The sequence below is a fragment of the Nocardia jiangxiensis NBRC 101359 genome (assembly GCF_000308615.1).
GTDB classification, from domain to species: domain Bacteria; phylum Actinomycetota; class Actinomycetes; order Mycobacteriales; family Mycobacteriaceae; genus Nocardia; species Nocardia jiangxiensis.
Genome location: NZ_BAGB01000040.1, coordinates 1 through 115,343 on the forward strand (window position 1 = coordinate 1; position 115,343 = coordinate 115,343).

At 67.4% G+C, this 115,343-nt stretch carries 99 protein-coding genes, 1 tRNA gene and 5 pseudogenes (1 of these 105 running past the window's edge); 55 read left to right on the forward strand and 50 right to left on the reverse strand.

From position 1 onward, the window contains the following. Positions 1-356 precede the first annotated feature (356 nt). Genes ON40_RS12430 through ON40_RS12440 form a run of 3 tightly spaced genes read right to left on the reverse strand, consistent with a single transcriptional unit; the run spans position 357 to position 3,215 of the window. Positions 357-1,406, reverse strand: coding sequence for an ABC transporter substrate-binding protein (locus ON40_RS12430; protein WP_040822013.1), 1,050 nt, complete (start codon positions 1,404-1,406; stop codon positions 357-359). A 55-nt stretch (positions 1,407-1,461) separates the two neighbouring features. Then, on the reverse strand, positions 1,462-2,361 hold the full coding sequence (locus ON40_RS12435) for an ABC transporter permease (RefSeq protein WP_083895599.1): 900 nt from the start codon (positions 2,359-2,361) through the stop codon (positions 1,462-1,464). Continuing rightward, complete coding sequence (locus ON40_RS12440) at positions 2,358-3,215, reverse strand: ABC transporter ATP-binding protein (protein ID WP_051193028.1); 858 nt, start codon at positions 3,213-3,215, stop codon at positions 2,358-2,360. The genes ON40_RS12435 and ON40_RS12440 overlap by 4 nt, the downstream gene beginning before the upstream one ends. 265 nt (positions 3,216-3,480) lie before the next feature. Between ON40_RS12440 and ON40_RS12445 the strand changes: the two genes are divergently transcribed. Continuing rightward, positions 3,481-5,016 carry an ATP-binding protein gene (locus ON40_RS12445; RefSeq protein WP_051193029.1) on the forward strand — a complete coding sequence of 512 codons (1,536 nt, stop codon included), beginning with the start codon at positions 3,481-3,483 and terminating at the stop codon, positions 5,014-5,016. Next, positions 5,013-5,687, forward strand: a complete 675-nt coding sequence (locus ON40_RS12450) for a response regulator (RefSeq protein ID WP_040822015.1) — start codon at positions 5,013-5,015, stop codon at positions 5,685-5,687. Before ON40_RS12445 ends, ON40_RS12450 begins: the two co-directional genes overlap by 4 nt. Before the next feature lie 95 nt (positions 5,688-5,782). Here ON40_RS12450 and ON40_RS48105 read toward each other — a convergent pair whose 3' ends face one another. Then, positions 5,783-7,186, reverse strand: a complete 1,404-nt coding sequence (locus ON40_RS48105; RefSeq protein WP_051193030.1) for a glycoside hydrolase family 27 protein — start codon at positions 7,184-7,186, stop codon at positions 5,783-5,785. Between the two features lie 87 nt (positions 7,187-7,273). Further along, positions 7,274-7,903: a dihydrofolate reductase family protein gene (locus ON40_RS12460; RefSeq protein WP_040822418.1), complete on the reverse strand. Its 630-nt coding sequence runs from the start codon at positions 7,901-7,903 to the stop codon at positions 7,274-7,276. A gap of 440 nt (positions 7,904-8,343) precedes the next feature. Here ON40_RS12460 and ON40_RS12470 point away from each other — a divergent pair, with 440 nt between their 5' ends. After that, on the forward strand, positions 8,344-11,598 hold the full coding sequence (locus ON40_RS12470; RefSeq protein WP_040822019.1) for a protein kinase domain-containing protein: 3,255 nt from the start codon (positions 8,344-8,346) through the stop codon (positions 11,596-11,598). Positions 11,599-11,732: 134 nt separating this feature from the next. Here ON40_RS12470 and ON40_RS12475 read toward each other — a convergent pair whose 3' ends face one another. The 3 genes from ON40_RS12475 to ON40_RS12485 form a co-directional block, all read right to left on the reverse strand. Continuing rightward, a complete protein-coding gene (locus ON40_RS12475; RefSeq protein ID WP_040822020.1) occupies positions 11,733-12,614 on the reverse strand; it encodes an ABC transporter substrate-binding protein in 882 nt (293 codons plus the stop codon). 22 nt (positions 12,615-12,636) lie between these two features. Next, positions 12,637-13,641, reverse strand: coding sequence for an SDR family NAD(P)-dependent oxidoreductase (locus tag ON40_RS12480; protein WP_245567776.1), 1,005 nt, complete (start codon positions 13,639-13,641; stop codon positions 12,637-12,639). Positions 13,642-14,035: 394 nt separating this feature from the next. Next, positions 14,036-14,476, reverse strand: coding sequence for a VOC family protein (locus ON40_RS12485; protein WP_051193031.1), 441 nt, complete (start codon positions 14,474-14,476; stop codon positions 14,036-14,038). A 167-nt stretch (positions 14,477-14,643) separates the two neighbouring features. On the opposite strand from ON40_RS12485, the gene ON40_RS12490 reads away from it, so the two are divergent. Further along, positions 14,644-15,012 (forward strand): aromatic-ring hydroxylase C-terminal domain-containing protein, encoded by a 369-nt coding sequence (locus tag ON40_RS12490; RefSeq protein ID WP_373281900.1) that lies wholly within the window; start codon positions 14,644-14,646, stop codon positions 15,010-15,012. Positions 15,013-15,220: 208 nt separating this feature from the next. Here the strand turns inward: ON40_RS12490 and ON40_RS12495 are convergent, their stop codons facing one another. The 4 genes and pseudogenes from ON40_RS12495 to ON40_RS12505 form a co-directional block, all read right to left on the reverse strand. Beyond that, positions 15,221-15,577: a glycosyl hydrolase family 65 domain-containing protein gene (locus ON40_RS12495; RefSeq protein WP_040822024.1), complete on the reverse strand. Its 357-nt coding sequence runs from the start codon at positions 15,575-15,577 to the stop codon at positions 15,221-15,223. A 384-nt stretch (positions 15,578-15,961) separates the two neighbouring features. Then, the gene (locus tag ON40_RS55465) at positions 15,962-16,408 is read right to left on the reverse strand and encodes an LLM class flavin-dependent oxidoreductase (RefSeq protein ID WP_281033027.1); all 447 of its coding nucleotides are present in this window, start codon (positions 16,406-16,408) and stop codon (positions 15,962-15,964) included. A 71-nt stretch (positions 16,409-16,479) separates the two neighbouring features. Further along, positions 16,480-16,848: pseudogene (locus tag ON40_RS55470) on the reverse strand (LLM class flavin-dependent oxidoreductase); the annotation flags it as partial. A gap of 295 nt (positions 16,849-17,143) precedes the next feature. Beyond that, positions 17,144-18,016, reverse strand: coding sequence for a ketopantoate reductase family protein (locus ON40_RS12505; RefSeq protein ID WP_040822026.1), 873 nt, complete (start codon positions 18,014-18,016; stop codon positions 17,144-17,146). 71 nt (positions 18,017-18,087) lie between these two features. On the opposite strand from ON40_RS12505, the gene ON40_RS12510 reads away from it, so the two are divergent. After that, positions 18,088-18,717 carry a TetR/AcrR family transcriptional regulator gene (locus ON40_RS12510; RefSeq protein ID WP_040822028.1) on the forward strand — a complete coding sequence of 210 codons (630 nt, stop codon included), beginning with the start codon at positions 18,088-18,090 and terminating at the stop codon, positions 18,715-18,717. 186 nt (positions 18,718-18,903) lie between these two features. Here ON40_RS12510 and ON40_RS12515 read toward each other — a convergent pair whose 3' ends face one another. Then, complete coding sequence (locus tag ON40_RS12515; protein ID WP_040822029.1) at positions 18,904-19,506, reverse strand: TetR/AcrR family transcriptional regulator; 603 nt, start codon at positions 19,504-19,506, stop codon at positions 18,904-18,906. Positions 19,507-19,620: 114 nt separating this feature from the next. Between ON40_RS12515 and ON40_RS12520 the strand changes: the two genes are divergently transcribed. Together ON40_RS12520 and ON40_RS12525 are read left to right on the forward strand one after the other, a co-directional pair. After that, positions 19,621-20,355 carry an SDR family NAD(P)-dependent oxidoreductase gene (locus ON40_RS12520; RefSeq protein WP_040822425.1) on the forward strand — a complete coding sequence of 245 codons (735 nt, stop codon included), beginning with the start codon at positions 19,621-19,623 and terminating at the stop codon, positions 20,353-20,355. A 57-nt stretch (positions 20,356-20,412) separates the two neighbouring features. Next, a complete protein-coding gene (locus tag ON40_RS12525; protein ID WP_040822427.1) occupies positions 20,413-21,036 on the forward strand; it encodes an NADPH-dependent F420 reductase in 624 nt (207 codons plus the stop codon). A gap of 184 nt (positions 21,037-21,220) precedes the next feature. Here ON40_RS12525 and ON40_RS48110 read toward each other — a convergent pair whose 3' ends face one another. Beyond that, positions 21,221-22,267, reverse strand: coding sequence for an alpha/beta fold hydrolase (locus ON40_RS48110; protein ID WP_051193032.1), 1,047 nt, complete (start codon positions 22,265-22,267; stop codon positions 21,221-21,223). A gap of 907 nt (positions 22,268-23,174) precedes the next feature. Between ON40_RS48110 and ON40_RS12535 the strand changes: the two genes are divergently transcribed. Continuing rightward, positions 23,175-23,912: a haloacid dehalogenase type II gene (locus ON40_RS12535; protein WP_040822031.1), complete on the forward strand. Its 738-nt coding sequence runs from the start codon at positions 23,175-23,177 to the stop codon at positions 23,910-23,912. Positions 23,913-24,102: 190 nt separating this feature from the next. Here ON40_RS12535 and ON40_RS12540 read toward each other — a convergent pair. The 3 genes from ON40_RS12540 to ON40_RS12550 form a co-directional block, all read right to left on the reverse strand. After that, positions 24,103-24,188: transfer RNA gene (locus ON40_RS12540), tRNA-Leu, on the reverse strand. Positions 24,189-24,286: 98 nt separating this feature from the next. Then, the gene (gene mihF, locus ON40_RS12545) at positions 24,287-24,601 is read right to left on the reverse strand and encodes an integration host factor, actinobacterial type (RefSeq protein WP_040822033.1); all 315 of its coding nucleotides are present in this window, start codon (positions 24,599-24,601) and stop codon (positions 24,287-24,289) included. A 176-nt stretch (positions 24,602-24,777) separates the two neighbouring features. Then, positions 24,778-25,839, reverse strand: coding sequence for an alpha/beta hydrolase (locus ON40_RS12550; protein WP_040822035.1), 1,062 nt, complete (start codon positions 25,837-25,839; stop codon positions 24,778-24,780). Positions 25,840-26,214: 375 nt separating this feature from the next. On the opposite strand from ON40_RS12550, the gene ON40_RS12555 reads away from it, so the two are divergent. Beyond that, the gene (locus tag ON40_RS12555) at positions 26,215-26,607 is read left to right on the forward strand and encodes a hypothetical protein (protein ID WP_157186281.1); all 393 of its coding nucleotides are present in this window, start codon (positions 26,215-26,217) and stop codon (positions 26,605-26,607) included. A gap of 6 nt (positions 26,608-26,613) precedes the next feature. Here the strand turns inward: ON40_RS12555 and ON40_RS12560 are convergent, their stop codons facing one another. Beyond that, positions 26,614-27,333 (reverse strand): cyclase family protein, encoded by a 720-nt coding sequence (locus ON40_RS12560; RefSeq protein ID WP_051193033.1) that lies wholly within the window; start codon positions 27,331-27,333, stop codon positions 26,614-26,616. A 164-nt stretch (positions 27,334-27,497) separates the two neighbouring features. Here ON40_RS12560 and ON40_RS12565 point away from each other — a divergent pair, with 164 nt between their 5' ends. From ON40_RS12565 to ON40_RS12580, 4 genes are all read left to right on the forward strand, one after another. Then, a complete protein-coding gene (locus ON40_RS12565) occupies positions 27,498-28,460 on the forward strand; it encodes a quinone oxidoreductase family protein (RefSeq protein ID WP_040822039.1) in 963 nt (320 codons plus the stop codon). Between the two features lie 144 nt (positions 28,461-28,604). Continuing rightward, a complete protein-coding gene (locus ON40_RS12570) occupies positions 28,605-29,414 on the forward strand; it encodes a hypothetical protein (protein ID WP_169541853.1) in 810 nt (269 codons plus the stop codon). Then, on the forward strand, positions 29,411-29,944 hold the full coding sequence (locus tag ON40_RS12575; protein ID WP_040822041.1) for an alpha/beta-hydrolase N-terminal domain-containing protein: 534 nt from the start codon (positions 29,411-29,413) through the stop codon (positions 29,942-29,944). The genes ON40_RS12570 and ON40_RS12575 overlap by 4 nt, the downstream gene beginning before the upstream one ends. Positions 29,945-29,948: 4 nt before the next feature. Continuing rightward, a complete protein-coding gene (locus tag ON40_RS12580) occupies positions 29,949-30,701 on the forward strand; it encodes an SDR family oxidoreductase (protein ID WP_040822043.1) in 753 nt (250 codons plus the stop codon). Positions 30,702-30,716: 15 nt separating this feature from the next. Here the strand turns inward: ON40_RS12580 and ON40_RS12585 are convergent, their stop codons facing one another. The 3 genes from ON40_RS12585 to ON40_RS12595 form a co-directional block, all read right to left on the reverse strand. Continuing rightward, entirely contained in the window at positions 30,717-31,565 is an 849-nt protein-coding gene (locus ON40_RS12585) for a lysophospholipid acyltransferase family protein (RefSeq protein ID WP_051193035.1), read from the reverse strand. Positions 31,566-31,867: 302 nt separating this feature from the next. Continuing rightward, positions 31,868-32,527, reverse strand: a complete 660-nt coding sequence (locus ON40_RS12590) for a response regulator (protein WP_040822045.1) — start codon at positions 32,525-32,527, stop codon at positions 31,868-31,870. Continuing rightward, on the reverse strand, positions 32,524-33,783 hold the full coding sequence (locus tag ON40_RS12595) for a sensor histidine kinase (protein ID WP_245567778.1): 1,260 nt from the start codon (positions 33,781-33,783) through the stop codon (positions 32,524-32,526). The genes ON40_RS12590 and ON40_RS12595 overlap by 4 nt, the downstream gene beginning before the upstream one ends. A 347-nt stretch (positions 33,784-34,130) precedes the next feature. Here ON40_RS12595 and ON40_RS12600 point away from each other — a divergent pair, with 347 nt between their 5' ends. Further along, entirely contained in the window at positions 34,131-35,471 is a 1,341-nt protein-coding gene (locus ON40_RS12600; protein ID WP_040822047.1) for a M20/M25/M40 family metallo-hydrolase, read from the forward strand. 64 nt (positions 35,472-35,535) lie between these two features. Beyond that, positions 35,536-36,078, forward strand: a complete 543-nt coding sequence (locus ON40_RS12605; RefSeq protein ID WP_040822049.1) for a YbhB/YbcL family Raf kinase inhibitor-like protein — start codon at positions 35,536-35,538, stop codon at positions 36,076-36,078. Positions 36,079-36,312: 234 nt separating this feature from the next. Here ON40_RS12605 and ON40_RS12610 read toward each other — a convergent pair whose 3' ends face one another. The 3 genes from ON40_RS12610 to ON40_RS12620 all read right to left on the reverse strand — a co-directional run bounded on the left by ON40_RS12610 (position 36,313) and on the right by ON40_RS12620 (position 40,508). Then, positions 36,313-38,139 carry an AMP-dependent synthetase/ligase gene (locus tag ON40_RS12610; protein ID WP_040822051.1) on the reverse strand — a complete coding sequence of 609 codons (1,827 nt, stop codon included), beginning with the start codon at positions 38,137-38,139 and terminating at the stop codon, positions 36,313-36,315. Between the two features lie 267 nt (positions 38,140-38,406). Continuing rightward, positions 38,407-39,060 (reverse strand): GTP cyclohydrolase II, encoded by a 654-nt coding sequence (locus ON40_RS12615; protein WP_051193036.1) that lies wholly within the window; start codon positions 39,058-39,060, stop codon positions 38,407-38,409. Continuing rightward, positions 39,057-40,508, reverse strand: coding sequence for a PfkB family carbohydrate kinase (locus ON40_RS12620; RefSeq protein WP_040822449.1), 1,452 nt, complete (start codon positions 40,506-40,508; stop codon positions 39,057-39,059). The genes ON40_RS12615 and ON40_RS12620 overlap by 4 nt, the downstream gene beginning before the upstream one ends. 441 nt (positions 40,509-40,949) lie before the next feature. On the opposite strand from ON40_RS12620, the gene ON40_RS12630 reads away from it, so the two are divergent. After that, entirely contained in the window at positions 40,950-41,312 is a 363-nt protein-coding gene (locus ON40_RS12630) for a hypothetical protein (protein ID WP_040822055.1), read from the forward strand. Between the two features lie 39 nt (positions 41,313-41,351). Here the strand turns inward: ON40_RS12630 and ON40_RS12635 are convergent, their stop codons facing one another. From ON40_RS12635 to ON40_RS12645, 3 genes are read right to left on the reverse strand one after another with little or no spacing between them, the layout of a single operon-like run. After that, the gene (locus ON40_RS12635; RefSeq protein WP_040822056.1) at positions 41,352-42,443 is read right to left on the reverse strand and encodes a quinone-dependent dihydroorotate dehydrogenase; all 1,092 of its coding nucleotides are present in this window, start codon (positions 42,441-42,443) and stop codon (positions 41,352-41,354) included. 5 nt (positions 42,444-42,448) lie between these two features. Next, the gene (locus ON40_RS12640) at positions 42,449-42,715 is read right to left on the reverse strand and encodes a DUF5703 family protein (protein ID WP_040822058.1); all 267 of its coding nucleotides are present in this window, start codon (positions 42,713-42,715) and stop codon (positions 42,449-42,451) included. Beyond that, positions 42,715-43,743 (reverse strand): hypothetical protein, encoded by a 1,029-nt coding sequence (locus ON40_RS12645; RefSeq protein ID WP_083895602.1) that lies wholly within the window; start codon positions 43,741-43,743, stop codon positions 42,715-42,717. Before ON40_RS12645 ends, ON40_RS12640 begins: the two co-directional genes overlap by 1 nt. Before the next feature lie 252 nt (positions 43,744-43,995). Here ON40_RS12645 and ON40_RS12650 point away from each other — a divergent pair, with 252 nt between their 5' ends. From ON40_RS12650 to ON40_RS12660, 3 genes are all read left to right on the forward strand, one after another. Beyond that, positions 43,996-44,352 carry a hypothetical protein gene (locus tag ON40_RS12650; RefSeq protein ID WP_040822060.1) on the forward strand — a complete coding sequence of 119 codons (357 nt, stop codon included), beginning with the start codon at positions 43,996-43,998 and terminating at the stop codon, positions 44,350-44,352. 243 nt (positions 44,353-44,595) lie between these two features. Beyond that, the gene (locus ON40_RS12655; protein ID WP_083895603.1) at positions 44,596-45,147 is read left to right on the forward strand and encodes a WKL family lipoprotein; all 552 of its coding nucleotides are present in this window, start codon (positions 44,596-44,598) and stop codon (positions 45,145-45,147) included. A 40-nt stretch (positions 45,148-45,187) separates the two neighbouring features. Continuing rightward, positions 45,188-47,368 carry an MMPL family transporter gene (locus ON40_RS12660; protein WP_245567779.1) on the forward strand — a complete coding sequence of 727 codons (2,181 nt, stop codon included), beginning with the start codon at positions 45,188-45,190 and terminating at the stop codon, positions 47,366-47,368. A 12-nt stretch (positions 47,369-47,380) separates the two neighbouring features. Here the strand turns inward: ON40_RS12660 and ON40_RS12665 are convergent, their stop codons facing one another. The 4 genes from ON40_RS12665 to ON40_RS12680 all read right to left on the reverse strand — a co-directional run bounded on the left by ON40_RS12665 (position 47,381) and on the right by ON40_RS12680 (position 52,274). Beyond that, positions 47,381-48,220, reverse strand: coding sequence for a heme ABC transporter ATP-binding protein (locus ON40_RS12665; RefSeq protein WP_083895605.1), 840 nt, complete (start codon positions 48,218-48,220; stop codon positions 47,381-47,383). 76 nt (positions 48,221-48,296) lie between these two features. After that, on the reverse strand, positions 48,297-49,319 hold the full coding sequence (locus ON40_RS12670) for a FecCD family ABC transporter permease (protein ID WP_051193085.1): 1,023 nt from the start codon (positions 49,317-49,319) through the stop codon (positions 48,297-48,299). A gap of 725 nt (positions 49,320-50,044) precedes the next feature. Then, entirely contained in the window at positions 50,045-51,106 is a 1,062-nt protein-coding gene (locus ON40_RS12675; protein WP_051193037.1) for a heme/hemin ABC transporter substrate-binding protein, read from the reverse strand. A gap of 208 nt (positions 51,107-51,314) precedes the next feature. Beyond that, positions 51,315-52,274 carry an aldo/keto reductase gene (locus ON40_RS12680; protein ID WP_040822465.1) on the reverse strand — a complete coding sequence of 320 codons (960 nt, stop codon included), beginning with the start codon at positions 52,272-52,274 and terminating at the stop codon, positions 51,315-51,317. Between the two features lie 292 nt (positions 52,275-52,566). On the opposite strand from ON40_RS12680, the gene ON40_RS12685 reads away from it, so the two are divergent. From ON40_RS12685 to ON40_RS12710, 6 genes are all read left to right on the forward strand, one after another. Continuing rightward, a complete protein-coding gene (locus ON40_RS12685; protein WP_040822065.1) occupies positions 52,567-53,343 on the forward strand; it encodes a histidine phosphatase family protein in 777 nt (258 codons plus the stop codon). A 29-nt stretch (positions 53,344-53,372) separates the two neighbouring features. Next, positions 53,373-53,957, forward strand: coding sequence for a DUF3090 domain-containing protein (locus tag ON40_RS12690; RefSeq protein WP_040822467.1), 585 nt, complete (start codon positions 53,373-53,375; stop codon positions 53,955-53,957). A 3-nt stretch (positions 53,958-53,960) separates the two neighbouring features. After that, a complete protein-coding gene (locus ON40_RS12695) occupies positions 53,961-54,800 on the forward strand; it encodes an SCO1664 family protein (RefSeq protein ID WP_040822067.1) in 840 nt (279 codons plus the stop codon). A 158-nt stretch (positions 54,801-54,958) separates the two neighbouring features. Continuing rightward, positions 54,959-56,197, forward strand: a complete 1,239-nt coding sequence (mshC, locus tag ON40_RS12700) for a cysteine--1-D-myo-inosityl 2-amino-2-deoxy-alpha-D-glucopyranoside ligase (protein ID WP_040822069.1) — start codon at positions 54,959-54,961, stop codon at positions 56,195-56,197. 424 nt (positions 56,198-56,621) lie between these two features. Next, the gene (locus ON40_RS12705) at positions 56,622-59,600 is read left to right on the forward strand and encodes a crotonase/enoyl-CoA hydratase family protein (protein WP_169541854.1); all 2,979 of its coding nucleotides are present in this window, start codon (positions 56,622-56,624) and stop codon (positions 59,598-59,600) included. 55 nt (positions 59,601-59,655) lie between these two features. After that, positions 59,656-60,408, forward strand: coding sequence for a class I SAM-dependent methyltransferase (locus ON40_RS12710; protein ID WP_040822072.1), 753 nt, complete (start codon positions 59,656-59,658; stop codon positions 60,406-60,408). Positions 60,409-60,584: 176 nt separating this feature from the next. Here ON40_RS12710 and ON40_RS12715 read toward each other — a convergent pair whose 3' ends face one another. Further along, the gene (locus tag ON40_RS12715) at positions 60,585-62,576 is read right to left on the reverse strand and encodes an APC family permease (protein ID WP_085997705.1); all 1,992 of its coding nucleotides are present in this window, start codon (positions 62,574-62,576) and stop codon (positions 60,585-60,587) included. Positions 62,577-62,991: 415 nt separating this feature from the next. Here ON40_RS12715 and ON40_RS12720 point away from each other — a divergent pair, with 415 nt between their 5' ends. Further along, positions 62,992-64,260 (forward strand): MFS transporter, encoded by a 1,269-nt coding sequence (locus ON40_RS12720; RefSeq protein WP_085997706.1) that lies wholly within the window; start codon positions 62,992-62,994, stop codon positions 64,258-64,260. A gap of 78 nt (positions 64,261-64,338) precedes the next feature. Here ON40_RS12720 and ON40_RS12725 read toward each other — a convergent pair whose 3' ends face one another. After that, on the reverse strand, positions 64,339-65,373 hold the full coding sequence (locus ON40_RS12725; protein ID WP_040822473.1) for an alpha/beta hydrolase: 1,035 nt from the start codon (positions 65,371-65,373) through the stop codon (positions 64,339-64,341). 340 nt (positions 65,374-65,713) lie between these two features. On the opposite strand from ON40_RS12725, the gene ON40_RS12730 reads away from it, so the two are divergent. From ON40_RS12730 to ON40_RS48120, 3 genes and pseudogenes are all read left to right on the forward strand, one after another. Beyond that, positions 65,714-66,280: a hypothetical protein gene (locus ON40_RS12730; RefSeq protein WP_245567780.1), complete on the forward strand. Its 567-nt coding sequence runs from the start codon at positions 65,714-65,716 to the stop codon at positions 66,278-66,280. A gap of 186 nt (positions 66,281-66,466) precedes the next feature. Further along, a pseudogene (locus ON40_RS56030) lies at positions 66,467-67,282 on the forward strand (PEP/pyruvate-binding domain-containing protein); the annotation flags it as partial. A gap of 32 nt (positions 67,283-67,314) precedes the next feature. Next, on the forward strand, positions 67,315-68,400 hold the full coding sequence (locus ON40_RS48120) for a hypothetical protein (RefSeq protein WP_051193039.1): 1,086 nt from the start codon (positions 67,315-67,317) through the stop codon (positions 68,398-68,400). Positions 68,401-68,554: 154 nt separating this feature from the next. Here the strand turns inward: ON40_RS48120 and ON40_RS12740 are convergent, their stop codons facing one another. After that, complete coding sequence (locus ON40_RS12740; protein ID WP_040822078.1) at positions 68,555-69,379, reverse strand: ACT domain-containing protein; 825 nt, start codon at positions 69,377-69,379, stop codon at positions 68,555-68,557. A 961-nt stretch (positions 69,380-70,340) separates the two neighbouring features. Further along, on the reverse strand, positions 70,341-72,083 hold the full coding sequence (locus ON40_RS12745; RefSeq protein WP_040822079.1) for a PEP-utilizing enzyme: 1,743 nt from the start codon (positions 72,081-72,083) through the stop codon (positions 70,341-70,343). Positions 72,084-72,330: 247 nt separating this feature from the next. Between ON40_RS12745 and surE the strand changes: the two genes are divergently transcribed. From surE to ON40_RS12765, 4 genes and pseudogenes are all read left to right on the forward strand, one after another. After that, complete coding sequence (surE, locus tag ON40_RS12750) at positions 72,331-73,125, forward strand: 5'/3'-nucleotidase SurE (protein WP_245567781.1); 795 nt, start codon at positions 72,331-72,333, stop codon at positions 73,123-73,125. A gap of 42 nt (positions 73,126-73,167) precedes the next feature. Further along, positions 73,168-73,347, forward strand: a complete 180-nt coding sequence (locus tag ON40_RS12755) for a hypothetical protein (protein ID WP_040822082.1) — start codon at positions 73,168-73,170, stop codon at positions 73,345-73,347. A 43-nt stretch (positions 73,348-73,390) separates the two neighbouring features. After that, positions 73,391-74,345: pseudogene (locus ON40_RS12760) on the forward strand (thiolase family protein). A gap of 36 nt (positions 74,346-74,381) precedes the next feature. Continuing rightward, positions 74,382-75,146 carry an SDR family NAD(P)-dependent oxidoreductase gene (locus ON40_RS12765; RefSeq protein ID WP_040822084.1) on the forward strand — a complete coding sequence of 255 codons (765 nt, stop codon included), beginning with the start codon at positions 74,382-74,384 and terminating at the stop codon, positions 75,144-75,146. 178 nt (positions 75,147-75,324) lie between these two features. Here the strand turns inward: ON40_RS12765 and ON40_RS12770 are convergent, their stop codons facing one another. Both ON40_RS12770 and ON40_RS12775 read right to left on the reverse strand, forming a co-directional pair. Then, complete coding sequence (locus ON40_RS12770; RefSeq protein ID WP_306305385.1) at positions 75,325-75,981, reverse strand: MarR family transcriptional regulator; 657 nt, start codon at positions 75,979-75,981, stop codon at positions 75,325-75,327. Then, positions 75,978-77,479, reverse strand: a pseudogene (locus ON40_RS12775) (AMP-binding protein). Before ON40_RS12775 ends, ON40_RS12770 begins: the two are co-directional and overlap by 4 nt. 154 nt (positions 77,480-77,633) lie before the next feature. On the opposite strand from ON40_RS12775, the gene ON40_RS12780 reads away from it, so the two are divergent. From ON40_RS12780 to ON40_RS12805, 6 genes are all read left to right on the forward strand, one after another. Next, positions 77,634-78,836: a cytochrome P450 gene (locus tag ON40_RS12780; protein WP_040822475.1), complete on the forward strand. Its 1,203-nt coding sequence runs from the start codon at positions 77,634-77,636 to the stop codon at positions 78,834-78,836. Beyond that, a complete protein-coding gene (locus ON40_RS12785; protein WP_040822087.1) occupies positions 78,829-80,256 on the forward strand; it encodes an aldehyde dehydrogenase family protein in 1,428 nt (475 codons plus the stop codon). Before ON40_RS12780 ends, ON40_RS12785 begins: the two co-directional genes overlap by 8 nt. Then, complete coding sequence (locus ON40_RS12790; RefSeq protein ID WP_040822088.1) at positions 80,253-81,056, forward strand: SDR family oxidoreductase; 804 nt, start codon at positions 80,253-80,255, stop codon at positions 81,054-81,056. Before ON40_RS12785 ends, ON40_RS12790 begins: the two co-directional genes overlap by 4 nt. Beyond that, positions 81,053-82,543 carry a pyruvate, phosphate dikinase gene (locus ON40_RS12795; RefSeq protein WP_040822090.1) on the forward strand — a complete coding sequence of 497 codons (1,491 nt, stop codon included), beginning with the start codon at positions 81,053-81,055 and terminating at the stop codon, positions 82,541-82,543. Before ON40_RS12790 ends, ON40_RS12795 begins: the two co-directional genes overlap by 4 nt. Positions 82,544-82,683: 140 nt before the next feature. Further along, complete coding sequence (locus ON40_RS12800; protein WP_051193040.1) at positions 82,684-83,403, forward strand: TetR/AcrR family transcriptional regulator; 720 nt, start codon at positions 82,684-82,686, stop codon at positions 83,401-83,403. Between the two features lie 73 nt (positions 83,404-83,476). Next, a complete protein-coding gene (locus tag ON40_RS12805) occupies positions 83,477-84,514 on the forward strand; it encodes a ferredoxin--NADP reductase (protein WP_040822092.1) in 1,038 nt (345 codons plus the stop codon). A gap of 510 nt (positions 84,515-85,024) precedes the next feature. Here ON40_RS12805 and ON40_RS56035 read toward each other — a convergent pair. Then, a pseudogene (locus tag ON40_RS56035) lies at positions 85,025-85,503 on the reverse strand (PucR family transcriptional regulator). 805 nt (positions 85,504-86,308) lie between these two features. On the opposite strand from ON40_RS56035, the gene ON40_RS12815 reads away from it, so the two are divergent. Together ON40_RS12815 and katG are read left to right on the forward strand one after the other, a co-directional pair. Next, the gene (locus tag ON40_RS12815) at positions 86,309-86,728 is read left to right on the forward strand and encodes a Fur family transcriptional regulator (RefSeq protein ID WP_373281901.1); all 420 of its coding nucleotides are present in this window, start codon (positions 86,309-86,311) and stop codon (positions 86,726-86,728) included. A gap of 36 nt (positions 86,729-86,764) precedes the next feature. Next, complete coding sequence (gene katG / locus ON40_RS12820; RefSeq protein ID WP_040822095.1) at positions 86,765-88,996, forward strand: catalase/peroxidase HPI; 2,232 nt, start codon at positions 86,765-86,767, stop codon at positions 88,994-88,996. Positions 88,997-89,096: 100 nt separating this feature from the next. On the opposite strand, the gene ON40_RS12825 is transcribed toward katG, so the two are convergent. From ON40_RS12825 to ON40_RS48125, 3 genes are all read right to left on the reverse strand, one after another. Beyond that, complete coding sequence (locus ON40_RS12825) at positions 89,097-89,645, reverse strand: carboxymuconolactone decarboxylase family protein (protein WP_040822097.1); 549 nt, start codon at positions 89,643-89,645, stop codon at positions 89,097-89,099. Between the two features lie 254 nt (positions 89,646-89,899). Next, positions 89,900-90,907 (reverse strand): tyrosine-type recombinase/integrase, encoded by a 1,008-nt coding sequence (locus ON40_RS12830; RefSeq protein WP_051193041.1) that lies wholly within the window; start codon positions 90,905-90,907, stop codon positions 89,900-89,902. A gap of 156 nt (positions 90,908-91,063) precedes the next feature. After that, positions 91,064-91,681, reverse strand: coding sequence for a TetR/AcrR family transcriptional regulator (locus tag ON40_RS48125; protein WP_051193042.1), 618 nt, complete (start codon positions 91,679-91,681; stop codon positions 91,064-91,066). Positions 91,682-91,744: 63 nt separating this feature from the next. Here ON40_RS48125 and ON40_RS12840 point away from each other — a divergent pair, with 63 nt between their 5' ends. From ON40_RS12840 to ON40_RS12855, 4 genes are read left to right on the forward strand one after another with little or no spacing between them, the layout of a single operon-like run. Continuing rightward, positions 91,745-92,437 (forward strand): enoyl-CoA hydratase/isomerase family protein, encoded by a 693-nt coding sequence (locus ON40_RS12840; RefSeq protein ID WP_218008779.1) that lies wholly within the window; start codon positions 91,745-91,747, stop codon positions 92,435-92,437. 2 nt (positions 92,438-92,439) lie between these two features. Then, positions 92,440-93,333 (forward strand): alpha/beta fold hydrolase, encoded by an 894-nt coding sequence (locus tag ON40_RS12845; protein WP_051193043.1) that lies wholly within the window; start codon positions 92,440-92,442, stop codon positions 93,331-93,333. After that, positions 93,330-94,208, forward strand: coding sequence for a metal-dependent hydrolase (locus ON40_RS12850; protein WP_040822099.1), 879 nt, complete (start codon positions 93,330-93,332; stop codon positions 94,206-94,208). The genes ON40_RS12845 and ON40_RS12850 overlap by 4 nt, the downstream gene beginning before the upstream one ends. A 15-nt stretch (positions 94,209-94,223) precedes the next feature. Next, positions 94,224-95,306 carry a PDR/VanB family oxidoreductase gene (locus tag ON40_RS12855; protein ID WP_040822101.1) on the forward strand — a complete coding sequence of 361 codons (1,083 nt, stop codon included), beginning with the start codon at positions 94,224-94,226 and terminating at the stop codon, positions 95,304-95,306. A 100-nt stretch (positions 95,307-95,406) separates the two neighbouring features. Here ON40_RS12855 and ON40_RS12860 read toward each other — a convergent pair whose 3' ends face one another. Together ON40_RS12860 and ON40_RS12865 are read right to left on the reverse strand one after the other, a co-directional pair. Continuing rightward, on the reverse strand, positions 95,407-98,418 hold the full coding sequence (locus ON40_RS12860; RefSeq protein ID WP_040822493.1) for a Tn3 family transposase: 3,012 nt from the start codon (positions 98,416-98,418) through the stop codon (positions 95,407-95,409). A 108-nt stretch (positions 98,419-98,526) separates the two neighbouring features. After that, positions 98,527-100,014: an FAD-dependent monooxygenase gene (locus ON40_RS12865; RefSeq protein ID WP_083895608.1), complete on the reverse strand. Its 1,488-nt coding sequence runs from the start codon at positions 100,012-100,014 to the stop codon at positions 98,527-98,529. Between the two features lie 279 nt (positions 100,015-100,293). Between ON40_RS12865 and ON40_RS12870 the strand changes: the two genes are divergently transcribed. Continuing rightward, positions 100,294-101,109, forward strand: a complete 816-nt coding sequence (locus ON40_RS12870) for an SEL1-like repeat protein (RefSeq protein ID WP_040822103.1) — start codon at positions 100,294-100,296, stop codon at positions 101,107-101,109. Between the two features lie 40 nt (positions 101,110-101,149). Here the strand turns inward: ON40_RS12870 and ON40_RS12875 are convergent, their stop codons facing one another. Then, complete coding sequence (locus ON40_RS12875; protein WP_083895609.1) at positions 101,150-101,887, reverse strand: M50 family metallopeptidase; 738 nt, start codon at positions 101,885-101,887, stop codon at positions 101,150-101,152. A 265-nt stretch (positions 101,888-102,152) separates the two neighbouring features. Between ON40_RS12875 and ON40_RS12880 the strand changes: the two genes are divergently transcribed. Beyond that, positions 102,153-102,473 carry a hypothetical protein gene (locus ON40_RS12880; RefSeq protein WP_040822105.1) on the forward strand — a complete coding sequence of 107 codons (321 nt, stop codon included), beginning with the start codon at positions 102,153-102,155 and terminating at the stop codon, positions 102,471-102,473. Between the two features lie 4 nt (positions 102,474-102,477). On the opposite strand, the gene ON40_RS12885 is transcribed toward ON40_RS12880, so the two are convergent. Further along, positions 102,478-103,353: a TIGR03621 family F420-dependent LLM class oxidoreductase gene (locus ON40_RS12885; protein WP_040822107.1), complete on the reverse strand. Its 876-nt coding sequence runs from the start codon at positions 103,351-103,353 to the stop codon at positions 102,478-102,480. A gap of 108 nt (positions 103,354-103,461) precedes the next feature. Here ON40_RS12885 and ON40_RS12890 point away from each other — a divergent pair, with 108 nt between their 5' ends. The 3 genes from ON40_RS12890 to ON40_RS12900 all read left to right on the forward strand — a co-directional run bounded on the left by ON40_RS12890 (position 103,462) and on the right by ON40_RS12900 (position 106,816). Then, the gene (locus ON40_RS12890) at positions 103,462-104,697 is read left to right on the forward strand and encodes a helix-turn-helix domain-containing protein (protein WP_174435031.1); all 1,236 of its coding nucleotides are present in this window, start codon (positions 103,462-103,464) and stop codon (positions 104,695-104,697) included. 170 nt (positions 104,698-104,867) lie between these two features. Beyond that, positions 104,868-106,388, forward strand: coding sequence for an acetaldehyde dehydrogenase ExaC (gene exaC, locus ON40_RS12895; protein ID WP_281033029.1), 1,521 nt, complete (start codon positions 104,868-104,870; stop codon positions 106,386-106,388). Continuing rightward, positions 106,388-106,816: a DUF779 domain-containing protein gene (locus ON40_RS12900; protein ID WP_040822111.1), complete on the forward strand. Its 429-nt coding sequence runs from the start codon at positions 106,388-106,390 to the stop codon at positions 106,814-106,816. Before exaC ends, ON40_RS12900 begins: the two co-directional genes overlap by 1 nt. Before the next feature lie 214 nt (positions 106,817-107,030). On the opposite strand, the gene ON40_RS12905 is transcribed toward ON40_RS12900, so the two are convergent. Then, complete coding sequence (locus tag ON40_RS12905) at positions 107,031-108,584, reverse strand: succinic semialdehyde dehydrogenase (protein ID WP_040822112.1); 1,554 nt, start codon at positions 108,582-108,584, stop codon at positions 107,031-107,033. A 116-nt stretch (positions 108,585-108,700) separates the two neighbouring features. Next, on the reverse strand, positions 108,701-109,330 hold the full coding sequence (locus ON40_RS12910) for a LysE family translocator (protein ID WP_051193045.1): 630 nt from the start codon (positions 109,328-109,330) through the stop codon (positions 108,701-108,703). Positions 109,331-109,494: 164 nt separating this feature from the next. On the opposite strand from ON40_RS12910, the gene ON40_RS12915 reads away from it, so the two are divergent. Genes ON40_RS12915 through ON40_RS12925 form a run of 3 tightly spaced genes read left to right on the forward strand, consistent with a single transcriptional unit; the run spans position 109,495 to position 110,865 of the window. Continuing rightward, positions 109,495-109,914 carry a roadblock/LC7 domain-containing protein gene (locus ON40_RS12915; RefSeq protein WP_040822114.1) on the forward strand — a complete coding sequence of 140 codons (420 nt, stop codon included), beginning with the start codon at positions 109,495-109,497 and terminating at the stop codon, positions 109,912-109,914. Beyond that, positions 109,911-110,285, forward strand: coding sequence for a DUF742 domain-containing protein (locus tag ON40_RS12920; protein WP_040822115.1), 375 nt, complete (start codon positions 109,911-109,913; stop codon positions 110,283-110,285). The genes ON40_RS12915 and ON40_RS12920 overlap by 4 nt, the downstream gene beginning before the upstream one ends. A 4-nt stretch (positions 110,286-110,289) precedes the next feature. Further along, on the forward strand, positions 110,290-110,865 hold the full coding sequence (locus ON40_RS12925; protein ID WP_040822117.1) for a GTP-binding protein: 576 nt from the start codon (positions 110,290-110,292) through the stop codon (positions 110,863-110,865). 45 nt (positions 110,866-110,910) lie between these two features. On the opposite strand, the gene mtnC is transcribed toward ON40_RS12925, so the two are convergent. Genes mtnC through ON40_RS12940 form a run of 3 tightly spaced genes read right to left on the reverse strand, consistent with a single transcriptional unit; the run spans position 110,911 to position 113,806 of the window. Continuing rightward, positions 110,911-111,600, reverse strand: a complete 690-nt coding sequence (gene mtnC / locus ON40_RS12930; protein WP_040822119.1) for an acireductone synthase — start codon at positions 111,598-111,600, stop codon at positions 110,911-110,913. Continuing rightward, the gene (locus tag ON40_RS12935) at positions 111,597-112,166 is read right to left on the reverse strand and encodes a 1,2-dihydroxy-3-keto-5-methylthiopentene dioxygenase (protein WP_040822120.1); all 570 of its coding nucleotides are present in this window, start codon (positions 112,164-112,166) and stop codon (positions 111,597-111,599) included. Before ON40_RS12935 ends, mtnC begins: the two co-directional genes overlap by 4 nt. A gap of 2 nt (positions 112,167-112,168) precedes the next feature. After that, complete coding sequence (locus ON40_RS12940; RefSeq protein ID WP_040822506.1) at positions 112,169-113,806, reverse strand: bifunctional S-methyl-5-thioribose-1-phosphate isomerase/methylthioribulose 1-phosphate dehydratase; 1,638 nt, start codon at positions 113,804-113,806, stop codon at positions 112,169-112,171. Positions 113,807-113,977: 171 nt separating this feature from the next. On the opposite strand from ON40_RS12940, the gene ON40_RS12945 reads away from it, so the two are divergent. Further along, entirely contained in the window at positions 113,978-114,412 is a 435-nt protein-coding gene (locus ON40_RS12945; protein WP_040822508.1) for an NUDIX hydrolase, read from the forward strand. A 266-nt stretch (positions 114,413-114,678) separates the two neighbouring features. Next, positions 114,679-115,343 carry the 5' portion of a nitronate monooxygenase gene (locus tag ON40_RS12950; protein ID WP_040822123.1) on the forward strand. It continues 457 nt past the right edge of the window, so the window shows 665 of its 1,122 coding nt (coding positions 1-665); its start codon is at positions 114,679-114,681; its stop codon lies off the right edge, out of view.

Sequence of the window (115,343 nt, forward strand, 5' to 3'; positions counted from 1 at the left end):
ACCGGTCTCACCCAGGGTGGTGGCTGCGATCTTGAGTACCCAGAACATGATCGTGATCTGTGGCAACTTGTACTCGGTGGCGCGGTCACGGGCCTGTGTCATGGCCTCCACTCGCTTCTCACCGCACATGCGGCGCATCGGATGCTGTCACACTGTAGTGTGCCCGAGCCGCGCTGAGACGTGGCTGAGAGATCAGCGCCCAATTCGAGGTCGGCTGTGCCCGGCCGGCCGGGCCGGGTTCGGGACTGCGCGGGAAGCAGGCTCATGGATCCGAGTTTGCTTGTGCCCCAGATGGATACGTACGACGGGCGGAGTTGTCGCTCCGCCCGTCGTACGCCCCTCATCGGGTCCGGTCGCTAGCCTCCGCTACCGATGGTCTTGTTCGCCTCGATGACGTACTGATCGGTGTAGGTCTTGGCGAGATCGATCTGCTGTTTGATCTTTCCTGCCTGCTGATCGATCGTCAGCGCGGTCTGCGGAGCGCCGGCGGGCATCATGCCGTCGGGCAGGAACTGGCCTTTGTCCTGGTCCAGAGCCTTGATGTAGTCGTCTTTGGTGATCAGGGAGTTGGAGACGAATTTCGGCGGCATGTGCGCGGCGATGTCGGCCGCGGAGTGGGTGTGGATGTAGTGCATGGTGGCCACCAGCGCGTCGACGACCTTCTGAACCAGGTCTTTGTGTGAGTTCACCCAGCTCGCCTGGGCCAGAACTCCCGCTGCCGGGTAGACCCCGCCGAGCCACTTCTGTGCGCCGTCGGTGCTGGCGAGGTCGATGGCGGAGTAGCCGAGGTTCTTCTTCTCGATCGCGGCCACGGTCGGCTGCGTGGTCATCGCACAGCTGATCCGGCCGCGCTGCAGCGCCGAAATCAGGGTGCTGCCTTCGCCTACGCCGATTCGGCTGAAGTCCTGGGTCGTGAGCTGTTGGCGCGCAGCCAGATAACGGGTCAGATCGTCGGTGCCGGAACCGGGGTCGGTGACCCCGACGCTTTTGCCCTTCCAGTCCGCGGGTGTCTGTACGTTCGCGTTGTTGGCGCACATCTCGCGTTCCCCGGGCGCGCCCGAGAGCTGGGCGACGCTGATGACGTCCTTGCCGGACTGCTGGAACTCGATCGTGTGCTCGTACCAGGCACCGGCCATGTCGGCCTGCCCGGAAGCCATCGCCTCCTCGGCACCGACTCCGCCCTGTTGCTCGGTGCTCAACTGCATGTCGACGCCGTATTTCTGGTAGTAGCCGAGCCCTTCGGCCAGCTGATACGGCAGGTAGATCTGTTTGTCGATACCGCCGACCATCATGGTCACGGTGGGCAGGCCGCTGGAATGGCTGCTGCCGCCACAGGCGGTCAGGGCCACCGTCAGACCCGCGGCGATCGCGGTCCCGATGAGCCGGGCGATCAGGGTGCGCTGCATTGGTGTTTCTCCTCGTCGAGAGTTGCGGGGCAAGGGATGTCGAAGGAGTGCGGCGCTAGCCCGCGGCCTGCTCGGAGGGCGCGGCGGGCCGCCAGGCCAGCAGTCGCTTCTCCAGGCGGGTGATGATGAATTCCGCGGTCAGTGCGATCGCGCCGATGATGACCATGGCCGCGAACACGCCGTTGGGTTCGAAGTTGTTCTGCGCGGTGGAGATCACCAGTCCCAGGCCGTGCTGGGCGCCGAGGAATTCGCCGACGATCGCGCCGATCACCGAAAACCCGAAGGCCACATGCAAACTCGCGATGATCCAGGTGAGGGCCGAGGGCAGGATCACGTGCCGGGTGATGTCCCAGCGCGAGGCGCCCAGCACTCGGACGTTGGCCAGCAGGTTGCGGTCCACCTCGCGCACGCCCTGGAAGGCGTTGAAGAAGACCACGAAGAACACCAGCACTGCTGCGAGCATCACCTTCGACGCGGTGCCCAGCCCCAGCCACACCACGAAGATCGAGCCCAGCACGATGCGGGGCATCGAATTGAGCACCTTGATGTACGGGCCCGCGACATCGGCGAGGAATCGGAACTGCCCGAGCAGCACCCCGGTCACCACGCCGCCGACCGTGCCGTAGACGAAGCCCAGCAGTGCTTCCTTCATGGTGATCCAGATCTGCTGCCACACCGACCCGTACTGGGTGCCGTGCTGGACCCAGTCGGCCAGCGTGGACACGATGCCGCTGGGACGGCCGAAGAAGAACGGGTCGATCACTTTCCAGCCGGTCAGCAACTGCCAGCCGCCGATCACCACGACGGCCACGGCGATCCGCACGAGGTTCACCCAGATCTTGCGCTGCCATCGCTTCCGTCGGGCCGCAGCGGCGATATCGCTGTCCTCGGGCACACGCCGGATTTCGGTCTGCATCGAATTCACCGCCGCCATGGATTCGGATTTCACGGTCATGCTCGTGCTCCCGCCGTGGATTGCGAGTAGGCCTGCTCGACCTCTTCTCGTAACGACTGCCAGATCTGTTCGTGCAGTTCGAGAAACCGCGGCTGGAAGCGGATCTCCTGGACCGCGCCGCGGGGTCGGGGCAGGTCGATCGTGAAGCTGGCCTTGACGGTTCCCGGGCGGGCGGTCATGACCACAACGACGTCGGCCAGCGCGATCGCTTCCTCGAGGTCGTGGGTGATGAACAGGACGGTGGGGCGGGTCTGCTCCCACAGCTGTAGCAGCTCGTTGGACATGATGGCTTTGGTCTGCACATCCAGGGCGCCGAAGGGCTCATCCATCAGCAGCAGCGAGGGCTCGTTGATCAGTGCCGCGGCCAGGCTGACTCGCTTGCGCATACCACCGGAGAGCTGGTGCGGGTAATGGTCCTCGAAGCCTGCCAGTCCGACTCGGCGTAACCAGGCCCGCGCACGGGTGTGGGACTGCCGCTTGGATACTCCGTGGAACCGCGGCCCCAGTGCGACGTTGTCCAGCACGCTCTTCCACGGCAGCTGGGCATCGGCTTGGAACATGAAACCCGTTCCGGGACGGATGCCTTCGACCGGGCGTCCGCCCACCAGCACGGCGCCGGTCGTGGGCCGGTCGAGTCCGGACACCAGGGTCAGCGTGGTCGACTTACCACATCCGGTGGGTCCCACGATCGCGCAGAACCGGCCGGGTTCGACGGTGATCTCCACCTCGCGCAGCGCGGTGAACGCAGTCCCGGTCGGACTGGTGAATCTCTTGGTGACCCCGGACAGCTCTATGCGGGAATCATGGGCGCCGGCAGTCGGCGGGGCGGCCGCTGGACCGTTCGGGGCGGACATCGGTGGTCGTCTCCTCGAATTGTGGTGAGTTCGATGCAGATGACCATCGGCTATGACCGCCGTCACGTCGATATTTCCGACAGTGACCGCGCCTTTACTGTCATTACGAGCATTTCTGCATATAAAGCTCACGAAGCCGTCGAGAAATATGCGCTACCATTCGCGCGTGACGCCCCTCACATACCGGTGTCGGAGCTTGCGTTTGTCCACCCAAGTGCTGGTTCTACTGCTGGGTATCCTATTCATTTCTGCTATTGCCGATGCTGTGCTGTCCTATCGGGAGATTCGTACGGACCTGGACCATCAGGCCGGTGAGAATTCGCTGCGTATCGCGCATTCGGTCGCCACCGATCCGACGGTGCTGGCGGGATTCACCACCCCGGACGTGGCGCGGACGATCGCGCCGGTCGTCGAGTCGGTGCGCCAAGCCACCGGTGCCACCTTCGTGGTGGTCACCGATCTGCAGGGTGTGCGGTACTCACATCCCGACCCCGCGCTGATCGGCACCTCGCTGTTGCACGATCCGGGGGAGAATCCGGCTGCGGTGTTGTCCGGCGGCTCTTACGTTGGGGTGCAGCACGGTTCGCTGGGGCGATCGATGCGGGCGAAGGTGCCGGTTCGGGATGCCGCTGGCCGGGTCATCGGCATGGTTTCGGTCGGCACGCTGGAGAAGAAGGTGGGAACCGAGTTGCAATCCCGGCTGCCGTCGACCTTCGTGCCCCCGTTGCTGGCGCTGGCGTTGTCCGTCGTGGGCACTCTGCTGCTGGCCCGCCGGATCAAACGTCAGACCTACGGGCTCGAACCCGCGGAGATCACCGCGATGCTGGAACAACGCGAGGCGATGCTGCACAGCATTGCCGAGGGGGTCATCACCCTCGACCTGGACGGCTGCATCACCCTGGTCAACGATGAGGCGCAGCGGCTGCTCGACCTGGACCGCGAGCACGTGGTCGGGCGCTCGCTCGTCGAAGTAGCCCCCGAGGGGCGGGTGCGTGACGTGCTGATCGGCCGGGTGCCCGGCCGGGACGAGATCGTCCTGTTCGGACATCGCATTCTGGTCGTCAACCATATGGCGGTCGAGGTGCGCGGGCGCCGGATCGGTGCGGTGATCACGTTGCGTGATCGCACCGAACTCGAGGCGCTGCTGCGCGAACTCGATGACACCCGCACCCTCGCCAACGCTTTGCGCGCGCAGGAACACGAGTTCGCGAATCGGTTGCACGTCATCGCCGGGCTGATCGAGCTGGGCCGCTACGACGACGCGGTGGAGGTCGTCAACCGCGCGTCCGCGCAGAACCAGCAACTGGCCGCGCGGCTGGTCGACGGGGTGAGCGAACCGATCCTGTCGGCGTTGCTACTGGGCAAGGTAGCCGTCGCCGCTGAGCGCGGCGTCGAGCTGGTGGTGACGACCACAGGGGAAATCCCTGGCGACCTGGACAACCCGGAGGGGCTGGTGACCGTGCTCGGCAACCTGATCGACAACGCGGTGGAATCGGTGGTACACGCAGCGACCGGAGGCCGGGTGGAGGTTGCGATCACCACTGCCGCAACAGAATTGACGATCACAGTGCACGACTCGGGACCAGGGGTGGACGAATCGCTGACCGAGGAGATCTTCCGGCACGGCTTCACCACCAAGGCTGCCCGGGACGGCCGCCGCCGCGGCCTCGGGCTGGCGCTGGCAGGGCAGGAGGTCCGGCGGCGCGGCGGGCGGATCAGGGTGTCCAATGCCGCCGGTGCACTGTTCACGGTGATGATCCCACTGACCGGACGGGCCACGGCGCAGGCGGTCCAGTCGTGATCCGGACACTGGTGGTCGACGACGACCCGATGGCCGTATCGGTACACCGCCAATTCACCGAGCGCGTCGAAGGATTCGAAGTGATCGGCGAAGCCACCTCCGGCGCGGCCGCCTTGCGGGCAGTGCAGTCGCAGCAACCCGAACTGTTGCTGCTGGACATGTACCTGCCCGACCTGGACGGCCTCGAGGTGCTGCGGCGGCTGCGCGGCTCGAGCGCGCCGGTCGATGTCATCGCGATCACCTCGGCCAAGGACGTGGATGTGCTGCGCTCGGCGATGCATCTGGGGGTCGTGCATTATGTGGTGAAGCCCTTCACTTTCCGGACCTTCCGGGAGCGACTCGACAGCTACGCCGCCGCCCGCGCACAACTCGATCGCATGCGAGCGCCGGCGCAGGGCGACATCGATCGGCTGTACGGCAGACTGCGCTCGAGCGGTGAGCAATCCCTGCCCAAAGGCATTTCCGCGGCCACACTCACCCATGTCACCGACACTGTGCACGCCCTCGCCGACGGGCTCACCGCGAGCGAACTGTCCGAACGGGTGGGATTCAGTCACGCTGCCGCCCGCCGCTACTTGAAATTCCTGCACGACACCGGGGCAGTGCAGGTCGCACTGCGTTACGGGGCGGCCGGTCGGCCCGAACACCTCTACCGGTGGTCCGGGACCTGACCGTGTCGGTATGCCGCTGCGGCATCCGATGTCTCAGCGTTTCTCCAGCGGTGTTCGTGTCGGCCCCACCGGCCGTTCCACCCCTGGGCCCAGGCTCAACCACACCTCGGCGTCAGGCGCAGAAGCACCAGGCCGTGGGGCGCGACGCCGACATGGCTGATCGCGCCCGTTGTCGTCGTTGATGTGTGGGCCCACAAGTTGCGCACCGTATAGCACTGTGCGCCGGGCAGTCCGGCCGCAGTGGCCGTGGTGCTGATGTCGGCAGGGCTGCCGTCCGGGTTGTACAGGGCGACCGCAACCGAGCCGTCGGAGAGCGGTTTGACCATGACATGGTCGTCGGTAGGCAGGAAAGTTCCCTGCACCGATGCCGGGTCCTGATCGACGGCGATGACTTCACGGTTGGTGAGTATCAACCGGGTCTGCTCGGTCATCGCACGCAGGTCGTTGCCCGCGATCAGGGGCGCGGCCAGCATGGCCCACAGCGAGAAATGCGTGCGCTGCTCCTCGGTTGTCAGGCTGTACTGCGGATCCCGCAGGGCCGCGATCTGTTCCGGGGTCAATGTCAGTAGCGATGTCGCCTGTTTGACGGCCGCGCGGGCGGAGATCCGTTGTTGCAGAGTCAGCGGCAGCGCCTTCAGTACCGCGCTGGGCACCGTGCCTGGGTGCATGCCGAGGAATTCGGCCAACTGGGTGCCGACGACCAACATGTCGGGATCGTTCCAGTAGCCGGGACGGCTGCGCGCTGCGACGGGAGTCGCAGCAGCCAGCTGATCGGTGATGCCCAAGAACTGTTCGGACGAGAAGTCGTTCATTGCTACGACCGGAGTTCCGTTGTGCCAGAACGGGTACAGATCGTGGGCATTGCGAGTCAGGTCCGCGATACGGGACCAGTCGTAGTCCTGCGCGGCATGCAGTCCCGCGGAACTGTTCGGGTTGATGCTGTAGAGGATGTGGCGGCCGGTGGCGCGCAACGCATCTCGCATCGCCGTGAACACGCGCACCTGAGCCGTCAGGTCGTCGTCGTTGCGGCACCAGTCGTATTTCAGGAAGTCCACGCCCCAGGCCGCGAATGTCCGCGCGTCCCGATTCTCGTGCCCGGCGCTTGCGTTCTGCAGTGATTGGCCGCAGGTTTCGTTGTACGGGCTGGAGTACAGCCCCAGCAACATCCCCCGATCGTGCGCGTAGCGCGCCAGCGCGGCGATTCCGCTGGGCAATCTCTGCGGGTCGGCCACCAGGTCCCCGGCCGCATCGCGAGCGGCCGCCGCCCACCCGGCGTCGAGATTCACATAGCGGTAGCCCGCATCCCGCATTCCCGAACTCACCAGGGCGTCGATCGTGGCCCGGATATCGCCCTCGGTCAACGGGATTCCGGAGTTCCACGAGTTCCATCCCATCGGCGGACCCGAGCTCGTGGGTTCCGCGGTCGCGGTCTGTACCGGAGCCACGCCGAGGACGGCGGTCGCCGCGCAGACCGCCACGATCCAATGACGAATCCGCATCACGCCACGATGTCGGGCGGCGGCGATCTTCGCCGTGTTAGATCGGGGCACGAAGCCATGGTTGCAGCGTCTCGCTGATGGGAAGGATCAGCGCAGCTCTCTTCCTCCCGTGACGGCAACGTCCGCAGTCGTGAAAGGCTCTGGAGTGAGGGCTGTGTAGACGGCACCGGCGCTGGTGGTGGCCGAATCGACCAGGCGAAAGCCGGTGGCCGGTGCGTCAGGGGTGAAGAGTCGCTTGCCTGTTCCGACGCAGACGGGGAACGTCACCAGTCGGTACTCGTCGATGAGCCCGGCACTGTGCAAGGCCTGCACGAGCCGGCAGCTGCCGTGCACTTGAAGCTCGCCGCCGGGCCGCTGTTCGAGGGCGGTGATCTGTGCGAGCGGATCGTCGGCAAGCACGGCGGTGTGGTCCCACCCTGGGGTGTCGATGGTGTGCGATACGACGTATTTGGGCAGGCCGTTCAAGGCTGTCGCGATGGCGTTGCCGGGGTCGGTGACGTGCGGCCAGTACCCGCGCATCGCAGTAAATGTGTTGCGTCCCAGGAGGATCGCCTCGGCGCGGGAATACCACTGCGCGACGATACGGTCCATGTCCGGGTCGCGTCGTGGCACCAGCCATCCGCCCCGATCGAAGCCATCGCTGGGGTCTTCAGCGGCTGCTCCGGGGCCCTGCATGACGCCATCGAGAGTGAGGAAGATCTGCGCGGTCAGTTTCACCAGTGATCCATTTCGTTTATCCGCGGACACCTATCAGCGATACGCGGCACGGCCCCGAAAATCATCGACGGGCCGGTTGCCGGAAGACCACACCCTATGCACAACGCCGCAGAAGCAGATGAACTCCGACGTCGAATCCGGACTGGCTACCGGCGTGAGCGGGTGCCGTGTCAGCAGCGGGGACGCGGGGTTCCTCGTCGTCGATATCTGCCCGAATACGCACGCTGGGCGGCTTCGCCTCGCCCGGGACCGCGCCGCCGCGGTGTGGGTACTGGTGGGTGACGCCGTCGTTCACCATGGGCCGGGCGACCGACCGGGTGAGGCCCTGGAGGCGACCGAACACGAGGCGTCTTCCAGGCCGATACCCGCCGCCGCAGCGCCCGCCCCTGGACTGCGGGGATATTCTGGTTGCCACCCGCTGGGTGGGTCATGAGTAGCCGATGGTTGAGAGCGATCCGTTTCAGACACAGCGTGATGTCGGCATTGATGTCATCACGGAGTTGACTGCCGCTGGTTTCGAGGATGCGGAAGAGATCGGCCGAGGCGGGTTCGGCCAGGTGTATCGCTGTACCCAGCTCGGCGTGGACCGCATGGTCGCGGTGAAGGTCCTCACCTGCGGACTCGAGGAGAATCGGGAGCGTTTCCTGCGCGAGCAACGCGCGATGGGGCGGCTGACCGGGCACCCCAACATCGTCGACGTGCTCGAGGTCGGTGAGACCGCGCGCGGCCTGCCTTACCTGGTGATGCCGTACTACGCACGGGGTTCTCTCGAGGCGCGCATCCGCCGCGACGGCCCGTTGCCGCTGCCTGAAGTGCTGCACTTCGGGGTGAAGATCGCGGGCGCGCTGGAAACAGCACATCGGGCCGGCGTGCTGCACCGCGATATCAAGCCGGGAAATATCCTGCTCACCGACTACGGCGAACCCGCGCTGACCGACTTCGGGATCGCCCACATCGACGGGGGATTCCGGACCGAGACCGGCACGGTCACCGCTTCGCCCGCGTTCACCGCCCCGGAGGTACTCGCCGGCGATGCGACGAGCCGGGCCGCTGATGTGTACGGGCTCGGAGCCACCCTGTTCTGCGCCTCGACCGGCCATGCGGCGTTCGAGCGCCGCAGCGGTGAGCAGGTGGTCGCGCAATTTCTGCGTATCCTCGAGCAGCCGGTCCCCGATCTGCGTGACAGAGGCATGCCCGACGACGTGTGCGCGGTGATCGAGGCGGCCATGTCGCGCGATCCGCACGACCGCCCGACCGCCGCGGAACTGGGCGAACACCTGCGACAGGTGGAGCGCGATCATGGTTTCGCCCTCGACGAGATGGCCCTGCGCGTCGAACCAGGAGCCGACCGCGCATCGCCCCACGCGTCGGTGCCCACGGTGGGACACGGCATCGAGGGAAACAGCACCGGGAATCTGCCGCTGGAGCTGACCAGCTTCGTCGATCGGCGGATCCAGATCGCCGAGGTGAAGAGCCTGCTGGAGGGGGCGCGTCTGGTGACGTTGACCGGGATCGGCGGGGTCGGCAAGACCCGGCTCGCACTGCGCGTCGCGCACAAGGTGAAGGACGATTTCGCCGACGGCGGGTGGCTGGTCGAGCTGGGTGATCTACGGGATGCGACACTGCTGGCCGACGTCGTGGCCGCGGCCCTCGGGCTGCGCAACCAGAGCCTCAGGCCCATGCTCGAGGTGCTGGCGGAGCGGTTGGCCGCGCGTGCTGCGCTGGTGGTGCTGGACAACTGCGAGCATCTGATCGATGCGGTCACGAAGCTGGCCGATGTGTTGCTGCGGTCCTGCCCGCAGCTGCGGATTCTGGCGACCAGCCGCGAGGCCCTGGGCTTGGGCGGGGAAGCTGTGTACGCGGTGCCGCCCTTGGCAATTCCCGATGCGCCCGAGAAGCCGACGCCGCGGGCGGCGCCACGCTACGACGCGGTGGCCCTGTTCGCCGAACGCGCCGCCGCGGCCGTGCCGGGCTTCGAGATCACCGACGGCAACCGGCTCAGCGTGGCCCGGATCTGCGCCCACCTCGACGGCCTGCCGCTGGCGATCGAGCTCGCCGCGGCCCGATTACGGACGATGTCGCCCGAGCAGATCCTGGCCCGGCTCGACGACCGATACGCCCTGCTGACCCGCGGCAGCCGTGGAGCCCCGAAGCGGCAGCAGACCCTGCGGTGGTCCATCGGCTGGAGTTATGACCTGTGCACGCCGATCGAGCAGCGGCTGTGGAATCAGCTGTCGGTGTTCGCCGGAGGTTTCGAACTCGACGCCGCCGAACAGGTGTGCAGCGCCGACCTGACCGAGCCGGAACTGCTCGATGTGCTGTCCGCACTGGTCGACAAGTCGATCCTGATCCGCGGCGAATCCGATGGCACGATCCGCTTCCGGATGTACGAGACCGTCCAGGAATACGGCAGGGATAAAGCCACTGAGGGTAGCGGTTGCCTGGAATATGTTCGGCGGCACCGAGATTGGGTCGGGCGGTTGGCGGCCGCCGCACACGCGCAATGGGTGGGTCCGCACCAGTTGCAGTGGGTTGCCCGCTTGGAGCGAGAGCTGCCGAATGTTCGAGACGCGTTGGAATTCAGCCTGTCGGAATCGGACGGGAGCGCGTTGCGGATCGCCACCGATCTGTACATGTTCTGGACCTTGCGCGGGCGCCTGAGCGAGGGCCGCCGCTGGTACGAGCGCGCGCTGGACCGATCGCCCGATGCACCGGCCGTGGATCGAGCCAAGGCCCGTCTCGCGGCCTGCACGATAGCCGCCATGCAGGGTGACATCCCGGGCGCGGCCGATCATGTGGGGCAGTTCCAGACCCTGGCCGAGCAGACGGCCGAACCACTGGTCAGGGCCCTGCTCGCGCACGCCGAGACGAACTGTATTCTCGGCGGCGGCGATGGCGACCTGGCTCGCGCGGCTCCCCGCCTGGCCGCGGCTCTCGAGGTCTACGAGCTGACCGATGACCTCAGATTGCAGGTGGACGCCCGGATCTCGCTCGGCTGGGCATACGCACTACAGGGAGATATGCCGCGCGCCCTCGCGTGCCACGAAACAAACGTGGCGATCACCGAATCCGCCGGAGAGACGATGCTTCGCGCGTGGGGGTTGTGGGGCATGGGATTTGCCGTGTGGCGAAACGGTGCACCCGACCGCGCCGCGCACCTGTTGCAGGACAGTATCCGAGCAGCCCAGCTGGTCGCTGATCCGCTCGTCCCCACGGCCTGTGTGGAGGCACTGGCGTGGATCGCGATCGAGCAGCGCCAGGTGCAGCGCGCTGCGGTGCTACTGGGCGCCGCCGATATGCTGAGCCGCATCGTCGGCGGCGTCAGCTTCATGTTCGCGAATCTCGTTGTATACCACGAGGAATCCACCCGCGACAGCCGCGAGATACTCGGCGAAAGCGCGTTCGAGACGGCCCACCGACAAGGCGCCGCGATGAGCGTCGATGCCGCAGTCGGCTTCGCGTTGGGCGAGCGATCCGAAGACGCACCCGTCCCTGTTCAAGCAGTGAAGCTGACCAAACGTGAGCGTCAGGTCGCGGATCTCGTCGCGCGCGGCCTGACCAACAGAGCGATCGCGACCCAGCTCGTAATCTCGCAGCGCACCGCCGAGGGACACGTCGAACATATCCGGACCAAACTGGGATTCACCTCGCGCGCACAGATCGCCAGGTGGGTCGCCGAACAGCCCGAATCCTGAACCTTCGCGCCGCTGTCGCACGTGTCACCGCCCCCGGTCAGCACATGACCGAGGAGGCCGAGGCGGCCGCCGTGCAGGACGCGCTGATCGAGGAGTTCCTCGGCGCGAGCGCCTATCTCTTCACGGTCAGGTTCTCAGGCGGGCGTATCAGGGGTGGTGCGGTAGAACTCGGCTGCGGTGACGGTCGCGGGCACGCCCAGTTCGGTCGCGACCGCCGTGATCGCACTGTTCCCCACGGCGAGGTCGGCTTGGCCATCGGTTGTGAAGAACGGCGCGATGAACCTCCGGTAATGGATTCGGGCCTCGGCGACGGTGTGCCGGCCGAGGAACGTGTGGATGTGTCGCACTGTGGTGTCGGGGTCGTCGTGGATGACCCGCAGGGCGCGCCGGTGGGCTCGTACGACGGCGTGGACTGCGGGGGCGTCCGGGTCGGTGCGGGTGGGGTCGACGGCGACGCCCACGGTGGGGATTTGGAAGTGGTCGCCGACCCAGGCCAATAACCGCCAGCCGTACTCGGCGGCAATCGCCTCCGGTGCCATGGTGCTGCCGACGAACGCCGCATCGATCTCGCCCTCGCGCAATCGACGCAGGTCCATGCCGTAGTCACCGGGCGGCCGGACGACACAGTGCACGTCGTGGTCCGGATCGAGACCCGCTCCGCGCAAGACGATGCGAGCGAAACATCCTGGCGCGGTGTGTGGTTCGTGTACCGCGAGTCGTCGCCCGGCCAGATCGGTCAGGGAGCCGACGTCCGGGCGGGCGAGGAACCAGAACAGTGGGCGCTGGGTGTTGACGGTGAGCGCGACCCATCCGATGCCGTCGGTCAGCCGGGACAGCAGTGCCCGGCCCAGCCCGATGGTGGCGCCGCGACGCAGCCGCTGCTCGTCCCAGGTGCACCCGTCCCGCAGCGCGACGTGCACGTTCTCCTCGGCGTAGAAATCCTCCTGGTCGGCGATGTAGGCGACCAGTTCCTCGTGCAGACCGCGCCCGACGAAGGTGAGATCGATCGTGTGCATGGCCTTCCTTTCGAGCCTTCGCTCAGTACATGGCCATTCCGCCGTTGACCGCGGTGGTGGTTCCGGTGATGAAGGAGCTGTCCTCGCCGGCGTAGAAGGCGACCGCGCGGGCGACGTCGGCCGGGCGTGCCAGTCGGCCCAGGGGTGTGGCGGCGATCTGCCGTCGCGTCTGCTCCTCGTCGAGTACCTGCGACATCCTGGTCTCGGCTACGGGACCGGGTTCGACGACGTTGACGGTGATCCCCGCCGGGCCCAGTTCCTGCGCGAGGTATCGGGCGAATTGCGTCAGTGCGGCCTTGGCCGTGCCCAGTGCGATCATGCCCTCGCGGGGCCGGCGGCTCAGGCCGGTGCCGAGATAGATCAGTCGTCCCCAGCCCTGTTCGGTCATCGCGGGCAGGACGGCCTTGGTGACGATGAAGGCCGCGCGCATTTCATCGTCGAGCTTGCCGCCCAGCTCTGCCCAGGTCATGTCCTGGAACGATTTGATCGCGTAGGGGGTGAGCGCGTTGTGCACGAGTACGTCGACCTCGCCCCACGTCGCCCGGACGCGTTCGAGCAGGGTATCGACGGCCGCCGCGTCGCGCACGTCGGCCGGTAAGGCCATGGCCTGACCGCCCGCGGCGTCGATGCCCGCCACGACCTCGTCGGCTGCCGCCTCGCTGTGCAGGTAGTTGACCACCACGCGCATGCCACGCGCCGCGAGCAGGCGCGCGGTGGCCGCGCCGATCCCGCTGCTCGACCCGGTCACCAGAGCCACCCGGCCGGTTGTCTCGGTCATCAGTCCGCCTCCCTGTCCCGGCCGGCGGCGGATCGCCCCGTAGAGCACGGTGCCCACGGTCGTGCGGAGCAGATCGGCTGCGGTGTAGTCGAGTTCGCGCGGTAACCGCGAGTTGAGCAGCCGTTCCACCGCGCCGCGGGGGATCTCACCGAGCAGCTCCGGCGGCGCCGACAGCAGTCCATGCCGATATCCGTCCCGGAAAAGCTCGTCGAGCCGCTGGTAGACGATGGTGTCGATGCGTTGTTCCACTGGCGACGCAGCACCGCGTCGCCACGCTCGGTGGCGAGCTGAGCCGCGCCGATCCGCTCGAGCTCACCGCACGCCGCGAGCAGGAACCGCTGCATCCGCTCGCCGAGCGACGTACCTCCCCCATTCTCCAACGCCGCGCTCACCGTCTGCTCGATGGCTTCGAAATTTTTCATGAACCGCGCCGCCTACACGTGCATCCACGTCGTTCGTGAAGCAGGTGAGGCGACGATTCATGGCCCGCGTCGGTAAATGCCTTGTCCGGCCGGGAGAATTCCTCGGCCCAATAACCGGTGGCGCATCTCGTGCTGTCCTTCAATGCGACGTCTCAGCGCTCAACACACTCCACGGCCGGATCACTGCGGGCCGGCAACCGGCCGGTAGAACGCGCCCGGCGTCATGACCGCGAGGCAGGGGACAGCCACGGCGTCCAGTCCCCGCTCGCGTCGGTCGTTTGGCCAACCTCGATGATGTGACCGTCGGGATCGCGTATATAGCAACGGATCTCGTACTGGTGCTGCTTCGGTGGCGTCAGGAACCGAGCACCGCGGGCGCTCCACGCGGTGTACACCGCGTGGATGTCCTCGACCCGGATATTGAGGAAGCTGCTGACGCGGTCCGGGTCGCCCGGTGTTTCCAGGGTGACCGTCGGCTTGTCGTCGGTCGGGCCTCCACCGGTGTTGATGATGATGAAACTGTTGGCCAGTGCCACGTAGACGGGGCCTGCGGAGAAAACCTCCCGGCCGCCGAGCACTTCGGTGTAGAAGCGTCGAGAGCGCTCCACATCGTCGGTAACGATGAAGTGGGCCAACACCATTCCGGTTCCGGGCTGTGACATATCGTCCAACTGGCACCTCCACTGGTCGGGCTCGCATCGGGGTGGCAGGCAATTCCATCTGATCCGCCCAGCAACGATAGGTCACCGGGTTCGAGCTCGACGGAAGCCGCTATCCGGCGAGTCCCACAGCACCGGACCTCGCCGAGACAAGCAGAATCGCCAAGGCGATCGGTCCATCGCGGCGGCGCAGAGACGTTCCTGCGGTCACCAGCGCCGACGCGCATCCCCTCGTCGGATACTGGGTGCCAGACTTCGCGGTGACCGATACCGGCGGAACACACCGCGTCGCAGAGCTCGCCCGGAACGGACGACCGCTACTCGCCGACCTGACCGCGGACGGCACGGTCGCGGCCGCCGTGACCGATAGCGGAGATCGGCTCACCGTCGCCACCGGACGCCCGGTCGGTGCGATACCCGCCACGGCTCTACTGATGCGTCCCGACGGATATGTTGCGTGGGCGTCCTCGCAGCCCCGGCCCGACCCTGACGAATTGGGCGAACTGCGTCCAGTGCTCGCGCAGTGGTTCGGAATCTAGCTTCGGGAGTGTCCAACAGTCCCGGGTCGGCAACGCGGACTCGCACACACAGGACCACATCTCCACGATGGCCGGCTGCACCGCGACGGCCGCTACGATCGCATGACCCCACCGTCGAGGACATCACCGGCCACAGCCCGCAAACCGTCGAACGATACATCGCCCGAAACCGTGATCTGCTCGCGTAACTCCAGCGGAATCAGCCCGATCAGGCGGTGTCGCTACGCGGGTTGGGTTCTCGGCCGGATGGCCGGTGCGGGCGGGGTGCGGAGATCGGCGGCGGGATGGGGTGGGTGACGGTGTCCCCGAGTGCGAGGTTGAAGGGCCTGCGGTGGTGTTCGAGGGTCAGCGGCGGGCCGGCCAGGAGCTCGTATCGAGCTTGGCCCGGGGTGATCTCGATGTGGAGCGCGCGGTGACGGTCGTGCAGCCGGAAAGCGAGCCGGGCCAGTTGGGGGGAGTCGTGACGCAGCCCGCCGAATCCGGCGATGAACGCGGTCCAGGAGCTGGCCAGCGCGGCGATGTGCAGGCCGTCGCGGGCGTTGTGCTGTAGGTCCGCCAGATCCAACAGCGCGGTCTCACGGAGGAGCGGCTCACTCTATTCACGCGCAAGATGTGCTGTGGTGGCAGCACAGCACGCTACCCCGGAGTCCGAACGAACAGGTGTCCGTGCGAGAAGGCACCGCTACTTCGAGCCAGGGCAAACCCCTTTCCAGCCACGCCCGCACGGTAACCCGGTGGGAGGCAAGCCATGAGTGAGCCACACCAACGATCGGCGGGCAGCCGCTCAGGGAGCCTCCCACCGGGTACCTGGGCTCGATCCTGGCCGGGATCAGACCCAGGCACCAGTCTTAAGTAGCCGATGAGCGGCTAGAGATTCGGCGGAAGGAATCGGTCCGCGTTGCCGAGCGTACCGATGTGCTTGTTGTCATTCAGCATGATTTTTCGAGCGTCAAGGCCGTGCGGCTACCACTTCGGACGCAACCTCGAGGAAGTTCAGGTCGGTGACGGCCGGGACCAGGATGAACTCGTCGCATCCGGCCCGCTCCGCGCCGTCGAGGATGCCGGCGAGCACCTCGGGACTCGACGCCCGCGTCGACGCGGCGACCGTGTCGGCCAGGTCGGGTCCGAGGAAGCCGAGGTAGCGAGCGGTGAAGGAGTGCAGCGCCTCGGATGCATCGGTGACGCCCAAGGCGGTGAAGCAGCCGCTGACTTTGCGAGGGGTCGTTTTGCGACCGGTCTCGGCCCAGCACCGGTCGGCGAGCTCGCCTGCCTTGGCGATCTCCTCGGCGTCGCCTGGGATGCTGAAGCTGGAGATGCCGTCGGCCCACCGCGCCGCCCGACGCATCGCCTTCGGCCCCATCGCGCCGGCGAGGATGATCGGCCCACCCGGCTGCACGCACGCCGGTCCGACCGGTCCGCGCCCTCGAACGGGGGCTCACCGGCCAGCAGTGACTTCAGCTCGGCGACCTTGTCGTCGAGCTGCTGGTGCCGTCGCTTGAAGTCGGCGCCGAGAGCGCGGTAGTCGTGCTCGCGACCGCCGATGCCGACGGCAATCTCGAGGCGGCCGTTCGCGAGCTGGTCGAGGGTGCCGATCTGCTGGGCGACCATTGTCATCGGGTGCTGTGGGAGCACCCAGAGGTTCGCCAGGACCTGCACTCGCTTGGTGACCGCGGCGCAGGCGCCCAGTGTCGCGACCATCTCCGGGTTCGAGAACGTCACCCGCTCGCCCACGGAGACGCTCGAGAACGGGCCCGCGTCGATTCGCCGGGCCCAGTCGAGCGTCGTACCCGGTCCGTAGCCGGGAGCCATCTGCGGAAGTGCGACACCGATCTTCATGTGGCGACCCTCTCAGACCCACCCGGCCCCGGTCAGGCGATCCCCAATTCCGACAAGTGATGGTTCACCCGGGCACCGACAACACGTCCGATCAGCGCACTGTGAGTGCCTGATCATCAGATATTTTCGCCCGCCCCACCGGAACGCCATGCTGACTGCACGACGATGCCGCTGAGCGGGCGTTCCGCGTAGCGAGATCGACTGCAACGCAAAATATTCGGAGTAAGCGATCGGGTATCTGGCGAATTGCCTCATCTGCGTGAGACGGATGGTGGGAGTCCGGCAGTGCCTCCGTCTATCGGCCCCTGGTATAGGCGCGCATCTGTTCGGCCATCCGCTCGAGCTCGGCCATCGATGCAGGAGACGCACTGTTGAGCCCGCTGTGCGCGGCGGTCGGGCTTCGTAGGAAGCGCCGCAGCATGACCATGAGCAGCCCCTCCGGCAGGGTCTGTAGCGCGACGAACCCGCGGGGGACCGGCGGCGTCGGCATGGCGGCCAGGTGCTGCCGCATGAGGCGGATCATGCCGCGGACCGCGTCCGGATCATCGGCCAGCGCTACCGGGCCGCCCGCCGCGTGCACCGCTTGCTCCAGTGGCACCGCGAAAGCGGCGTGCGTCTTGAGCCAGGCATCCATCCGGGGCTCGGCCTTGGCGTTGATCCCGGCGGCACCGAGCGCCCGCACGATCCGTTCCAGTCGCAGGGTGTTTCGGCCGTCGGGTTCACCGATCGGCATCGGGAGCAGGCGGGTCATGAGATTGGTCGCGCGATAGCGGACCACGTCGCCGTCCATCGTGCCGCCGGCAGTGAGGAACCCGAGCAGCACCCGCTCGTACCCGATCACCGCGCCCAGTGGCTCCGCGCCGGCCGCCCAGTTGAGCAGGAACAGCGCGTCGCCTTCGATACCGGAGAGTGACTCCAGCACCGCGTCCACTTGATGGGTGCGGACGACGACGGCGATCAGGTCGTACCCGCCGGCCGGGTGCTCGACCACCGGAACAGGTACTCGCCTGACGTGCGGGCTGTTTCCCTCGGCGAGTTGCACGCCGTGCCGACGCAGTGCGGCAAGGCGCTGGCCCCGGGCCAGGAGCGAGACGTCGTGTCCGGCCTCGTGCATCCGGGCGGCGAACAGGCTGCCGAGAACCCCGGCACCGTACACGAGCAGTCTCATGACAACTCTCTTTCATACGTTCGTTTCAGTCATACGTTCGTTTGATTCAAACATATGTATAGTACGCACACATGGCGCCGCCGGACACCCGCACCCAGATCCTCGACGCGGCCGAACGCCTCTTCGCCGAGCGCGGTTTCCGCGGCACCTCGGTCCGCGCGATCACCGACCTTGCCGGAGCGAACTTGGCCGCCGTCGGGTACCACTTCGGTTCGAAGGCCGAACTTCTGGCCCAGGTCGTTCGCCGCGTGATCGAACCCATCAACGCCGCGCAGTGCGCCGAGCTCGACCGACTGCTCGCCCGGCCCCCGGACCCGACGGTGACCGAGCTGGTGGAGGCATTCGCGGGGCCGCTGTTCGACGAGACACCGGCCGGCGACGAGGGCGGCGCCCGCACATCCCGGCTGATCGTGATGATCTTCGGCGACCCGGCCGAGGAAATGCGCAACTGGACCGGTCCGGCCGAGGAGACTGTCCGCGATCGCTACCTGGCGGCCTTCGCACGCGCACTGCCCGGCCTTTCCCCGGAGGAGCTGTGGTTCCGGATGCGAGGCATCCTCGCCGTAACGGCCGTGGACCGCGTCGAGGTCTACAACCGATGCCCCCCGGCCTGCGTGTCCCCGGTGGCGGGCGAGGCGACCCAGCGCTGGGCGATCACGTTCCTGGCGGCAGCGATGAGCGCGCCACCCACCGAGACCTGACAACTCGGGACGGCCGTCTGTCTCATCTTCAATCAGACGGGACAGTCGTGCGGTCCGTCTGCCGGTTCACAGTCGGCTCGGCCGACCGTAGACCCGTCACTGCCGTGAAAGCCCTGGGCCCGAAGGGAAATGACTCCCAGCCTACGTGTCACACCGAGGGTTACCCACAAACTTTCAGGCACGCCCTCATTGTTGGGCTGATGTGGGGACGGCGTTGTCGATGAGGACCGCGGCGATGGCGGCGGCAGTGGGGAAGGTTTCGGCGTTGAGAGCTCGATTGCGGGCCGAGGCGCCATCGAGCAGCAGCGCCAGTTGTTCGCCGAGCTGTTCGGGGTTGGTGGCGCCGGCCTCGCGGGCGGTCTCGGCGAGCCGTGCGGCGACGGCTTTCTTGTAGTCGTGTGCGCGTCGGCGTGCGGGGTGGTCCGGGTCCTGGATTTCGACGGACGCTCCGATGAACGGGCACAGGGGCGTGATGTCGTCCTCGGTCGCGTTCGCGGGCGCTTCGAAGGCCGCGAGGAGCCGTTCGCGCGGCGTGAGGTCGGTGCGGTCGAACACTCCTGGCATGACGTCGGGATCGAATCGGCGCAGGTATTCCGCGACGAGTTCGTCCTTGCCTGCGAAGTGCTGGTAGGCCGTTCGCTTCGACACCTGAGCCGCCGCGCAGAGCTGGTCCATGCCGGTCTGGTTGATGCCTTGCTCGCGGAACAGTTGTTGTGACGCGTTGAGGATGCGCTCGCGCGCGCCCCTGCCGCGGCGCTGACCTCGAGGGCCTTTCTCCAACTCCGTCATGGCCCGAGTCTAGCCGATTGGGTAACGAACGGTGTACATAGCTTGCGCCCCTGTCGACTGTTCGATACGTTAAGCACACAGAGCGGTATACATAACTCGAACGGTGGAGTGATCGTGGGAAAACTTGATGGCAAGGTGGCGGTGATCACGGGCGCGACAAGCGGCATGGCACTGGCCGGCGCCAAGCTGTTCGTCGAGGAAGGCGCGCATGTCTTCATCTCGGGCAGGCGGCAGGAAGCGCTGGACGAAGCCGTCACGCTGATCGGCAGGAACGTGACCGGCGTGCAGGGCGACTCGGCGGACCTGGCGGATCTGGACCGGCTGTTCGACACGGTCGAGCGGGAAAAGGGCACGATCGACGTGTTGTGGGCAAGTGCCGGAACGGGCGAGCAGCGCAGGCTCGGCGAGATCACCGAGGAGCACTTCGACACCGCGTTCGGGCTCAACGCGCGCGGCACGCTGTTCACAGTGCAGAAGGCGCTGCCGTTGTTCAATGACGGCGGCTCGATCTTCATGACCGGGTCGAACGCGTCGGTCAAGGGCTATCCCGAGTGGAGCGTGTACGCGGCGAGCAAGGCTGTGCTCCAGGCCTACGCCCGCGTGTGGTTGTCCGAGTTGAAGGACAGGCGGATCCGGGTGAATGTGCTGATGCCCGGCCAGGTCGCCACGCCGAAGCAGGAGGAGTTGTTCGACGAGGAGACCAAGCGGCAGTTCGAATTGCTGATCCCGCGAGGAGAGATGGGCCGCCCCGAGGAGATCGCGACGGTCGCGTTGTTCCTTGCCTCGGACGACTCGAGTTATGTGAACGGGATGGAACTGGCCGTCGACGGCGGCACCGCGGCGATCTGAGCGCCAAAAAGCCAGAGCAGTCAACCTATCCGATCGTCAGGCGAGATGGGACAACTCATGAGCAGCATCAGCATCATCGGCACCGGGAACATGGCGCGCACCATCGGCGCGCTGGCGGTGGCGGGCGGCAACACTGTCGAGGTCATGGGCCGCGATCGGTCCAAAGCCGCTGACCTGGCCAAGGCTCTCGGCGGCGGCGCCACGACGGGAGAGTGGGGAGCCATTCCGACCGGGGACATCGTCATCGTGGCCCTGTTGTACGCCAACGTCGTTCCGGTCGTGGCCCACTACGGAGACGCCCTCGCGGGCAAGGTCATCGTCGACATCAGCAACCCATTCAATTCCGCGGCCGACGGGCTGGCCCACGGCGAGGGCACCTCGATCGCGCAGGAAGCCGCCAAGGTGGCCCCGGCCGGCGCCAGCGTGGTGAAGGCATTCAACACGATCTTCCGCCATGTTCTGGAGAAGGCCCGACCCGCCGTCTTCATCGCCGGCGACGATGCGCAGGCCAAGGCAGACGTGGAGGCGTTCATCGAGAGCCTCGGGCTGCGCCCGCTGGACGTCGGCGACCTGAAAATGGCGTACTGGCTGGAAGGAGCGGGCGTGGTGACGATGGGCCTCGCCCGCCACGGCGTGGGTAACTGGGACTTCGCCCTCGGCGTCACCGAACTTCCCGGCTGAGCCGCACTGCCCCCGATACCAATGCGCCGAACCGGCCAGCGTGAGAAGTCGGCGCACCAAACCGATTGCGGTGCAATCACTCTCGCTGCCGACGATTCTTGCAGCCTGAAATGTTCCCGTCCGCCACTCGAAGTGCCTTTGTAGCATCAGATGGAACGCTGTATGCCGGTTGATCTCCGGCCTGTCAGTGCCCGCCAGGAGATTGGTGGTCAGAGGTTGTCCTGTCGGCGAGCGCCAGGATTGCGGTGGCGACGAGTGTGGGGCTGTTGACCGGTGTGAGATGGGCTGCGCCGGGGATCACGGTCGGTGTTCCGGCGCCGATCTGTTCGGCGGTCTGGGTGGGGGCGTTGCTGGTGAAGACAGAGTCTTGGGCGCCGAATACCACCGATTTCGGCAGCGGCATCGTCGCCAGCTCGGCGAGTCGGGCCGCGGGAAGGCCGGGAACACCGAGGGTGAGCATCGCCCACAGGGCGGGCTCGGCGCCGGGAACCTGAAGGGGGCGGCGCCACTGGTCGATACCAGCCGCATCGAGCTTCGGGCAGCCCGGACCACACGCTTTGCGATACACGGTCTCCACGAGAGTGTCCGAGCGCACGGCCAGTCGCAGCAGTGTCGTCCGGTAGGGCTCGATGAACATGTGGGTCAAGGGGGACCGTGAGCCGGCGCCGGTGGCCAGGGCATCGCCGTCCAGGAACATCAGGCCACCGACCGCCGGTGGGTTCCGCAAGGTGGCCGCCGCGGCGATCGCCGCCCCGCTGGAGTGCCCGACCACAACCGGGCGCTCGAGGTGCAGAGCCGTGATGAACTCCAGCAACTGGCTGGTCTGATGGTCGAGGTCGAACGGTCCGACCCTGTGCGTGTAGCCGAAGCCGTCGAGGTCCAGGGCGTAGACCCGGTGTCCGGCGGCAGCCAGGCGTGCCGCCACATACTGCCAGGTATCTGCCGATTCGATGAAGCCGTGCACCAGCACGATCGGGGTTCCTTTGTCTCCCCACTGCCGATAGCGGGTAGAGATGTCGCCCGTCTGCACGTACGCCGAGCCGATCGGCGCAGCGGCGCGATCCGGCGTCGCCGCGTTGTAACCGAACGAGAACGCCGTGACAGCGACGGTCGAAGCCGCAATAACCATCACCGTCCGCCGGAGCCACCGCCGGGCCCGGCCGCGGGCCGCCGTGGCCGCGCCCGCCGGAACGGCCTCGGACTCGGCCGAGTCGGGCTGATCGAGGGTCATTCCGGGGCGTACCTTCCTGGCGCACAAGAGTGTTCGCCTGTGACCTCAACTCGATGAGCGGAATCTACTACAGTCCAGGTGTACCGCACCACGTATCGCTCGGCGGCACAAGTCCCAGTCGGGCGTACCTCCCGCCGAATACCGGTTTGCGGCAGTACGTTTCAAGGCCGCCCGCAGAGACCGGGAAGCACATGACGGTTGGGGGTGCCGGTTTATCGGCTCTGTCCTATATCCGGTGGTAGCGAGTCAGCCGGACCGGTGCGTCGACAGCAACCCTGATCGGATATCCCTACCACGTCGAGCTGAGCGATCAGCGGGACGATACCCCCAAGGGGCCCTGGTGGTCGCACGCCGGGGCTTCTTTCTGCATCGGTGACTGCTAGTGGCGAGGTTCCCCCGATGGATCGGGCACTGGGATGCGGTCGACGACCGGCCCGGCGTACCGTTCCACGTGCGCCGCCAGTTCGCGCGCGCCTCGCTCGACGTCGGTGGGGCTCGTACAGGCAGCCCCGGTCGGGATTTCAGCGGTTGCCAGCTTATTGATCCGCAGCCACCTCGCTCCTCATCGCCAGTACATCTGCACGTGCGACGGTCGGAGCCGAGAGCGTGCAGCGCTGGTGCCACTCTGTTCGGAATTGTCGTTGTCGGGCAATGAAATTCGAGCTGCTCGGCCGCCTGTGCGTGGTCAGTCTCGAGATCCAGCGGATCGGGCTGGTCTGCGAGGACCCTCCATGGTGACCGAGCCACACCCAGAGCGACTGCGGTGAATGTGCTGATCTCGCGGACTGCATCGACCAGTGGAGAATGTGCCTTGTCGATGGTGGCTTCGTGGTTGGTGACGATATTGATCGCCGAATAGAAGCGATGCCGACAACTCTCAGCACTGACTTGCCTCCTGGAGGGGATCATGGAGTTCGAACCCCGTGCTATCAAGGCGCTGGTCTTCGACATCTTCGGCACGACGTTCGACTGGTGGACCGGAGTAACCGACCAACTCGGCGTCCTCATCGAAAAGCATGGCCTGAGCGTGGATCCTGTTGTGGTCACCGATTTGTGGCGCGCGGACTTCTTCGACGCCCTCGATGCTGTCCGGCGCGGGCGTCGAGAGTTCGCGCTCCTCGACGTCCTGCACGCCGAGGGACTCGACCGTGTGCTCGCGAAGATCGGTGGGGCCGTGGAGCTCTCGCCGGATGTCCGCGATGCGTTCGTGAAGACATGGCATCGCCTGCCGGCATGGCCCGATGTCCAGGACGGGCTCACCCGTCTCCGCGAGCATTACACGGTTGTGGCGCTGTCCAACGGCGGCTTCGCCCAAACGACGGCTCTCATCAAGAACGCCGGCTTGCCGTTCGATTGCGTTCTGTCCGCGCAGATCCCACGGCAGTACAAGCCGGAGCCCGCGGTGTACCGAACCGCGGTCGACCTACTCGATCGTCAACCGCACGAATTGCTCATGGTCGCAGCCCATGGCTGGGATCTCGACGGTGCCCGTGCCATCGGCATGCGGACGGCATACGTGCGCCGAAGCCGCGAGAAAGGACCGCACAAACAGCCCGAGGACCCGAACTCGGTCGTCTGCGACCTACTCGTGAACGGGTTCGACGAGCTAGGCGACGTCCTGATCAGCCGTCAGGGGAGTGTCTGATTGGCAGGTTCAGCGGGGCCTGCGGCCGTGGTCGAGGCTGAGTTGGGTCGTATTCACGCTGCGAGCGGGTGAGGCGCTCCGGTCATTGCCGGAAGGGCTCGGCTCGAACTGCCCGGCTCGCGGTTCGGTCGGAGGTTGTACCCAGAAATGACGAAAGCCGTTGCGATGCAACGGCTTTCGTTTCGAACTGTGTCCGGAGGGGGACTTGAACCCCCACGTCCGTTAATAGGACACTAGCACCTCAAGCTAGCGCGTCTGCCATTCCGCCACCCGGACCGGTGGTGCTCAGCAAGGTTATCGGATCAGTCCGCGTGGACCAAATCACAGGGGTTTGTGCAGGTCGCGGGGCTGTTCGATGCTGAGCGCCGCCGGGATCAGTTCTTGATCGCCTCGAGCAGGGCGGCGCGCTGGCGCGAGCCGAGGCCGCCGATGCGACGGTCGGCGGGGATCTCCGCCTCGTCCATCAGCTTGGCGGCTTTGACCGGTCCGATGCCCGGCAGTGCCTTGATGACCGCGGCGACCTTCGTCTTCTTCACGAGATCTTCCTTGTCGGCCCGTTCGAGCACCTGGGACAGCGACACCGATCCCTTGCGGATCTGTTCGATCAGCTCCGACCGAGCCTTGCGGACGGCGGCAGCCTTCGCCAGCGCCTCGGAGCGTTGCTCGGCCGTCATGGTTGGAAGTGCCATGTCTACTACCTTTCACTCGTTCGCTGGAACTGCAACGGCACCGATTGAACATCACCGAGCGCCGGGCTGTGTAACGACACACCGCGAGGATAGACGCGGTAACGAGCCGAAGTCACGCGGTCGGGAGCATCGGATGCGGGCAATTTGCCCGAGTTGCGGGCAGTGGGGGCGCCCGGTCAGATGCCCAGTCCGGAAGCGAGCACCGGCCAGGACTTCACGAAGGAGTCCTGCCAGTAACCCCACGAGTGGGTTCCGGTCGGGGTGTAGTCGTAGGTGGCGGGGATGCCGAGCTGGTTCAGGCGTTCCTGGAGGTGGTGGGTGCAGGCGTTCACCCCGGCCTCGATCAGGCCGCCGAGCAGGATCTGATTGGCCAGCGTGTCGGGGGTGCGGCTGAATCCGTAGGTCAGGTACGGGCTGTCCAGGGTGTCGTGCGGTCCGGGCAGTCCGTTTCCGGCGGAGATGAACAGCTTCACCCCGCGCAGCTGCTCGGCGTGCACGTACGGGTCGTTGGCCGCCCACAGCGGGCTGTCGTCCGGGCCCCACATGTTCGCCGGGTTTCCGTGGCCCCAGAACTCGACCATCGTCTTGATCTCGCGCTGGCCGAGCGGATCGCTGGTCTGCGCGCAGCCGCTGTAGGAGGCGATGCTGCGGTACAGGCCCGGTTTCGCGATGGACAGCGCCAGCACCGATTCACCGGCCATCGACAGGCCTGCGATGGCGTTGCGGCCGTCGGTGGCCAGGGCGGCGTCGATCAGCGGCGGAAGTTCGCGGGTGAAGAAGGTCGTCCACTTGTTGCGGCCCAGCTTCGGATCGTCCTTGATCCAGTCGGTGTACACGCTCCACGCGCCGCCGAGCGGCTGCACCACGTTGACGTTCTTGTCCGTGAGGAATTGCAGGACGTGGGTCATGGTGGCCCAGCTGTCACCGTCGGTGCCGCCGCCCGAGCCGTTGAGCAGGTACAGCACCGGTCGCGGTGTCGAGCTGTCGGCGGGACGTTGCACGTCGACGGCGATGTCACGGCCCATCGCGGTGGAATACACCTGCAGGGTCAGGTGCCGTGCGTCGTGCACGGTCAGCTTCGTGACGGTCGAGCCGTCGGATGCTTTCGCGGTGGCCGCGGGCCGCCCGGAGGAGGTGATCGGATCCACCGGCCCGGCAGCCGATGCGGTGGTTCCGGTGGCCGTCGTCACGACAGCAGCGGTGAGGGTGGTGACAACTGCGAGTGCGGCCACCCGCATCGCGTCTCCGGGTGTCAATTCGATATCTCCATTTTCGGCTGGGCGATTCGTTGCCGCGCGTCGCGGCGCGTCCACTCTCGCATACGACCACCGGTGGAAAATACCGATTCCCCTTTCGGTTATTTCGGCTGCAACATTCCGAATGGGGCTGTGGCAGAACGACTATCGGGATGTGGTGTAACACCGGACAAAATGTTCGGTCGAGAATTCACGTAGCGTCTCACCGAGGCCCGCGGATACTTCCCGAGTCAGGAGCGGAGCTTTCCGTGCGGGCACGCCGAGGGGTGGTGTCATGCCGGGAAGTGGGCGCGGTGAGGACATAGAGTTGGGCCGGGCGACGAGGCTCGCCCGGCCGACCGATCGGAAGGAGTCCGGGTGCGCCGCATGTTGTTCGCGCTGTCCGCACTGGCCGCGATCCTGCTCACGCTGCCCGCCGCGGGGTGTTCCGCGTCGCCGGGCGGTTCCTCCGCGCCGTCCACACCCACCGCACCGCAGGGGACGGTGAAGGTGCAGGCCGGAACCGGCACCGAGCGCTTCCCGGTCCCGATGGTCGCGGTGCGGGTCACCCGGTGTTCGGGGAACGACGCCTCGGCGACGTTGACCACCGGCAACGACGGCGCCGCCAGTCACAGTTTCCCGCCGGGGTGCTACCACGCCATTGTGACCTCCGTGCCGTCCGGATGTTCGCCCGATGCCGTGGCGAACGCTCAGGTCGATGTGAAACCCGCCGACACCGCCGTGGCGAAGTTCCTGATCCACTGCGCGTGAGATCGGCTATTCGTGCCGGTGACCGGTCTCGTCCACGAGGGCGTAGATGGTCGCGGGTGAGCCCGAGCCGTGTTCGCTGACGAAACCGCCGACCACGACGGTGAAACCCCGCGTCGGCAGGCCGGCCAGACCGGTCAGGATCTCCAGACTCAGCCGATGCTCGCGATACAGGAGTCTGGACACCGCGAAGGTGTCGTCCACGCCGAGGTCCGGGCTGAACGCGTCGGTGCCCAGTGCGCCCCGGTGCCCCAGGACGCTGTGGTCGAGCAGCCAGTGCACCGCCTCGACCGAGAATCCCGGATGGTGCATCCGCCCGTCCGGGCCGTGGTTGGCGAAATCGTCCGTGCCCCAGCGGATATCCCACCCGGTGTGCAGCAGCACCGCGGCCTCGACCGGGAACGGCCCATTCCGGTCCTGCCATTCGATCAGATCGGCGACCGTGACCGCGTAGTCGTGTTCGGCGGCGGCCCGCTCGGCGATATCGATCACCACTCCGGGAAGGACGAAATCCTCGGCGAGCAGCTCGTGTGCCGCCGCGGCCCCGGCGGTGAAGTGCGCGGGGGCTCCCCAGTGCGTGCCGGTGTGCTCGCCGACGGTCACCGTTCGCAGGTAGTAGCCGTCCTCGGCGAGGGTGCACACGGTGTCCAGGCGCGGCGGCGGATCACCGGGGAACACCGACACCCTGGTCGTGGACAGCGGATGCGACAGAATGTGCACCGAACCCATGACCCCGCCTTTCCGGTGCGAGCTCCGCGCTCACCGACCGTCTCGATGGACATCATCACCCGGCTCGGCGCCCGAGGGCTCGTGGCACACCGTGCGCGAGTGCACCCGGCGCCACACCTGCGGGTCCTCCGGAAGGCTGATCGGCGGCCTCCTACGATGGCCGGATGAAGGCCCTGCGGTTCGATCGGTTCGGCTCCCTGGATGCACTGCAGCTGGTGGAGACGCCCACGCCGACGCACGAGTCCGGCGAAGTGCTCGTCCGGGTGCATGCGGCCGGGCTCAACCCGAGCGATGTGAAGAACGTCCTGGGCAGATTCCCGTATACGACCCTGCCGCGGATTCCCGGTCGCGATGTGGCCGGTGAGGTCGTCCAGGGACCGGGCGGACTTCTCGGGGCCCGGGTGTGGGCGAGTGGCCGCGAACCGGGATTCCTGCGCGACGGCACGCATGCGCAGTACGTGACGCTGCCCGCGGACGGGGTGACCCGGTTGCCGGAGAACCTGTCCTTCGCCGAGGCCGCGGCGGTTCCGGTGCCCTATGTGACCGCGCTCGAGGCGCTGGACCGCAGTCTGGTCGGGCCCGGCACGCCGACGGTGATCATCGGATTCGGTGCGGTGGGTTCGGCGGCGTATGCGCTGGCGCTCGCTCGCGGTGCACGGGCGAGTGTCGCGGTGCGGCGTGCGGAGCAGGCGGCCGCGCTGCGCGAGCGGGGTGCGGACGCGTTCGTGTTCGCCGAGCGCGAGGACTTCACCGCGCAGGTGCGCGACCGGTTCGCCGACGGCGCCGAGGCGATCTTCGACACCAGCGGATTCCATTTGCCCGCAACGATTCCCGCGCTCGCCGCGGGTGGTCGCACCGCGGTGATCGCGGCACCGCCGGACGGGCACGAACGTGTCCCGGTGCTGGATCTGTACCGGCGCGGCGGAACCCTGATCGGGGTCAATTCGCTGCTGCACGACACGGTTCGCACCGCCGGGGCGCTGCGGACCCTGGCCGGGTTGTTCGAGTCCGGCGGTCTGCGAGCACCTGCCGGGATCGTGGAACGTCCGCTGCTCGAGGGGCAGGAAGCGTACCGCGACGTTGCTGACGGCGCTACGGCCAAAGTCGTCCTGACGCCATGGAATTGATTACTGCGACGAGTCGGCCGGTCGCACACCTTCTGTGTAGCCGCACTCGATGCGAACCCGTTGACGAGGCATTTGTCGTGATATCGAGTGCGCGAACCGCGCTCGACTACACTTCTCCGCGCCTATCGCATACCTTCGGACACCGTGAGTGATGTAACACCGGCCCGACCGGGCGTCCCGCCGGACCCGACTCCCACCGCCCCGCCCACGCCGCGAGGCGCACACATTGTGCGCAGATACACCTCGTTACGGCGGGTTCGTTCGCGGGATGTGCGTCGCCTGCTCGGCTCGATGATGATGGCATTGCTCACCGCCACGGTCACCCTGGCGTTCGCCCCGGCCATGCACGCCTCGGCGTCGGTGAACAATCCGGGCTCGGAGAACCGCGCGGCGCGTGCGGCGGTGACCGATCTGATCGGTGCGCATCCGTGGGACGTGCGTCTGCCGGCCGATTTCGCCGAAGGCGCGGGGTACCGGCCGGTGGTGGAGAACCATCTGCTCGTCGACCCGGGCGGGGCGTGCTCGTCCCCGATCCAGTTGCCTGCGGAGTTCCTGTCCGCCTGCCGTGCCCACGATCTGGGGTACGACGTGCTGCGTTATGCCGAACACCGCCATCAGCCGCTGGGCGCGTGGGGCCGTCAGGCCATCGACGCGGTGTTCCAGCAGCGCATCCACGCAGCCTGCCAATCGCGGGTGGACAGCGTCTCCGAGACCGGCTGCGAGCTGATGGCGACCGTGGCCACCACCGGCGTGGACCTCAATTCCCGTCGACAGAACTACGCCACGCCCGAACCGGAGTACATATTCGGCACGCAGCTGTCCGGTAAGACCTTCGATCATCAGCTCTGGCACATGGGCGGCCCGGCCGCGGTGACGGTGATCGGCGCGCTGGTACTGCTGGCGGTGGCCGCGATCGGATATCGCCGCCGGAGCCGGAGGGTGGTGGCGCGATGAACCGCATCCGTCCCCGGGTGGGCACCATCGCGGCGGTGACGATCGCCACGGTCGTCTCGTTGCTGCCCGCGGTGCTGCCGCGGACTTCGGCAACCCAGGCGGTGCTCACCGGCGTTCTGGCCGCCCTCGCCATCGGGATCGCCGGACTGGGGCGAATCCTGTTGCGGCGGCGCGATATCGATGTGGAGAAGCGCTGGGGGCAGCATCGGGTGCCGGTGCTTCTGGTGTGCGGGTTCGCGGTGATCGCCGCGACGGTGAACGCCACACACTGGCAGAGCGGATTGCGCGCGGACATGGGGATGGCGCCGGTCGGTCCGGCGTACTGGCTGCGTGCCGCGGTGGGCACCGCGGTGCTGGCGGTGATTCTGGTGGGGTTGTCCCGCGGGCTGCGCTGGCTGGTGCGCAAGGCGACCGGAGGCGATCGGAGCCTGCCGGACGAGCTGCCCACGCCCGCTTTGCCGGAGGTTTCCGGCTCCGAGGGCGAGCAGGCCGAACCGGAGCCGGCGGTGTCCGCACGGGCGTCGGGCTGATCTCGTGTCCGAGCGCAAGATCGTTCTCGTCACCGGCGCCGGGACCGGCCTGGGCCGCGCGATCACCGTCGCGCTCAGCGCGGCGGGGCATCATGTCGTCGCCGCCGGTCGCACGGCCGCGACACTCGCGCAGACCGTCTCGGCCGCACCGGATCCCGGGTCGGCCGAGGCTGTCACCGCCGATGTCACCGATGCCGACTCGGTGCGGGAACTGTTCGAGCACATCGAACGGCGTTGGTCCCGGCTCGACGTGCTGATCAACAATGCCGGACTGTTCGGGCCGTCCCAGCCGATCGAGCAGGTCGAGCATGAGCAGTGGCGTCAGGTGATCGACACGAATCTGACCGGGTCGTTCCTGTGCGCACAAGCCGCGTTCGGGTTGATGCGCCGCCAGGACCCGGCCGGCGGGCGGATCATCAACAACGGCTCGATCTCCGCGCACGTGCCGCGCCCGTACGCGGTGGCCTACACCGCGAGTAAGCACGCGGTGACCGGGCTGACCAAGGCGCTGGCCCTCGAGGGCCGCGCCCACGGCATCGCGGTCGGTCAGATCGATATCGGCAATGCGGCCACCGATCTGACCGCGGGAATCGCCGCCGGTGCGCTGCAGGCCGATGGCACCGTGCGGCCCGAGCCGACCATCGACGCGGCCGATGTGGCTCGGCTTCTCGTGCAGACGATCGACCTTCCGCTGAACACCGCTGTGCCGTTCTTGACGGTGATGGCGACCGGGATGCCCTATCTCGGGCGCGGCTGAACGATCCCCGGCGGGTCAGAGCAGTTCGGCCAGCGCGGACAACGGACCCGGCAGCCCGGCGAGATGAGTGCGGATGCCGGTGGTGACCGGATTGGGTGTCTCGGCGCGCAACCGGTCCAGTTCGGTCTGCATGGTGGACAGGGTGTGCTCGTAGCAACGCTCGACCGTGGCGGTGTCGCAGTGGTCGCCCGGCTCGGTGGACCATTGCAGCGGCGGCAGGAAGCTCACCTGCACCGAGGCCGGGAGCGGCACCTGCGGCAGGACCGGCGCGACACCGAAGGGCAGGCCCACGGTGTAGGGGAAAACCTTGGCGCGCAACAGTTTGTCCAGTCCGAGCAGTCGCGCGGTGCGTTCGCCGCGACTGAGTACGAAGATCGCGTCGTGGCCGCCGTTGGCGACCGCGGGGATCACCGGGATGCCCAGTTCCAGGGCCAGTCGCACGAATCCGCAGCGTCCGGCGAAATCGACCTTGCCGCGCTCGGTCCACGGGCGGCACGCCTCCCAGTCGCCGCCGGGATACACCAGGACCGCCCCGCCGTCCTTGACCGCGTTGGTGGCCGCCTCCCGACAGGCGGGCAGCACGCCGAGGCTCTGCAGGCTGTCGCGCAGAATCGGTGTGCGCAACAGGATGTCGTGCGCGACACCGAAACTGGGCTCGCCGCGGCGATGATCGAGCATGGTCATGAAGGTGATCCACACCTCGGGGGCCCAGTAGATCGAGGAGTGGTTGCCGATGATCAGGGCCGCGCCCGCGGTGGGCAGGTTCTCGAGTCCGGTGACGCGCGGGGTGAAGTACTTGGTGTACGCCCGCGCGACGGGAATCAGCGGATGGTCGAGGTCGGGCATCGGTGCGGGGATGTTCATGTGCCTTCCTGTCTGTCGGGTCGCCAGGAGCACGGCAGCATCGTGTGCGCGTCGACGTCGTGTCCGTGGTGCGCGTGGGCACCGGACTTCGTCGAGCGGCAGTGATCTGCCCTCGGTCACATCCCCGTTGATAGTCCCCGATGGGCCGCGTATCGCGCGGTCCGGTTCGGCGCGTTGCGCGATCGTCGTCGATCGCCGCGTCCGTCCTCCTGCACCAGCGACGGTAGCAAGACAAGCATTTGCTTGGTAGCAGATCGCGAATTACTGTGGGCTATCCCACTGCAATCGCGCGAGCCGGGGCATCAGGCCTCGGGTCGCACCAACCCGTGCTGATGGGCGTACACCACCGCGTGAATCCGGTCGCGCACACCGAGTTTGGCCAGAACCCGGGACACGTGCGTCTTGACCGTCTCCTCACCGACATGCAGTGCCGCGGCGATCTCGCTGTTGCTGCGCGCATCGGCCAGAAGGAGCAGAACCTCTTTCTCCCGGCCGGTGAGCGTGGCCATCTCGGGTGGTTCGGCGCGATCGGTGAGCGTTCCGGCGAACCGCCCGGCCAGACGCCGCGTCATCGACGGGTCGATCACCGCGTCACCGCGCGCGGCGATGCGCACCGCGGCGATCAATTCCTCTGGCGGCAGCGTCTTGAGCAGGAATCCGCTGGCCCCGGCCTGCAACGCGCGCGCCAGGCTCGCTTCGCTGTCGTAGGTGGTCAGCACCAGCACCCGGGTGCCCCCGGCCGCGACGATCGCCTCGGTGGCGGCCAGACCGTCGAGTTTGGGCATGCGCACGTCCAGGATCGCCACATCGGGGCGCAGCCGGGACACCTCGGCCACGGCCGAGCGGCCGTCCCCGACGTCGGCGACGCATTCGGTCTCCGGATGCGCCTGCACCACCGCGCGCAGCCCGGATCGGAACATGGCGTGGTCGTCGGCGATCAGGACGCGGATCGGGGTGTTCATGTGCCTCCCAGGGGTAGCGATACCGTGATGCGCCAACGATTCTCGTCGTCGAGCCCGTAATCGACCGTGCCGCCGAACAATTCGGCGCGTCGGCGGATCCCGTCCAGGCCGCGGTGCAGGGAATGTGTCGTATCGGGTTGTGCGGCGACCGGATTGGTCTCGGTGATCAGTACGCGATCGCCGCTTTCGTGCACCGTGAGGTCGGCGCAGCCCTCGCCGTGCCGCAGCGCGTTGGTGAGCATCTCCTGCACGATCCGGTACACCGTCACGTCCAGGGATTCGGGCAGCGGCGTGTCCGAGCCGTGGGTGTGGATCTCGAGGTCCAGGCCGGCGGCGCGCACGTGCGCGGCCAGTTCCTCGATGTCGGCGAGTCCGGGCTGGCGGCGTCCGGCCTCGTCACGGCCGTGCAGCAGATCGAGTTGGCGGCGCAGATCCACCATGGCCGCGCGACTGCTGGCTTCCACCGCGGCCAGAGATCTGGTCGCCGGATCGTCCGGGGCCGCACCGGGCGCGAGCGCCAGCCGCGCCGCGCCGGCGTGGATGCCGATGGCGCTGACGTGGTGGGAGATCACGTCGTGCAGGTCGCGGGCGATCGCCTCACGTTCGTCGGACAGGGCCCGGTCCAGCGCGGCGCGCTGTTCTTGGCGCCGAAGTCGTTCGCGCTGTTCGAGTTCGGCGATGTACGCGCCGCGGGCGGTGGTGTATCGCCCGACCAGCCACGGCAGCACGCCGGTCGATACCGCGGTCACGGCGAGTCGCCGCCAGTCGTGCATGGCCGGACTGTCGGCGATCAGCGCGCTGCCGCACGCGCCCAGGCCCAGCAGCGGCACGATGATCAGCGAGGCGCGGCCCGACAGCCAGGCACCGGCCCGGTATCCGGCGATGAGGAATCCCACATCGCCGACACGCACCGGCAGCCCGTGCCCGTGCAGCACCACTGCACCGGCCAACCGCAGCACCACCTGCGCGACGGCCACCACCCCGGCGGTGCGGGGTGCGGCGGCGAAGGCCAGATCGGCGGCCACGATCAGCACGGTCACCACGATCGCGGGCACCGGCGCCACGGCGAAGATTCCCGACAGCGCCAGGATCACCGTGTCCAGGATCGCGGTGGCGACGGCGACGAGCATCGACTGCCGCGACAGCGATCGCAGCACCCCGGCCAGGTCACCGCCCTCGGCCGAGCCCACATCGCGCGCCGAGGCGAACAGGCGCGGCAGCCGCCCGCGATGCGGATACACCGATCCGGTAAACACGCCAGGGACGATACCCGCAGGCCACAGCCCGATCGTCCCGCGAGCGAGGGATACCGCGTCCCCCGGCGGGGCGAGCAGCCCGCAACCCGCGACGCACCGTGCGTGCAACCGCCGCGATTCGAATCGGTCGGGTTCCCGAAGATCGCCGGAGCGGCAATCTCGTTGCAGCGCAATTCAATACGTAGACCAAATGCACCGGGCGCGGAATGGTCGCGGGGACTGCCGTGCCTGGAGAGAGGCGACTACCGCATCCGGGGCGCACGGGATTACGCGCGGGCTGCGGGCAAAGCGTGGATGAGAGCTGGGGCAATGGTAGGAAGGGGTACGTGTCCGCAACTGGTGAAGATATGCGATCGGAATCGACCTCCCGCGCGGTATCGGAGGTGGTGGATCTGGTCAGTGCGCTGATCCGGTTCGACACCTCCAATACCGGGGATCTGGCCACGACCAAGGGGGAACGCGAATGCGCGGAATGGGTGGCCGATCAGTTGCAGCAGGCCGGTTACACCACCGAATACGTGGAATCGGGTGCGCCGGGCCGCGGTAACGTCTTCGCTCGTCTGCGGGGTGCGGATCCGAGCCGGGGTGCGCTGATGATCCACGGGCATCTGGATGTGGTGCCCGCGGAGGCTTCGGACTGGAGTGTGCATCCGTTCTCCGGTGCGGTGCGCGACGGGTATGTGTGGGGCCGCGGCGCGATCGATATGAAGGATATGGTCGGCATGACGCTGGCCGTGGCGCGGCAGTTGAAGATCGAGGGCACGGTCCCGCCCCGGGATCTGGTGTTCGCGTTCCTGGCCGATGAGGAGAACGGCGGCCGCTGGGGCTCGCAGTGGCTGGCGGATAATCGGCCCGACCTGTTCGAGGGCGTCACCGAGGCGGTCGGCGAGGTGGGCGGGTTCTCGTTGACCGTGCCGCGCCCGGACGGCACCGAGCGGCGGCTGTATCTGGTGGAGACCGCGGAGAAGGGGCTGGGCTGGATGCGGTTGCGCGCCAAGGCTCGTGCCGGGCACGGGTCGTTCCTGCACGAGGACAACGCGGTCACGATCCTGGCCGATGCGGTCGCGCGGCTGGGCAAACACACCTTCCCGCTGGTGCTCTCGGATTCGGTCGCGGAATTCCTGGCCGCGGTGTCGGAGGAGTCCGGTCTGCAGTTCGATCCCGACAGCCCCGATATCGAGGGCCAGTTGGCCAAGCTGGGCACGATCTCGCGCATCATCGGCGCGACCCTGCGCGATACCGCCAATCCGACGATGCTGCAGGCCGGATACAAGGCCAACGTCATTCCGCAGACCGCGGAGGCAGTCGTGGATTGCCGGGTGGTGCCGGGCCGGCAGGCCGCGTTCGAACGGGAGGTCGACGAGCTGATCGGCCCGGATGTGGAGCGCGAGTGGATCACCAAACTCGACTCCTACGAAACCACGTTCGACGGGCATCTGGTCGATGCGATGAACGCCGCGGTGCTGGCCCACGACCCGAACGGTCGCACGGTGCCGTATATGCTCTCCGGCGGCACCGACGCGAAGGCGTTCGCGCGCTTGGGAATTCGCTGCTTCGGTTTCGCGCCGCTGCAGTTGCCGCCCGAGCTGGACTTCTCGGCGCTGTTCCACGGCGTGGACGAGCGGGTTCCGGTGACCGCACTGGAGTTCGGCACCAAGGTTTTGGAACACTTCCTGCTGAACAGCTGACGATCCGAGCGTGACGCCGGGCCCGAAGGCCCGGTGTGGATCTCGACGACGAAAGGACGGCCCCGTGCCCGACTATTCCTACAACCCGTACGCGTCGCTGCCGCAACTGCCGACGTTCGAGCTGACCTCGGCCGATGTGAGTGACGGCAGCGCGTTCGCCATCGAGCAGGCCAGTGGCGCGTTCGGTGTGCCCGGCGGTAAGGATGTGTCCCCGCAGCTGTCGTGGTCGGGTTTCCCGGCCGAGACCAAGAGCTTCGCGGTGACCGTGTTCGATCCGGACGCTCCGACCGCATCGGGGTTCTGGCACTGGGCCGTGGCCGATATCCCGGTCACGGTCACCTCGCTGGAGGGCGGCGCAGGCAGCTCGGGCGGCACGCTGCCCGCCGGAGCAGTGCAGTTGAACAACGACGGCGGTTTCCCCGGATTCGTCGGCGCGGGACCCCCGCCCGGGCACGGCTACCACCGGTATTTCATCACCGTGCACGCGGTGGACGTGGAGAGCCTGGGCGTGGGCGCGGACGCGACTCCTGCGTTCCTGGGCTTCAACCTGTTCTCGCACGCCATCGGTCGCGCGCAGATCGTCGCGACGTTCGAAGTCAAGGGCTGATTCCGGCTCGATAGTGTGGCCCCGGACGTATTGTCCGGGGCCACAGTGCATTTCGCGTGCTCAGCGCTGAGCATCGGATGCGTTGGGCGCAAATGTCGCCTGCTGGGGCCGATATCACGAAGCAACCAGGCCCGGCCGCACCTGTTCCGCGCTGTCGGCTCGGGTGATGCGTGGGTCGACGGCGGAGGTGTCGGGGCCGCAACGGGATTCGCCCCGGGACGCGGCCGTAGATCGTTATCCGAGGCTGACGACTCCGTCAGGGACCGGATCGGCATACAGCGCGGTGATCTCGGCGGCGTATTTCGCGGCGATGGGTGCGCGTTTGAGTTTGAGGGTGGGGGTGATCTCCTCGCCGCCGGGTTCCCAGGCGCGGGGCACGATCCGGAACCGTTTGATCTGTTCGACGCGCGCGAGTCGGGTGTTGCCGGATTCGACCGCGGTGCGGACCTCGGCGAGGATCTGCGGGTGCGCGCACAGTTCGGCGAGTCCGGCTTCGGGTGTGCCGAATGTCTTGGCGCGCAGCGCGGCGGTGTCGGGGTCGAGCACGATCAGCGCGCTGACGTACGGTTTCGCATCGCCGATGGCCACGGCCTGCGCGATGAGCGAGGACGCCGAAGCGATGGCGTTCTCGATGTTGGTGGGGGAGATGTTCTTTCCCGCCGCGGTGATGAGCAGTTCCTTCTTACGGTCCACGATCGTGACGTAGCCGTCCTCGGCGATGGTGGCGATATCGCCGGTGTGCAGCCAGCCTTCGGCATCGAGCGCTTCGGCGGTCTTGTCCGGCATGCCGCGGTAGCCGTGGGTGACGATGGGTCCGCGGATCAGCAGCTCACCGTCATCGCTGAGGCGTACCTGCATCCCGTCCATGACCCGGCCCACCGAGCCGGGCCGGGGTGCGTCGAGTTCGGTGTAGGTGCCCACGCCGCTGGTTTCGGACATGCCCCACACTTCGGTGACCGTGAAACCCAGTCCCAGAAGGTATTCCAGCGTTTCGGGCGGGATGGCCGCCGCGCCGGAGGACGCGACACGCAATTCGTCCAGGCCGAGTGCGCGGCGCAGGGTGGACAGCACCAGTGCGTCGGCGATCCGATGTTGCACCGCCAGAGTCGGATTCACGCCCTTGCGAGCCAATCGTGCTCGCGCGTGGGCGATTCCGACGCCGATCGCCCAGCCTGCCAGTGCCGTGCGCAGCGGGCTCGGTTCGGCGGCGAGCGTGGCATCGATGCCGGCTTTGATCTTCTGCCACACCCGGGGGACGCCGAAGAAGGTGGTGGGACGGGCGTCGGGCAGTGCGGCGGCGATCTCGCGGGCGTCGGGGACGCAGGTGATCGTGATGCCGGTGAAAAGGTTCATGCAGTGCCCGGAGATCCGGTCCGCGACGTGCGCGGAGGGGAGGTAGGAGACGGCGCGGTCGTCCGGGCCGACCCGCATCGGGCCCTGCAGCCCGGTGATCTGGGCGATGACGTTCTCGTGCGTGAGTTCCACGCCCTTGGACGGTCCGGTGGTGCCGGAGGTGTAGATCAGGGTGGCCAGATCCTGCGGCTGCACCGCGCGCCAGGCGGCGTCGAAGTCGAAATCGGGCGCGGGATTCGACTCGACCTCGCTGAGCGGCACGGTGCCCTCGGCGGCACTGTCGACCAGCACGATGTGCTCGAGTTCGATGCCCGAACCGCGCACCGCGTCCAGGAATGCGCGTTCGGTGATGACGATCGTGTTGCCCGCGTTGGTGAACACGTGTGCGATCTGCTCGGGTGAGCTGGTGTTGTACACCGAGAACGGTGTCGCGCCCACATGCAGTACCGCGGTGTCGGCCAGATTGAATTCGGGCCGGTTGGTGAGCATGATGCCGACCGTATCGCCGTGGCGCACACCGAGTCCGGCCAGTCCGGCCGCGATCGCGCGGACCCGGCGATCGTAGTCGGCCCAGGTGATCTGCACGGTCCCGCCGACCGTGCGCAGGGCCACCTGATGCGGGCGCAGCCGCAGGGTTTCCTGGAACGCCTGCGGCACGGTGCGCACCGCCGCGCCGGACTGATGTGTGTAGCTGATCTGAGTGCTCATATCCCTGTCCCGATACCTCGTGCGGGCCGAGCCGGGGCGACGCTCCGCACGGTGTGCGCAACGAGCTCGACCCACAGGGTGTCGGTGATCACATGGCCGATCGCGACTCCGGCGTCACGTCACCGAGTGACGCGGCTCACTCATGGTATCGGCCATGACGTCGCTCGCAGGGTTATCGCACGATCGCCGAACGCGACGTCACACGCGCGTCAGCACCATCGGTGGCCTCGGACGTTCGCTCCGCACGAACGCTGCCGAGGCGAACGTTCAGGCCAGGTCCGGCGCCCAGGGTGCGTCGTCGGTGGGGATCCAGTGGTGGCGGTGGCGGCGTTTGGCGTCGAGGTAGTCGCTGGCGCGTTCGCTCAGGGCGGTGGTGCGCAGGGGCACGACGGTGACGGTGAGGCCGGTGCCGGTGACCGCGGCGGCCTTGGCCGGGTTGTTGGTGAGCAGTTGGATCCGGCCGATTCCGAGGGTGACCAGCAGCTTGTACAGGCTTTGCGCCGCGCCGGTGTAGCTGCGCGCATCTGCGGGATAGCCCAGCGCCTCGTAGCTGGTGAAGGTGTCGGTGCCGCATTGTTCGCTGTGCCGGTAGCCGCGGGCCTTGGCCAGCAGGCCCAGGCCACGGCCCTCCTGTTCGAGGTAGACCAGCACGCCCGCCCCGGCGCCCTGGATCATGTCCAGGGATTTGTCCAGCTCGGGGCCGCAGTCGCAGTCGTCCGAGCGCAGCGACTCCCCGTACAGGCAGCGGGAATGGATGCGAACCAGGCAGTTCTCGGCCGGTCGGCCGAATACCAGGAGGTGGCCGTGGTCGGTGACGCCGCCGATCTCGTGCACCTGTAACGGCAGTTCGCGGCCCCCGCGGCTGAAGGTGTGCTCGGTGTCCGCGGGGGATCCGATGGGCGGGGGCAGGACAGTGGTCAACGTTCCTCCGAAGCGAGTTTCACGATGTGGTCGATCCGGTCGGCCGGCGGCATGGCACTGGGAACATCATCGAGCGACTGTGTGGCTACCATCGCGGCTGTCGCCCAGGTGAAGTCGCCCGTATCGGCGGGGTGCCGCGACCGCAGCAGACGATACGCCAGCGCGGCGGAGAATGCGGCATGAGCACCGGGCGAGCCGGTGAGCAGTGCGGGAAATGGGGGGATGTCCACGTTCAACCGGTCCGAACGTACCGAACAGCCGAAATCGTCGATGCTGCAGACGGTTTCCACACCGTGCATGCGCAATTGCCAGGCCGCCTCGGCGGTGCCGGTAAGCATGCGCAGCTCGTCGCTGCTGCCGATGAGGTAGTCCACCACGCGCAGATGCGGGTAGAGCCGTTCGGGGCGGGTCACCGGGGGCGCGGCGTGCACGATCAGGGTGGGGCGTGGTTCGAGTGCGCCGACGGTGGCCAGGACGTGTTCCAGGATGGGCACGGGTTGTTCGAAACTCATCAGCACCGCATCCGCGCTGCGCAGCGTCCGGTGCGTGGCGGGGGAGTTGAGATCCTCGGCGGTCAGGACGGCGGGGTCGGCCTTGCAGGCGATGATGGCCTGCTCTCCCGACGGGGCGACGATCACCGCGGTGACCGGGGTCGGGGTGCTCGGGACGATCTTGATCAGGTCGGTGCGGACCTGCTGGTCGTGCAGGAAGTCCAGGATCTGGCGGCCGGCCTCGTCGTCGCCGACCGCGGCCATCAGGTGCACCTCGAGCCCCAGGCGCGCGAGCGCTACCGCGCGTGCCAGGCCCTTGCCGCCGGGGTGGGCGATGAAACTGCCGGTGGCGGTGCTGTGCGCCTGGGGGATGCGCTCGACGCGGTAGAGGTGGTCGATCACCGCGTCGCCCACGACGGTGACTCGGCCGCGGACCTGGTCGCCGGTGGCCGCGGTGGTGTCGGCCGGGTGTGATCCGTAGGTGGTGCCGTCCACCAGCAGGCGCGCGAGTTCGGTGAAGGCGCGGTGCTCGGGGGTTCGGCGTAACTGGCTGAGTGTCGGTGCGGGCGGGATGGTCTCGGCCTGGACCGCTTCGTGCAGGGGCCGCCACTGCTGGCACAGGTATTCCCGGCGCGCGCCGAGATCCTCGGCGTAGAGGCGCTCGGGGTCGATCTGTGCGGAGCGGGTGTCATCGAGCAGGCCCAGGGCCAGTTCGGCGTCGGCGATGAGACGGTCGGTGGCGGGCATGCGCCGGACCATCTCGCGCAGGACCGGCGCCACCGCGTCCTGGTGGCGCAGCCCGAGGCGGTCCGCGTGCTGTGCGACGACGCGCAGATCCAGCAGGGCCGCGGCGTCGATCTCGGTGCTGTCCAAGCGATTCGAGCGCAGGCCGCGGCGTTTGCGCAGCCGGGACAGCACATTGCGCACGGCCTCGATCGCCGCGTCGTTTCCGGCCATGGGACCGACCACCTCCGTTCCGGTGCGCTGATCGCCGGATCGGATGCGAGACCGACAAACCGGCGATTGCCGGTTTATCGACCATCAATTCCGGCAATTCCCAACTTATCCCGACATTTGTCGCTGTGGAACGGCAAGTGCCATAATGAAATCGACGATCTCGAGCGCCCCTGCTCCGGGGAGGTCATCATGCTGGGAGCGATTCGACCCAGGCGGTGTATCCGCCGGCGACGGTCGATCCGGGTCGACGGCGAGTCCGACGTGGCCGCGGTCGGTGCCCATCTGTGGATTCATTGACCGCGCACGAGCAATGCCGGGCCCGCGCGTCCGGCCAGACGATCACCTACACAGCACGTTCTCGGCGCTTGCGGCCGATCGCGTGAGTAGGCCCTTTTCCGGTGCAGCATCCCGACTGCCCGGCGGCACACGAGAGGAGAACTCGTGACCATCGAGACGACCCCCTGGGCGATGATCAGCGATCGCACACCCGAGCACGCGTGGCGGGTGGTCGCTGTGGGCGCGGCGGTCTGGCGGCTGAGCTGGCTGCCCGATCACCGGCTCACCTTCGAACAGGCCCGCGCGGGCATGGAGTTGGACGAGCTGCTCAGCGACCCGGCCGTGGTGCACGACATGGAGGCGCATCGCCAGGTGTCGGTGCATTCGGCCACCCTCGGTGTGCGCTACGAGCACGCGGTGCTGCTGCTGGCGCGCCGGATGCTCGAGCGGCTGCGGCGGCATTCGGGCGGGCGCACCCCGCGCGAGACCGAACCGGTGTTGTCGGGGTGGATGACGCCGAGCCTGTGAGCAGGCCTGCCACGCGGGGCCTGTGCGGTCGGTCCAGGGTCAGGAGTGGCCCGCGCCGACCGCGTCGGCGATGGCGGTGTAGCCGTCCGCGCGCAGCCGCGCGGCCAGGCCGCGATGCAGGTGGCGAGTCCACAGCGGCCCGCCGTAGATGAATCCGGTGTAGCCCTGCAGCAGGGTCGCACCGGCCAGGATGCGTTCGTAGGCATGGTCGGCGGTTTCGATTCCGCCGACCGAGATCAGCACCAGCCGGTCGCCGACCCGCGCGTACAGCCGGCGCAGCACCTCGAGGGCGCGCTCGGCGACCGGCGGGCCCGACAGCCCGCCCGCACCCATCGCGGCGACCTGATCGGCGGGGGTGTGCAGGCCCTCGCGCCCGACGGTGGTGTTGGCGGCGACGATCCCGGCCAGGCCGAGTTCCACGGCCAGATCCGCGACCGCGTCGATGTCCTCGTCGGACAGATCAGGGGCGATCTTCACCAGTACCGGCACGCGACGTGCATCGCTGCCCTCGGCGAGGCACTCCAGGACCGCGGCCAGCAGCGGGCGCAGTGATTCGACCGCTTGCAGGTCGCGCAGGCCCGGGGTGTTGGGGGAGCTGACGTTGACCACGACGAAATCCGCGAGCGGGCCCAGCAGCCGGGCGCTGGTGACGTAGTCCTGCGCGGCCTGTTCGGCGGGCACGATCTTGGTCTTGCCGATGTTCGCGCCGATCGGCACACCGCCGGGGCGCCGGTCGCGCAGTCGCTGTGCCGCCGCGGCCGCACCCTCGTTGTTGAACCCCATCCGGTTGATCAGCCCCCGGTCCGCGGGCAGCCGGAACAGCCGTGGGGCCGGGTTGCCCGGCTGCGCCCGCGCGGTGACCGTGCCGACCTCCGCGAAACCGAAACCCAGTGGGCCCCAAGCGTTCACGCCCTCGGCGTTCTTGTCGAACCCGGCAGCCAATCCCACCGGTGCGGGGAACCGCACCCCGAACGCGGTGGTGGCCAGGATCGGATCGTCGGTGACCGCCAGGCGGGCCAGGATCGCGCGAGTGGGTGCGAAGCTGGTCGCCAGGCGCATCGCGGCGAACGCCAGGTGGTGGATTCGTTCGGGAGGTAGCAGGAACATCAAGCGCAGCAACAGCGAATACATGCGGCTCACATCCCCGGTTCCGGCGCCGGGAGGGAGGTCTTGCGCCGCCGCAGTAGCACGCGGCGGCTGCCGTCGGTGTACGCGCGGACCCGCGAGAGTTCCCAGCCGCCGTACTCGGCGTGGATGGACAGCCGGATCGATGCGGTCACCCGATTGACCTCCGGGGGTAATCGCAACGGTATGTACTCCCATTCCCCGTCGTCGCTGAGCTCCTCCCAGCTCGCCGGAATCGACCGCCTGCCGTGTGAACGGTGCGCAGAGGCCCGAGCCATCACTGCCCTCTCTTCCTCTCGTCCGCGCCGATCCGCTGCAGACCGTCGCCGGTCGCGGACCCCACGAACAGGTCGCCGGTGCGGGAGTCGACAGTCACCGAGTTCGGCTGGCGCACGCTGGCGTAGCGACCCACCTCCACCGGTATACCCGTCGACAGGTCGAACCCGGCGATCTGATTGCTACCGGTGAGGGTGACCCACACGGTCTCGGACCGCTGATCATAGGCCAGCGCGTAGGGCGCGGAGGCCAGCGGGAACATCTGACGCATCACCAGCGGATCGGCGGTGTACACCAGCAGCGCGCCGCCCGCGGTGTCGGTGACCAGCATCCGCCCGAAGTGATCGGTGATGACGTTGGTCGCGCCCTGTCCGGCGCGCAGGGCCAGTCCGGGGCGCGCGCGGGCGATATCGGCCTGGGTCAGGGTGGTCTGAGCGCGGTCGAGCACCACGACCGCGTTGCCGGGCGCGACGATCTGCTCGCCGCTCATCCCGTTGATCGTGTGCACCACGTGCCCGTCCGCGGCCAGGATCAGCACCCGGCCCTCGGCCAGGGCGACGGCCTCGGTGCCGTCGGGACGCTGGGCGACCGAACGGACCTGCCCGTCCACCGCGGTCGCGTGCACGGTGCCCGCGGCCACGTCGATGTGCAGCACCGTGCGTCCGGCCGCGGCCAGGACCTGTCCGGCCGGTCCGGGCACGAGCGCGTTCGTGCGCGCGGGCAGGGTGAGGGTGCGCTCGGGTGCCGCGCCGGTGGGGTCCTGGATGTGCACGGTGACGCCGTCGCCGTCCAGCAGCACCAGATCTCCGGTGGCGGGTTCGGCGAGCAGGGCGTCGAGGGGCCCGGACGCGGTGACCGTGCCCGCGGGGGCGGTGTGCTGGACCGGTGCGGTCGCGGCGCTGGCCGGCGCAGCGGAGGGGGTGCTGTCGCTGCTGCTGGAATGCTTGGCGCAGCCGCTCAGCAGTGCCGCCGCCGCGACCGCCGCCAACGCCGCCGCACACACCGATCGGCTCACACCGTGAGCGCGCATAGTCCGAACTCCTTCTCACCTGCCACCGGTGCGCTGTCGGCGCCGCCGCGGACCGTGCGCGGTGACCTGTGGTCGCCGCGGGTGGCCCGGCCCGCTCATGCGGGCTTTCTTATCTGACCATGATCGCGGACCGGACCGGCTCGCCGGGGTGGTTCCGGGCCGACGGGCGCGTCGCGGGCGCGCGTCGGTGTGGGTTCGTCGGTGCCCGGCGTTACGGTGGACGAGCGTATACGGCCAGATCAGGAGAGTCGGTTGAGCACAGAACCACCGTGCGGTTTTTCCGTCGAGGACATCACCGTCGGCGCGTTCGCGCACGGGTTCGGCACCACTGCGGACGGACGCTCGTTCGCGTTCCGCACCGTGCGCGGCACACTGACCCTCGAGATCTACCGCAACGACACCCCCACGCAGGTCCCCGGCCCGGAGGATGTGACCGCCCTCGCGCGGGCCCGGGTCACCGACATCGACCTGGACGACGAGCGCAGCGTGATCGCCCTGGTGCACGATCTGATCCCGACCGCGGTGCCGGTGATCCCCGACGCCCGCCGCGAGCCCGCCACGGTGCGCGCGCTGCTGCTGCGCCTGAGCGCGGTCATCGACAGCATGTGATCGCCTGGGCCCCAACGCATCTCGCTCACCGGATCGCGGTGCCCCGGCCCGCCCGCGCCGGTGGCCGCGCCCGGCCGGGCCGCGAACACGCCGGACCGCCCGAGCGTCCGCGAGCCGGATGGTTCACCTACCTTGGTGGGTGTGAACGCTCGGCCGGGTCGAACCGCAGCCGATGGCATATCCGCATGACGGACTGGTGGGACAGTGAGAAGTACGGTTAACTTCGAGGCCGTGAGGATGGCTATGGCAGGGCGAGGAACGTCCCGGCGGGTACGAATCAGCGGTGCGCTCGCGGCGGTGGCCGCGCTGGCTGTGCTGACCACGGCGTGCAGCAGCGATCCGGACGAGGCATCGGTGGCCGCGGCCCGATCCTCCGCCTACGCCGCGCTGACCTCCTCCTCGCAGGCCGCAGCCGCCAGTTCGGCGAACCGGCCGCCGATCCCGACCGCCGCGCAACTGGACACCCAGCTCAAACGCGCCCTGGATCCCGCACTGCCGGACAGTGATCGCACGAACCTGATCCAGGACGGCGCGGCGTTCCGCTCGGCCATCCCCGACATGTACAAGGCGCTGCACGAACATCCCAACGCGGTGTACGGGGTGGTGGACCCGGTGTTCGACAACCACGACGGCACCCTGACCGCGACCCTGCGCCTGGACAAGGACGGCAGCGGGGAGAACGTGCGCACCACCGTCATGCACTTCATCGATGTCGACGGCACGTGGAAGATCTCCCGCACCGACCTGTGCGGCATCCTGCGCTCGGCGGACTACCAGACCCCGGCCTGCGGCTGATCCGGGCCTGGGCGGAACGGGAAAACGATTGAGCCGCACAGTGACCGAGCATGTGAGCAGCGAGCCCGCGCGCACCGAACAGAGCCGATTCCGGGGGCTGTCGCTGTGGTGGGGCCGGTTCGTGCACCGCCACCGGTATCCGGTGCTGGCGGTGTTCATCCTGCTGGTCGCGGTGTCCGGGTTCTACGGCCGCGATCTGGGACCCCGCCTGACCCAGGGCGGCTGGTTCGACGACCACAGCGAATCGGTGGTCGCCTCGCAACTGGCCGATGAGACCTTCGGCCGGGACACCGACGCCGATGTGATCGTCCTGTACACCGCCCCGCCGGGGCACACCCTCGACGATCCGGCCGTCCACGACGCGATCGGCACCGCCCTGACGAATCTGCACGCCCGGTACCCGGACCGGATCAAGAAGATCGACAGCTATTTCGACGGCCCGATGATGGGCCGGTTCGCCGACGCCACCCGCACACACGCGTTCGCCAGCATCGGACTGCGCGGGCAGGACACCGAAACGGTGAACAACTACCTGGCCATCGAGGACCAGCTCGGCGCGGGCGCGGGCGCGGGCGCGGCCGGGGCGGGACCGGGCGGCACGACGGTGCAGCTGGCCGGGCTGCAACCGGTGGTCGAGGGCATCAATCTCGGGATGCAGCACGACATCCGGCGCGCCGAGCTGATCGCACTACCACTGGTGGCGATCCTGCTGTTCTTCGTGTTCGGCGGCGTGGTCGGGGCACTGCTGCCGGTGCTGATCGGCGGGATGACCGTACTGGGCACCCAGGGCATCATCCGGGCGCTGACCGACGTGATCGATGTGAACGTGTTCGCCAGCGCCGTAGTGACATTGGTGAGCCTCGGGCTGGCGATCGATTACGGACTCTTCGCGGTGACCAGATTCCGGGAAGAACTCGCCGCCGGGCACACCGTGGAGGAGGCCACCGCCGCCACCGTGGCGACCGCGGGACGCACCGTGCTGTTCTCCGCGGCGATCATCGCGGTGAGCCTGGGCGCGCTGTTCATCTATCCGCATCAGGTGCTGCGGTCGGTGCCCTACGGCGGGATCAGTGCGGTGCTGCTGGCCGCGGTGTTGTCGGTGACCGCGCTGCCGGCGCTGCTGAGCATCGTGGGCACCCGGGTGGACATGTGGGGCTGGCATCGCCTCGCCAGCGTGCGCAGCGCCGACCCGGCGGAGATCTCCCCGACGTTGCGCGATCAGCGCGGGCAAGGGTTCTTCTCGGATCTGGCGTTGTTCGCGATGCGCCGTCCGGTGCGGGTGATCGTGCCGGTGGTGCTGGTGCTGCTGGTGCTGCTGATCCCGTTCCGGAACATCGAATTCAGTGGATTGAGCGAACGCTATCTGGCCTCGGACAATCCGGCCCGGGTGGCGCAGCAGGACTTCGACCGGCTGTTCCCGGACTTCCGCACCCAGCCGCTCAAACTCGTCGTGGTGGGCGCGAATCCGCAACAGCTCTCCGACATCCGGTTCCAGGCGAATTTCGCGCCCGGACTGACCGGGCCGTTCGAACCGACCGCGCCGACCACCCACGGCATCAACGTGCTCTCGGCCGGGCTGGTCGATCAGCAGCATCCGGACGCGGCGATCGACACCGTGCGCGCGATCCCGCATCCACCCGGTGTGCGGGTGATGGTAGCGGGGGTTCCGGCGCTCGAGCGGGACAGCATCCGCGGCCTGATCGACGGGTTGCCGCTGCTGGCGGCGATTCTGATCTGCGCGGCGATCGCGCTGATGTACGTGGCGTTCCGGTCGCTGATCCTGGCGGTGAAAGCGGTGGTGATGAGCGCGCTGAGCCTGGGAGCGACCCTGGGCGTGCTGACCTGGATCTTCGTCGAGGGGCACGGTGCCGGGCTGTTCAACTTCACCGCGGGGCCGTTGATGTTCGCGGTGCTGGTTCTGATCGTGACGGTGCTGTTCGGGCTGTCCACCGACTACGAGGTGTTCCTGCAGTCCCGGATGACCGAGGCCCGCGCGGGCGGTGCCCCGGCGCAGGAGGCGATCCGCTACGGCATCGCGCACACCGGCGGGGTCATCACCTCGGCGGCGGCGATCCTGATCGTGGTCACCGGCGCGTTCGGGTTCTCGGATCTGGTGCTGATGAAGTACGTCGCGTACGGGATGATCGCCGCACTGGTGCTCGATGCCACGGTGATCCGGCTGCTGTTGACCCCGGCGGTGCTGAAACTGGTGTGGCGCTGAGCGTTTCGCGTGTCAGCGCCGCAGCGGCAGCACCAGTTGCGCGCCGGTGACCGGATGGTCGATGACCTCCACCGGATGCTGGTAGACACGGGTCAGCAGGTCGGTGGTCAGCACCTCGCGGGGCGGACCGGCGGCGGCCAGGCGACCGTCCTGCAATACCGCGACGCTGTCGGCGTAGGCCGCGGCGATACCGAGATCGTGCAGTACCACCACGACCGCGGCTCCCGCGGCCGCGCGCGCACGGGCCAGTTGCAGCACCGCCTCCTGATGTCCCAGATCCAGTGCGGCGGTGGGCTCGTCGAGCAGCAGGGTGGTGGTGTGCTGGGCCAGCACGCGCGCCAGCGCGACGCGCGCGCGTTCGCCGCCGGACAACGCCGGGAACGTGCGTTCGGCCAGGTGCGTGACATCGGTGGCGGCCATCGCCGCAGCCACCGCGGCGAGGTCCTGGTCCTGGCGTGGGGTGCGCGCCCACGGGGCCCGGCCCATGGTGACGACCTCGCGGGCGGTGAACGGGAATCCGACGTTGTGCGTCTGTGGCAGCACCGCGCGACGACGCGCCATATCCGCCACGGCCCAGTGCGCGAGTTCGCGGCCGTCGAGTTCGACTGTGCCGGTGGCGAGTTCGAGTTCTCCGGCCAGGGCTGCGAGCAGTGTGGACTTGCCCGCACCGTTCGGCCCGACCAGCGCCAGGATCCGCCCGGCCACCACCTCGAGGTCGACGTGGTCCAGCACCCGCCGGCCGGCGCCGCGGTCCACGCTGACTTCCCGCGCCCGCAACGTCACCGTGCCCGGAGGCGGATCGTCCGGGATTCCGTGCGATCGCGCCAGCACCCGGGTGACCGCCCGTGACATCCCGCTCATCGGCACTCCTTCCACACCCTGGTCGTCTCGCCGGGCCGCGGTCCCGGACGGCATGGCATCGCGCGGCTCACGCCCAGCCTCCCGAGCGGGCGCGGGTGCGGCGCAGCAGCCAGAAGAAGAACGGGCCGCCGACCAGCGAGGTGAGCATGCCCAGCGGCAGATCCGCGTTGGTGACCAGATCGCGGGCGCCGATATCGGCGGCCAGCAGCACCACCGCACCCAGGATCGCCGAGAGCGGGATCAGCACCCGATGGGCCGGGCCCACGAGCATGCGCACCACGTGCGGCACGATCAGCCCGACGAACAGGATGATGCCGGTGAACGCCACCCCCGCGGTGGCCAGCACCGCCACCACCAGAACGACGTTGCGCCGCAACCGTTCCACATCCACGCCCAGATGCCGCGCGGCGGCCTCCCCGAGCGCGAGCAGATCCAGCCGCGGGGCCATCAGTATCGCGGCCAGCACACCGGCGGCGGTCAGCGGCGCGACCACGGCCACCGACTGCCAGGTCGCGCCGTTGAGGCTGCCCAACTGCCAGAACACGATCTGATCGCGCGCCGCGTTGGAGGCGGTGAACAGCAGAAACGACATCAATCCACCGGCGAACGCGTTGACCGCCACACCGGTCAGCACCAACGTCACGGTCTCGGTGCGTCCCCCCGACCGCGAGAGGAGATACACCAGCAGCGTCGTGCCCAGCCCGGCCACGAACGCACCCGCGGCCACCGACCACGCCGCGGCGAACGCGCCCCCGACCACGATCACCACTCCCGCGCCGACCGCCGCCCCCGCGGACACCCCGATCACGCCCGGTTCGGCCAGCGGATTGGCGAACACCCCCTGCAACAACGCACCCGCTGTCGCCAACGCCGCCCCCACCAGCAACGCCAGCACCACCCGCGGGAAACGCACCTGCAGCAACGTCACCTGCCCGGCCGGATGATGCGGCAACGGCCCCCAATCCAGCCCGACCTGATGGAACACCGTCCCGGCGACCTCCCAGGGCGTCGTGGGCACCTGCCCGATCGCCGCGGACACCAACGCCAACCCCACCAACAGCGCAACCGACACCACGAACGCGATCGTCACCCGCGAGCGCCGCCCCCGCCGCGCCGCGGGACCGCTGCCGCCCTCGCCAGGGGGCGCGGACTCGACCGCGACGGCCTGCTCTCGCTGCCTCGCCGCATCAACCGACTCCAACGGCTTCGATTCCGCTGCGGCTGCACTGTTTTCCCCCGACGCGGCCGCGGGTTCATCACCGGCCGGGTCCGGTTCGATCGAGCGAGGATCGATGCCGCTGCGGTCGGCCGGTGCAGCTTCGGCTGAGGTGCCCGCATCCTTCGACTGCTGCGCCGTGGGTCTCGATACCGGTGTACCGCTCGATCGGAGTGCCGCCGGTCCTCGTGTGCCTGTACCGATCTCGTCTGTGTGCGGCGCCTTCTCGGACACAGCGTCCGCAGGCTCGGGTTCGAGGCCATTCGAATCCTGCTGCGCGTGAGGATCGTCGCGCGGTGATGTTGCCGCAGACACCGTTGCGCCCTCTGCTGCGCGGGTTTGCGGGCCCATCGTGGTGTCGGTGGTGCGGTCTGCGCCCGAGGGTGCTGCGCTGGCGCGGGGTGCAGTCTGCGCCGGCTCGCCGCGGCGGGCTGTGTGCGGATCCGGTGTGCCGGTGCGGAATTCATCATTGCCCGGGATTCGATGCGCTGGCTGCAACTGGGCATCGACTGCCGTCGCGGGATCCTCGGGCACCGAGCGGGTGTCGATCTCGCTGTCGGTGGGACGGGTCGGTGGAAGGTCTTGTGGGGTGGGCTCGCTCATGCCGGGTGGGTGCCGTAGAGGGCGTGGGACAGGGCGGCGAGGATGCGGCCGGTGTTGGGGCCGAAGCTGAGCAGCACCGAATCGGCCATATCGATGACACGCTTGTTCTTACCGGCGTTGGTTTGCGCGACGCCGGGGACCTTGGCCAGGCCGTCCGCGCCGCCGATCGATTGCAGTCCATCGGACATGACCAGGAACGCATCGGGGTTCGCGCTGATCATCGATTCGCTGGTGATCGGCACGAACGGTTCGGTGATCCCGGCGGCCTCCCCGGCATCGGTGCCGCCCAGAGCGGTGATCAAGGCGTGCGAGCCGAATTTCGGTCCGGCCATCATGGTGATGGCGGTGCTGCGCAGGTACAGGAACGCGATCTTGGGCGCCGGATTCTGTTTGGGCACAGCGGCGGTCGCGGCATCGATCTCGTGCTGGGTGCGCTGAGCCAGCGCGGTACCGGCCTGCGGCACGCCCAGCGCGGCGGCCACGGCCTGGATCTGCGGGCCGACCCCGGCCAGGGTGCGATCGGGGTCGAAGTAGACCACGGTGATGCCGAGCGCTTTGAGCTGATCGCGAATGGTGGGCGTGGCGCTGACGGTGTCGGTCAGGAACACCGTGGGCCGTTGCGCGGCAACGGCTTCGACGTTGATGCTGCCGCTGCCGCCCGCGACGCTGGGCACATCCTTCGCGGCCGGGAACGCCGCGGCGGTGGAACGCCCGACCAGATTCGCGCCCAGTCCCAGCGCCCACACGGTCTGAGCGAGGGTGCCGTACTGGTCGACCGCGACGATGCGGCTGGCATCGGTGACGGTCACCGAGGACCCGTCGAACGAATGCACCGTCACCGGCAGCACCGGATGCGGCGCGGACCCGATCGGCACCGGGTTGGTGTCGGCCAGCGTCGCGGTGGCCGGACCGTACTGTGTCGTGCTGCCGGTCCCACCGGAGGACCCGCACGCGCCGAGCGTCGCGGCCATCGCGACGGTGAACACGGCCACGGCGATGCGGCGCACCGGCCGCGCGGATGCGGTGCGGGACGATCGGACCCGGACGAGGCAGCTCATGTAGGCAAGCCTAAGTGGTGCCCGCGCGGGCCGGACAACGACCCGCCATGCCGCGCGGCGGACCGCACCATGATCCGAATTCGGGTGCGGGGGCCCGCATCGTGTCCGGATCCGGGTGCGGCGGGCCGGAACCGACCCGCCAGCGGTCTGCACGAGGATCATCCGGCACCGCACGCAGGGTCGCGGGGCCGCGGTTCGCGCGGGCGGGTCAGATGCTGCTGACGTCGTCCAGGGCCGCGGCGATCGCCCGCGGCAGTTCCAGGGTTTCCGCGGCGAGCACACCGGTGAGCTGGCCCATATCGCGGGCGCCCACGATCAGCGAGGCGACCGCGGGCCGGTCGCGCACCCAGGCCAGCGCCACGGCCAGCGGGGAGGTGCCCAGACCGTCGGCGGCGGTGATCAGCGCGTCCACCACCCGGTCGGAGTGTTCGTCGAGGCGGTCGCGGATCTGCGCGCCGCTGGTCTCGTCCGCGCCGCGCGAATCCGCGGGCACCCCGTCCCGGTATTTGCCGGTCAGGATGCCCCAGGCCAGCGGTGTGGTGGCGATGAGCCCGACGCCGTGATGTTGCGCGGCGGGCACGATGTCGTGTTCGACACCACGCGCGAGCAGCGAGTACGGGGTCTGCGCGACGGTGATCGGCGCGGTGCCCGCCATGGTGGCCAGCTGCCAGGCGTCCAGCCCGCGCACCCCGCCGTAGCGGACCTTGCCGGACTGCACCGCGTCCTGAACGGTGGCGGTGATCTCGTCCAACGGGGTGTGCGGATCCCACGCGGCCACACTCCAGATGTCGAGATGGTCGGTGTCCAGTGCGGTGAGGGTCTGATCGAGCTGGCGCAGCAGGGTGCGCCGCGAGGCGTCCACCCGCCAGCGCGGCTCCGCGGCCGGCGCCCCGTCCGGATCGGTGACCGGCACCGGGGTGATCCCGGCACATCCGCTGATCACCAGATCGTGCCGGGGCACCAGTTCCCCGATCAGCTCACCCAGGATGCGTTGCGCCGCGCCGCCCCCGTAGGCGGGGGAGGTGTCCAGCAGCGTGCCACCGGCCTCGACGAACGCCACCAGCTGCACCGCCGCGTCGTCCGGATCGGTTTCCCTGCCCCAGGTGTGGGTGGCCAGGCCGATCCGGGAGACCCGCAGGCCGCTGCGCCCGACCGCCCGCTGTTCCATCACCGTGCGCATACTTCCGTCACATCCAAGAGCCTAGGGCCACAACCCGTTCGGACACGGCTAAGGCACGGCGAACCGCCGGAGCGATCGGTTCGGGGTGCCCGGTGATCGCGCCCACGCACCCCGATTGCGGGTCCGGGCGCACGGAACCGATCCGGCGAGTGACCCAGCACACTGCCCGAGCAGCGAAATCGTCGTCGCCGGAACCGCATTCGCCCTGAGCGTAATCGGGATCGGGTGCGTGTGCCGCTCGTCGCGTGGCCGAGACGGTGCGATCGCCTAGGCTGGGGGCATGACGGTGATCCTGCTCCGGCACGGGGTGTCGACTTCGAATACGGCTCACACCCTGTCCGGGCGCACTCCCGGAGTGGAACTCACCGAACGCGGCCGCGAACAGGCCCGCGCGCTCGCGGAACGCTTGGCTCCCTTGCCGATCGAGCACATCGTGGTCTCCCCGCTGCTGCGGTGCGCCCACACGGTGGCTCCGCTGGCGGAGAAACTGGCCCTCGAGCCGGTGACCGAGGAGCGCCTGGTGGAGGTCGACTACGGCGACTGGACCGGCCGCAAGCTGGCCGATCTGGTCAAGGAACCGCTGTGGTCGGTGGTGCAGCGGCACGCGTCGGGCGCGGTGTTCCCCGGCGGGGAGGGCCTGGCCGATGTGCAGTACCGCGCGGTGGCCGCGATCCGCGAGCACGATCGGCGCTTCGCCGAGCAGCACGGCCGCGACGCGCTGTGGGTGGCGTGCACGCACGGCGATGTGATCAAATCGGTGCTCGCCGACGCCCTGGGCATCCACCTGGACGGATTCCAGCGCCTGGTGGTGGAACCGGCCTCACTCAGCGTCGTCCGGTACACACCGGCGGGCCCGTCGGTGTGGCGCAGCAACGACACCGGCACCGACCTGTCGGCGCTGGCGACCCCCCCGGAACAGCGCTCGCGCGAACCGGCGGGCCCGGTGCCCGGCGGTGAAGTCGGCCCCGGACCGGCCGCGAACGGCGGTGCTGCGGCGGGCGAGCGCACCACCGACGCGGATAATGGGAATGCGCAACGCCCCGACTCTTTGGAGTAAGTAGTGCAGTGTGGTTTCAGGAGGTGCAGATGAGCCGAGCAATCCACGTGTTTCGCACCCCCGATCGTTTCGTTGCCGGGACCGTCGGTGAACCGGGCGATCGCTCCTTCTATCTGCAGGCCGTCGAGGAACCGCGGGTGGTCAGCGTGCTGCTGGAGAAGCAGCAGGTCAAGGTGCTAGCCGATCGGATGGGTCTGCTGCTGGACGAGGTGGCGCGCCGATTCGGCGCGAGTGTGCCGCCCCAAGCGGACGACGTGAACGACACCGGGCCGTTGCAGACCCCGATCGACGCGGAGTTCCGGGTCGGCACCATGGGGCTGGGCTGGGACGCGGACGCCAACGCGGTGGTGGTGGAGTTACTGGCGATCACCGAGACCGAGGTGGACGAGTCGGTGGTGCTGGACGACACCGAGGAGGGCCCCGACGCGGTACGGGTGTTCCTGACGCCCACCCAGGCCCGGGAGTTCGCGCTGCGCTCCACGCGGGTGATCGCGGCCGGGCGGCCGCCGTGCCCGCTGTGCGGGGAACCGCTGTCGACGAAGGGGCATATGTGTGTGCGCACCAACGGCTATAAACGCGGCGGGATCTTCGGTGCGGCCGATCTCGAGGACTGACCGGTGAGCGCCGAGACCGGCGGGCGCGGGTGCGACCCGTTCTACGGCGGTGATCTGGCGGTGATCGGGCGGGTCAGCACCGCCAGCAATCTGACGTTGGTGTGCGAGATCGGCCCCGACGGCACGGTGCGCGAATCGGCATCCGATGCTGGAGTGCGCGTGGTGTACAAACCGGTGCGCGGGGAGCGTCCGCTGTGGGATTTCCCGGACGGCACCCTCGCCGGGCGCGAGGTCGCCTCGTATCTGGTGTCCAAGGCGCTGGGGTGGACGGTGATCCCGGAGACGATCCTGCGGGAGGGCCCGCTGGGGCCGGGGATGGTGCAACGCTGGGTGGAGTCGGTGGACAACCACACCGAACGCGGCGACCGGCTCGATCTGGTGGATCTGGTGCCCGCCGGTGCGGTACCGGAGGGGTTCCGGGAGGTGCTGCGCGCGGTCGACGGGGCCGGTGCGGAGGTGTCGCTGGTGCATGCGGACGATCCGCGCCTGCAACGGATGGCGGTGCTCGATGTGCTGCTGAACAACGCCGACCGCAAGGGCGGGCACGCCCTCGAGGGCTTGGACGGCACGGTGTACGGCGTCGATCACGGTATCTGCCTGCACACCGAGCCGAAGTTGCGCACGGTGCTGTGGGGGTGGGCGGGGGAGACCGTGGACCAGGACCTGATCACCGACATCACCGCCTTCGTCGACGCGCTGCCGGGTGCGATCGGTGATTCGCTGGCCGAACACATCACCGACGAGGAGATCGAGGCGCTGCTGACCCGCGGCCGGCGATTGCGCGATGATCCGGTGATGCCGATGCCGCACACCTCACGCCCGATTCCCTGGCCCGCGTTCTGAAGATCGCCGCGCCGGTTTCGATCCGGCGAGATTGCAACGGTTGTGATTCGGCATCCGGTGCCTCGGCGCAGGTGAGCACCGGTGCCTGGGGGTGTGGCCGGGCGCGGGTGCGTGGGGGTGGCGGGCACCCGGGCCGCTGAAACCTCTACTCTCGAATCATGCAGTCCTGGTCCGATATCGCTGTCCCGACCGTCCCCGGATCCGGACCGCCGTTGCGGTTGTTCGACACCGCCGACGCGCAGGTGCGCCCGGTCACCCCCGGCTCCACCGCCACGATGTACGTGTGCGGCATCACCCCCTACGACGCAACCCATCTGGGACATGCGGCCACCTACCTGACCTTCGATCTGGTCAACCGGGTGCTGCGTGATGCCGGGCACGAGGTGCACTACGTGCAGAACGTCACCGATGTGGACGATCCGCTGTTCGAACGCGCCGACCGCGACGGAGTGGACTGGCGTGAGCTGGGCAGCCGCGAGATCGCGCTGTTCCGCGAGGATATGACCGAGCTGCGGGTGCTGCCCCCGCGCGAGTACATCGGCGCGATCGAATCGGTCGGCGAGGTCGTGGAACTGGTCGACAAGCTGCTGGCCTCGGGCGCGGCGTACGTGGTGCCCGACGAGCAGTACCCGGACGTGTACTTCCGCCACGACGCCACCGAACAGTTCGGCTACGAGTCCGGCTACGACCGCGCCACGATGGACCGGTTGTTCGCCGAGCGCGGCGGGGATCCCACCCGGCCCGGTAAGCACGACCCGATCGATGCGCTGCTGTGGCGTGCGGCGCGTCCGGGGGAGCCGTCGTGGCCCTCACCGTTCGGGGAGGGCCGTCCGGGCTGGCATATCGAGTGCGCGGCAATCGCTTTGAACCGCATCGGCCCCGAGTTCGACATCCAGGGCGGGGGCAGCGACCTGATCTACCCGCATCACGAGTACTCCGCCGCACACGCCGAAGCGCTGGTGGCAGGTCGGCGCTTCGCCCGGCACTACGTGCACGCGGGCCTGATCGGCCTGGACGGGGAGAAGATGTCCAAATCGCGCGGCAATCTGGTGTTCGTCTCCCAGTTACGCCGCACGGGCGTGGATCCCGCCGCGATCCGCCTGGGTCTGTTCGCCGGGCACTACCGGCAGGACCGCGAATGGTCCGATCAGGTTCTGGCCCAGGCACTGTCCCGGCTGGACACCTGGAAGCGCGCCGCAGCACTGACCTCGGGCCCGGACGCCACCGACACCGTCGCCCGTCTGCGCCAGCACCTCGCCGACGACCTGGACACCCCCAAAGCCCTTGCCACAGTCGACAACTGGGCCCGCGAAGCACTCGAATACGGCGGCCCGGACAGCTCCGCGCCCGCCACGATCGCCACCGCGGTGGACGCCCTGCTCGGCATCGGACTCTGAGTCCACGCCTCCCGCCGGGCCTGGACGCACTCGATCGGAATCCGGCCCTGCACGAGCGATTCGAGCGACTCCGTACAGCCGTGGCCGAGCGTGGCCCGCGGTCCGGTCAGGGTGGGGCCGATCTGCGGATCACCGAGGTGCCAGCAGCCTCAGGCGTGCCCGCTGATCCACTGATCCCTCCGTCTGCTCGCAGTGCTTGCTGATCGTTCGTCAGGGCGCCCGCCACGACGTGGAGCCAGGCCCAGCAGCCGGATTCGCCCGACATAGCGGCGCCAGGCGTCCCCGGTGTGCTCACTGCACGGGGCTTCGGCGAAGGCTGTCGATGCCCGAAGGTAGCCGGGGCGGGCGCACGCGTGCACGGTCGAATAGTCTCGTACTCGATTGAGGAGATAGGACGGTGTGAGCTGTGTCCGGTGGCGATCGAATGCGTTCGGTGCGTAAACAACTGCGTGCGGGCGGAGATCTGGCCGCGATGGTCCGCAAGAATCCGCGGATCGCTCGTGAACTGATCGCGGGAATCGTGGCGAGCAGGAACGCACCGGCTCCCGAACCGGGCACGCACGCCCCGCCGACCCCTGCCGCACCCTCGGTCGAGGAGCGGCGCGAACGGCTGGCCCCGGCCGGATTGAGCGAATTCGCCAAGACCGCGCACGCCGATCAGCTCGTGGACGCCCCGGTGGAGACCGTGGCGGCGTATCTGCGCGATCTGAACCGCCTGGGCGACTGGTTCGTCCTGCACGGCGGCTGGCGCGGCGATCCGCCCGGCACGGTCCGCGAGGGTGCGGAGTTCACGCAGCAGGCACAGATCATGGGCCTGCCGGTGGACATCGTGTGGACCGTCGTCGCGGCCGGGGACCGCGGATTCGAGCTGCGCGGGCAGGCCCCGCAGCAGGTGCGGCTGGGCTACTGGATCACCGTGTCGGGTAACGGCGAGCAGACGCTGGTGGATTTCGATGCCGGCGCGGCCGGACCACCCGTGGAGGGCCCGCTGGGCGGATCGGTGGTCCGCAGCCTCGGCGAGGCGATGCGCGAATCCCTGAACCGCCTGCCCGGGGCGATCGCCGCGGCCGGACCCGTGGACACCAAACCCGCGCGAAAGCCCGTGCTGCACACCGCATCCGGTATCGAACTGGATCCCTCGACACCGGTCCTGGTGGGCGTGGGCCAAGTGGTGCAGCGCACCCCGGACCAGGAGTACGGTGACCCGGCCGAACTCGCGGTGCAGGCACTGCGCCGCGCCGCGCAGGACACCGGCGCGGGCGAATCGGTCCTGCGCACCGCCGACGCGGTGTTCGCGGTGGCGTGCGCCTCGTGGCAGTACCGCGACCTGGGTGCGGTGGTCGCCGAACGAGTCGGGGCGGGCACGGTGGACACCGTGCAGTCCAGCACCTTCGGCGGCGACGGCGGTCAACTGGTGATCAACGAGGCCGCCGCGGCGATCGCGGCGGGCCAGTACGACCTGGTGCTGGTCACCGGCACCGAGGCCGGCGCCACCCAGGCCGCGGTCCAGCGCGCCGGAATCGATCCGGGCTGGCCCGCCCAGGATTCGGCGACCACCCCGACCCGCACCGTCGGCATCGACACACCCGCCAACAACGCCGCGGAGACCGCGGCCGGGCTGATCGCGCCGATCAACATGTACGCGCTGCTGGAATCGGCCAACCGGCATCGCCTCGGCCGCACCCCCGCCGAACACGCCGCCGCGATCGCCCGCCTGTGGTCCGGCTTCTCCGCGATCGGCGCGGCCAACGAATTCGCTTGGCAGCGTACCGAATTCACCCCGGAGCAGATCGCCACGCCCACCGCGGACAACCGCATGATCTCCACCCCCTACACCAAACTCGAATGCGCCAACCTGCAGGTCGACATGGCCAGCGGCATCATCCTGACCAGCGTCGCGGCCGCGCACGAGGCCGGAATCCCGCAGGACAAATGGGTGTTCCTGCACGCGGGCGCCTCCGGCCACGACGAATGGTTCACCAGCGAACGCGCCGAACTGGCCGCCTCCCCGGCAATCCGCACCCTCGGCGCGGCCGTGCTCTCGCACGCGGGCATCGGCGTGGACGATCTCGCGCACGTCGACCTGTACGCGTGCTTCCCGGTGGCGGTGCAGATCGCCGCACGCGAGCTGGGCTTGCCGCTCGAGGACCCGAAACGCCCGCTGTCGGTGACCGGCGGGCTCACCTTCGGCGGCGGCCCCGGCAACAACTACGGCGGACACGCGGTCGCCTCCCTGGTCACCGCACTGCGCGCGGATCCGCAGTCCTACGGGCTGTCTACCTCGCTGGGCTGGTACATCACCAAACACGCTCTGGGCATCTACTCGGCCACCCCGCCGCGCACCCCCTACCAGCATCTGACTCCCGTCATCGACAACCCGCCCGCGCGCCCGGCCCGCAGCGAATACCAGGGCCCGGCCGTGATCGAGGCCTACACCGTGCCATTCGGCCGCGACGGTGAACCCGAAGCCGCGGTACTGAGCCTCATCGCACCCGACGGCGCGCGGATCCTGCTGCGCAGCACACAATCCGAGCTGATCGGTGAACTCACCGACGGGGATCTGCTCGGCCTGCCGGTGACCGTCGCGGACGGGCAGATCACCGTGGACTCCCGCGACCGCACCGAACTGCCCCCGCCGCCACCGGCTCCGGTGCTGGTCGAACGCAGCGGACCGGTCACCATCATCACCCTGAACCGCCCGCAGGTGCGCAACGCGGTGAACCTGGCCACCGCCCTGGGTATCGAACGCGCCCTGGACGCGTTCGAAGCCGACCCCACCGCACAGGTCGCCATCATCACCGGCGCGGGCGGATACTTCAGCGCCGGAATGGACCTCAAAGCCGCCGCCACCGGCGAGGTACCGATGACCGAGGGCCGCGGCCCGCTCGGTATCACCGGCAGACCGCCCACCAAACCGCTCATCGCCGCCGTGGAAGGCCCCGCCCTGGCCGGTGGCTGCGAACTGGCGTTGTCCGCGGATCTGGTTGTCGCCGCACAGGATTCGACGTTCGGCATCCCAGAGGTCAAACGCGGCCTGGTCGCCGTCGGCGGCGGCGTGCTGCGCCTGGCGCAGCGGATCCCGCGCGCGATCGCGATGGAACTCGCGCTGACCGGCGACCCGATCACCGCCACCCGCGCCGCGGAACTGGGCCTGGTGAACGAACTCGCCGAACCCGGGCACGCCCTGGACGCGGCCCTGGCGCTGGCCGAGCGCATCGCCGTGAACGCCCCGCTGAGCATCCAGGCCAGCAAACGCATCGTCGACGAGTCCGCCGACTGGTCCACCGAGGAGGCGTTCACCCGCCAGGGTGAACTCGCCGCACCCGCACTGTCCTCCCGGGACGCGGGCGAAGGCGTGCTGGCGTTCGCGCAGAAACGCGCCCCGGTCTGGCAGGGGCGCTGACCGCGCACACCACACGCGCAGGAACCACACAGCTACGCCCACTAGCGTGAGTTCCATGACGGCACAGCGTGAACGGGCGACCTCCTTCGGCTCGGTCGCCCAGGACTACGACCGGATGCGGCCCGGCCCGCCCGAACAGGCCCTGGACTGGCTGATCCCGCCCGGCTGCACGACCGCACTGGATCTGGCGGCCGGGACTGGACTGTTCACCCGGGCGCTGGCCGCGCGTGTGCCCGAGGTCGTCGCGGTCGAACCCGACGAGCGCATGCGCACGGTCCTGGCGCAACGCTCACCACAGGTGCGAGCGCTGGACGGGCACGCCGAGGCGATCCCGCTGCCGGACGCGAGCGTGGACGCGGTCTTCGTCTCCGCGGCCTGGCACTGGTTCGACCACCCGGTCGCGGTCCCGGAGATCGGCCGGGTGCTGCGCGAGGGCGGCCGTCTGGGTGTGCTGCGGACCAACCGCGACCGCACCGTGGACTGGGTCTTCGAACTCGACCGCGGCCGCGCGGAACAACCACGGCCCACCCGCGAGGACCCGGCCAACCGATTCCGGTTCGCCCTGCCCGAGCACAGCCCGTTCGGTGCGGTCGAGACCACCACGTTCGCCTTCAACCGCACCATGACCCTCGACGAGATCGTCACATGGCTCAGCACCTACAGCCAGTTCATCATCGCGGATCCGGACGAGAAACGCGCCCGCCTGACCCATGTGCGCCAACTGCTCGAAACCCAGGCCGCGGGCGCACCGACCCTGGACGTTCCGCTGACCTCCCAGTGCTGGCGCACCGACCGCCTGCCCCGCTGAGCGCCCGCCCCACACCGAACTCGCGCGCTTGTTCGAGTTCGGCGCGGCCAACCGGCTGCTCAGCGAGTTCATCGCCGGGCTGAGCCTCCGAAGAATCGGCAGCCGGGCCAATGCGCACCGCACGTCCCGTCCGGAAACCTCAGCGGCGCAGCATAATCGGCGCGGGGGAGCGCGGGTCAGCTGTCCACGTGCACGTGCGGACGCTGATGCGGGTCGGGCACCGCGCGACGCAGGATCTCACGAGTGACCGGCGCGACCTCACCCTCACCGACGAACAGGAACTTCAGCAGGTTCGTGATCGGATTGCCTTCGGTCCATTCGAAATACACGTGCGGGTTCAGGCCGGTGCGGTCGCGGATGGCCAGCAGGATCGCCGCGATCGAGTTCGGGATCGCCGCGGCCTCCACCGACAGGATCTTGTAGCAGTCCAGTTCCACCGCCCGCACGTGCAGATCGGTGGAGAACTCCGAAGCATCGCGCACGATCACCTCGAGGAACAGGATCGGCGCCTGGGCGGGAATGTGGCTCTCGAGCCGCTGCTCGGCCTCCTTCTGCCGATATTCGCCCGGCTCACGATCCTCCACCCCCTCGAGATCGTGCGTGACGATGCGGATCGTGCCGCTCGAGGCGATCTTGTCGATCAGCCACGCGGCCTTGTCGTCGAAATCGACCTCGATCGCGCGCAACTCGAACGCGCGCCGCGCCCGGGAGATGAACGACACCACGATGATCGCCAGAATGAACAGCGAGGCCAGCTGCACACCTTCGGGCTTCTCGAAGATGTTCAGGATCGTGGTGTACACGAACACCGCCGAGACGATCCCGAACCCGATCATCTTGCCGACCTCGCGTTTACGCGCGGCCGAGAGCGTCACCGCCACCGCGGCCGAGGTGATCAGCACCAGCACACCGGTCGCGTACGCGCCGCCCTGAGCATCGACGTCGGCATCGAAATACCAGGTGATCCCGAACGCGATCACCGCGAACACCAGCACCAGCGGCCGCGTGGTGCGCGCCCACTCCGGCGCCATGCCGTAGCGGGGCAGATAGCGCGGCACCAGATTCAGCAGACCCGCCATCGCCGAGGCGCCCGCGAACCACAGGATCGCGATGGTGGAGATGTCGTAGACGGTGCCGAACCCGTCACCCAGATAGTGGTGCGCCAGATACGCCAGCGCGCGCCCGTTGGCCGAACCGCCGCTCTGGAACTCCTTCGCCGGGATCAGCACCACGGTGATGAAGCTGGTGACGATCAGGAATCCGCTCATGATCAGCGCGGCGGTGGTGAGCAGTTTGCGCGCGCCGGCGATGCGGGCCTGCGGATCGTCCTCGGGTTCACCGGGTTCGCCCTTGATCTGCGGCATGACCGCGACACCGGTCTCGAAACCCGACAGGCCCAGCGCCAGTTTCGGGAACACCAGCAGCGATACGCCCACCATCGCGAAGATGCTGCCGTGCTGGGCGGTCAGCGCGTGCGTCCAGTCCACCACCAGCCCCGAGGCGGTGAACACATGCCACAGCCCGACCACCGCCACGACGACGTTCAACGCCAGATACGCCCCGACCAGCACGACCGCGGTACTGATCGCCTCGGCGAACCCCTTGAGGAAGATTGCCGCCAGCAACGCCAGCAGCACCAGCGTGATCAGCACCGAATGTCCGGTGAGCCAGTGCGGGACGAGTGGATTCTCCACGATGTGCGCCGCGCCGTCGGCCGCGGACAGGGTCATCGTGATCACGAAGTCGGTGGCCGCGAACCCCAGCAGCACCAGGATGAACAGCTTGCCGGTCCAGCGCGGCAGCACGTGGGTGAACATCGCGAGTGATCCACCGCCGTGCGGGCTCTCCCGCGCCACCCGCCGGTACACCGGCAGCGCGCCGAACAACGTCAACGCCACCAGTACCAGCGTGGCCATGGGGGACAGCACGCCCGCGGCGACCGCGGCGATCCCCGGCTGATAGCCGAGCGTGGAGAAGTAGTCGACGCCGGTCAGGCACATCACCTTCCACCACGACCGCTGATGGGCCTCCTCGGTCTGCTTGACCATCGGCCCGGGATGGCGCGAGTACCGGTCTTCGTTCGCCCCCTCCAGCAACCAGGTTCTGAATCCGGATCCCGGCCGTTGGTCGGTCGTGGTCACGTCGTGGTCCCCCTCGGGAGCGTCCATCCGGAAAACCCGGTAACTCGGCATCGTTCGGGGTCAATCTACGCGGCGCGGCGCGGCGCGTCGTGAGGGGCTGTCGCCGGATCGCACCGTGGATCGGCAGGTTTCGGGGGCGCTGTCCGTCAGCGACCGTTGCTAGCCAATCGTGCCAGAATCAGCAAGTGTGACGACCATCACAAAATTGGATATAGTCACTGGTCGTCCGGTGTGCATAGCCACGTTCTCGGAGTGTCTCTCCGTTTGCCGCCGCGCCAAACCGGGTAAACGTGGCATTCGTTGCCATTCTGTAACCCGCATGGCGACATCAGTTTTCCGCACTGCGACAGCGCGGTGCTTCAACACCCACGGGGAGAGGAGTTCGCGCGTGACGAACGGCGACTCACAACCGCAACAACGACGTTCCGTGGCCGCAGCGGCAATGGGCAACGCCACCGAGTGGTACGACTACGGCGTCTACGCCGCCACCGCCACCTACCTCACCCACGCCTTCTTCCCCGGCGCCCTCGGCACCATCGGCACCCTGCTCGGCTTCGCCATCTCCTTCGTGCTACGCCCCGTCGGCGGCATGTGGTGGGGACCCCTCGGCGACCGCATCGGCCGCAAAGCCGTCCTCGCCGTCACCATCCTGCTCATGGCCACGGTCACCGGCCTCATCGGCGTGATCCCGAGCCACGACAGCATCGGCATCGCAGCCCCCATCCTCCTGATCGTCCTGCGCGTCATCCAGGGCTTCTCCACCGGCGGCGAATACGGCGGCGCAGCGACCTACCTCGCCGAATCCGTCGACGACAAACGCCGCGGATTCCTCGGCAGCTTCCTGGAATTCGGCACCCTCAGCGGCTTCATCGGCGGCTCGGCCATCGTGCTGCTCATGCAGGTCATGCTCGACGAGGACCAGATGCAGGCATGGGGCTGGCGCGTACCGTTCCTGATCGCCATCCCGCTCGGCCTGGTCGGCTGGTACCTGCGAAGCAAACTCGACGAATCCCCGGTCTTCACCGAAGTCGCCGAACACGAACACCCCAAGGGCGGCCTGATCAAACTGATCACCGAATACCGCCGCGAACTGCTCACCCTCGGCGGCCTGGTCATCGCCCTGAACGTCGTCAACTACACCCTGCTCGCCTACATGCCCACCTACCTGCACGGCACCATCGGCGTCAGCGACACCCAAACCACCGCCATGGTCCTGATCGGACAGCTCGTCATGGCACTGGTGCTGCCACTGTGCGGCGGACTGTCCGACCGCATCGGCCGCCGACCCATGTGGCTGATCTCGCTGATCGGACTCGGCGTGCTCTCCATACCCATGTACTGGCTCATGGGCAAGGGAATCGGCTGGGCCATCACCGGATTCATCGTCCTGGGCCTGCTGTACGTGCCGCAGCTGTCCACGATCTCCGCGACCTTCCCCGCGATCTTCCCCACCCACGTCCGCTACGCCGGATTCGCCCTGTCCTACAACCTGTCCACCGCCCTCTTCGGCGGCACCGCGCCCCTGATCAGCCAGTGGGTCATCGACCGGACCCACTGGGACCTGTTCCCGGCCTACTTCATGGTCGGCTCCTGCGTTTTGGGCCTGGTCGCCTGGGTGTTCCTGCGCGAAACCGTCGGCGCCTCCCTGCGCGGCACCGACGTCCCGGCCAGCGGAGAAATCCCCGTCGTACAGAAAGAGAGAACCGCCTGAACCCACTCGGCCGGTGCTCCGCGGAGGCCGCGGAGCACCGGCCGAACCAGGCGCACACCCCGGTTCGATCCAGTCCGATCAATTCGCCGAGGTCTGCTCCGCGCCCGACGAGGTCAGCGCCGCCTCGAACCGGGGCCAGGAGCGATGTAGGTCATCCTGCCAATAACCCCACGAATGCGTCCCGGTCGCACGGAAATCGAACGTCGCGGGAACCTTCAACTCCCGCAAGCGATCCTGCAACTGATGCGTGCACATATTGGTGACCGACTCCAGCGGCGCACCGAAAAGCACCTGATACATCAGCAGCACCCCGTTACCGTGCGCGCCGTCGACACTGTCGTGCGACCCCAACAGACCCGTGCCCGTGGACACGTAGATCGTCGTGCCGCGCAACCGATTCACATGCAGATACGGATCGTTCGCCGCCCACGCCGGATCACTCGGCGGACCCCACATATTCACCGCGTTCCCGTGCTCCTGCGCGACGACCGCCTGAACCATCGCCTGCCCCATCGGATTGCTCGTACGCACACACCCGCTGTACGACCCGATCGCCCGATACAACCCCGGCGAATCCATCGCCAACTGGAACACCGACGTCCCCGCCATCGAAATACCGGCGACAGCGTTCGCGCCACTGCCACCGAACGCGGCATCGATGATCGGCGGCAACTCGCGAGTCAACAACGTCGACCACCGCTGACGCCCCAGCACCGGATCGTCCGCACGCCAATCGGTGAAGTAGCTGCCCGCACCACCGAACGGAATCACCACGTTGACCTGCTTGTCACGGAAGAACTTCACCAGATCCGTGCCCTCGAGCCAGTTTCCGTCCGATCCCCCGTTCGCGCCGTTGAGCAGATACAGCGTCGGCGCCGGCCGATCGGGGTGAGCGGCCCGCAGCACCGTCAACCGCGTCCTGGTAGCCATCGCGGCCGAATACACCCCGACATCCAGCACGCGATCGGACACCTTACGGATGCCACTGATATGCGATCCGTCCTCGGCGCTCGGCTGCTTCGGAGCCACCGGATCGGGCGCGGCCACCGCCACCCCGTCGGCTCCCACCGTGACAGCCAACGCCGTGGTTGCCGCCAGAAAACCCCGCGACATGCGCGCGAACATCATCGCACTCCGATCTGGATGCGGTGAACCGTCCGCTCGGCCACCCCCGAGCGTCGTCCACCTGAATACGAATCCGATTGAACAGCAGCGCGATTGCGCCGGTCCAGAACTCTCGCAGAAGTTGTGCTCGTTCCCAGAACGTGCGTGCCTTGATTGGCAGAGCTCCTCGAGGCAGGGGAGACGCGCCGCGAGTTGCGCAGGGCGAGCACCGATTCCACGCACGAAGCTGCGAAACAACTGGATTGCCGAGCGATTGCTGGGGTACTCTACCGGCGGTATACATCAGTTCGGATATCGGGAGTGTGGCGTGAGTCGTTTGATGCGAATAGTGGTTCTCTTACTGATTCCGGTGGTGGTCCTCGTCGGCGGTTGTAAGAGCTCGTCGTCGAGTGCACCCAGTAGTGGTACGGATCAATCGATTCCAGCGGACCCGACCGGCACCGCCGCCGACGCGAAGGCCGAGGACACCAGTTGCCCGACCTCGAACACCACAGCCTTCGCCAAAACCAAGTTCGTCGCCCACTCCGGGCTGGCCTTCGGAGCGTTCCACCGGTGGCTGTACAAGCCGATGAAGGCCGGCACCTTCAAGAAGGGCGCCAAGGGCCGCATCACCGCATTCGTCAAGGGCGGCCTGGCGGCACTGTTCGTCAAGCGTGAGGTCCGCCTGGCCCTGGTCGACGCGAAGGCGAATCCCACGCTGTGCAAGTCGATCTCGGTCCCGCTGGGCAAACTCGGCGACACCGTGCAATCGGCCTTCGACAAACTCAAGGGCGGCGACAGCTCCGGCGTGGACGGCCTGAACACTCTGATCAGCCAGACCGAGAGCACCTCCAAGAGCGACGGCGTGGAGATCACCGAGGACGAGAACGGTGATCTGACCAAGTCTCCGAGCTGATTTCCCTCTCGAACCAGTGAGGGCGGGCCCCAAGGGTCCGCCCTCACTGCTGTTCGGGCACTGATTGATGGAAATGCGAGTGATCGGACAACCTCAGGACCACTGCCCTAATTCGTCACTGTGACGAATTAGGGCAGTGGTCCTGAGAAGGGGTGGGGGAGTTTGTCATTGGATCCTGCTCGTCTCATGAGCGCCGGGCATCCCTCGGGCTCTGAGGGCATCCTGAGGGGCCTGCTGGGTGCAGTCGAAGCGGTGTTCCGGTCATGGAACACCCGCCGTGCGGTGAAATACCGTGAGCTGCATAAGATTTGCGATGATCTGGGCACCGCGGTCGTGGTGCAGTCGATGGTGTTCGGCAACCTCGACGAACGATCCGGCTCCGGCGTGGTCTTCACCCGCAACCCTGTGACCGGCGAACCCGGACTGTTCGGCGAGTTCCTCGCCGCCACCCAGGGTGAAGACGTGGTCGCGGGCATCCGCACCCCCGACCCGGTCGCGGGGTTGGCCGATCACCTTCCCGAGGTCTACACCGAACTCGAACGCACCTGTGCCGAGCTGGAACGCGTCCGCGGTGACGTCCTGGACATCGAGTTCACCATCGAACGCGGCACCCTGTACATGCTTCAGGTCCGCAGTGCCAAACGCACCGCCCAGGCCGCGATCCGTATCGCCGCGGACCTGCTCGCCGAAGGCGTCCTGTCCACCGAGGACGCCCTGGACGCGATATCGCTGGACCAGGTCCGCCAGCTCCAACGTCCCGGATTCGACCCCGCCGACTACGAACTCGCCCGTACTCACGGCCGCGTGCTGGCCACCGGTGTCGGCGCTGCACCCGGCCATGTCGTGGACGAGTTTCACTTCACCTCGGACGCTGCCCAGCAGGCTGCCAAAGCAGGGAAGACGGTCATTCTGGCTCGGCCGGTCACCAGCCCCACCGACTTGCACGGCATGATCGCTGCGGCTGGAATCCTCACTGCCACAGGCGGTTCCACCAGCCATGCGGCAGTCGTGGCGCGTGCGCTGGAACCACCTGTGTGGTCGGGTGCGGAGCGCTGGACATCGATCCGGGCCTCGGCACTCTGTCGATCGGTGAGACCACTCTGCACACTGGTGATCTGGTCTCGCTCGACGGCACCACCGGCGAAGTGCATTCCGGCGCTGTGCAACTCAGCCAGCCCGCCGCCGAGGACGAGCACCTCGCGGGTCTGCTGGCATTGGCTCGCCAACGCACCTCCGCGCAGGTGTTCGCTCGCATCACCACGCCCGCGCAGGTCACCTCGGCACTCGGCGCGGGGGCCGACGGGATCGTCGCTGGTGTCGACTCGGTGCTCGCGGCCAGCGGCCGCCTGCAGGAGGTGATCGATACCATCGCCGAGAACGACCTCAGCGTCGCAGCACCCGCGCTCGAACGTGCCGTCGCCGAGGAGTTCGAGAAGATCTTCGCGGTCGTCGGCGACATCGAATTCGGTGTCCGGGCAATTGATTTCGATGCCGACGAGTCTCGTGAGCTGCTCGGGGCGACCGAACTGTTCATCACCCATCCGGAGCTGGCACTTCCGATGGGCTCCACCGATATCCTTTCCGCCCAGATCCGCGGCATCACTGCTGCGGTCACCGCCACCGGACAGCTTCTGCGCATCCACTTCACCGTCCGTAAGATCAACGATCCCGCCGAAACCGCGTTGCTGCGCAAGCTCATCGGCGAAGTTCCGCTAGGGGTCGGGGCCTACATCGCCACTCCGCGTGGCGCGAACGCCGTGCTGGACATCGCCGAACACGCAGACACCATCTGGCTCGAGGTCCGCGAACTCCAAGCCGCGATGATCGGTGTGCCCGCCCGGCATCTGCTCACCGCCGAACCGCTCGACGCGTACCTCCGGCGCGGATTGATCGGTGTCGATCCGCGCGTGCAGATCGACACCCAAGCCGGACAGCTCATCGACATGGTGGCAGCGGCCGCCGAGCGTCGGCCGCGGTGCCGAATCGGCGCCCGGCTCACCGGTCCAGTGCCCGCACCACTGGCGGAAGCGTTGGCGCGCAGGGGATTCAACGTTGTCGCGGTGAACGCCGACGAAGTCCGCACCACCATCCTCGCTCTCGGGCGAGCCGCTCCGGCATAGGATTCGCCGATCACAGGCGTCCGGCCCGAGTGAACGGTTGCCAGGGGCAGGCCCACGCGGGCCTGTCGCTGGCACTCCGTTCAGTGATAAGCGGTTCGGGACGGCGCTCGGCACAACGCAGACTCGCCTGGTGTGGGGCGTCGGCCGCGAACCGTCAGAATTCGCGCGTTGCTGTCGTGGTGCGCGCAAGATCGTGCAGGCGGTGCGCACGTGCGATCTCGGCCGGTGTGAACGGCTCGTCAGGACGATGGAAGCGTAACGTCCGGCCGGTCGGCGAGGCGAGTTCTAGCACGGTGCCGTCGCCGGGGTCGGTGGCTGCGGTGTGGTTCACGTAGTGGGCGCCGAGTAGTTCGGCGACGGCGAGTGGAAGCTCGCCCGGGTCGGCGGCCACGCGGGCGGCCATGGTGAGGGCTTTGGTCTGGCCATCCACGAGTGTCAACGCGGTGGCCTGCCAGACCCGGATGCCGTAGCCACCCGCGTCGGCTGCCGCGGTGGTCAACTCGTCGATGGTGCGGGCCGCACGAGCCGAGACGACGAGTTCGTCGAGAACGTCGGCGTCGAGCCGGTGTACGTGCACGGCCAGGATGTTCACCTGGCGCCGCGCCAGATGCTTCGTCAGCTCCTGCAACTGGCCCGGGGTGTCGCTGACCCGGACCCGGATCCGCCACAGCAACCCGGCATCATCCACAGCGGCCCGCCGCCTCAGGTCCGGGCCGTGCATCCAGGACCCGAACAGTCGCATCGCCGATGGCTCCACGATCCAGATCACCAGCACTGTCGTGGTCACAGTCAAGACCGATAACGCCAGTGGATACGGCAGGTCGGTATGCATCACCGCGGCGTGCAGCATCAACTCGACCGGGAAAACAGCAGCGAGTTTCGCGAATGCGAGCCGAGTCCGGCGCGGATGCGGGAGGCGTCCGCACACTTCGCAGGCCAGTACTTCGACCGGTGCGGTTTTCTGTCGGATTCTTCCCATGTATTCCAGCGTCGGCGGTCTTTGTTTCGGGGTTGGTCCGCACCTGTGAATCCGTGGTGAAGGGATGCGCTGAAACCTTGGGCCACAACATATTACGGCGTGACGGAGGTCATCACGACGAGCGTAATGTGACTCGGCGCACGATCGACCGGTTGTCGTTGGGGCGTGTGATTTCGATCCCGGCGATGAGATGACGTTGGCTCATCTACGCGGTGCTGGGCCAGCCTGGCGGTCGAAGTTTCTCTGCTGTCGAGCCAGTCCAGGAAGACGATGGCGCCGCGGATCAGCTGACGATTGGACCGGTGTGCGGATTCGCGAAAGGTTCTGCGGGTGCCGCGGCATCGGGCGCGCCTGATGATGTGCCATTCGGCGTAGGCGCGACGATCGGCTGGTGCTGGCGCGACAGCGTGGGGACGATGTGCTCGACACACAGCTGCAGCGGGGCCAGCGCCCCGTTGCGTCGCGGGAGGATCCCGGCTCGACGAACGGTGCACGGACGTGGTGGGTGCGGGCCTTTTTTGCGGAAGCTGGTCGATGGTGTCTACCGCAATCCGATCCCACGGCAATGGATTTCGGTACGGGGAATCGGCCGGAACCGAAGCAAGGCCGTAGCGCGACATCTGGGGCTCCACGCAAGGCGTCGGCGTGTTCGAGAGAGTCCAGCCGATCGCTCGGGTCGTTGATCGCCTCGCCGCGGAGTATGTCGCTGCCAGACAAGAATTGGCGTTGGGGCTCCGCAGCTGAACTCAGCTCGTCACGCTCCGGAATTGGCGTTCTCCGGAGCCTGCCATTGTGGTTGGCTTGTCGCGACCCTGGGAGCCCGGAGCCGGTCGAGCCATGTGGCTGATCCGGCTCCGGGGACAGCTCCCGGCATGGTCGGCACGTTGCGGTTGTTTTGCGCCGAACAACGTCGATCGTCGCGACGGGACAATGACACGACCCCGGAGTACAGTGCGCGGGTCTATGCCTCGGTCAGCACTGTGACTGTTCCGGTGGTCCCGTCGACCTCGATGCGAGCGCCGTCGGGAATGCGGGTCGTAGCGTCGGTCGCCGAGACGACACAGGGGATTCCGAGCTCACGGCTGACGATCGCGGCGTGGGAGAACGGCGCGCCGACATTGACAACGACTGCGGACGCGGCCACGAACAGTGGTGTCCAGGACGGGTCGGTGATCGGGGCCACGAGGATTTCGCCTGGTTCGAGCGCCGAGGGGTCGTCGGGGGAGGTCAGCACGCGGGCGCGGCCCTTCACGAGGCCCGAGCATCCCGACACGCCGGTGATCGTCTCGCCAGGGGTGAGTGCGGTGCTTGTTTTATTGGAGCGACGCTGCCAGGTGTCCAGCGCGGGGACCTCGCCGGCGACGACGAACGGCGGCTCATAATCGAACAGGGCGAGGTAGCTTCGTTCGCGGTCGCGTACAACCTCGGTGAAGCGTGCCGCGTCGGTGAGATAATCGTCGAGTTCGTCGGCGAAGAGCATGAAGATCTGTTCGGGGGTGTCCAGCACGCCGGCGGCGACTCCACGTCGGCCAAGTTCCAGTGCCGGCAGTCGGATTTCGTGGATAACCATCGCGGCAGTGGTGCGCGCGCGTTCACGGCCTCGCAGCCACAGCGCCGCGGCAGCGAGGGTGGCTTCGAACTGAGCTGTGGCCTCCGGATCGCCGGCGAGGATTTCTCGGATGACCGACGACGCGGCTTCGCGCTCTGCTACGCGGTCTCCGTTCTTGGTTTCGGGGGCCTCGTTGTCGGCGACGTGGCGCATGCGATCGATAGTGGCCAACGCTAGTTCGGGTTTGACCCCCCACGTTGCCGCGCGAACCTCCCACTCCGCAGGACCGCGGAAGTCCCAATCGTTGAGGAACTCGTTCAACGCCGCGGTGAACTGAGCCACGACCGGGTCGTTGTCGCCGACCAGTCGCTGGTGGAGGCCGTCGATGCCCGCGTCGAAGGCAGCAGCGACTGCAGGTGCCTGTGCAATACGGCTCAAGGCCCACAATCGAGTCGACGGGATGGCGGAGTCGACGTCGCCGATGCCGCTGACGAGGTTGAGCGCTAGTTCGGGGCGACCGACGGCCGCGGCTGCCTGGGCGACCGCGCCGAGCCCGACGCCCGATTTGAGACTGGCTTCGATGTGGTGTTGGAACAGCGGTCGCAGGATGTAGTCGAACGAGGTGATCCGTTCACGCAGTTGCTGATCGGTCAACGTCGTCATATCCGGGCGCTCTGCACGGATGGCGTTGACGGCCTTGCGGTCGGCGTCGAACTCGTTCAGGTCGGTGGCGCCGATGACCTCTTCGACCAGCCAGGCGCCGGCTGCCGCCTCGTGCTCGGAGTTGGTGTCGAAGTCGCGCCGTTCGCTCTCGTAGCTGGGGATGCCGGGCATGTCCCCGAAGTACTGCAGGTCGACCGCCTCTGCCGACATTCCCGGCACACGCACCCCGAACAGTCGCATCAGCGACATGTTGATGTACAAGTAGCTGCCGAAGGCAGGAAGGATGTTCTTGTCGACAGCGGCGTCGTAGAGGTCGTGGTCCCAGACACGGCAGTTCACGAAAGCGTCGCGCCACCCCGGTTCGAGGTTGTGCTGAAACCCTGCCGAGGCGTTGAGCGGGCTGATCGGGTCGGGGAAGATCTCCCCGACGTTGGCACGGGAGTACAGGGGATAGACCTTCGACGCAGCGTCGTTGATGGGCCACTCGGCCATATGAGGATCCTTCTTCCGCGATGTGGACCGGTTGAGCCAGCATGAGCGTCAGCCCAGGCGAACCGATCACGATTAGCGACTTTCTGTTCACAGTTTGATGTGACAGCAGTCACTGTGTCAAGCGTGTATCTCGAAAGGCTCCAGAAGGTGCTAGACAATTATGTGAAGAGGAAGTCACAATCTGTGGAGTCATTCGGCGTGGTTCGCCGAGCGGAGCGCCGGAGAAGGGATCAATCGAATGCGGATCATGGTGACCAATGACGACGGGGTCGAGGCCCCTGGGCTACTCGCACTGGTGCGCGCACTACATGTCGAGGGATACCAGATCGAGGTCGCGGGTCCGCTACGTGATCACAGCGGCAGCGGCTCTTCCATTGGCACGCTCGACGATGGGGCCGCCATCGCCTATGAGGAATCCCGGATCGAGGACTTGCCCGATGTGCGGGTGATCGGATTCGATGCCCCGCCGTCGTTCGCGGTACTCGCGATGCGGACCGGGACGTTCGGTGCGGTACCCGATCTGATTGTCAGCGGTATCAATCCGGGGCACAATACAGGGCGATTGGTGTTGAACTCCAGTACCGTCGGCGCCGCCTTGACCGCCGTGTCCACCGGTGCCAGAGCGATCGCGATCAGCTGCGGGTTCGCGCCCACGCACAGGTTCGATACTGCAGCGGCAGTCGCCGTCGCGGCCGTGCGATGGATGGTGGATCACGGTTCGCCCCGGACTCTGCTTAATCTCAACGTGCCCGATCTCGACCTGTCGGCCCTTCGTGGGGTCCGAAGTACCGTGCTTGCCCCGCGTAGCCTCATGGGCCTTACGCTCGAGCGTCGCGCTGATGCAGTGCACCTACGCCGTTTCAACAACACCGAAAAGCTGGGTGTAGGAACCGATTCCGCAGCCGTCATCGCCGATTACGTCGCGCTCACGGCTCTGCAGAGCGTCACCAGCGACGCGTCAGCCGACGTCTCGGAGGCGGTGCGCGCCATCGAAGAAGCGCTCGTGCCTGTTGTGGCTGCCGTGTCACCGAGCGCCGAGTAGAACCAGCCTTCCGGCAAGGAGAATGACGAAGATGCGGATTCGATGCCGCGGCTCGAGCTGATCAATCTGATCGCCGACGTCTTCGCGCGTGATTGCGGCGGTTACCAGTCGGTGCCGGCTACGCACTCCGAATGCTCGACGAAGGCAGAGAAGACAGAACTCGGCGGCGCCTGCGACTCCGCTCGCGCACGTACTTACGTCTCTGGACCGCTGATCCTCTGACCGCCTGTGCCGCAACGTATTTCCTCGTCTGGATAGGTCGACGATGCATAACGCCGTCATTGTGGAGGTGGTTCGTACGCCGTCCGGCGAAGGCAAGACCGGTGGCATCCTTTCCGGGGTCCACCCGGTCGGCCTGCTGGCGACTGTTTTACGAGAACTACTGTCACGCAACGACTTCGATCCTGCTCTGATCGACGATGTGATCACCGACCGTGTCGGCCAGGGTGGTGAGCAGTCGATGAGCATCGGCTGCACTGCAGTTCTCGCTGCAGGCTATCCCGAGTCGATCCCTGCTACGACAGTGGATCGCCAGTGCGGGTCCAGTCGGCAGGCGGCCCAGTTCGCAGCGCCGGCGATCATGTCGCGCATCTGCGATGTCGTGGTCGCTGCGGGGGGCGAGTCGATGAGTCGCGTGCCGATGTCTTCCTAGACGATGGGCAAGGACCCCAACGTCGCGCCGCTGCGGTCGCGGTCCCCGGAGGGGCTTGTCGCCCGGGGCATATCGGCGGAACTGCTTGCAGTGCAGTGGAAGTTGACCCGCGACCAACTCGACGAGTATGCGGCGCGCTCACATCGTCTGGCCGCCACAGTGGGCGCCGCCGAGGCGGCCTCAGATAGTGCCGGTGGTGACCTCTGTAGAGGACGCATCCTCGCGGATCGTCGAGACGGACGAGACGGTGCAACCGTCGACGACGATGGAGAGCCTGGCGTCGTTGCGCCCGGTATTTCGTGACGATGCGATCTTTTGGCGGTACCCCGACATCGAATGGCGGATCACGTCTGGAAGCTCTTCACCCTTGACCGATGGCGGTACCGATCCGGACAAACTCAATCCAGCAGGCGGCGCGATCGCTCCGGGGTATCCGGTGGGCGCCTCGGGCGGTCGGTTGCTTGCCTCGCTGGTCAGTCATCTGGAAGCGACCGGCGGCCGGTGCGGCCTGCAGACGATGTGCGAAGGCGGCGGAATGGCCAACGCCACCGTGATCGAAAAGCTCTGATCAACAGTGCAATAGAGAAAACAGGAGTGAAAGCAAGTGAAGATCGACAATGGTGTCGCGCTGGTGACCGGCGGCGCGTCCGGCCTGGGCCTGGCGACCACCCAAGCCCTGGTCGACGCCGGTGCTCACGTAATCGTGCTCGACCTGCCAACCTCGCCCGGCCTGGCAGTCCAAGAGCGGATCGGCGTCGACCGCGTGACGTTCGCTCGCGGTGATGTCATTTCCGCCGAACAGGTCACCGCCGCCCTCGACGCGAGCGAACGCCACGGCCCGCTACGGGCTGTGGTCAACTGCGCCGGAGTCGGGCCGCCGGCGAAAGTGCTGGGCAAGGAGGGCCCGCTGCCGCTGGAATCCTTCGAGAAGATCATCCGGATCAATCTCGTCGGCACCTTCAACGTCATTCGCTTGGCGGCCCATCGCATGGCGGCCTCCGACCCGGTCGACGGCGAACGCGGCGTCATCGTCAACACCGCGTCGGTGGCGGCGTTCGACGGGCAGGTCGGCCAGCCCGCATACTCCGCTTCCAAAGGCGGAATCGTCGCTATGACCCTGCCGATCGCTCGCGAGCTCGCCCGCCATCAGATTCGCGTCGCATCGGTGGCGCCGGGCATCTTCGATACGCCGTTGCTGCAGACTCTTCCCGACGAGGCTCGCCGTTCCCTCGGTGCGCAGGTGCCGCACCCGTCGCGTCTGGGGGATCCCGCGGAGTTCGCAGCCCTCGTCGGTCACGTCATCGCCAACCCGATGCTTAACGGTGAGGTGATCCGTCTCGACGGCGCTATTCGGATGGCAGCGAAATAGCCTGATACACAACGAGGGCGGCGGAACACACACCTGTGTTCCGCCGCCTTTGTCATTGCCGAGGCCGAGACACTGCCCGGGTCGAGCGCGGCAGGCGTACACGGCTACGACCCGCACCGCGGACCGCAGCCGTACGGGGCCGACCACGGTCCGCCCGGACACCAGGAACGGTGATGTTCTAGCCTTCGTCGTGCTCGCCGCGCTCACGGCCGAGGCTGAGCAGCAAGTCCTGATGTAGTTCCATCCAAATGTCGTGATAGCTGTCGTACATCGGGCGCGCGAAGGCGGCGTTGTCGCCCTCGCGTACCCTGGCCAGAGCGTCGGTGAGCCGAATCCGATAGCGGCCGTAGCGTGGCAACGCCTGAGAAACGGTCTCGAGATGATCGGCCATCTCGCGGTGAACCGAGGCCAGACGCCCGATCACCTCGGCATCGAATTCGGCGTCGCTGTGATCGTTCGGTTCGGTATCGGTACGCATTTGCCAGTCATGGCAGACGTCTTTGAATCGGCCGTTGATCGGTAGGAAGGCGGTGTAGAGCCGATCCAACTGTGCGTGCGCGGCGGTCGTTTCGGAGTCGTTGGCCAGTGCACTCTGATATTCGGTGCGCCCAGCCGGCGTCAGTGACGAACCGGCCAACCGCCCTTCTCGTCGTACGACCAGCCCGCCATCGATGAGCGCAGCAAGCCGGTCGGGAAGCTCGGTAGGCGAGACACCTGACATGGCCGCAAGCACAGGGTCGCTGGCCAGGCCTTTCACTCGCAGCGAGTGCAGAATGTCGAAATCGTTTGGCATCGTTGCCTCCATATGTTGCGTGAGTCGATCGGGCGCGGTCACCGCACCGGGTAGTAGCGCTCTTGCAGGTCTTTCTTGTTCAGTTTTCCGGTCGGGTTGCGGGGCAGTCGGTCGGTGAACTCCACTGTTTTCGGGGCTTTGAACGTTGCCAACAGCTGCCGACAGTGATCGATCAGAGTGCGTTCCATCTCGGGGTGGCGACGTGGCCGGCCCGAAGCTCGACCACCGCTTTGACCTGCTCGCCGAACTCCGGGTCGGGAATCCCGAACACTGCGGCGTCGGCGACATACGGATGGGTGACCAGCACCGCTTCGATCTCTTCCGGGTAGATGTTGACGCCACCCGAAATAATCATGAAACTTTCCCGGCCGACCAGGTAGAGGAAGCCACCTGCGTCGAGGTAACCAGAGTCGCCCATGCTGCGCCACCCGGAATTGTCGTCCGGATCGGGGGAACCCGAATCGGAGACGCGCTCGAACCATACTCGGCCGACCGTTCCTGTCGGCAACGGTGTTCGGTTCTCATCCGCGATGTGTAGTTCGGTCCCGTCCAGCGGTCGGCCGACCGACCCGGGGTGGTTCTGCGACTCGGTCGGGGAGATGTAGGTATGCCCGTATCCTTCGGATGCGCCGTAGTACTCGTGCAGGATCGGCCCCCACCAGTCGTTGATCTGAGCCTTGACCTCGATCGGGCACGGTGCCCCGGCCGTGAACGCGACGGTGTGAGTACGCGGCAGTTCGATGCGTTCGCGGGAATCCAGGCGTAGCAACCGCAGCAGCATGGTCGGGACCCACTGGGAGTGGGTGACGTTGTGCCGGTGTATCGCTTCCATCGCGGCTGCTGGGTCGAACCGTTCCATACAGACCACGGTTCCGCCGAGGGCGAGAACGATGAGCTGGAAGGTGAACGGTGCCGCATGGTAGCTGGGGGCGGGAGACAACAGCACGGTGGAGCCGTCGATGCCGAGTTTGGCCGCCAATCCCGCATGGCGCGGCGGTGCATCGGCCGGGTGGATGCCCAGCAGCGGCTGGCGGAACGCCTTTGGCCGACCGGTTGTTCCGCCGCTGTAGAGCACCCGTGCACCGAGCAATTCGTCGGCGATCGGTGTGGTCGGCATATTGGCGATTGCTTCGGTCAGGTTGTCGAAGCCGTCTCCGGCGTCGTCGACACTCAGTAGCACCGTGTCGGTGTCGTCACCGAGTGCTGTGGCCACGGTGGCGCGCAGTGCGGAGCTGGTCACGATGGCCGCGGGGGCGGCTTCGGACAGCAAGGTCGCCAGCTCGCCCGGGGCCAGGTGCCAGTTGAGCGGGGTGACAGCGAGCCCTGACCGCATCCCGGCCGCGACGACGATCGGCCACTCGATCCGGTTCTCGAGAATGAGAACGATCGAACGTCCAGGTCCGACACCGCGGGCACGCAGCAGGTGTGCGAGTTGATTGGAACGGCTGTCAAGCTCGCCGTAGGTCAGTTGCAGGCCGGAGGATGCCATCACGTAGGCGATGGTCTCCGGGTTGTCTGCTGCGATCGTCGGGGGATACACGGCACCTCATTTGTGAATCGGTTGTCGCTTACGTGTCTGCAGGATATCTGCCTCTCAACTTGTTGTTCAAGACATCTTTGCAATTCGGATCACATGTGATTTAGTGAAGGGCAAGTCACAAACAGTGTTGGCGACAGGAAGCTGGGAGGCGACGATGGTGACCGGCAGCGACATCGACCTGATGGACCTGCGGGTGTTCGAGACGGGTGAGGACGACCGCATGTTCGCCCGACTTCGCGATGAGGACCCGCTGCATTGGAACGAGGAGCCTGATGGCCCGGGGTTCTGGTCGGTGACTCGATTCGCTGATGTCAAGGCAGTAGCAGCCAACCATGAGGACTTCACCGTTGTTCATGGGACCCAGATCGCGAGCCGCCGTGCCGAGGGCGAGGGCGGCCGCAGCATCCACCACGTGGACCCACCCGAGCACGGTCCGCTACGCAGGATCGTGACCCCGCATGTGCGGCCGGCGAAGGTCAAATCCCTCGAAGCCGACATCACCACGGTGATCGATGATCTGCTGGACACGGCTGTGGGCGCCGGTGAGTTGGACTTCGTGGCCAACGTGGCAGCGCAGCTACCTCTGGTGATGATCGGTCGGTTGCTGGGTGCGCCGGTGCAGGACTGCCCGCACCTGCTGCGGTGGACCAATCAGATGGCCTCGGAAGACCCGGAGTACTCCGAAGGTCCGGAAACCGCAGTCCGCGCACGGGACGAAGTGTTCGAATACTTTCGTGAGCTCGAAGCTCAGCGACGTGCGTGCCCGGCCGAGGACCTGGTCAGTGCATTGACCGCCGCGCAGATCGACGGCAAGCCCCTGGAGCGGGGTTACCTGGACGCTTACTATCTGATCCTGATGGTGGCGGGCAACGAAACCACCCGCAATCTGCTGAGCGGGGGAGTGCTGGCCTTGCACCAGAACCCGCACTGGTGGGAAATGATCCGGCAGGAACCCAACCGGATTCGGGTACTGGTGGAGGAGATGACCCGCTGGGTGTCGCCGGTTCTGTCGATGCGCCGAACCGCAGTTCGTGATATCGAGATGCATGGCAAGACGATCAAGGCCGGCGACAAGGTCGTTTTGTGGTTCTGCTCGGCCAATCGTGACGAGCGTGCGTTCCCCGACGCGCATCTGTTCGTCGGCGATCGTTTCCCCAATGAGCATTTGGGCTTCGGCTGGGGTGAACATGCCTGCCTGGGAAGCCATTTGGCCCGCCTGGAGGCTCGGCTGTTCTTCACGCGAGTGATCGAGCGCGGTCTCGATCTGCGGGTGGTCGGCGATGCCGCACGATTGCGAAGCAACTTCTTCCGTGGAATCAAGACCCTTCCTGTGCAACTGGAGCGACTCGATGGCTGAACTCGAATGCGCCCACGCCCTGATCGGCGGCGACTGGACGGAGTCGCCGGGGCCCGCGATCCCTGTGATCGATCCCTACCACGAAGAGATGATCGGCGAAGTCGCCGAGTCCGGCCTCGACCTCGTCGACCGAGCAGTCGCAGCCGCGACACAGGCCCAACCTGGCTGGGCAGGCCGCGACGTCGACGAGCGCGCACGCCTGCTGGAAGGTGTCGCCGTCCTGCTCGACCGGGACCGTGAACGCATGGCCGAACTCGTCGGGCGAGAAATGGGTATGCCCGTAGGGCTCGCACGCGTCACCCAGGCCGAACTGCCTGCCGCGGTTCTGCGTACGACCGCGGACCTGGCCAGACAGTTCCCGTGGAGCACCCGCATCGACGGCGCTGTGGTCCACCGCTGTCCCGCCGGCGTGGTTGCTGCGATCACCCCCTGGAATATGCCTGTGCACCAGATCGTGGCGAAAGTCGCGGCGGCACTCGCCGCCGGCTGCCCCGTTGTGCTGAAGCCATCCGAACAAACCCCGTTCGACGCGAATGCCCTGGTCAAGCTGTTCATCGAGGCCGGATGCCCGCCCGGAGTCTTGAACACGGTCACCGGCACCGGGGCGGTGACCGGAACGGCGCTGGCCGGGCACCCCGGACTCGGACACGTATCCTTCACCGGCAGTGTTGCCGCAGGCCGCACGGTCGCAGGTCTGGCAGCCCGGACACTGACTCGTTCGACGCTCGAGCTCGGTGGCAAATCTCCCGCGATCATCCTGCCCGATGCCGATCTTGCGACGGCCGTCGCGGGCGCAGTCGCAGGCGGGCTCGTCAATTCCGGCCAGGCGTGCAACGCAACCACCCGCATGCTGGTGCCTGCGCATCTGATCGGTGAAGTCCTGCCGCTGGTGAAGGACGAGGTCGAGAACTACGTTCTGGGTGCGCCGGCGGACCCTGCAACGCGCCAAGGCCCGCTCGCGTCCGCGCGCCAGCGGGACCGTGTGCTCGCTTACATCAGCAGTGCCGTGAAGGCGGGAGGCACCCTCGTGACTGGATCCGCCGAGCCGTCGGAGGTGAGTGCACACGGCTACTTCGTCGATCCCGCGGTGATCACCGGCTTGCCCGAGAACGCCGAAGCGATACGTGAGGAGATATTCGGCCCGGTCATCGCAATCCAGGCCTACAGCGACATCGACGATGCCGTGCGTATCGCCAATGACTGCGACTTCGGACTGTCGGCCGAAGTATGGTCCGCCGACGCCGAACACGCACAGGTGATCGCGGCACGGTTGCATGCCGGCCAGGTGAAGATCAACGGAGTACGCACGAGGGATCGCCTGGCCGTGCCGTTCGGCGGGATGAAAAACTCTGGTCACGGCAGGGAACTCGGCACTTACGGTATCGAGGAGTTCACCGAACTGCGGGCGGTCCTGTCGTGAGCGACCACACCTCGAACCATCCCGTTGTGGTCACCGGAGCGGGCTCGGGTATCGGACTGGCGTTGGTGCGGCGCCTGCGGGCGGGAGATATTCCGGTCATCGCGGTCGACCGAAACGAGTGCCCGATCGAAGGCGTCTGGACCATCCGATGCGACCTTGCCGATCCCGAGGAAATCGCCGCGGCCGTGGCCCGGATAACCGGCCCGATCAGCGGCGTGGCCAATGTCGCTGGCGTTCCCGGGACCGCGCCCGCCGCAACGGTATTAGCGGTCAACGCGCTGGCACCTCGCCTGCTGGTGGAAGGTCTGCTCGACCGGATCAGCAGCGGTGCCGCGATTGCGAACGTCGCCTCGGTAGCCGCGGGCCGCAACACTCAGCCCCCGGAATCGATCGCAGCTCTCATGGCGGTCCCCGATTCGGCCGGAATCGAGTCCTGGCTACGCGAGCATCCTATCGACGGTCCCGCTGCCTACGACACGTCCAAGCGCGCGCTGGTCGACTGGACCCGTGCGCTGTCGGGGGCACTGATCCCTCGCCACATCAGAGCATTGTCTGTCAGCCCCGGGCCGATCGAGACCCCGATTCTCGCCGATTTCACGACCAGCATGGGCGCCGAAGCGATCGCGCGGTCGGCGAGCGCTGTCGGACGCCATGGGACCCCGGGCGAGGTCGCGGCGGTGATCGCCTTTGCGCTGTCGCCCGATGCTTCGTGGGTGAACGGCATCGACATCCTCACCGAAGGTGGCTTACTCGCCACCAGATCGACGAGTTTCCCTGCACTAAAAGGATTTTCGCAATGACAACTGATCCGAATCTGCCCGATGTCGTTGCTCTCGACGGCCGTATCTCCGGCACCAAGGACGTACTCGGCGGCAAGGCGTACAGCATCAACAAGATGATGGCCATCGGCCTGCCGGTGCCCCCGGCATTCGCGCTTCCCACCCATGTCTGTGCACACTTCCACGCCAATAATCGTGCCTTGCCGACACAGATCTGGGAGGAGGTCCTGGAGCAGTTGCGCGTGCTGGAGGTCGAGACCGGCCGGACCTTCGGATCGGGACCTTCTCCGCTGCTGGTGTCGGTTCGCTCCGGTGCAGCACAGAGCATGCCCGGAATGATGGACACGGTGCTGAACCTGGGGCTGACCCCGGAGCTACGTGATGTGTTGGCAGCGGAGACCGGAGATGCGGCGTGGGCGCAGGATACCTGGCATCGTTTCCGCGAGAGCTACACCGCGATCGTCGCCCGGCAAGATGACATCGAGCCGCCGTCGGATCCCTACGAGCAGTTGCGATCCGCGATCGGAGCAGTGTTCGACTCGTGGACCAATGAGCGGGTCAAAGCATACCGCGAACGGCACGGTCTCGGTGTCGGCGGCGGCACCGCGGTGACCGTGCAGGCGATGGTCTTCGGTAATCGTGACGAGCGCTCCGGTACCGGGGTCATGTTCAGCCGTGATCCTGCCACCGGTGCCAAAGCGCTGTTCGGCGAGTGGTTGGACCAGGCCCAGGGCGAAGATGTGGTGTCGGGCGAAAAGACGCCGCTGCCAGTCGAATCCCTGCGCAGTGGTCGGCCCGATCTCTACGCCGAACTTGAACGTATCGCCGCACTACTCGAGGCCGAGCATGCGGATCTTGTCGACATCGAGTTCACCGTGGAAAGCAACCGGCTATACGTGCTGCAGTGCCGTGCGGGCAAGCGTTCGCCGATTGCTGCTGTCCGCATCGCGGTCGATCTTGTCCGCGAAGGTGTGATCGGCAAAGAGCTGGCACTGCAACGGATCACGCGCGAGCAGGTGGACAAGCTAGCGACGGTCGGCAGCATCCGCGCCGACCTGCCTGTCCTGGCGACCGGAACTGCCGCTGGGCCCGGAGTGGCAGTGGGACGGGCGATCGATGATGTCGACCAAGCGGTCCAGTTGGCTGCCGAAGGCGTTGCGGTAGTGCTGGTTCGCCCGTCGACCTCACCGGCCGACGTTCCGGCGATGTTCGAATCTGTTGCAGTGGTCACCGAGCTGGGCGGCAGTACCTCACACGCCGCGCTGGTATGCCGTGAGATCGGGCTCCCCTGTGTGGTCGGGTGCGGGACAGGCACCATGGCGGCACTGGCGGGGCGAACAGTCACCGTCGACGGTGCCACCGGAACCATCTTCGACGGCGAGGGGCACGCGGGCACCGGTGGCCCGGTCGATGAGCGCCTTGCAGAGTTGCTGTCATATCTGCCTGTCAACGGGGCAGGACGAGACTATCCGCTCGCGACGCTCACCGGTCTGTTGGAGAAGGCCTGAACATGGCAGCACCGACACGAACCCTCATCGCACGCGCGATCGGCTCACCGATGCGTCATGAGACCACGTATGAAGAAGCCGAACCGATAGTTGTTAGTGATAACCTATTCACAATCCAGGACGCTGGTGAAAGGTAGACGATGGCCCGCAGAACGGAAGCGCAACGGCAGCGCCCCGCGCGCACCATCGACGATGCTTACTCCGATGCTGGACTGATCGAGGCAGAATCGGCGGTCGCCAAGCGGCCCAATCGCCGCGGCGAGCAGACCCGCGAGAAAGTAATCCAAGCCGCGACGGAATGTTTCGCGGAGTACGGATATACGCGGACAAGGATTTCCGATATCACCCATCGGGCCGATATATCGCAGGGAAACTTCTACCGCCATTTCGCAAGCCTTGACGACGTGTTTCTCGCCGTGATGCGCCCCGGGTTGACCGAACTAGGCGAGGCGATGTCGAGGCGTTTGGCAACAGATAGTGAACTCGATGCGCTCGTCGACGTGAACGTCACCTATCTGCACGCGTATTCACGGCACCGAAAAGTGCTGCGTCTACTGCGCGAAGCAGCTGCTGCCAGCTCCAATGAAGGATTTCAGCAGTTGTGGCTCAACATGCGCGGTGATTTCGTCGCCCGTACTCGCCGTTGGCTGCAACGACTGCAGGACAACGGCACGATCGGTGAGACCGACGTCGATCTACTGGCGGAAACACTCGGCTGTATGACCGAGCAGATGGCCTACGTTCACGTCGGTCTGCCGTCCTCGACGCCCAAACGTGAACGCATTGATGAATTGGGCCGCGCTTTGGGTGAGGTCTGGTATCGCGCGTTGCCACATACGCGAGCAGCTGCCACGAAGTAGACCCGAAGTAGTTCTCCCAATTGTAGTGACGTCGACTCCCGAAACGGGCCGTCGCGTCGAAGGATGCTTGGCAATGACACAAATCCTCCAAGAACAGCTCGGCCACCTCGTCGGTGTCCGAGAAGTAATCGACGAAACCGCCGATGCGAAAACGATCGTGCTGGAAATTCCCCACACACTGCGTGAAAAGTTTTCCTATCGACCGGGGCAATTTCTGACAGTGCGAATCCCCAGCGACACCGTGGGTGGTGTCGGCCGGTGCTATTCCCTCGCGAGCTCGCCCGACGTCGATGACCATCTGTGTGTGACTGTGAAGCGCACTGCCGGCGGTTACGGATCCAACTGGTTGTGTGACAACGTCGTCGCAGGTGATCAGCTGCGTGTCCTTGCACCGACAGGCACCTTCACCCCGTCCGACATTACCGCGGACTTGGTGCTGTTCGCAGCGGGCAGCGGCATCACACCAGTGATGTCGATCCTGAAAAGTGCGCTGGCACAATCGGACAGCCATATCGCGCTCTTCTACGCCAATCGTGACGCAGCATCGGTCATTTTCGATGCCGAGTTGCGGCGTCTCGCCCAACAGCACCCCGACCGGCTGGCCGTCGCGTACTGGCTGGAGGCCGAGCGTGGGATGCCAGATCAGGCCGGTCTGGCCGGATTCGCCGGCGCGTTCAGCGGGCGCGACGCCTTCTTGTGCGGCCCGGCACCGTTCATGGACCTTACACGACGGGTGTTGAGGAGTGTCGGATTCGACGCTCGAGACGTGCATGCCGAAGAATTCGTATCACTCAGTGGCGATCCGTTCGTGCCGACAGTGCAGGCCGACAGCGGGGGCGCGGTTGCGACTGCTGTGGTGCGCCTCGATGGTCGGACCCACACGGTGAACTGGCCGACGTCGGCCAATTTGATCGACGTTCTGCTGGCGGAGGGGATCGACGCGCCATTTTCGTGCAGATCGGGCGAATGCGGTTCCTGTACCGCAACACTTGCCGCGGGACTCGTCGAGATGGAGAATTCGGACGCGCTGGATCCCGACGACGTCGCCGACGGCTACATCCTGGCCTGCCAGGCCCGGCCGGTCAGTCCGAGCGTCGAAATCGAATTCTGATACCAAGATCGCCTTGCATCGAATGCAAGGCGAACATGATCTGCTCCTCTCCGGCGCCGTCCTCTTGCGCGCCCGCGCACATCGCGGACGGTTGGAGGATCTCTTCGTTGCGCCGGACCGAGTCCTCGGTGCGTCATGGTGCAAATGTGTTCGCCCGGCCGAGCGGGACAGCACGATCTCGTCGACTCTGAACGAGCGGCGCTGGCGTTCACACACGGCCTTCGGCTCGAAGCCAGAGTTCGCGTCACCGGGCACGGCGATCTCGACCTGTATCGACACCGGCAAGACCAACCACACGCCTGCGCGGTCGGTGTCGGCGGCGAAGTACTAGGGAGTCCGAGAGTTCGGAACGACCAGTATGCGATCGAGCAGTTGATCAGCCAACTGCGCAGTTCGTTGGGTGCCGCGTTCATCGTTTTCACCAGCGGTGTCCTCACCGCCTTCGGCACCGTAGGCCGAACTGCGGCCCACGCAGGTTTGTTCCCGTCGCACACGACGACTCCCGCGGAGTCAGCGGAAAACTCGGGCGCTCGAAACACTACAACCGTCGCCTGCGCCGTGCCTTCTACTTGGTCGCCGTGTGCAGCATCCGCGACGAAGGACCATCGCGAGATCTCCACCAGTGCAAACGATCAGAACACCCGCGGTATTGGAGGGGCGGGCTAGGAAGTTCGCTCGCGGCGGCTGGCTGATGGTTTCGGAGACTTCGAGCAGGCGCAGGGCCAGGTCTGCTCGCATGCGGTCGGCGTGCTGGCTCAGGTCGAGGCCGGTGAGTTTACGGATGAGGTCCAGGCGGTACGCGAGGGTTTTGGGTGGACGTACAGGCGGTGTGCGGCGTCTTTTTGTGAGCAGTTCGCGTCGAGGAATGCGCGCAGGGTTTGTAGGAGGGCGCCGTCGTGGGTGGCGTCGTAATCGCTGAGGGGACGGGTGATTTCGTTGATGAATGCTTGGAAGTCGGGGCTGTTGCCGCTGCCGAGCAGGAGCCGCACGATGCCGAGTTCGTCGTAGAGGGAGACGGTTCCCAGGCGGCGTGCGGCGGCGTTGGCGGTTTTGGCTTCGGTGAATGCGGTGGTGTACGTAGCGGGGTCGGTGCACGGTGTGCTGATTCCCCAGGAGGCGGACAGGTCGGGGTGGGCCTTGTGGACGATGTCGCCGAAGGTGTCGGATCCATAAAAACCCTCACGTGCCGCAGAACGTCACCCAAGGGCCCATCACAGCCACTTATGTCACTGTGACGATACGAACGGTGCATAACTATGCATAAAACACCGAATAAAACCCGGGCACTCGCAGGTCCTTTCAGGATCAGGCTCCACACTCGGACACTGTCAACTCCGACCGGACTAGTCTCACCTTTTTCCGGATCCCACAGATGCGGTGCGCAACAACATAGTTACCCGCCTCAGCTGCTCGCGTTATTACGCCGATAATTGACATTATGTCAAGTAAGACGATCGAGGCGCTGGTACTCGTGCATACACCCACCCCCTCCCCGCCGCGACATTGCGTGCCGGGCTTGGACTTCCACGGCCTCGCCGAACTCCCCTGCGGGACGCCCGGATCTGCTGCCGGGTCTTCGTATCCGGATCTGTCAACTGTTCACCTCCGGGCTGCCGATAACCCGGACGCGCCGCTCCAAGATCGGTAGTCTCTGCCGCAAATGATCTAGAGACACGCATCACAGTCTGGCGAGGGACGTTCGGCCGAAACCTGAGAATTTCCGCGAACCCCTCCCCTCGAAGACTTGAATGAGTCATAATTATGAACGTGTCCACTACAGCAGAGTTCGAGCGCATGCTGCGCGGTGCCGCTCTGCGTGTGACCGCGCCGCGGATCGCGGTGCTGGCCGCGGCGCACGAGCGTCCTCATTCCGATACGGACTCGATCCTGTCCCGAGTGCGCGAGACGCTCGGGACGGTTTCCCACCAGGCCGTGTACGACGTGTTGCGTGCGCTCACGGCCGCGGGTCTGCTTCGACGTATCCAGCCCATGGGGTCGGTCGCGCGCTACGAGACCCGGGTCGGCGACAACCATCACCACGTCGTGTGCCGCTCGTGCGGTGTCATCGCCGATGTCGACTGCGCCGTCGGCGAGGCGCCGTGCCTGACCGCCTCGGACACCAACGGTTTCGTCCTGGACGAGGCCGAGGTCGTGTATTGGGGTCTGTGCCCCGATTGCTCGGCAGCCCAGCACATTTCGCAATCTGAAATCTGAATACAGCCCGAATACCCCACTCTCGAAAGGAACACCGTGGCTGAGGAACATCCGCCTATTGCAGAGGCGAACACCGAGCCCGCCGGGGGCGGTTGCCCCGTGGTGCACGGTCGCCTGAAGTACCCCTCGGAGGGCGGCAGCAACCGTGACTGGTGGCCCAACCAGCTCAATCTGAAGATCCTGCAGAAGAACCCGGCCGTGGCGAACCCCATGGACGAGGGCTTCGACTATGCCGCGGCGTTCAAGGCTCTGGATCTGGCGGCGGTGAAGCAGGACATCGTCGAGGTCATGCACACCTCGCAGGACTGGTGGCCGGCTGATTTCGGGCACTACGGTCCCCTGTTCATCCGGATGGCGTGGCATGCGGCGGGCACCTACCGCGTGCACGACGGTCGTGGTGGCGCGGGCGCGGGTATGCAGCGGTTCGCGCCGCTGAACAGCTGGCCGGACAACGGCAACCTGGACAAGGCGCGCCGGTTGCTGTGGCCGGTGAAGAAGAAGTACGGCAAGAACCTGTCGTGGGCCGATCTGATCGTGTACGCGGGCAATGTCGCGCTGGAGGACATGGGCTTCGAGACCTTCGGTTTCGGTGGCGGTCGCGAGGACCGGTGGGAGCCCGAAGAGGACGTGTACTGGGGCCCGGAGCAGATCTGGCTGGGTGATGAGCGGTACACCGGTGAGCGGGATCTGGAGAGTCCGCTGGCCGCGGTGCAGATGGGTCTGATCTACGTGAATCCGGAAGGCCCGAACGGCAATCCGGATCCGCAGAAGGCCGCGGTCGACATCCGTGAGACGTTCGCGCGGATGGCGATGAACGATGTGGAGACCGCGGCGCTGATCGTGGGTGGTCACACCTTCGGTAAGACGCACGGTAACGGCAATGCGGATCTGGTCGGTCCCGAGCCGGAGGCCGCTCCGCTCGAGGAGATGGGCCTGGGCTGGAAGAACGGCAACGGCACCGGTGTCGGTAAGGATGCGGTGACCTCGGGTCTGGAGGGTATCTGGACCACGACGCCGACCAAGTGGGACAACACGTTCCTGGAGATCCTGTACGGGTACGAGTGGGAGCTCGAGAAGTCTCCCGCCGGTGCGTGGCAGTGGATTCCGGTCGACGGTGGCGGTGCGGGCACCGTGGCCGATGCGCATGTCGAGGGCAAGACGCATACGCCGACGATGCTGACCACCGATCTGGCGTTGCGGTTCGATCCGATCTACGAGCCGATCACTCGGCGGTGGTTGGAGAACCCGCAGGAGTTGGCGGATGACTTCGCCAAGGCCTGGTACAAGTTGACGCACCGCGATATGGGTCCGGCGGTGCGGTACCTGGGTTCGCAGGTGCCTTCGGAGGAGCTGCTGTGGCAGGATCCGGTTCCGGCGGTGGATCACGAGCTGGTGGACGCGGCTGATGTGGCGGCGTTGAAGGCGAAGGTGCTGGAGTCGGGTCTGACTGTGGCGCAGCTTGTTTCGACTGCGTGGGCGGCGGCGTCGTCGTTCCGTGGCAGTGACAAGCGTGGTGGCGCGAACGGCGGGCGGATTCGTCTGCAGCCGCAGGCGGGCTGGGAGGTCAACGAGCCCGACGAGTTGGCTCAGGTGGTGCGGGTGCTGGAGGGTATCCAGGGCGCGTTCAATGCCGAGCAGTCGGGCGGGAAGAAGATCTCGTTCGCGGATCTGGTGGTGCTGGCGGGTTCGGCGGCGGTGGAGAAGGCTGCCAAGGATGGCGGTTTCGAGGTCGAGGTGCCGTTCGCGGCGGGTCGTACCGATGCCACGCAGGAGCAGACCGATGTGGAGTCGTTCGCGGCGCTGGAGCGTTCGGCGGACGGTTTCCGGAACTACCTGGGTAAGGCGAACCGGTCGGCGGCGGAGTATCTGCTGATCGACAAGGCGAATCTGCTGACGCTCAGTGCCCCGGAGTTGACGGTGCTGGTCGGTGGCCTGCGGGTGCTGGGTGCGAACTACCAGAACTCCGCGCACGGTGTGCTGACCGACAAGCCGGGTGTGCTGTCCACGGACTTCTTCGTGAATCTGACGGATATGGACACCAAGTGGGAGCCCTCCCCCGCGGATGACGGCACGTATCTGGGTAAGGATCGTGCGAGTGGTGAGCTCAAGTGGACCGGTACTCGGGTGGATCTGGTGTTCGGGTCGAACTCGCAGTTGCGGGCGCTGACCGAGTTGTATGCGGAGGATGATTCGCAGCGCAAGTTCGTCGATGATTTCGTCGCGGCGTGGGTGAAGGTGATGGACCTGGATCGTTTCGATCTGGTCTGATCCGGTTTCGCCGGTGGTGCCCCTGGGCCGTTGTGGTCCGGGGGCACTCTCGTGTGTCCTGTCCCCCGACGATTGTGTTGCGCCGCTGGGGGGTTTCGGGTCAGTGCTCGGGGCGTTGCGGCAGGGCGCAGGTCATGCCGTCGGCCATGCCGGTGGGGCGGACGCCGAGTGCCTGGTTGAGGCGGGCGCGCTGGTTTTCCCAGGCGATGGCGGCGGCGAGTTCGGCGTATTGGGTTTTGGACAGGCTGGTCAGTAGGCGGGTGCGCAGGTCTTCCAGGTCCAGGGCCGCCGGGGTGTGGGCCATGGCTTCGGCGAGGGCGAGGACGAGTTTTTCCTGGTCGGTGTAGGCGTCGCTGGTGGTGTAGGCGGGTAGGTCGGTGATCTGGCGTTCGGTGAGTCCGCTGGAGTGTGCGAGGGCGGAGCCGATGTCGAGGCAGAATTCGCAGCCGATGAGGCCGGCGGTTTTGAGTTCGGCGAGTTCTTTGAGGCGGGGGTCGAGTCGGTTGCTGAGCAGGAGTGCGGTTTCGTAGGTGCCGGTGCCGATCAGGAGCCAGGGTCGGCGGATGAGCCAGCCCAGCAGGTCGGTGCGGTGGCGGCGGGCGTCGGCGAGGGCTCGTGCGTAGTGGCGTGTTCGGGTGATCGCTCTCATGTCGGTTCTCCCCTGTGGTGTGCGCGTGGTGGTTGTTTCACCGTAGCGCTGTTCCACTACATTCTGTAGTAGTTATGGGGTGTGTCCGCCGCGGCCGCCGGTGTCGTGGTCACCGGCGGCCGCGTGTTCGGGTGTCATGCCGGGGCGCCGAACCAGCGGGTCAGGGCTTCGTGCAGGCCGGTGACACCGTCGGGCGCGGCCCGGGGTCGCCGTAGTATCGGCCGAATTTCGGGCGGATATGGCGTAGCTGCTGGTCAGTGGGTACGGGATGCGCCGGGGCCGATGAGGCTGGTGAGTTCGCGCATCGCTTGGGGAGAGGGTTTGAAGTAGCGGCGCAGGTTCTCGGCCTTGCGGTGCCGCGATTTGGCCATGAGTTCGAGCAGGCTCGCGCCGGATTCACCAAGGTGTGTCAGGCCGGAGTGGCGCAGTTCGTGCAGGTCCCATCCGGTTCCGGGCCCGTCGGTCGCGGTGGCGGCGTCGAGTAGATCGCGGGCCTGGTCGTAGGACAGCCGCGCGAGTCCGGTGTCGGGGCACAGGTCGCGGTCCGCGAGGTATTTTCCGGGCCCGGGACGGCGGTGGGTCACGAATACCGGGCCACGGGTGCGGCCGCGGATCAATCGCGGTAGCAGCCGGGCGGTGCCGGCGTCCCAGTACACGGCTTCCAGAACGTGTTCGTGGTGGGTGGCGCCGCGGCGGCGGGTGCGGGGTTTGGCGCCCTTGGATTTCACCCGGGCGCACCGGCCCGCCAGGTCGAGATCCTCGATGTTGAGCTGGAGCAGTTCCTCTGCGCGAGCGCAGGTTTCATACAGCATTCGCCACAGCGTCTTCTCCCGCAGATGGATCTCGCGGCGGGAAATGAGCCGGTCGATTGCGGTCCGCGAGCGCACTGGCGTCTCCGAATCCGGCGGCGTCGAGCGCGTGGCCGACGCCGGCACCTTCGGGGCGTCCCAGCCTTGCTCTCGGCACCAGGACAGCCATTTCGCGACCGCGGCGCGGCGCGCGTTCCAGGTATTGATCGCAGCGTGGCCCCAGAGGGATTCGAGGGCCGCGCCGATCTCGTCGTCGGTGACCGAGTCCAGGGCTCGGCTGGGGCCGGGCAGTTCGCCGGGACCGCGGCCGTCGAGTTGGTCGACGGTCTTGACGACCGCGATGCCGTAGGCGCGGCGGGTGTTGCCGGGCCCGAGGGTGTCCAGGAACGCCTCAGCCGATCCGCGCAGAGTGCGGGGTGCGGCGGTGTGGATCCGGGTCACGGTCGCCGCCATCGGGCTCCCTCTCCTGGCTTGCCCCGGATAACGGGGTCTCTTCGTGTCGCCGCCGCGGCGGTATCGCCGCCGGCCATCTCCGATGTTACCCCAGATAACAGCCCGTTATCCGGGGTATCCCTGCTATCGTTTGCTGGCTAGTCCCTGCCCAGGCGGTCACACGGTGTCGAGTGGTTGCGTGAGGACGTCGGATCCGACGACTGCGCGGACCGCGTCGGGCAAGCGGCACCGCCGGGCGCGGGGAGGGCGTTGCCCTTGTTGCAGATACCGTTTGGCGAAGCTGAACGGCATGTCGACGATGGCCAGAACCAGCAAGTCGACATCGCTGCGGCGTGAGCGCCCCAGCAGCGCTTGGGCCAGTTCCACCATCAGATAGCTCGTTTCGCGTTCGGCGTCTCGGATCTGACCGAGTGTCTCCGCGGACAGGCGCAGGCTCAGCACGTCTTCGCGGGATAGGCGGTCCAGCAGCAAGACATCGTGGGGTTCGGCGACGCAATGATCGAACAGTGCCAATGCCAATTCGACGATGACCTCGATCGCCTGCGGGTCACTCGGCAGGGTCTGCGGCCACACCGCGTGGGTGCGGCGTACCGCGCGCAGCCATGCCTGGGCCAGCATCTCATCGACGGAGTCGAAGCGGTGGTAGATCGACCCGACCGGCGCACCGGCCTGTGCGGCGATCGCGGTGATCGTGGCCGCGCGTGGTCCGCGTTCCAGCACGACCTCACGAGCGGCGTCGAGCAGGGCATCGACGGAAAACAGCGTCCTGGCCATGCCCCGAAGTATCGCAGACGCCGTGGGTTGCGCGGCCGCCACTCTAGAGGATATTTTCTAGAAATGAATTTCGTGCAACCGGCGGTGACATCTATTCCGACGCTGTCTCGACTCGATGGCGTCGATGTCCTCGACCTCGGAGCCGGCGAGAACGTGATCAACCCGGACTGGCTCGATGCCGTCGAAGCTCACCTCGACGGCGTCGCTGCCCAGACCGGGCCACGCGCGCTGGTGACCAAGGCCAGCGGCAAGTTCTGGTCCAATGGGCTGGACCTGCAGTGGCTGATGGCCCACGGTGAGCAGATCCCGGCGTTCAGCGCGCGCGTGCAGGCGCTGTTCGCGCGGATTCTGACGCTGGATGTGCCGACCGTGGCAGCTGTTCAGGGCCATGTTTTCGGGGCGGCGGCGATGCTGGCACTGGCGCACGATCAGCGAGTGATGCGCGAAGACCGCGGCTACCTCTGCTTCCCCGAGATCGATATCGAGATCCCGTTCACCGAAGGGATGTGCGATCTGATCACCGCGAAGCTGACCCCGGCGGCGGCACACGAGTCGATGACCACTGCGCGTCGTTACGGCGGCCGCGAGGCGGTGGCCTCAGGGCTGGTCGATGCCGCCGTGGCGGAGTCGCAGGTGCTCGACGAGGCGCTGGCGCGTGCGCGAGCGCTCGCACCGAAGGCAGGCGCGACCTTGGGCTTGATCAAGAGCAGGCTCTACCGGCACGCGGCGACAACGCTGCGGGAGACAGGCGCGTGAGCATGGAGCACACATTGCTCGCCTCCGACGGGGTGCGCCTGGCGGTGTGCGAGCGCGGCAACCCGGCCTCGCCGACGCTGCTGTGTGTGCACGGATTTCCCGACGACCACAGTGTGTGGGACGGGTTGGCCGGAGAACTCGACTCCGAGTTCCACGTGGTGAGCTTCGATGTGCGCGGCTCGGGTGCCTCCCAAGCGCCGCCCCGTATCGGCGACTACCGGCTCGACCAGCTCGCCGACGATATCGGCCGCATCATCGACGCATTCGCTGGGGGCAAACCAGTGCATCTGGTCGGCCACGACTGGGGCTCGGCGCAAGCCTGGCACACCGCCACCGGAGCTTCCCAGCACAAGATCGCCTCGCTGACATCGATCTCGGGGCCGTGCCTGGACCATATTCCGTTCTGGATCGGTGATCGGCTCGCGGCCGGGCCGCAGGGGTGGCGAGAGGTGCTGGCGATGTGGAAGTCCCCGCTGTACATGGGGTTCTTCCAGATTCCCTGGCTGGCACCGCTGATGTGCCGCCTCGGTGTCGTCGACACCGTGATCGGGCTGGCCGAGCGCGCCGAAACGGGAAACCGTCCAGCGGGGATGCCGCGTCACCGCGCCCGCGTCAACCGGGCCGGCCTCAAGATCTACACGGCCAACCTCGGGCCGCGGCTGCTGCGCCCACAGCGCCGTCACACCGAGGTCCCGGTGCAGGTGCTAGCGCCCCGCTCGGACCTGTTCATCACCGCTGCCAGCCAGGTCGATGTCGCACGCTGGGCGGCGAACTCCCGAATCCGGTCGGTCGAGGGCGGGCACTGGGCCCCGGCGTTCCGCCCCCGCGAGATCGCCGCCCATGTACGCGAATTCGCTCACCAACACACCACCACCGAGAAGAAGGGACCGAAATGACGACCTCGATCACCGATGCCGACAAGGTCGCTCTGACCGCCCGCAATGTGAGCTGGGACTGGACCGGGCTACCGATGCACTACGTCGACGCCAACGCCTTCGTCACCCACTATTGCAACGGCATGAACATGCTGTTGCCCGAGGGCGAGGTGTTCTTCGTCGACGTGTTCAGCAAAGCACTGCCGTTGATCGTCGACGACGCTGTGCGTGAAGACGTGATCGGATTCATCGGCCAGGAGGCCACGCACTCGAGTTCGCATCAGTCTCTGCTGGACTACCTGCAGGGCCAGGGCTTGGTCGTCGCGCCCTACATCGACCAGATCCAATGGTTCTTCCGCCGCCTATTCGGTGACCGCGATTTCACCGGCCCGCGCGCGCAGGCCTGGCTACTCGAGCGGGTGGCCATCGTCGCCGCGCTGGAACACTTCACCTCCTACCTGGGCAACTGGGGTCTCAACGCCCGCGGCTGGGACCACACGATCGAACCCCGGGTGCTGGACCTGTTTCGCTGGCACCTCGCCGAGGAGGTCGAACACCGCCACGTCGCCTTCGACCTCTACACCCACCTCGACGGCCGCTACTGGCGGCGGGTGCGTGCCTGGCTGATGGCGGCACCGACGCTGGCGATCCTGTGGGTCCGCGGCATCCGCTACCTGATGTCGGTGGATCCCGAACTCGCCGACGCCGAGCGCCGCATCCGGTTTCGCGATGTGCGGGCAGCGTGGCGACGCGGGCTCATGCCCAGCCCGGCAAGCCTGACCGCGATGTTCTTCGCATACTTCCGCCCCTCCTACCACCCCTCCAAATACGGCTCGACCAGCCAAGCCGTGGCCTACCTCGCATCCTCGCCCGCCGCGCGCGCCGCAGCCCACTGAACACCGGAGCCCACCGTGTCCTCACCAACACCTACCGCGGTCCCGGCGTCGCTGACCCGCCCCGGCAAACCGGACCGTTTGATGTCGGCCTACCGCATTGCCACCCGTCCCTTCGCCGCGATCGTCGCCCGCACCCGGACCCCCGCACCCCAGCCCGTCGATCGTGACCTCGCACTCGTCGTCGCCGAGACCGCCCAAGTGGCCGACGACGTGGTCAGTTTGCACCTGGAATCAGCCGACGGCTCCCCGCTGCCGCAATGGCATCCCGGCGCGCACCTGGACCTGGTGCTGCCCTCGGGCAGGCAGCGCCAGTACTCGCTGTGCGGCTATCCCGGCGACCACAGCAGCTACCGGATCGCCGTGCGCCGCATCGCCGATGGTGGCGGCGCGTCCATCGAAATCCACGACAAGATCACCGCCGGCACCGCCCTGACCGCGCGGGGGCCCCGCAACGGGTTCCCTTTCGCCTACCCCCACCTCGCCCGCGCCAACATCTCCCGCGTCACGTTCATCGCCGCCGGGATCGGTATCACCGCGATCCTGCCGATGGTGGTCGCCGCCGCCGCAGCCGGAGTCGACTGGCGGTTGACCTACCTCGGCCGAGACGAAGACACCATGGCCTTCCTCGACGAAATCACCGGATTGGACCAGCAGCGGGTCCGCATCCACACCGGCACCAGACTCACCCCCGAAGACCTGCTCACCGGCATCGACGCGCGCACCTCGGTGTACTTCTGCGGGCCCCCAGCTCTGCTGACCGACCTGCGCACAGCCGTCGATCGACGCGCCACCGCAGGCTTTCATTTCGAACGATTCTCACCACCACCGGTGGTCGCCGGACACCCATTCCAGCTACACCTGCACCGCGCACGCCAAACAATCGCTGTGAGACCCGACGAGTCGGCGCTCGCCGCCGTCCGCGACGCACGGCCCGAAGTGGCCTACTCCTGCCAGCAGGGATTCTGCGGGACCTGCCGCGTCCGAGTGCTCTCGGGTGACATCGACCGCCACGGACATTCGAACTTCGGAAACGACCCCGACTCGATGCTGATCTGTGTCGACCGCGCCACAACCGAACACCTCACCATCGACCTCTGACAATTCAGCGACCGATCCGCGCACCGACCTGACCCCCAACACCACGGCCGCCGAGACCTCCGACCACGAGTACATGCGGGCCGTCCTGGGGATAACCGTCTCAGAACAGGGTGTCGCGCACCCGCAGCGGCCGGTACCCGGTGGGGCCGAGTTGGGCGAGTTCGCCCTCGATGTCGCCCTCGATCGCGCCGAAGAAGTTGATGTTGGCGCTGTGCGCCGGAGAGATGTGGGCCAGGACCTCGTCGTCGATACGCTGCCCGGACCGGCGCATCTGCTCGACGGCAAGCCCGTAGTACTCAGTGGTCCAAGCGATTACCGCGTTCGTGGCCAGGGTCAGGCACCAGGTTTGCTCGGTCTGGTCTTCGAGCTGGCGGGCACGGATCGTGCCCTCGTGCGCATACAGCAGGTCCCGCCGCAGAGCGTGCAGGGATTCACCCTTGTTGAGCTGGCGTGATATCTTGCGCCGATAGTTCGGATCTGACAAGTAACGGGCAGCGTAGACGGTGCGCCGCAGGGCCCCGTACTCCTCGAGCGCGGTGGCCAGGGTGTTCTGCCGCCCGGAGGCGGACAGCTTGCCGACCAGCAGCGACGCGGTGGCGTGCCCGAACTTCAGCGACCCCGCCAACCGCAGCAGATCATCCCGATGCTCGGCGATCAACTCGAGGTTCGCACGCCGCGTCATCAACGGTCCGGCGTGCGGAAACCGGGCCTCGGTCTCACGGCGGGGTCCTGGCCGGTACAGGGTGATCTTGCCCAGGTCCCGGATCCGGGGCGAGAGCTGCAACCCGAGCAGGTCGAACAACCCGAAGTTCACCAGGGTCACCCCATGGGTGTCTGTCGCGTGTTCGGTGATCGGCAGATCCGTTGCGTTGCCGAGGATTTCGTCCAGCACGTAGTGCGCTTCGCGTTTGGTGGCGACGATGATCTTCGTACCGTAGGTGGCGTGCTGATCGGTGACGTGGGTGTAGGTCGACAGCACCCGGCCGCCGTGGATGACCATCTCCCGGGCCGAAGTCGACTTGCCGCGCACCGGGAACCGCTGCCCGTCGCTCGAGGACAGCGTGCCCGCACCGAACACCGCGGTCAGCGGCAGCCGCTGGTGGTAGTCGATGATCGCCAGGTTCGCCGCACGCAGCGTCTCCTCGCGCACATACCATTCCGCCGTCCAGGCCAGGATGTCGTAAGAGATGCCGCACGCCTCCGCCATCCGCGTCAGCCCCAGGTTCGTCGAATACGCCAGCAGCACCGCGATGAGGTTGCGTTTCAACTCCGGGGTGTGGGTCTGCTTGCCCGAGGCGTGGGTGAAACAGTCCAGGTAGCCGGTGCGTTTGTCCAACTCGATCAGCAGCGACACGATCGGCGCGAACGGCAGCATCTCGGTCAGCTCCGCCTTGAGCGAAACAGCCTCCGCGGGCACGTCTTCGGCGGTCAACGGCGAGATCACCAGATCCCCGGCCTCGTCCACGCGCACCGGCCCGTCCCCGCCAGCCAGTACCGCCTCCAGCTCACCGACCGCCTCGTGCAACTCGTCGGTCACCACGGCCAGGGCTTCGCCGGGATCGGCGGGTTTGCCGACCAGTCGGCAGAACTCGGCCCGCTGCGGCGTCCATTGCTCGGCGGTGAGCAGGTACGCGGCCGGATCGGCGTAGCGGCGCGAGCCCGGCACGTACACATCCCCGCTGCGCAGCCCATCCCGCAACCCCAACAGCACGCACAACTCCCAGTAGTGCCGGTACGCGGTGACACTGCCCGATTTCCGGGCCTCCTCGAGGTAGCCGCGCCACTTGGTCGGCACGAACCCGTCCGGCGCCCCGTCGAACACCTTGCGGCGCCCGGTGGCGTTCAGCTCGCGCAGCATGTCCACCGCGATCAGCAGCTCGGTCGCCGCGGTGCCGCCGGCGAACCGCACCGCGGACAACACCGCCGGGGTGAACTGCCGCAGATAGTTGTACGACATATCCAGCGCGGCCAGATGCCCGTGATCACGCGGAAGACGGGGCTTGGCCTGAGCGATCGCCGCCCGCAACCGATCCCACCCAATCCTCTCGCCGCGGATCAAGCCGCCGATCTCCTCATCGCCGATCTGCGGATCGGTGACGATAGCCAGCAACTCGTCCAGCAAAGCCCGCCGGTCCTCACCGGATTTGCCGCGCTCGGCCAGCTGCTGCTGCATACGCCGCTCGGCCTGGCCGAACTTCGCCGAGATCGCCTGGTCGAACAGCGCCACCACCTCGTCGAGCACGTCGGCAGCCGATTGCGCCAGCACCGTCAGCAGGATCGGGTAGCGGCGCTGCGGCTCTCGACGTTCGAGGGCCTGCGGGGTCAGGCGGCGGCCCATCGTGGCCAGGAACCGGCCTCGTTCGGCGGGCAGCACCGACATATCGAGGCGGTCCGCGCCCATCCCGCGCAGGAACCCCAGTTTGTCGACCTCGGCTTTCACCGCCTGCGCGGACGCTTCCACCGGGCCGGTCGACAGCCACCGCAACCGCGATACCCCGAGCGAGGGATCGGTGACCAGCAACGCGTCCAACTCCGTGCACCGTTCGGGGGTGAACTCGTGCGCGAGCCGATCATAGGTCTCGGTCTGAGCCTGGTGGCGGGCGTGTGCCACGCGTTCCACCACCGTGACCGGTCCCGGGCGGATCACCCGCGCCGAGATCAGATACTCGCAGCCCAGCCGGAACAGCAGCGTCGGGGAATCGTGCTCCATCGCCCGCGCCAGCAGGAACTCGTCCAGCTCCTTCGACTCCAGCAGCCCGGCCGACCGCCAGCCCAGATACTGAGCGGCCAGCCGCACATGCTCGGTGCGGGTCTTGGCGCGCTTGCCGTACGAGCCGATCTGGACCGGATCCACCCCAAGCTGCTCGGCGAGCCGGGCCACCGCCACCGGCGGCGCCGTGGTCAACCGGTCCGGCACGAACCCCAGCCACGGCAGAGTGCACAACGCGATCGCCAGCCCCAACCGGTCCGCTGGACCCCGGCCACGGCCTGGATCCACGAACGCCAGATCAGCAGGGGTCAGCGTGAAGAACCGGAACAACTCCTCGCGGCTGATCTCTGGAAACCCCCGCAGACGCTCCAGCTCCTCGTCCGCGAACACCCGCGTCGCCACGAACCCCAACCTCCACCACGCCGCCGATCAACCCTCATCGGCAGCCAAGCCAAGCACCAACCACCCCACCCTGCATCTCGAACGCGAAAACCCTTCTCTACCAGCCCACTACGCCATATCCGCCCGAAATTCGGCCGATACTACGGCGACCCCGGCCCAGGCGACGATGCCGTCGGGACGGATCAGGACACCCGAGAGGTCTTGCGGGTCAACGGGTTTGGCGGTGACGACGCGGACGGTTCGCCGCCAGGGAGCGGCGATCTCGCGCAGGGCGGGAGTATCGGCGAGGTCGAGCAGGACCGCGTGCCCGTCGGTGCAGTGTTCGGCCGGGCGGGTGCCATCGGCCAGGGCGATATCGGGGACGACGGTGCCCAGCAGAGGGTGCGTGCCGCCGAGGTCGTAGCGGTGGGCGATGCCGGAGATCTTCTTCAGCACGCTGGTGGCGCCGTCGCGGGTGGCCAGGAATTCGGCGGTGACCGCGCGCATGGCGCGGCTGTGCGGATCGGTACGCATGATGGCGACCTGGGCGCGGGACCACTGCAGTACCCACTCCCCGATCGGATGACGTTCACTGGTGTAGGTGTCCAGCAGATCGGTGGGTGCGTGTCCGGCGATGACGGCGGCGAGTTTCCAGCCGAGGTTGACCGCGTCGCCGATGCCCAGGTTCAGGCCCTGTCCGCCGAACGGCGAGTGCGCGTGGGCGGCGTCCCCGGCCAGCAGGATGCGGCCGCTGCGGTAGGTGGTGGCTTGGCGGGTGTTGTCGGTGAAGCGGGTGGCCGAGTGCACGGCGGTGATCTCGACCGGGATTCCGGATACCGTGCGCAGGGCGTGCTGGAGTTCGGCGGCGGTGACGGGGGTGGTGCGGTCCGCGGGTGGTCCGTCGAATTGGACGGTGAGGATGCGGCCGGGCATCGGCCCGTACACGTAGATGCCGGTGTCGGTGCAGGACCAGCCGCGTTGCAGTGCTTCGGCGCCGCGCATCTCGACGATCGCCTGGTGTCCGGTGACGAGCGGGTCGACGCCGGGGAAGTCGAATCCGGCGAGTTTGCGCACGGTGCTGCGGCCGCCGTCGCAGCCCACGAGCCAGCTCGCGCGCACGGCGGTGTCGTCGAGCCAGACGGTGACGCTGTCGCTGTCGTCGGTGAAGCCGGTGAGTTCGGTGCCGCGGCGGATCGGTATGCCCAGTTCGGTCGCGCGGGCGGTGAGGATTTCCTCGATCCCCTGTTGCGGGACGATGGTGGCTTCCTGGACGGGGCCGAGTTCGGCGAAGGCGGGGTCGGTGTCGTCCACGTTGTCCTGGTTGATCCAGATTCCGGCGAAGTGGCCCACGGGCCGGGCTCGCCCGGCCGGTGTGGGGTTGGCGGGTGCGAGGCGGGCCATGAGTGCGCGATGGCGTTCGGTGAGTTGCGGCAGCAGGCCGCGGCGGTCGAAGGCCTGTGCGGTGGGGATGTTGATCGAGCCCGCTTTGATGGTGGGGTCGGGTTCGGTGAGCCGGTCCACGACCAGGACGTGCACACCGGCGAGGCGCAGCTCGCAGGCGAGCATCAGTCCGACGGGTCCGGCTCCGGCGACGACGACGTCGAATGTTTCGCTCATGGGTCCCACGGTGCCGGGATGCGGTTGCGCTGGTCTTGCGCGCGGCTTGCGCGGGCGGTGGTGAGGGTTCGCGCGCGCAGGGTGTGTGGTGTGAATAGTATTGCGGGCGAATGCAATGGAGCATTTCGCGCATACCGTTCGGCTGGTTTCGGTCGGTCGCCGGAGCGGTGCGGGGGCCGGAAATAGGTTCGGGGTCAAGGGGTTTGTCGTTCCGGTGTGGGTATCGCGGTATGGCGCGGGTTTTCCGCGGGACACCTTCGGCGAAAGGCGGCGGGCACGATGACCGGGCCGGATCGGTATGACGAGCAGGACGTTTCGCGTGGGTCGCTGGCCGACCGGTATGGCGGGACCGAGCCTGTGCGGTGGCAGGGGCAGGTGGTGCAGCCGATGTATTGCCAGGCGCTGGGTGCGGATCCGACGATACTGAGTTTGACGTTGCAGCGTGCGGCTCCCCCGGCCGGGGTGCGTGGGGTGGGGATCGCGGTGTCGGTGTTGAGCGGGCATGTGGCGCTGGCGGGGCGGCGGTTGCGTGGGGTGGATGTGTGGACCGAGGCGATGTCCGGTGGTGTGGATGTCGAGTTGTACGGTGCGGGGCCGGATGCGCGGTTCGCGCTGACGCCGGTGTGGTTGGGCCCCGATGGTGCGACGGTGTCGTGGGCGGGTAATTACGGGGTGGTGCCCGATCGGTCGCAGGACGGGTCGGCGGTGTTGCGGTGCAGCACCGGTGTGGGTGCGCCGGATTTCGGGGAACTGGTTGTGGCGGTGGGGATTCGGACCGCGCCGACGGACGAGTCGCGGTATCGCGGGGCGTTGTACGAGTTGGGGGTGGCGATGCACGGGCGCGGTGAGACCGATCAGGCGTGTGCGTTGTGGGATCAGGCGGCGGGGCTGGGGCATGTGGGTGCGGCGTACGACCTGGGGGCGGTGCGTTTCGGGCACGGTGAACTCGCCGAGGCCGAGCAGTGGTGGCGGATGGCGGCCGAACACGGTGACGTGCGGGCGATGACCGGGCTGGCCGAGGTTCTGGATCGGCACGGGAGCGCGGGGGAAGCGCGGCGGTGGCGTGAGTACGCCGGGCAGGGATCGCGACCCTAGCTGCTCTGTTCGCCTTGCCTCGAGGCTGCGGCGCTGGTGCTCAGGTGAACGGCCAGGGGGTCAGCAGCAGGCGGCCTCCGCCGACCAGGCAGGCCAGCGATGCCCCGGCGAACACCAGCACCCAGAAGAAGGCGGGCAGCCGGGTCAGGTGGGCGAGTTGGTCGGCGTCGGAGCCGTCGCCGCGCACGTGCACGCGCTGGAGTTCCGCGACCGCGCGCAGCCCGCCGAACAGCAGGAACCAGGCCACCGCGTATCCGAAGACGCCTTGGACCACGACGTTGCTGTACCAGGAGACACCGAAGACGGCCGCGCCCGCGACGACGACCGCGAGCAGCCCGAACATGTTGCGGATCAACAGAAGTAGCACCGCGAGCGCGGCCACGACCAGCCACAGCATCAGGGTCAGCCGCCCGATGCCCAGCAGTGCCGCGCAGCCCAGGCCGAGCAGCGAGGGGGCGGGATATCCGGCCATCGTGGTCAGGATCATGCCGGGGCCGTAGGGTTTTCCGCGCGAGACGGTGACGCCGGAGGTGTCCGAGTGCAGGCGCACTCCGCGCAGGGTTCGTCCGGTCAGTACCGCGACGAGTGCGTGCCCGCCTTCGTGGGCGATGGTGACCGCGGTGCGCAGGATCCGCCACACCGGCGTGTACAGCACCAGCACCAGTGCGACCGCCGCGGTGGCGGCGATGACCCACAGCGGTGGGTGTGCGGAGACCAGTCCCAGCTGATCCGATACCGAGGACACCGATACCGGTGCGGCGATGCGCGACGAACTCACCGCCGTAGGGTAGCGGTACCTCACGCGGCGTGCACTGCGCCCACCCTCCCCGAATCGGTGCACATCGCCCGGTCGAGGTGACCGGGTGTGTGGGCGGTCCGGGTTGTCTGGTTGTGGCCGTTGATGTTTCGGTCGGGCCGCGGTGGGTGCTGGGCGCGCGGTTGCCGTGGATGGCGTGCGTGGCGCCCCTCGAACGTCTCCGGAGCCTCTAAGCTGTCGGGCGGGATCGCCGGGGTCGGCTCGGCGTGCAGCAGAGGAGATCGCGATGAAGTCCGTGCGATGGGCGGCCGCCGGTGTGGGTGTGATGGGCGTTGCCGCAACGCTTCTGACCGGATGCAGCGATGTCCAGAAGGCGTTGAACAAGGGTGGCGACACCGCGTGCAGCGATTACGTGAAGCAGGATCAGGACACTCAGCGGGTGACGATCACGAAGTTCGTCAAGCAGCAGACCGGTGACGATCACGAACCGGCGGGCACGACGGTGGATGCGACGATGGTGTCGGTGAAGTTCCTGTGCAGCAATCAGCGCAATGCCGCCACGCCGATCAAGAACGCCGACGTGGCGGGCATCTTCCTCAACAAGTGAGGGCTCAGCGCAGCAGTTCGATGACTCGGGCCATCTTGTCCATGTTCGGCTCGAGGACGGTGAAATAGCTGATCCCGTACCGTTTGTGGCGTTCGCGGAGTTGGTCGGCCATCTGTGCAGGCGTGCCCACCAGCAGCATCGGGATCTCCTCGGCGCGGTCGGCTGCGCCTTCGGGCAGGTTGGGGGCGAGGCGTTCGAGCAGGGCGGCGCGTTCGTTCGGTGCGGCCAGTTGCTGGATGAGGATGTTGAATTCGGTGCTCTCGCGGCGTGGGCCCAGTGCCTGGCGCACCGCGGCGACGCGCTGGTCCAGATCCTCGGGAGTGCCTGCGGTGATCAGGCCGCTGTCGGTGGTGCCGCCGCCGGTGAAGGCCACCACGTCGGCGTGTTCGGCGGCCACGCGCAGCATCCGTTCGCCCCATCCGGCGATCAGCAGCGGCGGGCCGCCCGCGCGGGCGGGGCGGGGGCGGTAATCGGGGTCGGCGAAGGTGGCGCGCAGGGTGCGCGCGGCGTCCGCGACCTGCTGCACGCGGCGGCCCGCGCTGGGGAATTCTATTGCGGCGGCGTCGAATTCGGATTTCACGTAGCCTGCGCCGAGGCCGAGTTCGACGCGGCCGTCGGTGAGCAGATCCAGGGTGGCGACCTCGCGGGCCAGCAGGGTCGGGTTGTAGAAGGGGACGTTGAGCACGAACGAGTTGACCTGTGCGCGCTCGGTTGCCTCGGCGGCCAGCAGCATCGCCGGCAGCGGCGCCAGGAAACCCAGATGATCGGCCACCCCCAGTACGTCGAAGCCCGAATCCTCTGCCTTGCGGCATTTTTCGATCCAGGACTTCTTGGAATCGGTGAGGAACATGTTCACGCCGAATCGGAACGATGAGCTCATGGTTTCCTGTGTACCAGCCGGGTCCGACAATTTCCCCGCGACCGGGTCCGGTTTGCGCAATCATGGGGTGCAGCGCCCGGACTTCGCCCGACGACGAGGTTGGTGACCATGCCGCAGTCGCGCACACTCACCCAGCAGCGCGCCGCCCTGGAACAGGAGTGGGCGCGCTGGGCGATCCCGCACGCCCCGACCCCGGAACCGTTCCCCCGCACCAGCTCCGGGCACACGATGCTGCGCAGCGAGGTCGCCCGGTCCTGGCAGCGCTCGCTGAGCACCGTGGATCCCGAACGTCGCGCCGCGCCCGCGGACGACGACGAGATCGCCACCCGATGGGCGCATTCGCCGTTGCACGCGCCGGTGACCGCGCTGGCCGACGAATTGCACAGCATCACCGACGATTCCGGGTTCACCGCGTGTGTCACCGACGAGCGCGGCACCATCTTGTGGGTCTCGGGCGGACGGGTGCTGCGCAGACGCGCCGAACAACTCAACTTCGCGCCCGGCGGCCGGTGGGACGAGCCGCACATGGGCACCAACGCGATGTCACTGGCCCTGTGCACCGGGCAGCCCGCGACGGTGTTCTCCGCCGAACATCTCATCGCCGCCCTGCACAGCTGGGTGTGTTACAGCGCCCCGATCAACGCCCCCGACGGGCGTCGGCTCGGGGTGATCGACCTGTCCACCAGCTGGGAGCGTTCGCATCCGCTGGCGTTGTCCACCGTGCGTGCCCTGGCGACCGCGATCCGTTCGCAGCTGCCCCCGGATCTGCCTGCCGAGCAACCCGAGATCCGCCTGCAATGCCTGGGCGGGGCGAGCCTGTCGCGCGCGGGTTGCCCGGTGCGCTTGCGCCCGCGTCAGCTCGAGATCCTCACCCTGCTTGCGCTCGAACCCGACGGGTTCACCCCGCAACGGTTGCACAGCGCGATCTACGGGGATCGGCCGGTGAGCGCGAGCACCCTCAAAGCCGATGTGTCACATCTGCGCCACGCCACCGGCGGGGAGATCGCCAGCCGCCGCTACCTGCTGACCCGACCGATCTCCTGTGACGCGGTGGACCTGCTGGACGCGCTGGCCGCCGGGAATCTGACCGCGGCGCTGCGGCTGTATCGCGGGCCGCTGCTCCCCGGATCGGACACCCCCGGTATCGCCCAGTGGCGCGAGAATCTGGCGGTGCGGGTGCGCACCGCGGTACTCGAGAGCCCGTGCGCGGCGCACGCGGTGCAATTCGGCATCCGCTGCCCCGAGGACGTCCGGGTGCACGAGCACGCGCTGGCGCTGTTGCGGCCCGGAGATCCGCGCCGTCCCGAGGTCACCGCGCGCCTGCACGCCGCCCTGGCCGACTGAAACACCCTCGCACCAGGGTGTGCGTGCGACGCCAACCTGTTGCCAACCATGGTGTTCCACACTGACGCCGTCCCGGATCACTCCGTGGGACGCGCGTCGGCTCGCGCGGGCATCACCCCTTGCGTGAGCGTCATGGGCCCGCGCGTGCCACGGCCGACCACGAAGCGAGCATCATGATCTACGCCAAGCCCGGAACCGAGGGCAGCATCGTCGAATTCGCGCGCCGTTACGACAACTTCATCGGCGGGGACTGGAAAGCGCCCGCCGAGGGACGGTATTTCGAGAATCCCTCCCCCATCGACGGCGAAACCTTCTGTGAGGTGGCCCGATCCACCGCCGCGGACATCGACGCGGCCCTGGACGCCGCGCACGCCGCCGCGCCGGGCTGGGGTGCGACCCCGGCCGGGGAACGCGCCAACGTGCTGAACCGGATCGCGGACCGCATCGAAGCGAATCTCGAACGCCTCGCGGTGGCCGAATCGTGGGAGAACGGCAAGGCCGTGCGCGAGACCCTGGCCGCGGATCTGCCGTTGACCGTCGATCACTTCCGGTACTTCGCCGGTGCGGTGCGCGGCCAGGAGGGCGCGATCTCCGAGATCGACCAGGACACCATCGCGTACCACTTCCACGAACCGCTCGGCGTGGTCGGGCAGATCATCCCGTGGAACTTCCCCATCCTGATGGCCGCCTGGAAACTGGCCCCGGCGCTGGCCGCGGGCAACTGTGTGGTCATCAAACCGGCCGAGCAGACCCCGGCCTCGCTGCTGCTGGTGATCGATCTGATCGCGGATCTGCTGCCGCCCGGAGTGGTCAACGTGGTCAACGGATTCGGGGTCGAGGCGGGCAAGCCGCTGGCCTCGAGCCCGAAGGTGGCCAAGGTCGCGTTCACCGGCGAGACCACCACCGGCCGGCTGATCATGCAGTACGCCAGTGAGAACATCATCCCGGTCACCCTGGAGCTGGGCGGTAAGAGCCCGAACATCTTCCTGCCCGACGTCGCCGCCGCCGACGACGCGTTCCTGGACAAGGCCGTCGAAGGTTTCGTGATGTTCGCGCTGAACCAGGGCGAGGTGTGCACCTGCCCCTCGCGCGCGCTGATCCACTCCTCGATCTACGACGAGTTCATCGCCCGCTGCATCGAGCGCACCCGCGCGATCACCGGCGGCAACCCGCTGGACACCGACACCATGATCGGCGCGCAGGCCAGCAACGACCAGTTCGAGAAGATCCTGTCCTACCTGGACATCGGCCGCCAGGAGGGTGCGAAGGTGCTCACCGGTGGTCAGGCGCGCAAGGTGGAGGGCTACCCGAACGGGTACTACATCGAGCCGACCATCTTCGAGGGCCGCAACGATATGCGCGTGTTCCAGGAGGAGATCTTCGGCCCGGTGGTGTCGGTGGCCCGCTACGACGACGTCGAGGACGCGATCGCCATCGCCAACGACACCCTCTACGGATTGGGTGCGGGCGTGTGGACCCGCGATATGAACACCGCCTACCGGCTGGGCCGCGCGATCAAGGCCGGACGAGTGTGGACGAACTGCTATCACGCCTATCCCGCGCACGCGGCGTTCGGCGGATACAAGAAGTCCGGCATCGGGCGTGAGAACCACAAGATGATGCTGGATCACTATCAGCAGACAAAGAACCTGCTGGTCAGCTACTCGCCGAACAAGCAGGGATTCTTCTGATGCCCGATCCGGGCGACGCGGGTTCGGCGCGGCGGATCGGGATCACCGACGCCGCGGCCGAACTGCTGGACGAGCTGGTCGCCCGGCACGGTCCGGTGATGTTCCACCAGTCCGGCGGCTGCTGCGACGGCAGTTCCCCGATGTGCTATCTGCGCGGGGAGTTCCGGGTGGGCGCCGCGGATGTGCTGCTGGGCGAGCTGCCCGGGCAGACTCCGTTCTGGATGAGCGCGGACCAGTTCGACTACTGGCGGCACACCCACCTGACCGTGGACGTCGTGGCCGGGCGAGGCAGCGGATTCTCCCTCGAAGCCCCCGAGGGGGTGCGGTTCCTGATCCGCTCGCGGCTGCTCACCGACGCCGAGGTCGAACAGCTCGACGCGGATCCGCCGCGCACGGGCGCGCAACTGTCCGGCGATCCACAGTCCTGATTCCAGCGGTTCCGCACCGGCCGTCCACTCCGGGGGCGGAACCTGCCCGTGGCTGCCGCAGCCGCACTCATGGTGAGGGTGCGGCAGCCACGTCCGACTCGTCCGGCCCCGGATTCACCCTCCCGGGGCCGGACGGGTGCTGTGAGCGAAGCGCGGTCCGCGAAGGCCCGTCTCATGCGCAGATTCGACGCGATCAGGCCCGATGTGGCGTGGTTCAGCGTCCGGGCAGGAACCGGATGCTGCGGGCGATCGCCATCAGCGCGGGCTGCCAGGTGCTCTGCGGCAGCCCGAACGGCGGATCCAGATTCATCCAGCGCGTGGCCACCACACTCTGCGGTTCGGTGAATTTCAGCAGCCCGTCGGGACCGTGGCGGCGGCCCACGCCGGAAATGCCCATCCCGCCCATCGGCGCGGCGGTGGTGCCCCACGCCGGGGCGTACCCCTCATCGATGCAGACCGTGCCCGCGTGCAGGCGCTCGGCGATGCGCTGTCCGTCCGCGGTGCTCGCGGCCCACACACTGGCATTGAGGCCGTACTCGGTGTCGTTGGCGCGGGTGATGGCCTCCTCCACCCCCGAGACCGGATAGATCGACACCAGCGGGCCGAAGGTCTCGTTGCGGGCGCATTCCATCTCATCGCTCACCCCGGACAGCACCGTGGGTTCGAAGAACAGCGGCCCCAGATCCGGGCGCGCGTTACCGCCGGCCAGCACCGTCGCGCCCTTGGACACCGCGTCGGCGACATGTTTGGTGACCGTCTCGAGTTGCGCGGCCGAGATCAGGCTGCCGATATCGGTCGAGAAGTCGTATGCCGCACCCAGGTTCGCCGCGCGCACCGCCGCGACGAACAGGTCGGTGAACTCCGCGGCCACCGTCGAGTCCACATAGAGGCGTTCGATCGAGATGCACAGCTGCCCGGCGTTGGAGAAGCACGCGCGCACCGCCGCGCGAGCGGCCTTGGCCAGATCCGCCCCGCGCGCCACGATCATCGGATTCTTCCCGCCCAGTTCGGCGGAGAAGCCGATCAGCCGGTCCCCGCACTGGCGCGCGAGGGTGCGGCCGGTCTCCGAGGAACCGGTGAACATCAGATAGTCACACGACTGCACGATCTGGGTGCCCACCACCGCGCCCGGACCCGGGATCACCTGCAGCACATCGCGCGGCAGCCCCGCACGCAGGAGCAACTCCACATTCGCCAGCGCCGAATACGGGGTCTGGCTGTCGGGTTTGACGATCACCGCGTTCCCGGCCGCCAGCGCGGGCAGCGCATCACCGATCGACAGCAGCATCGGATAGTTCCACGGCGCGATCACCCCGACCACACCCTTGGGCCGGGCATGCACCCCGGCGCGGTTCAGCAGCGGGAACGCACCCCGCACCCGCTGCGGGGCAAGCAGTTTCGGCGCGACGCGGGAGAAATAGCGGGCCGCGAACATCAGGCCCATGATCTCCTCCTGCGCGGCCCAGCGGGCCTTGCCGGATTCGGCCTGGATCACATCCATCAACTGTTCGCGCTGCTGCACCACCAGCGCGCGATACCGGTCCAGGACTTGCGCGCGTTCGGCGGGCGGGCGCGCGGCCCACTGCTGCTGGGCGGTGCGGGCGCGCTCGACCGCGGCGGTCACGTCGTCGGCGGCGCCGACGGGCACCTCACCGAGCACCTGGCCGGTGAACACCTCGGTGATCGTGCGCGTCGCGTGAACCCCCGCGGAGTCGACCGCGGCGAATCCGGACAGGCGGGCGAATTCGGCGGGATCCGGTGCGGGCATGAACAGGCCTCCTACTTATGAGTAACCGCGCGATACGCACAATCTACCGCGCCGCGCGCCCACCGATCGCCCCTCACCCGGGCGCATCCGCGCCGGTTCCGGGGGTAATGCCGGATTCAGTTGCTCTGCAACGCTATTCGCACACCCAGCCCGACCAGTAGCGTGCCCATCGCCGCATCGATCACCTGCCGCACCCGGCGCCGGGTGAACACCCGGCGCAACGTCGCGATCCCCACCGCGAGCACCACGAACCACGCCAGGGTCACCACCGTGGCCGCCACCGCGACCTGCGCGGTGTCGGCCAGGCTCGGGGACGCGGGCAGGAACTGCGGCAGCAACGCGACGAAGAACACCGCCGCCTTCGGATTGAGCAGATTGTTCAGCAGCCCCTGCCGGAAACCCGCCCGCACCCCCACCGGATCCGCCGAAACCTGCTCGGCGGCAGTGTCATAGGCCCCGCGCCGCGCGGCCAGCAACGCCCGCACCCCCAGATAACACAGGTACACCGCACCGGCGAGCTTGACCACGGTGAACGCCGCAGCCGAGGCCGCCAACAACCCGGCCACCCCCAGCCCGCTCAGCACCGCCCACACGAACACCCCCAGCGCCACCCCGGCCGCCGAAGCCATGCCCGCGCGCCGACCCGAGAGCATCGCGTTACGCGTGACGATCAGGAAATCCGGGCCCGGGGACATCGCACCCAGCAGCATCGCCCCACCCACACCACAGACCTGCGCAATCGACATCACCGACCGAGTATACGAATCGCTGTAACACCGCAGTGCCCCAGACGTATTCGACAATTGCTGTCAAGAGTGCGGCCCGTGTCGGCCATTGTCCGTGGACCGGCCGCAACCTCGTCACAGAACGGTAATGTTGTGCCGAATCGCATGAGTCAGGAAGGCCGAGGATGACCATATCCAACGCAGGGGATCTCAACTGGCTGCTGGACGACCTCGTGGACCGCCTGGCCGGTGTGCGATACGCGGTGGTGCATTCCACCGACGGACTGGTGCTGGGCCGGTCCACCACGATGAGCCGGGAGGACGCCGAACACTTCGCCGCCATGTCCGCCACCCTCTACGGTCTGGCACGCAGCGCCGGAAGCCGTTTCGACGGCGGCGGAGTACGCCAGGCGGTCATCGAACTGGACCGCGCGGTCTTGTTCGTCACCGCGGCCGGAGACAACGCGTGCATCGCCCTGCAGGCCACCGACGACGCCAACCTCGGCATGGTCGCCTACGAGATGAACCTGACCGTGCAACGTCTCGGCAGCTTCCTGTCCACCGGCACCCGCGGCCCGATGCACGCGCCGCAGCGATCCTCATGACCCGCCACGGCCACTCGTGGTACGACGACGACGCCGGACCACTGGTGCGTCCCTACGCGGTCACCCGGGGTCGCACCGTCGGCGCCGGACACGACCTGGATATGCTCACCCTCGTCGTCACCCCCGAGGCCGCACCCCGGCTGCGGCGCACCGAACCCGAATACGCGGCCATCGTGCGGGTGTGCCGCGCACCGCAATCGGTGGCCGAGGTCTCCGCACTGCTCAAACTGCCTCTGGCGGTGACCAAGATCCTGGTCGGGGACCTCATCGGCGAGGGACATCTGACCTTCCGGGCACCGGTCGACACCGACGCCGGTCCCGGCGACCTGACCATCCTGCGAGCGGTCCTCGCCGGAATCCGAAAGCTCTGAACCCGTGACCGATACCCGAACCCTGGCCGCCTCGGTCAAAATCCTCGTCGCCGGTGGTTTCGGCGTCGGCAAGACCACCATGGTCTCCTCCCTCAGCGAGGTCACCCCGCTGCGCACCGAGGAACTGATCACCGAAATATCCACCGGCGTGGACGATCTGTCCGGCGTGGAAGCCAAGACCACCACGACCGTCGCGCTGGACTTCGGCCGCATCACCATCGACCACAACCTGGTGCTGTACCTGTTCGGCACGCCCGGACAGGACCGATTCTGGTTCCTGTGGGACGAACTCGCGCGCGGCGCGCTGGGCGCGATCGTCATCGCCGACACCCGCAGGCTGGAGAACTCCTTCGCCGCGATCGACTACTTCGAACGTCGCGGGCTCGTCTTCGCGGTCGCGGTCAACTGTTTCGACAACGCCCCGGTCTACACCCCCGACGAGGTCCGCGACGCACTGGACCTCGACGCGCAGGTGCCCGTCGTGCTGTGCGACGCGCGCGATCGCGGCTCGAGCAAAACCGTGCTGATGACCCTGGTACAGCATCTGATCCAGCGCGCCACCTCCGCAGGCGTGCGCTGACCGGCGGCAACCGGGGATCCGGTGACCCTCGAGTGCTGTGCGCGACTACCGGTCCGCGATATCGATCTCGGCGAACGAGCCGACCCAATGATGCGGCGGGCGCGGGGAATTGGGCTCTCCGGCCCGCGTGACACCCACCGCGCGCCAGCCCGCCGCCACGGCCGCGTCGAGTTCGTCGGGATGATCGGACACGAACAGGATCTGCGGTCCGCGCACCCCGATCGCCGAGGCGATCGCCGCATACGAGGCGGGTTCGCGTTTGGGGCCCGCGTTGGCCAGATCGAACCAGTCGCTGATCAACCCCGACAGATCCCCGCCGCGGGCGAAGGTGAACCAATCACGTTGATTGCGAACCGAACCCGAGGAATACACGTACAGTCGCGCACCCGCGCCATGCCACGCCCGCAACGCCGCCGGAGCGTCGGGGAAGAACTCCCCGTGCAAGGCGCCGGTGCGGAATCCCTCCCCGCAGATCAGCCCCTGCGCGGTCTTCAACGGCGCGGCCTTGACATCCGAATCGAGCCAGCCGCACAGGATCTCGGCGACCTCACCCGTGCCCGCGTCCGCGCGCCCGGACAACTCCCGCACCCCCGCCAGCACCGGCGCGGCCGCATCGTCGCGATGCTGGGCCAGCCACTGCGGCAACCGATCACGGGTGTAACCGTACAGATCCTCGCGCACCGCGCGCGTGGGGCTCGTGGTGCCCTCGATGTCCAGGACGATCGTGACGTTCACGCCGCGAGCAGCTCATCCAGCGTCGGGAAGCCCTCCCCGATCCGGTCACCGGTGAAATCGCCGACCCAGCCGTCCTTCTCCTCGAAGAACCGGATCGCCAGGAAATCCGGGCGCACACCCATATCGAACCAGTGCTTGGTGCCCGCCGGAACCGACACCAGATCCCCCGCCTCGCACACCACCGCGACCACCTCACCGTCCAGATGCAGGTAGAAACAGCCACGTCCGGCGGCGAAGAAACGCACCTCGTCCTCCGCGTGCCGATGCTCGGCCAGGAACCTCCCACGCGCCGCGGTGGCGGTCTGCGGCCACTGCGGGTCATCGTCGTCGGGGTGGATACGCGCGACATCGATGTGCTGATAGCGGCCCTCGGTATTGAGATCAGCTATGCGCGAGGCGTATTCGGCCAGGATGTCTTCGGTGGCCGCGCGCTGATCGGCCGGCAGCGGCCACCGGTCGAACGCGATGCCGCGCCGCGACAGCTCCGCCCCGATCACCTCCGGATCGGTGGTACGCAACACGACCTGCTCGGCGGCAGTATCGGACATCACTTGCAGCACAGTCATTTTCAGCTCCCTCTCGCAACCGACGGCACGCCGATCTCCCGGCGGCCGGTCAACGTCACCAGCTCACACATCGCCTCGAGACATTCGGCGCGATCGCGAGCCTGGGCCAGGCTCGCACCCCACGCGGTGATGCCGTGCCCGGCGATGAACAATACCGGCGGGAGCTGTGGATCCTCCAGCAGACGACGTTCGATCTCCGCACCGATCCGCGCGACGTCGGCATGATTGACCAGTACCGGCACTCGCACCGAATCGGTCGCCCCGAGCCCCTTGATCAGCTCATAGCCGCTGAACCGCAACGCATCCTGGCCCGCGCTGATCGACACGGCAGTGGCATGCGGCGGATGCACATGCACCACCGCCGACGCGCCCGTGGCACGGTAGATCGCGGTGTGAATGGCCGTCTCGGCCGAGGCCCGACGATCCCCGGCCAGATGCGCCGAATCAGCGACCCGCACCCGCACCATATCGCCCACGCCCAATTCCCCCTTGGACAATCCGCTACCGGTGATCACCGCGGAGTCATCGACGCGCACCGAGATGTTCCCCGCTGTGCCCGGCATCCAGCCCTGCGCGTACAACTCGCGCGCGATCGCCGCGATCCCTTCCCCCGCAACGGTTTCCGCGTCCGGCTCACTGCTGTATCCCACATCGTTCCCGCTGATGTGGACCACGCCGTTCTCGGTGACCACGGCGGTGACCAGATCCGGCGGAGTCACATCGAACGCCGGATTGAACACCGCGGTCCCCGCCGGAGCCGTTGGGACACCGGCGATTTCGGTGATCTCCGCGGCCGCGCGTTCCTCCACCACGATCTGCGCGCCGGTCGCGGTTCCCGGATCCCGGGTGGATTCCGGCGCGACCACCACGAATGGGATCCCGTGCCGCGCCGCCGCCAGAGCCAGGGCGTAGGTGCCGATCTTGTTCGCCACCGCACCGTCGGCAGTGATGCGATCCGCGCCCACCAGCACGCAGTCCACCTGCCCGGTCGCGATCGCCCACGCCGCCGCGGAATCGATCGTGAGCCTATGCGCGATACCGGCCTCGGCCAGCTCCCACGCGGTGAGCCGCGCGCCTTGCAGCAGCGGACGCGTCTCGTCCACCAGCACCGACTCGATCGCTTCGCGCGCGGCCAGCGTCCGGATCGCACCCAGCGCGGTACCGAATGCGGTCGTGGCGAGCCGACCGGTATTGCAGTGCGTGAGCACCCGCAACGGGCGATCCGGGCACAACCGCTGCACCAGATCCGCGGCATGTTCGGCCGCGGCACGATTGACCCGCCCGTCCTGTTCCAACAGCGCGTGCGCCTCGGCCAGCACCGCCCGCGCACCATGCGGCAGTTGCGCGAACGCCCGCTGCACAGCCCAGGACAGATTCACCGCAGTCGGGCGAGCCGCCGCGATCCGCTGCGCCTCGGCCAGCACCGCCGCCTCATCGCCTTCATGCGCGAACGCGGCCAGAGCCACCCCGAACGCACCCGCCACCCCGATCGCCGGAGCTCCCCGCACCGCCAGCGTGGCGATCGCGTCGATGACCTGATCGACCGTGGTGATCCGCAGCCACCGCAATTCCCCGGGCAACGCCCGCTGATCGATGACGACCAGCGCGCCCCGATCCCACGAAATCGAACTCTCACCCATCCGCGCGAACACCCTCAGACCCGAACCCGACAACCTCGATCAACCGTATCGAACCCGCACACACCCGACCCCGCCAGGTTTGCGCTCACCCCGATCACTACGACGGCCGCGATGATGAACCGCGCCCGCGTTACCACCACGGCCTCGAAGGCGGCCGGTACTGTGCTCGGCATGCGCACCGAGCCGACCGCACTGCTCATCGACACCGTCGCCTGGGTGCTGATCGAGGACGGCCGGATCCTGTGCGCGCGCCCGCGAGGCAAGGACATCTTCTACATTCCCGGCGGCAAACGCGAAGGCGCGGAAACCGATCCGCAGACCCTGCTACGCGAGATCGATGAGGAACTCACCGTCGCACTATTGCCGGACACTGTCGTCCACGTGGGCACCTATGAGGCCGAATTACACGGTCCCACACCGGGTTCGGTGCGCATGGCGTGCTACACAGCCGACCATACCGGCGCCCTGGCGCCCAGCAGCGAGATCGCCGAGATCGCGTGGTTCACCTACCTGGACCGCGATCGTGTCCCGCCGGTCGATCAGCTGCTGTTCGACGATCTGGTCGCGCGCGGCATGCTGCCCGCGCGACCGAACCTCAGCTACTGATCCCACCCTGCGCGCATTCGATTCCGCACCATCGGTGCGTTCGTCACGCCGTCGACCAAACTAGAACGAGTTGCGAGCGAATTTCAGTGCACGATTGTTTCCTGAAATCCTCGGATAAATAGTCTATAGAGGCATTTGACCGCCCGTAATCCGATCCCCCCTCTCGATTTGTGTACTCCGAGTCGCTAGCCTGAATATGAAACGTGTTCTAGTGTTATGCGGCGAGACTTTCCAGCGCCGGAAAACCAGAGGAGTACTTCAACGCCATGCGTACCGAGATCTGCGAACGACTGGGCATCGACGTTCCCATCTTCGCCTTCACCCACTGCCGTGACGTCGCCGCCGCCGTGAGCAACGCCGGCGGGATCGGCGTGCTCGGCGCGGTCGGATTCACCGCCGAGGAGCTCGAGGTCGAACTGGCCTGGCTCGACGAGCACGTGCAGGGCGTCTACGGCGTGGACCTGGTCATCCCCTCCAAATACGAGGGCAAGGGCGCGGACGGGCTGAGCCCCGACGAGCTGGAAGCCAAACTCGCCGAGATGGTCCCCCAGGGCCACCGCGACTTCGCCGAGAAGCTCCTCAACGACCACAACGTCCCGCACCTGCCCGAAGGCGAGCACCACCACCAGCTGCTGGGCTGGACCGCCACCACCGCGGGCCCGCAGGTCGAGGTCATCCTGCGCCACCCCAAGGCCAAGCTGGTGGCCAACGCGCTGGGCACCCCGCCCGAGGACATCGTCAAGCAGGTCCAGGATTCGGGCCGGTTGATCGGCGCACTGTGCGGTTCGGTCAAGCACGCGCTCAACCACAAGCGCGCGGGCCTGGACTTCGTGGTCATGCAGGGCACCGAGGGCGGCGGGCACTGCGGTGAGATCTCCTCGCTGGTGCTGTGGCCGCAGGTCATCGACGCGATCGGCGACCTGCCCGCCCT

Excerpts from the sequence above, each read along its gene's own strand:
- ON40_RS12430 (WP_040822013.1), bottom strand. The coding sequence starts at position 1,406 with ATGCAGCGCACCCTGATCGCCCGGCTCATCGGGACCGCGATCGCCGCG.
- ON40_RS12435 (WP_083895599.1), bottom strand. The coding sequence starts at position 2,361 with ATGACCGTGAAATCCGAATCCATGGCGGCGGTGAATTCGATGCAGACC.
- ON40_RS12440 (WP_051193028.1), bottom strand. The coding sequence starts at position 3,215 with ATGTCCGCCCCGAACGGTCCAGCGGCCGCCCCGCCGACTGCCGGCGCC.
- ON40_RS48105 (WP_051193030.1), bottom strand. The coding sequence starts at position 7,186 with ATGCGGATTCGTCATTGGATCGTGGCGGTCTGCGCGGCGACCGCCGTC.
- ON40_RS12470 (WP_040822019.1), top strand. The coding sequence starts at position 8,344 with ATGGTTGAGAGCGATCCGTTTCAGACACAGCGTGATGTCGGCATTGAT.
- ON40_RS12475 (WP_040822020.1), bottom strand. The coding sequence starts at position 12,614 with ATGCACACGATCGATCTCACCTTCGTCGGGCGCGGTCTGCACGAGGAA.
- ON40_RS12485 (WP_051193031.1), bottom strand. The coding sequence starts at position 14,476 with ATGTCACAGCCCGGAACCGGAATGGTGTTGGCCCACTTCATCGTTACC.
- ON40_RS12505 (WP_040822026.1), bottom strand. The coding sequence starts at position 18,016 with ATGAGACTGCTCGTGTACGGTGCCGGGGTTCTCGGCAGCCTGTTCGCC.
- ON40_RS12510 (WP_040822028.1), top strand. The coding sequence starts at position 18,088 with ATGGCGCCGCCGGACACCCGCACCCAGATCCTCGACGCGGCCGAACGC.
- ON40_RS12515 (WP_040822029.1), bottom strand. The coding sequence starts at position 19,506 with ATGACGGAGTTGGAGAAAGGCCCTCGAGGTCAGCGCCGCGGCAGGGGC.
- ON40_RS12525 (WP_040822427.1), top strand. The coding sequence starts at position 20,413 with ATGAGCAGCATCAGCATCATCGGCACCGGGAACATGGCGCGCACCATC.
- ON40_RS48110 (WP_051193032.1), bottom strand. The coding sequence starts at position 22,267 with ATGACCCTCGATCAGCCCGACTCGGCCGAGTCCGAGGCCGTTCCGGCG.
- ON40_RS12535 (WP_040822031.1), top strand. The coding sequence starts at position 23,175 with ATGGAGTTCGAACCCCGTGCTATCAAGGCGCTGGTCTTCGACATCTTC.
- mihF (WP_040822033.1), bottom strand. The coding sequence starts at position 24,601 with ATGGCACTTCCAACCATGACGGCCGAGCAACGCTCCGAGGCGCTGGCG.
- ON40_RS12550 (WP_040822035.1), bottom strand. The coding sequence starts at position 25,839 with ATGCGGGTGGCCGCACTCGCAGTTGTCACCACCCTCACCGCTGCTGTC.
- ON40_RS12560 (WP_051193033.1), bottom strand. The coding sequence starts at position 27,333 with ATGGGTTCGGTGCACATTCTGTCGCATCCGCTGTCCACGACCAGGGTG.
- ON40_RS12565 (WP_040822039.1), top strand. The coding sequence starts at position 27,498 with ATGAAGGCCCTGCGGTTCGATCGGTTCGGCTCCCTGGATGCACTGCAG.
- ON40_RS12575 (WP_040822041.1), top strand. The coding sequence starts at position 29,411 with ATGAACCGCATCCGTCCCCGGGTGGGCACCATCGCGGCGGTGACGATC.
- ON40_RS12585 (WP_051193035.1), bottom strand. The coding sequence starts at position 31,565 with ATGAACATCCCCGCACCGATGCCCGACCTCGACCATCCGCTGATTCCC.
- ON40_RS12590 (WP_040822045.1), bottom strand. The coding sequence starts at position 32,527 with ATGAACACCCCGATCCGCGTCCTGATCGCCGACGACCACGCCATGTTC.
- ON40_RS12600 (WP_040822047.1), top strand. The coding sequence starts at position 34,131 with ATGCGATCGGAATCGACCTCCCGCGCGGTATCGGAGGTGGTGGATCTG.
- ON40_RS12610 (WP_040822051.1), bottom strand. The coding sequence starts at position 38,139 with ATGAGCACTCAGATCAGCTACACACATCAGTCCGGCGCGGCGGTGCGC.
- ON40_RS12620 (WP_040822449.1), bottom strand. The coding sequence starts at position 40,508 with ATGGCCGGAAACGACGCGGCGATCGAGGCCGTGCGCAATGTGCTGTCC.
- ON40_RS12635 (WP_040822056.1), bottom strand. The coding sequence starts at position 42,443 with ATGTATTCGCTGTTGCTGCGCTTGATGTTCCTGCTACCTCCCGAACGA.
- ON40_RS12640 (WP_040822058.1), bottom strand. The coding sequence starts at position 42,715 with ATGGCTCGGGCCTCTGCGCACCGTTCACACGGCAGGCGGTCGATTCCG.
- ON40_RS12645 (WP_083895602.1), bottom strand. The coding sequence starts at position 43,743 with ATGCGCGCTCACGGTGTGAGCCGATCGGTGTGTGCGGCGGCGTTGGCG.
- ON40_RS12655 (WP_083895603.1), top strand. The coding sequence starts at position 44,596 with ATGGCAGGGCGAGGAACGTCCCGGCGGGTACGAATCAGCGGTGCGCTC.
- ON40_RS12665 (WP_083895605.1), bottom strand. The coding sequence starts at position 48,220 with ATGTCACGGGCGGTCACCCGGGTGCTGGCGCGATCGCACGGAATCCCG.
- ON40_RS12675 (WP_051193037.1), bottom strand. The coding sequence starts at position 51,106 with ATGAGCTGCCTCGTCCGGGTCCGATCGTCCCGCACCGCATCCGCGCGG.
- ON40_RS12680 (WP_040822465.1), bottom strand. The coding sequence starts at position 52,274 with ATGGAACAGCGGGCGGTCGGGCGCAGCGGCCTGCGGGTCTCCCGGATC.
- ON40_RS12685 (WP_040822065.1), top strand. The coding sequence starts at position 52,567 with ATGACGGTGATCCTGCTCCGGCACGGGGTGTCGACTTCGAATACGGCT.
- ON40_RS12690 (WP_040822467.1), top strand. The coding sequence starts at position 53,373 with ATGAGCCGAGCAATCCACGTGTTTCGCACCCCCGATCGTTTCGTTGCC.
- mshC (WP_040822069.1), top strand. The coding sequence starts at position 54,959 with ATGCAGTCCTGGTCCGATATCGCTGTCCCGACCGTCCCCGGATCCGGA.
- ON40_RS12705 (WP_169541854.1), top strand. The coding sequence starts at position 56,622 with ATGCGTTCGGTGCGTAAACAACTGCGTGCGGGCGGAGATCTGGCCGCG.
- ON40_RS12710 (WP_040822072.1), top strand. The coding sequence starts at position 59,656 with ATGACGGCACAGCGTGAACGGGCGACCTCCTTCGGCTCGGTCGCCCAG.
- ON40_RS12715 (WP_085997705.1), bottom strand. The coding sequence starts at position 62,576 with ATGGACGCTCCCGAGGGGGACCACGACGTGACCACGACCGACCAACGG.
- ON40_RS12720 (WP_085997706.1), top strand. The coding sequence starts at position 62,992 with ATGGGCAACGCCACCGAGTGGTACGACTACGGCGTCTACGCCGCCACC.
- ON40_RS12725 (WP_040822473.1), bottom strand. The coding sequence starts at position 65,373 with ATGTCGCGGGGTTTTCTGGCGGCAACCACGGCGTTGGCTGTCACGGTG.
- ON40_RS12740 (WP_040822078.1), bottom strand. The coding sequence starts at position 69,379 with ATGGGAAGAATCCGACAGAAAACCGCACCGGTCGAAGTACTGGCCTGC.
- ON40_RS12745 (WP_040822079.1), bottom strand. The coding sequence starts at position 72,083 with ATGGCCGAGTGGCCCATCAACGACGCTGCGTCGAAGGTCTATCCCCTG.
- surE (WP_245567781.1), top strand. The coding sequence starts at position 72,331 with ATGGTGACCAATGACGACGGGGTCGAGGCCCCTGGGCTACTCGCACTG.
- ON40_RS12755 (WP_040822082.1), top strand. The coding sequence starts at position 73,168 with ATGCCGCGGCTCGAGCTGATCAATCTGATCGCCGACGTCTTCGCGCGT.
- ON40_RS12780 (WP_040822475.1), top strand. The coding sequence starts at position 77,634 with ATGGTGACCGGCAGCGACATCGACCTGATGGACCTGCGGGTGTTCGAG.
- ON40_RS12785 (WP_040822087.1), top strand. The coding sequence starts at position 78,829 with ATGGCTGAACTCGAATGCGCCCACGCCCTGATCGGCGGCGACTGGACG.
- ON40_RS12795 (WP_040822090.1), top strand. The coding sequence starts at position 81,053 with ATGACAACTGATCCGAATCTGCCCGATGTCGTTGCTCTCGACGGCCGT.
- ON40_RS12800 (WP_051193040.1), top strand. The coding sequence starts at position 82,684 with ATGGCCCGCAGAACGGAAGCGCAACGGCAGCGCCCCGCGCGCACCATC.
- ON40_RS12805 (WP_040822092.1), top strand. The coding sequence starts at position 83,477 with ATGACACAAATCCTCCAAGAACAGCTCGGCCACCTCGTCGGTGTCCGA.
- ON40_RS12815 (WP_373281901.1), top strand. The coding sequence starts at position 86,309 with ATGCTGCGCGGTGCCGCTCTGCGTGTGACCGCGCCGCGGATCGCGGTG.
- ON40_RS12825 (WP_040822097.1), bottom strand. The coding sequence starts at position 89,645 with ATGAGAGCGATCACCCGAACACGCCACTACGCACGAGCCCTCGCCGAC.
- ON40_RS12830 (WP_051193041.1), bottom strand. The coding sequence starts at position 90,907 with ATGGCGGCGACCGTGACCCGGATCCACACCGCCGCACCCCGCACTCTG.
- ON40_RS48125 (WP_051193042.1), bottom strand. The coding sequence starts at position 91,681 with ATGGCCAGGACGCTGTTTTCCGTCGATGCCCTGCTCGACGCCGCTCGT.
- ON40_RS12840 (WP_218008779.1), top strand. The coding sequence starts at position 91,745 with ATGAATTTCGTGCAACCGGCGGTGACATCTATTCCGACGCTGTCTCGA.
- ON40_RS12845 (WP_051193043.1), top strand. The coding sequence starts at position 92,440 with ATGGAGCACACATTGCTCGCCTCCGACGGGGTGCGCCTGGCGGTGTGC.
- ON40_RS12850 (WP_040822099.1), top strand. The coding sequence starts at position 93,330 with ATGACGACCTCGATCACCGATGCCGACAAGGTCGCTCTGACCGCCCGC.
- ON40_RS12865 (WP_083895608.1), bottom strand. The coding sequence starts at position 100,014 with ATGAGCGAAACATTCGACGTCGTCGTCGCCGGAGCCGGACCCGTCGGA.
- ON40_RS12870 (WP_040822103.1), top strand. The coding sequence starts at position 100,294 with ATGACCGGGCCGGATCGGTATGACGAGCAGGACGTTTCGCGTGGGTCG.
- ON40_RS12880 (WP_040822105.1), top strand. The coding sequence starts at position 102,153 with ATGAAGTCCGTGCGATGGGCGGCCGCCGGTGTGGGTGTGATGGGCGTT.
- ON40_RS12885 (WP_040822107.1), bottom strand. The coding sequence starts at position 103,353 with ATGAGCTCATCGTTCCGATTCGGCGTGAACATGTTCCTCACCGATTCC.
- ON40_RS12890 (WP_174435031.1), top strand. The coding sequence starts at position 103,462 with ATGCCGCAGTCGCGCACACTCACCCAGCAGCGCGCCGCCCTGGAACAG.
- ON40_RS12900 (WP_040822111.1), top strand. The coding sequence starts at position 106,388 with ATGCCCGATCCGGGCGACGCGGGTTCGGCGCGGCGGATCGGGATCACC.
- ON40_RS12905 (WP_040822112.1), bottom strand. The coding sequence starts at position 108,584 with ATGCCCGCACCGGATCCCGCCGAATTCGCCCGCCTGTCCGGATTCGCC.
- ON40_RS12910 (WP_051193045.1), bottom strand. The coding sequence starts at position 109,330 with ATGTCGATTGCGCAGGTCTGTGGTGTGGGTGGGGCGATGCTGCTGGGT.
- ON40_RS12915 (WP_040822114.1), top strand. The coding sequence starts at position 109,495 with ATGACCATATCCAACGCAGGGGATCTCAACTGGCTGCTGGACGACCTC.
- ON40_RS12920 (WP_040822115.1), top strand. The coding sequence starts at position 109,911 with ATGACCCGCCACGGCCACTCGTGGTACGACGACGACGCCGGACCACTG.
- ON40_RS12935 (WP_040822120.1), bottom strand. The coding sequence starts at position 112,166 with ATGACTGTGCTGCAAGTGATGTCCGATACTGCCGCCGAGCAGGTCGTG.
- ON40_RS12940 (WP_040822506.1), bottom strand. The coding sequence starts at position 113,806 with ATGGGTGAGAGTTCGATTTCGTGGGATCGGGGCGCGCTGGTCGTCATC.
- ON40_RS12945 (WP_040822508.1), top strand. The coding sequence starts at position 113,978 with ATGCGCACCGAGCCGACCGCACTGCTCATCGACACCGTCGCCTGGGTG.